General features: G+C 59.1%; 82 protein-coding genes and 2 tRNA genes. 42 read left to right on the forward strand and 42 right to left on the reverse strand.

The genetic code is table 11. The features are described from left to right. The 6 genes from AD928_RS10670 to AD928_RS10695 form a co-directional block, all read left to right on the forward strand. On the forward strand, positions 1 to 517 hold a 517-nt coding region (locus AD928_RS10670; RefSeq protein WP_062250440.1), incomplete at its 5' end, for an energy transducer TonB. Between the two features lie 89 nt (positions 518 to 606). Continuing rightward, a complete protein-coding gene (locus AD928_RS10675; RefSeq protein WP_082779863.1) occupies positions 607 to 1635 on the forward strand; it encodes a MotA/TolQ/ExbB proton channel family protein in 1029 nt (342 codons plus the stop codon). A 2-nt stretch (positions 1636 to 1637) separates the two neighbouring features. Next, the gene (locus tag AD928_RS10680; protein ID WP_062141650.1) at positions 1638 to 2063 is read left to right on the forward strand and encodes an ExbD/TolR family protein; all 426 of its coding nucleotides are present in this window, start codon (positions 1638 to 1640) and stop codon (positions 2061 to 2063) included. A gap of 120 nt (positions 2064 to 2183) precedes the next feature. Next, a complete protein-coding gene (locus AD928_RS10685) occupies positions 2184 to 2624 on the forward strand; it encodes an ExbD/TolR family protein (protein WP_062141649.1) in 441 nt (146 codons plus the stop codon). A gap of 4 nt (positions 2625 to 2628) precedes the next feature. Next, positions 2629 to 3849 (forward strand): tetratricopeptide repeat protein, encoded by a 1221-nt coding sequence (locus AD928_RS10690; RefSeq protein WP_062250442.1) that lies wholly within the window; start codon positions 2629 to 2631, stop codon positions 3847 to 3849. A 154-nt stretch (positions 3850 to 4003) separates the two neighbouring features. Beyond that, positions 4004 to 4555: a GNAT family N-acetyltransferase gene (locus tag AD928_RS10695; protein ID WP_082779864.1), complete on the forward strand. Its 552-nt coding sequence runs from the start codon at positions 4004 to 4006 to the stop codon at positions 4553 to 4555. Positions 4556 to 4564: 9 nt separating this feature from the next. On the opposite strand, the gene AD928_RS10700 is transcribed toward AD928_RS10695, so the two are convergent. The 11 genes from AD928_RS10700 to AD928_RS10750 all read right to left on the reverse strand — a co-directional run bounded on the left by AD928_RS10700 (position 4565) and on the right by AD928_RS10750 (position 21123). Further along, entirely contained in the window at positions 4565 to 6100 is a 1536-nt protein-coding gene (locus AD928_RS10700) for an efflux transporter outer membrane subunit (protein WP_062250444.1), read from the reverse strand. Positions 6101 to 6104: 4 nt separating this feature from the next. Continuing rightward, positions 6105 to 9260, reverse strand: a complete 3156-nt coding sequence (locus tag AD928_RS10705; RefSeq protein WP_062250446.1) for an efflux RND transporter permease subunit — start codon at positions 9258 to 9260, stop codon at positions 6105 to 6107. A gap of 5 nt (positions 9261 to 9265) precedes the next feature. Beyond that, positions 9266 to 10441 (reverse strand): efflux RND transporter periplasmic adaptor subunit, encoded by a 1176-nt coding sequence (locus tag AD928_RS10710; protein ID WP_062250448.1) that lies wholly within the window; start codon positions 10439 to 10441, stop codon positions 9266 to 9268. A gap of 217 nt (positions 10442 to 10658) precedes the next feature. Continuing rightward, entirely contained in the window at positions 10659 to 12056 is a 1398-nt protein-coding gene (locus AD928_RS10715; RefSeq protein ID WP_062250449.1) for a sugar porter family MFS transporter, read from the reverse strand. A 154-nt stretch (positions 12057 to 12210) separates the two neighbouring features. Next, complete coding sequence (gene rodA / locus AD928_RS10720; protein ID WP_062250452.1) at positions 12211 to 13368, reverse strand: rod shape-determining protein RodA; 1158 nt, start codon at positions 13366 to 13368, stop codon at positions 12211 to 12213. A 2-nt stretch (positions 13369 to 13370) separates the two neighbouring features. Continuing rightward, positions 13371 to 15320, reverse strand: a complete 1950-nt coding sequence (mrdA, locus tag AD928_RS10725) for a penicillin-binding protein 2 (RefSeq protein ID WP_062250454.1) — start codon at positions 15318 to 15320, stop codon at positions 13371 to 13373. 19 nt (positions 15321 to 15339) lie between these two features. Next, entirely contained in the window at positions 15340 to 15906 is a 567-nt protein-coding gene (locus AD928_RS10730) for a rod shape-determining protein MreD (protein WP_233420050.1), read from the reverse strand. A gap of 12 nt (positions 15907 to 15918) precedes the next feature. Continuing rightward, positions 15919 to 16824: a rod shape-determining protein MreC gene (mreC, locus tag AD928_RS10735; RefSeq protein WP_062250456.1), complete on the reverse strand. Its 906-nt coding sequence runs from the start codon at positions 16822 to 16824 to the stop codon at positions 15919 to 15921. A gap of 142 nt (positions 16825 to 16966) precedes the next feature. Next, positions 16967 to 18013: a rod shape-determining protein gene (locus AD928_RS10740; RefSeq protein ID WP_043549245.1), complete on the reverse strand. Its 1047-nt coding sequence runs from the start codon at positions 18011 to 18013 to the stop codon at positions 16967 to 16969. 198 nt (positions 18014 to 18211) lie between these two features. Next, positions 18212 to 19801: a 2-isopropylmalate synthase gene (locus AD928_RS10745; RefSeq protein WP_062250457.1), complete on the reverse strand. Its 1590-nt coding sequence runs from the start codon at positions 19799 to 19801 to the stop codon at positions 18212 to 18214. 275 nt (positions 19802 to 20076) lie between these two features. Then, entirely contained in the window at positions 20077 to 21123 is a 1047-nt protein-coding gene (locus AD928_RS10750; RefSeq protein ID WP_156470188.1) for a COX15/CtaA family protein, read from the reverse strand. Between the two features lie 119 nt (positions 21124 to 21242). Here AD928_RS10750 and AD928_RS10755 point away from each other — a divergent pair, with 119 nt between their 5' ends. The 8 genes from AD928_RS10755 (at position 21243) to AD928_RS10790 (ending at position 32085) form a co-directional block, all read left to right on the forward strand. Continuing rightward, entirely contained in the window at positions 21243 to 21950 is a 708-nt protein-coding gene (locus AD928_RS10755; RefSeq protein ID WP_062250462.1) for a TVP38/TMEM64 family protein, read from the forward strand. A 128-nt stretch (positions 21951 to 22078) separates the two neighbouring features. Continuing rightward, the gene (locus AD928_RS10760) at positions 22079 to 23362 is read left to right on the forward strand and encodes a multidrug effflux MFS transporter (RefSeq protein WP_062141638.1); all 1284 of its coding nucleotides are present in this window, start codon (positions 22079 to 22081) and stop codon (positions 23360 to 23362) included. A 59-nt stretch (positions 23363 to 23421) separates the two neighbouring features. Beyond that, positions 23422 to 25653: an ATP-binding protein gene (locus tag AD928_RS10765; protein ID WP_062250464.1), complete on the forward strand. Its 2232-nt coding sequence runs from the start codon at positions 23422 to 23424 to the stop codon at positions 25651 to 25653. Between the two features lie 82 nt (positions 25654 to 25735). After that, positions 25736 to 26269 carry an adenine phosphoribosyltransferase gene (locus AD928_RS10770; protein ID WP_062141636.1) on the forward strand — a complete coding sequence of 178 codons (534 nt, stop codon included), beginning with the start codon at positions 25736 to 25738 and terminating at the stop codon, positions 26267 to 26269. 144 nt (positions 26270 to 26413) lie between these two features. Further along, complete coding sequence (locus AD928_RS10775; RefSeq protein WP_062250466.1) at positions 26414 to 28645, forward strand: FUSC family protein; 2232 nt, start codon at positions 26414 to 26416, stop codon at positions 28643 to 28645. An 81-nt stretch (positions 28646 to 28726) separates the two neighbouring features. Next, a complete protein-coding gene (gene nadA, locus AD928_RS10780) occupies positions 28727 to 29719 on the forward strand; it encodes a quinolinate synthase NadA (protein ID WP_062250468.1) in 993 nt (330 codons plus the stop codon). 45 nt (positions 29720 to 29764) lie between these two features. Further along, on the forward strand, positions 29765 to 30622 hold the full coding sequence (gene nadC, locus AD928_RS10785; RefSeq protein WP_062250470.1) for a carboxylating nicotinate-nucleotide diphosphorylase: 858 nt from the start codon (positions 29765 to 29767) through the stop codon (positions 30620 to 30622). Positions 30623 to 30843: 221 nt separating this feature from the next. Continuing rightward, positions 30844 to 32085, forward strand: a complete 1242-nt coding sequence (locus AD928_RS10790; protein WP_233420051.1) for a glycerate kinase type-2 family protein — start codon at positions 30844 to 30846, stop codon at positions 32083 to 32085. A 16-nt stretch (positions 32086 to 32101) separates the two neighbouring features. Here the strand turns inward: AD928_RS10790 and AD928_RS10795 are convergent, their stop codons facing one another. The 4 genes from AD928_RS10795 to AD928_RS10810 form a co-directional block, all read right to left on the reverse strand. Beyond that, on the reverse strand, positions 32102 to 32743 hold the full coding sequence (locus AD928_RS10795) for a uracil-DNA glycosylase family protein (protein ID WP_082779868.1): 642 nt from the start codon (positions 32741 to 32743) through the stop codon (positions 32102 to 32104). A gap of 146 nt (positions 32744 to 32889) precedes the next feature. Next, the gene (locus AD928_RS10800; protein ID WP_062250547.1) at positions 32890 to 34305 is read right to left on the reverse strand and encodes a c-type cytochrome; all 1416 of its coding nucleotides are present in this window, start codon (positions 34303 to 34305) and stop codon (positions 32890 to 32892) included. Between the two features lie 56 nt (positions 34306 to 34361). Beyond that, complete coding sequence (locus AD928_RS10805; RefSeq protein ID WP_062141631.1) at positions 34362 to 36590, reverse strand: PQQ-dependent dehydrogenase, methanol/ethanol family; 2229 nt, start codon at positions 36588 to 36590, stop codon at positions 34362 to 34364. Positions 36591 to 36823: 233 nt separating this feature from the next. Then, positions 36824 to 37399 carry a 2'-5' RNA ligase family protein gene (locus AD928_RS10810; protein WP_062250475.1) on the reverse strand — a complete coding sequence of 192 codons (576 nt, stop codon included), beginning with the start codon at positions 37397 to 37399 and terminating at the stop codon, positions 36824 to 36826. Positions 37400 to 37485: 86 nt separating this feature from the next. On the opposite strand from AD928_RS10810, the gene AD928_RS10815 reads away from it, so the two are divergent. The 5 genes from AD928_RS10815 to cyoD all read left to right on the forward strand — a co-directional run bounded on the left by AD928_RS10815 (position 37486) and on the right by cyoD (position 42749). After that, entirely contained in the window at positions 37486 to 38262 is a 777-nt protein-coding gene (locus AD928_RS10815) for a Bax inhibitor-1/YccA family protein (RefSeq protein WP_062141629.1), read from the forward strand. Between the two features lie 629 nt (positions 38263 to 38891). After that, on the forward strand, positions 38892 to 39815 hold the full coding sequence (gene cyoA, locus AD928_RS10820; RefSeq protein WP_043549228.1) for a ubiquinol oxidase subunit II: 924 nt from the start codon (positions 38892 to 38894) through the stop codon (positions 39813 to 39815). A gap of 5 nt (positions 39816 to 39820) precedes the next feature. Further along, the gene (cyoB, locus tag AD928_RS10825; RefSeq protein WP_062141628.1) at positions 39821 to 41812 is read left to right on the forward strand and encodes a cytochrome o ubiquinol oxidase subunit I; all 1992 of its coding nucleotides are present in this window, start codon (positions 39821 to 39823) and stop codon (positions 41810 to 41812) included. Further along, positions 41812 to 42417 (forward strand): cytochrome o ubiquinol oxidase subunit III, encoded by a 606-nt coding sequence (gene cyoC, locus AD928_RS10830; protein ID WP_043549225.1) that lies wholly within the window; start codon positions 41812 to 41814, stop codon positions 42415 to 42417. The genes cyoB and cyoC overlap by 1 nt, the downstream gene beginning before the upstream one ends. Continuing rightward, on the forward strand, positions 42417 to 42749 hold the full coding sequence (cyoD, locus tag AD928_RS10835) for a cytochrome o ubiquinol oxidase subunit IV (protein ID WP_062250477.1): 333 nt from the start codon (positions 42417 to 42419) through the stop codon (positions 42747 to 42749). Before cyoC ends, cyoD begins: the two co-directional genes overlap by 1 nt. Positions 42750 to 42946: 197 nt before the next feature. On the opposite strand, the gene fdxA is transcribed toward cyoD, so the two are convergent. After that, positions 42947 to 43279, reverse strand: a complete 333-nt coding sequence (fdxA, locus tag AD928_RS10840; RefSeq protein WP_025826541.1) for a ferredoxin FdxA — start codon at positions 43277 to 43279, stop codon at positions 42947 to 42949. A gap of 168 nt (positions 43280 to 43447) precedes the next feature. After that, positions 43448 to 46042: a helicase-related protein gene (locus AD928_RS10845; protein WP_062250479.1), complete on the reverse strand. Its 2595-nt coding sequence runs from the start codon at positions 46040 to 46042 to the stop codon at positions 43448 to 43450. A 106-nt stretch (positions 46043 to 46148) separates the two neighbouring features. On the opposite strand from AD928_RS10845, the gene AD928_RS10850 reads away from it, so the two are divergent. The 3 genes from AD928_RS10850 (at position 46149) to AD928_RS10860 (ending at position 48787) form a co-directional block, all read left to right on the forward strand. Then, positions 46149 to 47594, forward strand: a complete 1446-nt coding sequence (locus AD928_RS10850; RefSeq protein WP_062250481.1) for a leucyl aminopeptidase family protein — start codon at positions 46149 to 46151, stop codon at positions 47592 to 47594. Between the two features lie 159 nt (positions 47595 to 47753). After that, complete coding sequence (locus AD928_RS10855; RefSeq protein WP_062141624.1) at positions 47754 to 48167, forward strand: MarR family transcriptional regulator; 414 nt, start codon at positions 47754 to 47756, stop codon at positions 48165 to 48167. Between the two features lie 170 nt (positions 48168 to 48337). Continuing rightward, positions 48338 to 48787, forward strand: a complete 450-nt coding sequence (locus AD928_RS10860; RefSeq protein ID WP_062250483.1) for a hypothetical protein — start codon at positions 48338 to 48340, stop codon at positions 48785 to 48787. Positions 48788 to 48813: 26 nt separating this feature from the next. Here AD928_RS10860 and AD928_RS10865 read toward each other — a convergent pair whose 3' ends face one another. Then, positions 48814 to 49923 carry an MraY family glycosyltransferase gene (locus AD928_RS10865; RefSeq protein WP_062250485.1) on the reverse strand — a complete coding sequence of 370 codons (1110 nt, stop codon included), beginning with the start codon at positions 49921 to 49923 and terminating at the stop codon, positions 48814 to 48816. On the opposite strand from AD928_RS10865, the gene AD928_RS10870 reads away from it, so the two are divergent. Genes AD928_RS10870 through AD928_RS10880 form a run of 3 tightly spaced genes read left to right on the forward strand, consistent with a single transcriptional unit; the run spans position 49917 to position 53571 of the window. Further along, positions 49917 to 51956, forward strand: a complete 2040-nt coding sequence (locus AD928_RS10870) for a polysaccharide biosynthesis protein (protein WP_062250487.1) — start codon at positions 49917 to 49919, stop codon at positions 51954 to 51956. The two genes, AD928_RS10865 and AD928_RS10870, sit on opposite strands and share 7 nt — an antisense overlap. Beyond that, a complete protein-coding gene (locus AD928_RS10875; RefSeq protein WP_062250490.1) occupies positions 51953 to 53092 on the forward strand; it encodes a DegT/DnrJ/EryC1/StrS family aminotransferase in 1140 nt (379 codons plus the stop codon). The genes AD928_RS10870 and AD928_RS10875 overlap by 4 nt, the downstream gene beginning before the upstream one ends. 14 nt (positions 53093 to 53106) lie before the next feature. After that, positions 53107 to 53571, forward strand: a complete 465-nt coding sequence (locus AD928_RS10880) for a hypothetical protein (RefSeq protein ID WP_062141619.1) — start codon at positions 53107 to 53109, stop codon at positions 53569 to 53571. A gap of 83 nt (positions 53572 to 53654) precedes the next feature. Here the strand turns inward: AD928_RS10880 and AD928_RS10885 are convergent, their stop codons facing one another. The 4 genes from AD928_RS10885 to AD928_RS10900 all read right to left on the reverse strand — a co-directional run bounded on the left by AD928_RS10885 (position 53655) and on the right by AD928_RS10900 (position 58762). Then, positions 53655 to 54941 carry an Hsp70 family protein gene (locus tag AD928_RS10885; RefSeq protein WP_062141618.1) on the reverse strand — a complete coding sequence of 429 codons (1287 nt, stop codon included), beginning with the start codon at positions 54939 to 54941 and terminating at the stop codon, positions 53655 to 53657. 3 nt (positions 54942 to 54944) lie between these two features. Continuing rightward, the gene (locus AD928_RS10890; protein ID WP_062250493.1) at positions 54945 to 56339 is read right to left on the reverse strand and encodes a dihydroorotase; all 1395 of its coding nucleotides are present in this window, start codon (positions 56337 to 56339) and stop codon (positions 54945 to 54947) included. A gap of 79 nt (positions 56340 to 56418) precedes the next feature. Further along, complete coding sequence (gene gorA, locus AD928_RS10895; protein WP_062250495.1) at positions 56419 to 57816, reverse strand: glutathione-disulfide reductase; 1398 nt, start codon at positions 57814 to 57816, stop codon at positions 56419 to 56421. Between the two features lie 31 nt (positions 57817 to 57847). Further along, positions 57848 to 58762 carry a ferredoxin--NADP reductase gene (locus AD928_RS10900; RefSeq protein ID WP_373270316.1) on the reverse strand — a complete coding sequence of 305 codons (915 nt, stop codon included), beginning with the start codon at positions 58760 to 58762 and terminating at the stop codon, positions 57848 to 57850. A 241-nt stretch (positions 58763 to 59003) separates the two neighbouring features. On the opposite strand from AD928_RS10900, the gene AD928_RS10905 reads away from it, so the two are divergent. Continuing rightward, positions 59004 to 61370 (forward strand): helicase-related protein, encoded by a 2367-nt coding sequence (locus AD928_RS10905; RefSeq protein ID WP_062250496.1) that lies wholly within the window; start codon positions 59004 to 59006, stop codon positions 61368 to 61370. 10 nt (positions 61371 to 61380) lie between these two features. Here AD928_RS10905 and AD928_RS10910 read toward each other — a convergent pair whose 3' ends face one another. Both AD928_RS10910 and AD928_RS10915 read right to left on the reverse strand, forming a co-directional pair. After that, on the reverse strand, positions 61381 to 62331 hold the full coding sequence (locus AD928_RS10910; protein ID WP_062250498.1) for an SDR family oxidoreductase: 951 nt from the start codon (positions 62329 to 62331) through the stop codon (positions 61381 to 61383). Continuing rightward, entirely contained in the window at positions 62328 to 62912 is a 585-nt protein-coding gene (locus AD928_RS10915) for a DedA family protein (protein ID WP_209436688.1), read from the reverse strand. Before AD928_RS10915 ends, AD928_RS10910 begins: the two co-directional genes overlap by 4 nt. Positions 62913 to 63181: 269 nt before the next feature. Here AD928_RS10915 and AD928_RS10920 point away from each other — a divergent pair, with 269 nt between their 5' ends. After that, the gene (locus AD928_RS10920) at positions 63182 to 65149 is read left to right on the forward strand and encodes a S9 family peptidase (protein WP_062250501.1); all 1968 of its coding nucleotides are present in this window, start codon (positions 63182 to 63184) and stop codon (positions 65147 to 65149) included. A gap of 140 nt (positions 65150 to 65289) precedes the next feature. Here the strand turns inward: AD928_RS10920 and AD928_RS10925 are convergent, their stop codons facing one another. From AD928_RS10925 to AD928_RS10940, 4 genes are all read right to left on the reverse strand, one after another. Further along, complete coding sequence (locus AD928_RS10925; protein ID WP_062250503.1) at positions 65290 to 66924, reverse strand: NAD-dependent malic enzyme; 1635 nt, start codon at positions 66922 to 66924, stop codon at positions 65290 to 65292. A 324-nt stretch (positions 66925 to 67248) separates the two neighbouring features. Next, complete coding sequence (gene nusG / locus AD928_RS10930; protein WP_062250505.1) at positions 67249 to 67779, reverse strand: transcription termination/antitermination protein NusG; 531 nt, start codon at positions 67777 to 67779, stop codon at positions 67249 to 67251. A 9-nt stretch (positions 67780 to 67788) separates the two neighbouring features. After that, positions 67789 to 67983, reverse strand: coding sequence for a preprotein translocase subunit SecE (gene secE, locus AD928_RS10935; protein WP_025825930.1), 195 nt, complete (start codon positions 67981 to 67983; stop codon positions 67789 to 67791). Between the two features lie 112 nt (positions 67984 to 68095). Next, positions 68096 to 68172 (reverse strand) — tRNA-Trp (locus AD928_RS10940). 220 nt (positions 68173 to 68392) lie between these two features. Between AD928_RS10940 and AD928_RS10945 the strand changes: the two genes are divergently transcribed. From AD928_RS10945 to atpC, 6 genes are all read left to right on the forward strand, one after another. Next, positions 68393 to 68466: transfer RNA gene (locus tag AD928_RS10945), tRNA-Gly, on the forward strand. 679 nt (positions 68467 to 69145) lie between these two features. After that, positions 69146 to 69730 (forward strand): ATP synthase F1 subunit delta, encoded by a 585-nt coding sequence (gene atpH / locus AD928_RS10950; RefSeq protein WP_025825935.1) that lies wholly within the window; start codon positions 69146 to 69148, stop codon positions 69728 to 69730. Further along, positions 69730 to 71265: a F0F1 ATP synthase subunit alpha gene (atpA, locus tag AD928_RS10955; RefSeq protein ID WP_062250508.1), complete on the forward strand. Its 1536-nt coding sequence runs from the start codon at positions 69730 to 69732 to the stop codon at positions 71263 to 71265. Before atpH ends, atpA begins: the two co-directional genes overlap by 1 nt. Before the next feature lie 16 nt (positions 71266 to 71281). Beyond that, positions 71282 to 72181 carry a F0F1 ATP synthase subunit gamma gene (locus AD928_RS10960; protein ID WP_062141606.1) on the forward strand — a complete coding sequence of 300 codons (900 nt, stop codon included), beginning with the start codon at positions 71282 to 71284 and terminating at the stop codon, positions 72179 to 72181. A 31-nt stretch (positions 72182 to 72212) separates the two neighbouring features. Continuing rightward, positions 72213 to 73685: a F0F1 ATP synthase subunit beta gene (atpD, locus tag AD928_RS10965; RefSeq protein WP_043549205.1), complete on the forward strand. Its 1473-nt coding sequence runs from the start codon at positions 72213 to 72215 to the stop codon at positions 73683 to 73685. A 28-nt stretch (positions 73686 to 73713) separates the two neighbouring features. Continuing rightward, positions 73714 to 74124, forward strand: a complete 411-nt coding sequence (atpC, locus tag AD928_RS10970) for an ATP synthase F1 subunit epsilon (protein WP_062250510.1) — start codon at positions 73714 to 73716, stop codon at positions 74122 to 74124. 109 nt (positions 74125 to 74233) lie between these two features. Here the strand turns inward: atpC and queF are convergent, their stop codons facing one another. Beyond that, on the reverse strand, positions 74234 to 74704 hold the full coding sequence (gene queF, locus AD928_RS10975) for a preQ(1) synthase (RefSeq protein ID WP_061508480.1): 471 nt from the start codon (positions 74702 to 74704) through the stop codon (positions 74234 to 74236). A gap of 128 nt (positions 74705 to 74832) precedes the next feature. On the opposite strand from queF, the gene rnd reads away from it, so the two are divergent. Further along, a complete protein-coding gene (gene rnd, locus AD928_RS10980; protein WP_062250511.1) occupies positions 74833 to 76020 on the forward strand; it encodes a ribonuclease D in 1188 nt (395 codons plus the stop codon). Positions 76021 to 76083: 63 nt separating this feature from the next. Here rnd and AD928_RS10985 read toward each other — a convergent pair whose 3' ends face one another. After that, the gene (locus AD928_RS10985) at positions 76084 to 77082 is read right to left on the reverse strand and encodes an adenosine kinase (protein ID WP_062250513.1); all 999 of its coding nucleotides are present in this window, start codon (positions 77080 to 77082) and stop codon (positions 76084 to 76086) included. A gap of 408 nt (positions 77083 to 77490) precedes the next feature. Between AD928_RS10985 and AD928_RS10990 the strand changes: the two genes are divergently transcribed. After that, positions 77491 to 77997 (forward strand): bactofilin family protein, encoded by a 507-nt coding sequence (locus AD928_RS10990; protein ID WP_062250515.1) that lies wholly within the window; start codon positions 77491 to 77493, stop codon positions 77995 to 77997. Positions 77998 to 78110: 113 nt separating this feature from the next. On the opposite strand, the gene AD928_RS10995 is transcribed toward AD928_RS10990, so the two are convergent. Then, entirely contained in the window at positions 78111 to 78701 is a 591-nt protein-coding gene (locus AD928_RS10995) for a GcrA family cell cycle regulator (RefSeq protein WP_062250517.1), read from the reverse strand. 143 nt (positions 78702 to 78844) lie between these two features. After that, the gene (locus AD928_RS11000) at positions 78845 to 79456 is read right to left on the reverse strand and encodes a LysE family translocator (protein ID WP_209436690.1); all 612 of its coding nucleotides are present in this window, start codon (positions 79454 to 79456) and stop codon (positions 78845 to 78847) included. 625 nt (positions 79457 to 80081) lie between these two features. On the opposite strand from AD928_RS11000, the gene AD928_RS11005 reads away from it, so the two are divergent. Then, positions 80082 to 81197 (forward strand): S-(hydroxymethyl)glutathione dehydrogenase/class III alcohol dehydrogenase, encoded by a 1116-nt coding sequence (locus AD928_RS11005; protein ID WP_062250553.1) that lies wholly within the window; start codon positions 80082 to 80084, stop codon positions 81195 to 81197. Between the two features lie 51 nt (positions 81198 to 81248). Here AD928_RS11005 and arsC read toward each other — a convergent pair whose 3' ends face one another. After that, entirely contained in the window at positions 81249 to 81599 is a 351-nt protein-coding gene (gene arsC / locus AD928_RS11010) for an arsenate reductase (glutaredoxin) (protein WP_062250519.1), read from the reverse strand. Between the two features lie 39 nt (positions 81600 to 81638). Beyond that, positions 81639 to 82100, reverse strand: coding sequence for an Lrp/AsnC family transcriptional regulator (locus AD928_RS11015; protein ID WP_062250521.1), 462 nt, complete (start codon positions 82098 to 82100; stop codon positions 81639 to 81641). A 116-nt stretch (positions 82101 to 82216) separates the two neighbouring features. Between AD928_RS11015 and AD928_RS11020 the strand changes: the two genes are divergently transcribed. From AD928_RS11020 to AD928_RS11035, 4 genes are all read left to right on the forward strand, one after another. Beyond that, positions 82217 to 83689, forward strand: coding sequence for an aminotransferase class V-fold PLP-dependent enzyme (locus AD928_RS11020; protein WP_062250556.1), 1473 nt, complete (start codon positions 82217 to 82219; stop codon positions 83687 to 83689). 196 nt (positions 83690 to 83885) lie between these two features. Beyond that, positions 83886 to 84680: an SDR family NAD(P)-dependent oxidoreductase gene (locus AD928_RS11025; protein ID WP_062250522.1), complete on the forward strand. Its 795-nt coding sequence runs from the start codon at positions 83886 to 83888 to the stop codon at positions 84678 to 84680. A 269-nt stretch (positions 84681 to 84949) separates the two neighbouring features. Next, on the forward strand, positions 84950 to 85336 hold the full coding sequence (locus tag AD928_RS11030) for a hypothetical protein (RefSeq protein ID WP_062141596.1): 387 nt from the start codon (positions 84950 to 84952) through the stop codon (positions 85334 to 85336). Between the two features lie 190 nt (positions 85337 to 85526). After that, positions 85527 to 87203: a SulP family inorganic anion transporter gene (locus tag AD928_RS11035; RefSeq protein ID WP_062250559.1), complete on the forward strand. Its 1677-nt coding sequence runs from the start codon at positions 85527 to 85529 to the stop codon at positions 87201 to 87203. Positions 87204 to 87522: 319 nt separating this feature from the next. Here the strand turns inward: AD928_RS11035 and AD928_RS11040 are convergent, their stop codons facing one another. From AD928_RS11040 to AD928_RS11070, 7 genes are all read right to left on the reverse strand, one after another. Next, positions 87523 to 87726, reverse strand: coding sequence for a hypothetical protein (locus AD928_RS11040; protein WP_062250524.1), 204 nt, complete (start codon positions 87724 to 87726; stop codon positions 87523 to 87525). Positions 87727 to 87740: 14 nt separating this feature from the next. Then, on the reverse strand, positions 87741 to 88880 hold the full coding sequence (gene cydB / locus AD928_RS11045) for a cytochrome d ubiquinol oxidase subunit II (protein ID WP_062250526.1): 1140 nt from the start codon (positions 88878 to 88880) through the stop codon (positions 87741 to 87743). A 27-nt stretch (positions 88881 to 88907) separates the two neighbouring features. Continuing rightward, the gene (locus tag AD928_RS11050) at positions 88908 to 90524 is read right to left on the reverse strand and encodes a cytochrome ubiquinol oxidase subunit I (protein ID WP_062250527.1); all 1617 of its coding nucleotides are present in this window, start codon (positions 90522 to 90524) and stop codon (positions 88908 to 88910) included. Between the two features lie 54 nt (positions 90525 to 90578). Then, the gene (cydC, locus tag AD928_RS11055; protein WP_062250529.1) at positions 90579 to 92270 is read right to left on the reverse strand and encodes a thiol reductant ABC exporter subunit CydC; all 1692 of its coding nucleotides are present in this window, start codon (positions 92268 to 92270) and stop codon (positions 90579 to 90581) included. Continuing rightward, positions 92267 to 93964 carry a thiol reductant ABC exporter subunit CydD gene (gene cydD, locus AD928_RS11060; protein ID WP_062250531.1) on the reverse strand — a complete coding sequence of 566 codons (1698 nt, stop codon included), beginning with the start codon at positions 93962 to 93964 and terminating at the stop codon, positions 92267 to 92269. The genes cydC and cydD overlap by 4 nt, the downstream gene beginning before the upstream one ends. Positions 93965 to 94230: 266 nt before the next feature. Continuing rightward, positions 94231 to 95013: a sulfite exporter TauE/SafE family protein gene (locus AD928_RS11065; protein ID WP_062250532.1), complete on the reverse strand. Its 783-nt coding sequence runs from the start codon at positions 95011 to 95013 to the stop codon at positions 94231 to 94233. 52 nt (positions 95014 to 95065) lie between these two features. Further along, a complete protein-coding gene (locus AD928_RS11070) occupies positions 95066 to 95992 on the reverse strand; it encodes an MBL fold metallo-hydrolase (protein WP_062250534.1) in 927 nt (308 codons plus the stop codon). 108 nt (positions 95993 to 96100) lie between these two features. Between AD928_RS11070 and AD928_RS11075 the strand changes: the two genes are divergently transcribed. Beyond that, positions 96101 to 96760 carry a peroxiredoxin gene (locus AD928_RS11075; protein WP_062141590.1) on the forward strand — a complete coding sequence of 220 codons (660 nt, stop codon included), beginning with the start codon at positions 96101 to 96103 and terminating at the stop codon, positions 96758 to 96760. Then, positions 96757 to 97179, forward strand: coding sequence for an ArsR/SmtB family transcription factor (locus AD928_RS11080; RefSeq protein WP_062141589.1), 423 nt, complete (start codon positions 96757 to 96759; stop codon positions 97177 to 97179). The genes AD928_RS11075 and AD928_RS11080 overlap by 4 nt, the downstream gene beginning before the upstream one ends. Before the next feature lie 81 nt (positions 97180 to 97260). Here the strand turns inward: AD928_RS11080 and AD928_RS11085 are convergent. Further along, the coding region (locus AD928_RS11085) for a cation:proton antiporter (protein WP_209436691.1) at positions 97261 to 97945 on the reverse strand (685 nt) is incomplete at its 5' end.

The raw sequence follows: 97945 nt of genomic DNA on the forward strand, positions 1-97945 counted from the left end.
CCAATGTCACCCCCGGACGCGGCAGGGGGCGCTTTTGCTGCACCCGGTCATGACGGTTCCGCCGCCGCCGTATATTCCTCCGCCGAAGATACAGCTGCCGCCGCCGCCTAAGCCGCCGATCAAGCATGTGGCCCGGACGCCGCCCAAACAGGCGACGCCCCCGCAGACGACAACGGCTCCGGCACCGCCCGTGTCAAGCGAACCGGCATCCACTGCGGCACCGTCCAACTCGCCGGATACTTCGGCTGGTACATCGCCGCTGAACAACGCCCGGCCCGTCTATCCGCCTGATATGGAGGAAGACAACATTGAAGGCCGTGTGACTGTTGCATGTGATGTGGAGACAACGGGGATGACGAGCAATTGTTCTGTTCAGTCCGTGCAGGGGGGACAATCCTTCGCGCAGGCTGCTCTGGATTACGTTCACAAGGCCCGGTATCGCCCGGCTATGAAGAACGGTGCGCCCGTCAAGGAGCTTCACAAGGTGTATGTGATCAGGTTCAGACTGGATGACTGATCCCGGCGTTTAGCCGAACTCTGCAGAAAACTGTCTGGTGCGGGGAGGCCCCCGTCACCAGGCCGACAAAGATAAGGATTTTTAGGTACATGATCAGACTGTCTCGTCTTCCAGTGTCGGGTCTCGCGGTTCCGGCCCTCGCGGTCATGCTGGGCACGGCGACACCGGTTCTGGCTCTGGCTCAGGATGCCTCTGCTCCTGCTGCATCAGCGCCTGCTGCTACGGATTCCACCACAGCACCTGCCGCTCCTGCCCCCGACGCCGCCGCTCCGGCTCCGACTGACACGGCTGCTCCTGCCGCCCCGACGCCTGACGCGTCCGCCCCGGCTGCCCCGGCAGCTGATGCGCCTGCTCCGGCTGCCGCTGCTCCGGCCACAAAGGAAGAAGCCAACCCGTACGGTCTTGGCGCTCTGTGGTCCAACGGTGACATCATCGCACGTGGCGTGCTGATGATCATGCTGATCATGTCCCTGGGCACCTGGTTCATCATGATCACCAAGTTCATCGAACAGGCTCGTCTGTTCGCTGCTGCTAAAGAAGCCACCAAACAGTTCTGGACGAAGAGCACCATTCAGGAAGGTGCTGCTGCCCTGAAGTCGACCTCTCCGTTCCGCTACATTGCTGACACCGGCATTGTTGCTGCTGAACACCATGAAGGCACGATGCAGGAATCCATCGACCTGAACAGCTGGACCTCTCTGTCCATTCAGCGTTCGGTGAACAACATCCAGAACAGCCTTCAGTCTGGTCTGGCCTTCCTGGGCACCGTGGGTTCCACGTCTCCGTTCATTGGTCTGTTCGGCACCGTCTGGGGTATTTACCACGCTCTGACCGCCATCGGCATTGCTGGTCAGGCTTCCATCGACAAGGTTGCTGGTCCGGTTGGTGAATCCCTGATCATGACGGCTATTGGTCTTGCGACCGCTGTTCCGGCCGTGCTGGGTTACAACCTGCTGGTGCGTCGTAACAAAGGGGCTATGGACCGCGTGCGTGACTTTGCGGCTGATCTGCAGTCCATCCTGATTGGTGGCGTGCGTCATGGCGCCGGTGCAGAAAGCATCGTTGTGCGTCCTGACAACTCCCCCACCACCTCAACTGTCTCTAACCGGGTAGGTTAATCATGGGTATGTCTGTCGGAGACAGCGGGGGCGAAGACGACGTCGTATCGGCGATCAACACAACTCCCCTCGTTGATGTCATGCTGGTGTTGCTGATCATCTTTCTGATCACAATTCCGGTTGCAACCCACACGGTCAAGGTAACTTTGCCGAAGGATATGAACCAGCCGACACAGACAAAGATGTCTAACGTCGTGCTTGCAGTGGCGGAAAACGGACAGGCATACTGGGACGAAACGCCGCTCAAGGGCCGGGCCGATCTTCTGGATCGGCTTGAAAAGGCGGCGGTCCAGAAACCGCAGCCGCAGATTCAGATCCGTGGGGATATCAAGACCCGCTATGAATCTGTCGGCAAGCTGGTCGAGGCCTGCCAGGAAGCTGGTATCTATCATATCGACTTCATTACCGAGCGGCCAAAAACCAACTGACCGAGCAGGGAGGTTCCGCCTTCTCTCCTTCGGGAGGGCAGGCGGGCTTCAGTCCACTATCCCGCGTCCGGCCTGGTTTGGACCGTGCCGTGGAACCAGAGTTTGAGAGAGTGACACCCCATGGGCATGAATGTCGGATCGGAAAGCACGACGGAAGACGAAGGCATTGTCGATATCAACACCACGCCGTTGATCGACGTGATGCTGGTTCTGCTGATCATGCTTATCATCACAATTCCGTTGCAGACCCAGGCCGTTTCCATTGACCTTCCGCAGGGTAACCCCCCGCCTTCCACGGTTGAATCCCCCGTGGTGACGCTGGCTGTCGATTTTGACAACAGCATTACCTGGAACGGTCAGCCGGTTACCAGTGAGGATGATCTGCAGGCCCGCCTGCGTGAAGCCGCCACCGGGCCGGAAGACCAGCAGCCGGAAGTGCACCTGCAGCCAAACCGGCTGGCCGATTACAAAACGGTGGTGCATGTTATGGCAGACGCCCAGCGACTTGGCGTGACCAAGCTTGGTATCGTCGGGCAGGAACAATTCGCAGAAGGTCAGTGATCTGATGTCATCTCGTCTTTTACGCGTCGCGCTGTTCGCAAGCGCTGCATTCGCTCTCTCTTACCCCGCAGCTCAGGCTGAGGATGTGCTGGGGGCGGATGTTGGCAAGGCGCTGCAGCAGGCACAATCCGCTCTGTCCGCTCACGACTACACCAAGGCCATGGCCGCGGTGAATGCCGCTGACGCGGTAAAGGGCAAGAGTGACTACGAGTCCTACACCATTACCCAGATGCGCGCCGCTGTGGCGACACAGGGCGGCAATCTGGATGTGGCAACCCAGGCTTATGACAAGCTGATTGCCTCTCCGCGCACGCCCAAGGACACCAAGCACCAGATGCTGATGTCTGAAGCAACAATGGCCTACACCGCAAAGGACTATCCGCGCGCGGTTAAAGCCATTGAGCGCTACCAGAAGGAAGTTGGCTCCAACGCCACAATGGATACGCTTCTGGCGCAGTCCTACTACCTTCAGAAAGATTATCCGAATTCCGTTCGGGTGCTGAAGCAGCAGATCGATCAGGAAATCAAGGCGAAGAAAACGCCGGCAGAATCTCAGCTGCAAATGCTGGGCGCCAGTGCGACCGCCATGAAGGATTCCGCGACCACCACGCATGCGTATGTGCTGCTGGCCACCTATTATCCTAAGCAGGAATACTGGGCGCTGCTGCTGCACGAACTCATCGTGAACCCCAAGATTCCGACGTCACTCCAGCTGGACGTTTATCGTATTCGTCTGGCTGCCGGGAACGTTTCTCAGGCGCGTGACTTTATGGAAATGACGGAAATCGCCATGCAGTCCGGCATGCCGCAGCTGGCGCTGGACCTGATGAATCAGGGCTATCAGGCCAATGTGCTGGGGCAGGGCGCAGAAGCGCCACGTCAGGCACGCCTGAAAGCCATGGTTGAGAAATCCGTCGCCGACAAAAAAGCCTCCATCGCGGCTGATGAAGCGGCAGCGCTCAAGCAGAAGACCGGCGATGACCTGCTGACGGTTGGCTATAACTACGTCACCTTCGGGCAGGCTGATAAAGGCCTCGGCCTGATGCAGCAGGCGATGAGCAAAGGTGTGACGGACATGAATGTGGCCCGTCTCCACTATGGTCTGGCCCAGCTTGCTGCCGGTAAAAAGGCAGATGCCATTGCCACGCTCAAAACCGTCGATGGCGGAGCTGGCGCGCAGGACATTGCTCAGCTCTGGGTGCTGAAACTCTCTGCTGCCAAATAAAAGCAGTTAACCCTCTCCGGGTGTGAAAAAGGCCGTCTCTTCAGACGGCCTTTTTTATTGCCCGTAGCGTTTCATGGAGTTGAGGCAGGCTTGGCGGAGCTTTGCTGGCAGATTTCTCTTGTGAGAGCCGGCCTGTAGGTGGCAACAGCGGGGCATGTGTTCTTCTGTTTCTCTCCTTGGTGAAAAGCCTTCCCGTGTTTCAGTGCGTCTGGCACGGTATGAAGACGTCGTATTGCTGCCTGAGATTGAGCGTTCTGCGGCACAGAGCTTCCGCACGATCCCCGCTCTGGCATGGATTGCTGAGGGGGCGTGCCTTCCGATCGACACGCATCTGGCGAGTCTGGAGGCCAGGACGTGCTGGGTAGCCGTGACAGAGCAGGAACGCCCTGTCGGGTTTCTGACAGCCGAACGCGAGAAAGACCGGCTTCATATTCTGGAAGTATCGGTAGAGGCGCAGGCTCAGGGGCGCGGGGTAGGGAAAGCCCTGTTAGCGGCGGCATTTCAGGCGGCAGAGCAGACGGGGCTGAAGCGTATCACGCTCACCACCTGCCGGGATGTGCCCTGGAACGCGCCCTTTTACCATAAAATCGGTTTTGACTATCTGGAGGAGGCCGCTCTGGACAGTGACCTGCGGGCTATTCTTGAGGAAGAAGAAGCCTGCGGTTTCCCGCCCGGCACGCGCTGCGCCATGCAACGCTGCCTTTAAGGGGTTTTGTCAGCCTGCGTCAGTTTGGCGCACAACACTGGTTGGCTGCTGGGCAGAGGCCTCCGTATGCTGCTTCCAGCCGCCCCCCAGAGCGCGATAGATCGTAATCAGGTTCTGGTATTTGGAGACGGCCACCATAATCTGCATCTGCTGGGCCTGCAGGTAAGAGCGCTGTGATTCCAGTGTGGTCAGATAGGAATCAGACCCGGCGTTAAAGCGCATTTTTGCCAGACGGAACGCATCGGCGGTGGAGACCACAAGGTCGTCTGCCTGTTTGTTCTCATCCAGATAGGCTTCACGTGCGGCCAGTGCATCGGCTACTTCACGGAAGGCGGTCTGCACCGTCTTTTCATACGTGGCAATCTGGACGTCACGCGCGGCTTTAGAGGCTTTCAGGTTCCCGCTGTTCATGCCCCACGTCCAGAGCGGGATTTGCAGGGACGGATTGAGCCCCCACGTCGTGGCCGCTGCCGTAAACAGTTTATGGAACTGAAGGCTGGAAACGCCGTCGGATGCTGTCAGTGTCAGGCGCGGGAAGAAGGCCGCACGGGCCGCCCCGATATCGGCCTGAGCCGCCAGCAGGTTATGCTCGGCGGAAACAATGTCCGGCCGCCGTTCCAGCAGGTCTGAGGGCAAGCCTGCTGGCAGGTCTGCGAGAAGCGTCTGTTCCCCCAGAGAGCGGGCCGGGGGCAGGTCTGTCGGGATGGGCGCGCCGATTAGCAAGGTAATCAGGTTTTCATCCTGCTCGACCTTCCGGCGGGAGTCGGCGCGGAGTGCCGCACTTTGCTGCACCTGCGTTTCCGCCTGACGGACGGTGAGCAGGTTTTCTTCCCCATGCTCATATTTTGTACGGGTGAGGTTGAGGGTGTCCTGCTGGTTGGCCAGCGTTGTGTCTGCCAGAGCCAGCGTGTCCCGATCCCCTAACCACGTGACGTAAGCAGTGGCGACCTGTGAGATGATGCTGATGGCCATGCTGCGCAGGGAGGCTTCCTGCGCCAGTGCTTTTTCTGCAGAGGCCTGGGTCAGGCTGCGAATGCGGCCAAACAGGTCAATTTCGTATGAAGAAAAGCCGATTCCGCCCTGATAGTATTTAAAGACGCGACCCCCACCAAAGGCTTCGTTGCTCTGGTTCTGCTCCAGCCCCGGAGCAAAGCTGAGGCCCGATGCGCTGGCCGGAGCCTGATAAATAGGACCGCCTGTTGCAGAAATGGTGGGAAAGAGGCCTGCATGCTGCACATCATACTGCCCCTGTGCCTGCGCAATATTGGCTGCGGAGATGCGCAGATCCCGGTTTTCACGCAGGGCAATGGTGATCAGGGCTTTCAGCCGCGGGTCGGTAAAGAAATCCTGCCAGCCGATGTCTGAAGCCGCCCGTGCAAGGCGTGGATTCCCGGTGGCCTGATACGCAGGGTACGTGGTGGCCAGCGGCGGTGTGGGCCGCGTGTATTTGGGAATCATGGTGCAGCCGGACAGCAGGCCGACTGCGAGAGTCAGGCTCAGAGCACGGAAGCGGCGCGAGGAGTGTGAGGGGACGTGTGACGACATGCGCTTACTCGTTTCCGGGAACTGACGGGGCAGAAGACGGGGTTTCCTGACGTTCGCTGAGGCGACGGACCTTGAACAGACGCAGCACCACCACAAAGAAAACCGGCACAAAATAGACTGCCAGCAGGGTGGCCGTGGCCATACCCCCCACCACTGCGGTGCCAATGGCTACGCGGGAGGCGCTGCCCGCGCCCGTTGCGATGGCCAGCGGGAACACGCCGACGACCAGCGCAATGGAGGTCATCAGAATGGGGCGGAGACGTTCGCGGGCGGCCGTCAGCACCGCGTCACTCAGGGACTCGCCGCGTTCAAAGGCCATTTTGGCAAATTCCACAATCAGAATGGCGTTTTTCACGGCCAGACCAACCGTGGTCAGCAGCCCCACCTGAAAGTAGACGTCGTTATCAAGGTTGCGCCACAGCGTTGCGGCAATGGCCCCGAGAACGCCCAGCGGAATGACCAGCATCACCGCCAGCGGGATGGCCCAGCTTTCATACAGAGCCGCCAGACAGAGCAGGATGACAACCAGCGCCAGCGCATAGAGCGGACCGGTGGAGGAGCCGGACGCAACCTGTTCAAAGGACAGACCGGTCCACTCGTAGCCGACACCCGCCGGCAGCTTATTCAGAACGCCTTTAATGGCGTTGATGGAATCGCCCGAGCTGTAACCCGGCGCAGGCTGGCCCAGAATTTCAAAGGCATTCAGGCCGTTATAGTTTTCCACTTTCTGCGGGCCGACTTCCCAGTGTCCTGTTGCAAAGGCATTCAGCGGAGTGAGGGTCTGCAGGGCGTTGCGGATATACCATTTATCCAGATCGCTCGGCAGCATGCGGGCTTCCGGCACGCCCTGGATATAGACCTGCTTCACACGGTCATTCCGGGTGAACTGGTTCACGTAGATGGACCCCAGCGCCCCCTGAATGGTGGTGTTGATGTCATCAATGGTGATGCCAAGCGCGTTGGCTTTTTCCCGGTCGATATCCAGATGGTACTGGGAAGCGTCTTCCATACCGTTCGGGCGCACGGCCATCAGGCGTGGATCTTTGGAGGCCAGACCCAGCACCATGTTCCGGGCTTCCAGCAGCTTCTGGTGGCCCAGATGGCCGCGGTCTTCCAGTTCAAGGTCAAAACCGGTGGCGTTGCCCAGTTCCAGCACAGCTGGCGGGTTGATGGCGAAGATTTGCGCTTTGGGGCTGAACCAGAAATGCTGCATGATCCGCCCGGCAATGGCCGAGGATGTCTGGGAGGCCAGAGGGCGGTCTTCCCAGTCTTTCAGACGGATGAAGAACGCGCCGGAGTTCTGACCCTGCCCGGCAAAGTTGAACCCGTTGATGGAATAGACGGATTCAACCAGAGAGCCTTCGGACTTGAGAATATAGTCGGCAACTTCGTGGTTGACGGCCTGTGTTTCTGCCATGGGCGTGTTGGGCGGCATGGTGATCTGCCCGAAGATCAGCCCCTGATCTTCATCTGGCAGGAACCCGCCGGGTAGACGCATGAACAGGAACACGGCCAGCGCTGTGATGACAACAAACCCGAGCATGGAGAGCACAGTCCGGCCGATAAGGAACTGCACGCCCCGTAGATAGCCATTGGTCAGGCGGTTGAACTGGCGGTTGAACCAGCCAGCGGGGCCGGTTGTTTTCTCATGCCCGCCCGCTTTGAGCATGGTGGCGCACAGGGCCGGAGTCAGCACCATTGCCACCAGAACGGACAGCCACATGGCCGCAACAATGGTGACGGAGAACTGGCGGTAAATCACGCCCGTGGAGCCGGAGAAGGCTGCCATGGGCAGGAAGACGGCGGTCAGCACCAGCACGATGCCGACCAGTGCGCCGGAAATTTCATCCATGGAGACGCGAGCAGCATCTACCGGAGAAAGCTTCTTCTCCGTCATCACACGTTCGACGTTTTCCACCACCACAATGGCATCATCCACCAGCAGGCCCACGGCCAGAATCATGGCCAGCATGGTCAGCGTGTTGATGGAGTAGCCCAGAATATTCAGCACCCCGAAGGTGCCGAGCAGCACGACCGGCACGGCGATGGTCGGGATAAGGGTGGCCCGGAAATTTTGCAGGAAGATCAACATCACGACAAAGACGAGCGCGATGGCTTCCAGCAGGGTTTTGACAACTTCCTCAATGGAGAGAACGATGAACGGCTCTGTATCCAGCGGGTAGACGGTTTTCAGGCCCGGCGGGAAGAACTTTTCAAGCTGGGTGATTTCGGCGCGGATGGCCGCTTCCGTCTGCATCTGGTTGGCACCCGGAGCGAGCTTCAGCGCCATGCCGGAGGCAGGCAGATTGTTGTAGAACGAGTTGGTATTATAGGTCTGCGGGCCCAGCTCCACCTTGGCGATATCGCTGATGCGGACCTGAGATCCATCTGGCTGCACCTTGAGCAGAATCTTCTGGAATTCTTCTGGTGAGGTCAGACGCGTCGGGCCGATGATGGTGGCATCAAGACGGATAGCCTTTTTGGCGGGCAGGCCGCCCAGTTCACCCGAGGACACCTGAATGTTCTGGGTCTGGATGGCGGTTTCAACGTCCTTGATGGTCAGGCCGTAGCTGTACAGCTTGCCCGGGTCCATCCAGATTCGCATGGCGTATTCGGACCCGAACAGGGTGTGGTCCCCCACGCCGGACACGCGGCTGAGCGGGTCGGAAATGCTGGAGGCGACGTAGTCGGCAATATCACTGCCGGTCATGCTGCCATCGGTGGAGATGAAGGCCAGAACCATCATGAAGTTCTTCACGGCCTTGGTGATGCTCAGGCCCTGCGCCGTCACTTCCGGCGGCAGCTTGGGCTGGGCCAGCTGCAACTTGTTCTGCACCTGCACCTGCGCAATATCCGGGTTGGTCCCCTGCGCGAAGGTGAGGTCGATCTCCATCATGCCCGAGGCGTAGGACTGGGCGGAGATATATTCCAGATGGTCCAGCCCGAACATCTGCTGGAGAATGGGGCGCACGACCGTATCGTTCACCGTATCTGCCGAGGCACCGGGATACGTCACGGAAATGGCGATCTGCGGCGGAGCAATGCTCGGATACTGTGAGATGGGCAGCCGGAAAATGGACAGACCACCCACCAGCATGATGATCAGGCTGATCACCCACGCAAAAATGGGGCGATCAATAAAGAAACGCGAAAGAGACATCCGGTTTACTGCCCTTTGTTCTGGCTGGAGGCGTCGGATGCTGCCTGCGCGGCTGCGTCGTCCGTGGGTTTGACCTTTGCACCGGGTTTGATCTTTTGCAGACCAACGGTGACGATGCGCTCACCGGCTTTCAGACCGCCTGTTACCAGCCAGTCCGTGCCAACGGCCTGACCGATCTGGATCTGGCGCAGTTCCACCGTATCATCCGCTTTGACCACCCAGACCTGCGGGTCCCCATGCGTATTGCGGCTGACCGCCTGCTGCGGCACGAGCAGCCCGTTGGGGTCCGCGCCTTCATCCAGCTGGGCATGCACATACATACCCGGCAGCAGCAGCTTGTCCGGGTTGGGCATGAGAGCACGCACCACGACGGAGGCCGTGGACGTATCCACGTTCACTTCGGAAAGTGCCATACGGCCCGTATGTTCGTAGGTGCTGCCATCTTCCAGCGTGAGGGTGACGGGCACCTCACCATTGGCCTGACGGGTAATGCGGCCTTCCGCCATTTCGCGCTTGAGGCGCAGCAGGGTGATGGCGGGCAGATTCACATCCACATAAATGGGGTCCAGCCGCGTGACGACGGCCGTATTGTCCGTCTGGTTCGCCGTGACGAGCGCACCCACAGTGATGATGCTGCGGCTGATGCGGCCCGTGATGGGCGAATTCATGCGCGTATAGCCCAGATCAACCTGGGCGTTTTCAACCTGTCCTTTGGCGGTCAGAATCTGGCCCTGTGCTTCTTTTTCGGTGGCGAGGGCGTCGTCATAATCCTGATGACTGACGGCGTGCGCCTGTAACAGAGACTTATAGCGCTGGAGTTTGGCACGGGCGGTGACTTCCGCTGCCTCGGCCTGAGCCAACTGGCCACGAGCGGTGTCATAGGCGGCCTGATAGCGGGACGGGTCAATCTGATAGAGCTGCTGTCCGGCCTGCACGTCTGCGCCTTCAGTAAACAGGCGCTTCTGAATAACGCCTGTTACCTGCGGGCGGACCTGTGCAATTTCGTAAGCATCCGTGCGGCCCGGCAGAACGGTATGCACATTGACGGACTGCGCGTGGAGCGTGATGACCCCCACCTGCTGCGGTGGCATGGCGGGAGTGGCGGCTTTGCGGTTACAGCCGGACAGCGCCAGCAAAGCGACAGCAGAGAGCAGGACCGGGCGGAACGGAAGGGAATGCATTGTCACTCTGGCGGATCCTGCCTTTGGAAAACAAAAAAACGAAAAGGGACACGAACACCGGTTCTGATGCGCCTTGCTCAAGGACCGGACTCAGGGCGAGCAGAAAGATGAAGCGTATCAAAAAACAAAATATGGAGGCCTGAAACAGTACTACGCGTTACCGTTTCAGGCCTAAGCTAAAAGGCGTCAACAGGCTAGTCAAGCCACCTGAAAAGCGTCAGCGGCCAATATCGCGCAGTTTTTTGCCGGCCATGAGGTTTTGCTCGATCACTTCAAGCGAGACCCCTCTTGTTTCGGGCACCAGCAGACGGGTGAATACGAAGAAGACGGCGTTGAGAGCAGCAATCAGGCCAAACGTCAGCGGCGCCCCCAGTGCGTTCAGCAGGCTGAGGAAGGAGACGCCGACAATCATGTTGGAGACCCAGTTCGTCAGGGTGGACAGGGTAATGCCCAGATCCCGGCCCTTGATCGGCTGAATTTCCGAACACAGAACCCACATCAGCGGCCCTGCGGACATGGCGTGGGCGGCAATGAAGATCATGATGAGGAAGACGCACAGCAGTTTGGCTGTCTGACTGTCCAGCCCATTCGCATTAAGCAGGGCGAGTGCGCCCATGGCGACGGTCATGGTCGTAAAGCCAGCGTAAAGGATGGGTTTGCGGCCCCAGCGATCCACCAGCCCGATGGCAGCCACCGTGGCCAGCACGTTCACAAAACCGATAATAGCCGTGCACCACATCTGCGCAGTGCCGACAAATCCCGCCAGTGCGAAAATTTTGGGGGCGTAATACATCACCACATTGATGCCCGCGAACTGCTGCATGGCCTGAAGCAGCATGCCCAGCAGAATGGAGCGCCGGAAGTTGGCGTTCTGCCAGAGCAGTCCTATGCCACCCTGCCGCTGCTTGAGTTGTTCATCAATGGCGCGGATTTCGGCACGGGCTTCATGCGCGGTGGGGCGGAGGTCGGTCAGCACAGCCAGCGCTTCCTGCCGGCGGCCCTTCATCATCAGCCAGCGTGGGCTGTAGGGCAGGAACAGCACCCCAATGACGAACAGCACACCGGGGATGGCGATTACGCCAAACATCCACCGCCACTGGCCGTGGTAGCTGAACAGCGTATCGCTAATGAAAGCGAGGAAAATGCCCACCGTAATCATCAGCTGATAGGTGGAAATCATGGCCCCGCGTGTGTTCTCACTCGCAATTTCGGACAGGTAGAGCGGGGAGGTAAACGCGGCGATCCCGATGGCCAGCCCCATGAGGGCGCGCCCGACGATCATGCTGGCGACAGACCAGGACAGCGCACAGGCGACAGACCCGATGATGAAAATGACCCCGCCGATGACGAGTGCCCATTTCCGCCCGCCCAGCCGGGCCAGCCAGCCGGCCAGAATGGCCCCGATGGCAGCTCCTGCCATCATGCCGCTGACAATCCATTCCTGCGCAAAGGTGGAGGCATGGAAAGCATCTGCAACAAAATCCAGTGCGCCGGAAATAACGCCAATGTCCAGACCAGACATAAGGCCGCCGGTTGCAGCAAGAATACCAATAATAATGGTGCGGAGTTGAGAGGTGGATTCGCTCTCTGTCTCGACTGAAGGCTGGTTTTGCATGGGGGTTAAGGGTTTCCGTGAAGAAAATTATTATTATTGGCGCATTTGTGCTTGTCGTGACCGGGCCGGATCATCCTTTATAGGGTCACCAGCGTCAGGATGGTCTCGGTAATGCCACAAAATGGCGGATAAATATATCTTTCCTTAAACGGAATCAGGCCTGATCCTGATTTTCGCTCTCTCTAAAGCGGGAATCCCGATGTACCCATGTTGAGAGTAGCAGGCCGAACCCGAGCATGACGTTCAGCATGGCCGAGCCGCCATACGACACCAGAGGCAACGGCACGCCACCCACCGGAATGGCGCCCATCACCATGGACAGATTAACCAGACAATACAGAAAGAAGTTCATGCTGATGCCCAGAGCCACCAGCCGCCCGAAGCGGTTGCGGCTCCGGATGGCCATCAGCATACCGCCCAGAATCAGAAGCAGCAGGAGGCCGATGACCGTGACGGCCCCCACATAACCCCATTCTTCTGCAATCATGGTGAAGATGAAGTCGGTCTGCTTTTCTGGCAGAAAGTTCAGCTGCCCCTGGGAGCCGTGCAGATAGCCCTGCCCCCACATGCCGCCAGATCCGAGTGCGATCTTGGACTGAATGATGTTGTAGCCAGCCCCCAGCGGGTCACTTTCCGGGTTGAGGAAGGTGGTAATGCGGGCGCGCTGATAGTCATGCAGATGGGCATAGGCAAATTTGGCCAGATACGGCACCGGCAGCAGGAGCAGGGTAATCAGCCACAGTCGCATGCCCGCGGCAAAGAACATGGACGCCCCGATCCCGCCAATAATCACGGCGGTCCCCAGATTGGGCTCCTTGAGCACCAGCACAACCGGTAGCAGCACAAGGAAAGCCGGGGGGATCAGCCAGAGGGGATTACCCATCCGGGCGTAGCTGATGCGGTGGAACCACGCGGCCAGAGCGAGCACCAGAGCCACCTTGGCGTATTCGGAGGGCTGAACCTGTAGCCCGCCAATCATCAGCCAGCGTTCCGCGCCTTTCCCCACGTGCCCCATGTGTAACACGGCCACCAGCAGGATGATGGAGAGCACATAAAGTGGCCCGGCAATACGCACCAGCATTTTGGGCGGCAGCATGGCCACGGTGATCATCAGCACCAGCCCCACCGCAAAGCGGGCGGCCTGTGGTGCAGCAAACGGATAGGGTGTGCCACCGCCTGCGGAATACAACGTGACATAGCCAACGCCTGCCAGCGTGCAGATGAGCAGCACATACAGCCAGCTGATGCTCCAGAGTTTTGAGAGCAGGCGGAAGCTTGGCTCGGCGCGCAGAAGGCGTTTGTGGAATTTCATGATTATTCAGGCGTGTCCGCTGGGGGCGTATCCGCGTCCGGTGTCTCTGCGGTTGCCACACTTTCCGGCGGCGGGGTGAGGTGGTTCACCGGGTCCCGCAGCAGGGTGTCGGTCATGATATCGCGCGCCAGCGGAGCCGCAGCATCAGCGCCGGTATTGCCGTGTTCAATGACGACCGAGACCGCATAGCGCGGTGCGTCATAGGGCGCGAAGCAGATGAACAGCGCATGCGGGCGATATTCCCACGGCAGATTGGCGGAGTTGAAGTGCCCGCTCTCACGCAGCGCACGGGATACACGGCGCACCTGAGCAGAGCCGGTCTTGCCCGCCATTGTGATGCCGGGCAGCCCCAGACGCGCCTTGGGGGCTGTGCCGTGCTGTTCGTTCACCACGGCAAACATGCCCGAGCGCAGGGCTGCCAGATATTTGTCGGGCATGCCGAGTTCGGGCCAGTGTTCGGGCGTGGCTTCCGGCCCCAGATCCCCATTCATGGCGCGCACCAGATGCGGCTGCACGGCCCGGCCTGTGGCAAGGCGGGACGTATAGGTGGCCAGTTGCAGTGGCGTGACCTGCACAAACCCCTGACCGATGCCGCTGACGATGGTATCGCCCCCGTTCCAGTGGTGGTGGTGTGCCTGCCGCCATGTGGGGGTGGGGATCAGCCCGGTACGGGTGTGCGGGAGTTCAATATCCAGTGCCGTGCCCAGTCCGAACTGGTGAGCCGTTTCGGCGATGCGGTCCATGCCAACCCGGCGGGCCATTTCATAAAAATAGACGTCGCAGGAATATTTGAGTGCCTGATGCAGGTCCACAGACCCGTGCCCCCAGCGGGACCAGCAGTGGAAGCGTGTGCCGCCCACATCCAGATGACCGGGGCAGAAGACGCGGTCCGTCGGGGAGAACAGACCAGACTGTAGTCCGGCCATGGCGACGGCGGGTTTGAAGGTCGAGCCGGGGGGATACACGCCCGCCACAGCCTTGTTGATCAGCGGCGTGCGTTCGTTATTGGTCCACTCAATCCACTGGGCGTGGCTGACGCCACTATCAAACAGCGAGGGATCAAACGAGGGAGTGCTGACCATGGCCAGCACTTCCCCGTTGCGGCAGTCCATGACCACCGCGGAGGCTGTCTGCTCGCCAATGCGGCTCAGCACCTTTTGTTGCAGGCCGCGGTCAATGGTCAGGCCAATTTCCGCACCGGGCACGCCTTCCACCCGGTTGAGTTCGGACATGACGCGACCCACGGAATTGACTTCCATTTCCACGGAGCCAGCGGTGCCGCGCAGCTTTTCATCCTGACTCTGCTCTACACCCGCACGGCCTACGCGCATGCCGGGCAAGGCCAGCAGGGCAGAGCGGGCCACGTCCCGCTCATTCGGCGGTGCGACATAGCCGATCAGATGCGCCAGCAACTCCCCTTCCGGGTAAACACGCCGGGTGCCGACATCAATCAGCACGCCGGGGAGGGAGGGCGCGTTGAGTTCAATCCGCGCCATTTCCTCCCAGGAGAGGAAGTCACGCAGCATGACGGGGATAAACCGCCGCTGGTGGCGCATTTCGCGCGCAATCCGCGCGCGGTCCCGGTCATCCAGCGGAATGATGGTGGAAAACCGTTCGATGGTGCCGCTGACATCGGTGGTTTCTTCCGGCATTAGCAGGGCGCGCCAGTTTTCTTTGTTATTAGCAAGTGCCACGCCGTAGCGGTCCACAATCCGGCCACGCGGCGGGGCCAGATAGCGTTTGCTCACGCGGTTGCTGGCCGCCATGCGGGCGTAGCGGTCCCCGTCCTTGATCTGAAGTTGGTAGAGCTTGTGCGCCAGTTCCCCCAGCGCGCCTGCCTGCACGGCCATGAACAGCAAAGCCCGGCGCGTAAAAACACCGCGGCCGGGGTCCTTCTGGTTCTTGATGGGCATCAGGCGGCTGCTCTCCCGCCTGCGACGCCTCAGCCGCATGACATGCCTCCGGACAGCATCAGGGGTCTTCCTTTTCATCCAGCTTATTCAGAACCCATGAGAACAGGGCCGAAAGCGGAGGATAGACACCGATTGTCAAAAGAGCCTCGAACAAAGCCGGGGCGATGTCCAGCACAGCAAGCCGGAACAGGCAGGCCAGCCCCCACTGCAACAGGCAGGCCCCTGCGGCCACGAGCGCAAACACGCCCCAGACCAGCAGAAAGTTCAGGCGCATCAGGCCAAAGCGGGAATAAAACGCCACGCCATGCACCAGCAGCAGGATAAACGCGCTGACCCCGAGCGGCGTGAAGCCGACCAGATCCATGAACAGGCCAAGCAGAAACACTGCCACCCCGGACATGCCGGTGGGCCGCCAGAACGACCAGAAAAAGATAGTGGCGATGACAATGGCGGGCAGCAGTTCCGCAGCACCGGGAATGTTCAGGGGGGCTGAGAAAAAGACAATGATGAGCGCGATAAAGATGGAGGGCAGCAGACGGCGCGCCCCGTGGTCGAGGCGTTGCCACACAGTCTGGCGGGGCCGGATTTCCGGTTCCCACGCGCTCATGGAAGGATCTGGCATCATCCGCGTCTGCCCTCAACCCTGACCAAGCAGGGTTTTGAGGGGCAGGGTCAGCGTTTTACGTGGGTGGGCCAGAGGCACATGGCCGGGGGCATCGGGCGGATCAATCAAGGCCTGACCAAAATCAAACACCCGCAGCAGGCTCAGATGGTCCAGTTGGGCAAACGGCACCACCACCGGCTGGCCGGGATGCAGATAATGCACCGTGCCAATGGGGAGTCCTGCGGGAAAAGCGCCTGCCTGATCACTCGTCACGACTCGTTCACCTTCAATGGGCCGGGTATCCTGCGCGTAATACATCAGCCGGGGGAGGGGGGTATTGTCCCCGCCCATGATGGCGGTAGCATGGCTGGCGTCCAGCATGACGGGCAGGCGGCTGGCAATATCGGTAATCAGCAGGATGCGGGCGGAGCGGGCACCGGTTTCCGTCACGCGGCCAGCCAGACCATTGGCGGCCAGCGCCACATTGCCCACATGCACGCCGCTATCCGTACCGGCCACAAGCAGGACGGCGCGGGCGTAAATGCCCCCGCTATCCGCCACCACGCGGCCCGTGACAAAGGCGGGTGTGGGTTCAGGAATCCAGTGGAGGGCAGTTTTCAGCGCATCATTTTCCCGCGTCAGGGAGACGGCGACATCATACCAGCGGCGCAGATTTTCATTTTCTGTCTGAAGCCGTGCATTTTCGGACGCCATGCGTCCTGCCTCACGCAGATTGGTGTTGATAGCCTGCACGCGGTGCTGCGCGGAGGCCATCAGCCCCCACAAAGGAGCCAGACCATCTGCTACAGTCATGCGGGCTTTATCAGCCAGTTTCCGGTCTGCCTGACCGGCAATGATGATGCCAATGGACAACAGAACCAGCAGGGGCAGCACCAGCTTGCCCAGTGCCTGACGCATCTGGATGGAGACGGGAATCATACGGCCTCCACAGCTTTCAGGCGGTCAGCCCCTGTGTGTGCGTTCAGGGCGTGTCTGCGTGTTCTCCACATGGAGTGGCATGCATCCTTTCCATCAGCCGGGCTGACGTTTTGTCCCGCGTTTTAGGAGAAAAACATGACAATCAATACATGGTTGTCAGGACGTTGCGCAGGCGCTTCATTTCTTCCAGCGCACGCCCCGTGCCAAGTGCCACGCAGGACAGCGGATCTTCCCCAACGGTGACGGGCAGGCCTGTGGCCAGACGCAGCACTTCGCTCAGGCGATGCAGCAGCGCACCGCCGCCGGTCAGCACAATGCCTTTGTCCACAATATCCGCCGCCAGTTCCGGCGGGGTGTTTTCCAGCGCCGTGGTAACGGCATCCACAATCTGACTCACGGGTTCCAGCAGGCTTTCGGCAATCTGGGCCTGAGAGACCTGAACCTCACGCGGGACGCCGTTAATAAGGTCACGCCCTTTCACATCCAGCCAGGGGCCGGGGTCTTCCGGGTCATCCGGCATCATGGCGGAGCCGAGGTTGATTTTGATGCGCTCGGCGGAGCTTTCGCCAATCAGCAGGTTATGGGTGCGGCGGATGTAGGAGATGATGGCTTCATCCATCTTGTCCCCGCCCACACGCACGGAGCGGGCATAGACAATGCCGCCCAGCGAAATAACGGCCACTTCCGTCGTGCCGCCACCAATATCAACAATCATGCTGCCGGACGGTTCCGTAACCGGCAGACCGGCGCCAATGGCAGCGGCCATAGGTTCTTCAATCAGGAAGACGCGGCGCGCACCGGCACTTTCCGCACTTTCCTGAATGGCGCGGCGCTCAACGGCGGTAGAGCCGGAGGGCACGCACACAATAATCTGCGGGCTGGTAAAGGCGCGGCGATTATGGACCTTGCGGATGAAATGCTTGATCATTTCTTCCGCGACATCAAAATCGGCAATCACGCCATCCCGCATCGGGCGGATGGCGGTGATGTTGCCCGGAGTCCGGCCCACCATCAGTTTGGCCTCATCCCCTACTGCCAGCAGTTGCTTCTTGCCCCGTACCTCGGCAATGGCCACCACGGACGGCTCATTGAGCACAATGCCGCGTCCTTTGACATAGACGAGGGTATTGGCGGTACCCAGGTCGATAGCCATGTCGGCGGACATGAGACCGAGCAAACGAGAGAACATCCAGCACTCCTGGCTTGAGAGGGTACTGCACACGCCTGAACGCAGGCGCGCAAACAACCACACTCTAAGATAATCAGCTTCTATATGGGGGCAGGGATTACCGGGCTGCAACCACCCAGACAAGACCCTGAGGCAATAAACTGCCTAAAATTATACCAACCCGGTCTGGTATAACAGAACCGGGCTGGTTAGCAGTTTTTAAGCAGTGAGTTCTTCGGGTTCTGCACGGTCTCGTTTGACCAGCAGTTTGTTCAGCGCATGCACGTAAGCGCGCACGGCAGACACCACCGTATCGGCATCCGCCCCCTGACCATCCACCAGCTTGCCGTCTTCTTCCAGACGCACGGTGGTGCGGGCCTGTGCGTCCGTCCCTTCCGTCACTGCACCGACGGAGAACAGCGCCAGACGGGCTTCATGCGGGAAGGCGATGCGCAGGGCGTTGAAGGCGGCATCCACCGGGCCGTTGCCAGTTGCTTCGGCTTCAATCGCCTTGCCATCCACCTGCAGGGACAGTGTGACGTTGGAGGGCTTGCCCGAGCAGGAGGTCAGGCTGAGTGCGCCAAAGCGGATATGCTCGTTATCGCGCACTTCGTCGTCCACGAGTGCCACGATATCTTCGTCGTAAACGGCCTTTTTCTTGTCGGCCAGATCCTTGAAGCGAGTAAAGGCGTCATTCAGCTTGGCATCGTCCAGATCGCCATAGCCCAGCGCTTTCAGCTTGTCGCGGAAGGCCGCGCGACCGGAATGCTTGCCCATGATCAGGGAAGAGCGGGACCAGCCTACGCTTTCCGGCGTCATGATCTCATAGGTTGCGGCGTTTTTCAGCACGCCGTCCTGATGGATGCCGCTTTCATGCGCAAAGGCATTGCGGCCCACAATGGCCTTGTTGGGCTGCACGTCAAAGCTGGTGATGGTGGCCAGCATGCGGGAGACCTTCAGCAGGCTTTCCGAATGGATGCCGGTGGTGAAGGGATACTGGTCATGCCGCGTGCGGATGGCCATGACGATTTCTTCCAGCGCAGCGTTACCTGCCCGTTCGCCAATGCCGTTGATGGTGCATTCAATCTGGCGGGCCCCGCCGCGTACGGAAGCCAGCGTGTTGGCAACGCCCAGCCCGAGGTCATTATGGTTATGGGCGGAGAAAATGACCTGATCCGCTCCCGGCACGCGCTCCACCAGCATGGAGAAAATGCGTTCCATGTCTTCCGGCGTGGCGTAGCCCACGGTGTCGGGGATGTTGATGGTGGTGGCACCGGCCTTGATGGCGGCTTCCACGCAGCGGCACAGGAAGTCCGGCTCCGTGCGGGAGCCATCTTCTGCGGACCATTCCACATCGTCCGTCAGATTACGGGCGGCGGTGTTGCCTGTGGTGATCAGGTCCAGAACCGTCTCCGGCTCCATCCGCAGCTTGTATTTCATGTGCAGCGGAGAGGTGGAGATGAAGTTGTGAATGCGCTTGCGTTCCGCCGGGGCCAGAGCCTCACCCGCGGCAGCAATGTCTTTCGCCCCACCCGAGCGAGCCAGCGCACAGATGACGGCGCCTTTGGTGTGCTGCGCAATCTGGTGGACGGACTCGAAGTCCCCTTTGGAGGCGACGGGGAAGCCGGCCTCAATCACATCCACACCCAGTGCCGCAAGGGCTTCTGCCATGCGCAGCTTTTCCGCCAGATTCATGGAGAACCCGGGGGACTGCTCGCCATCGCGCAGCGTGGTGTCAAAAATGATGACACGGTCGGCAGGCAGATGGCCAAAGGAGGGATGATTGATAATGGTGGAGCTGGCTGACATCGGAAACTGTCCTTGAAATCGGTCTTGTCTGGTTTCTGGCATGCGGGTCAGGCACGCCGGTATCCGCTATGGATACAAAGGCTCGTTCATCTTCCCCCTAAGCGCGACAGCACAAGACCGCCCAGATCGCTCAGGGGCAGATTAGTCGAAGAAGAAGGTCCAGACGTGTGGCCACGCCGCCCGCCTGCGCCGCGTTGCGGCACAGCAGAGACTCGGACGTGAACCAGACGGAATTCATGGCGGGCACCATACAGACGGATTTTGTAAAAGCAACTCTAGTTTGCGCGCTGACCGCGCAGACAATGCAGGGTGTAGAGCATGACGCCCAGCAGGACGGCGGCGAATGTCTGATGCACAGCCCCGGCCCAGACCGGCACAACCAGCAGCAGGGTGGTCACCCCCAGTGCATACTGGATCAGTACCGCCCAGCCCAGCAGCATGATGGCGTTATGCGCTTTGCTGCCAAGAGTGGCGCTGCGCAGGCCGAACAGCAGAACCGCGCCAATGCTCAGGGCCGTCAGGGTGGCCAGCAGGCGGTGGTCAAACTGAATGGCGGCCTTGTTGTCCACCAGATTCATCCAGAACGGGGAAAGGCGGGCGTATTCCGTCGGGATCAGGTGTCCGTCCATCAGCGGGAAAGTATTGTAAACAAAGCCTGCATGCGTGCCTGCGGTAAAGCCGCCTGCCACAATGGTGATGCAGATCAGGCAGAGCGCCAGCCAGACCAGCCGCTTGGTGCGGGTGCCCTCGGCAGAGGGTGTGACCACCTGCGGGGTGGGCCAGCGGATGGAAAGGGCCGTCCACAGAATGGCGAGATACAGGGCGAGGGCGGCGCTCAGATGCAGCACCAGCCGCACCGGTTCCACCGCCGTGCTGTCCGGCCGGAAGCCGGAAGCCACCATGAACCAGCCAATGGCCCCCTGCATGGCGCCCAGAACAAAGAACACAAACAGGCGCAGCGCCAGAGCACGGGTAATCATGCCCCGGATGGTGAACCAGATGAGCGGCAGCAGCAGCACGAGGCCCATCAGGCGGCCCCAGAAGCGGTGAATCCACTCAGCCCAGAAAATCCTCTGGAAGCCTGCCAGCCCGAAGCCTTCATGCTGAAGGTGATATTGCGGGATAGTCTGATACAGCGCGAACAGCCGCTCCCACTCTGCATGAGATAGTGGGGGGATAAACCCGCTGACCGGCTGCCAGTCCATAATGGACAGGCCGGAGCCGGTCAGGCGCGTCACCCCGCCAATAGCAATCATGCCCAGCAGCATGAAGCAGAGCAGGAACAGCCAGTTGGAAATCAGGCGGCGGTGGTTGGGGGCCATATCGGCATAGCGCGGAGGAGAGGAGGACATGGCACCTTTGGCCTGTGTTGTGTCTGACTATAACGAGGGTTTAAACCCTGCTTGCGGCTGGCGGCAAGAAGATGGTACCAGCCGGCAGGATGGAACAGACACCTCCCTCCGCCGCGCGGCCTGTTTTCCGGTTTTTGCGTCCTGCTCTGATGCTGGCCTTTCTGGTTGCGGGGGCCGTGCTGCTGCGCGCCGTGCCGGGCCTGAGGCATGTGCTGGAAAGTACCGCTCTGCTGCGGGATGGCGCATGGGGGCGCGTGGTGTTTCTGGCCGGTGCGTCCGTCTGGTGTGCGTTTGGCCTGCCGCGGCAGGTTGCGGGATTTGCCGCCGGGCTGGCCTATGGGGCCCTTGAGGGCACGGTGCTGATTACTGTTGCATCGACAGCCGGATGTGTGGCTGGCTTTTTCTGGGCACGCTGGGGTGGCCGGCACTGGGCGCAGGCCCGGCTTGGGGCGCGCTTTGCCCGACTTGATGCCATGCTGAGCCGCCAGCCTTTTCTGAGTATTCTCACATTACGTCTGCTGCCGGTTGGGTCTGCTTTGTTGCTGAACCTGCTGGGGGGCGTCTCAGGCATTGGCGTGGTGCCATTTGCTGCGGCCACCGTGCTGGGTGGCCTGCCGCAGAATGTGGTGGCGGTGCTGCTGGGGGCCGGGGTGCGGGTTGACGCTGTGTGGCAGTTTGTGCTTGGCGGGGGCCTGTTTGTTGCCTCGGGCGTGCTGGGTGTGTGGCTGCTGCGCCGGGCGCAGGTAGGCCGCATAGTGCAGCAGGATACAGACCGGGCCGGCCAGCCAGACGCCTAGGAGCCAGCCTCCCTGGGGTGGCATCAAAAAGATGCTGCATTTCTGTTCTTCGTTTTTGCCTCTGTCCTGTCAGGCCGATGTCCTGTTCAGTTCTTTTTTGCCCCTCTTTTTCTTTCCGGAGCGCCACGATGGCATCTGCCACCGTCTCACGAGAGCCTGTTTCTGCCATTTTCCCGAACGGGGTGCCGGGCTGGCTCCCCCTCCTGCTGGGGTTTCTGACTGCCGTTGGCCCCATTTCCACGGATATCTATCTGCCAGCGTTTCCCGCCATGGAGCAGTCTCTGCACACCACGGCGGGCAATGTGCAGATGACGCTGTCTATCTGGTTTGTCGGGCTGGCCATCGGGCAGATTACCATGGGGCCGCTGGCGGATCGTTACGGGCGGCGCTGGCCTATGCTGGCGGGCAATCTGATTTATGGTCTGGCGTCTGCGGTCTGCGCTTTTGCGCCGGACATCATCACCTTTTCCATTGCCCGGTTTGTGGCGTCCATTGGGGCGTCGGCCAGTCTGGTTATCCCCACGGCCTGCGTGCGCGATATTGTGCCGGACCGGAATGCCGGGGCTAAAATGCTGTCTCAGCTGGTGATGGTGATGGGCGTTGTGCCCATTCTGGCTCCCATGCTGGGCGGTATGGTTGTGGCTGTTACCTCATGGCGCATCATTTTCTGGGCGTCTGCGGTGTATGGGCTGCTGTGTGTGCTGCTGGTAATATGGGTGTTGCCGGAAACGCTGCCGTACCAGAGGCGTGTCTCCCTGTCTCCCATGACGCTGGTCACCCGTTATCTCACTCTGCTGCGGGACCGGTCATTCAGTTCCCATGCGCTGATCACCGGTTTTTCCACCTTCATGCAGTTCAGCTATCTGACGGCGGCATCCTTTGTCTTCATCAAGATTTTTGGGTTCACGCCGTTCCGCTTCTCCATGCTGTTTGGCATTTTTTCCGTCTTCATGATCGGCGCATCCCAGCTGAACGGGGTGCTGGTCGGGCGGATCGACTCGGCCAGATTGCTGGTTATGGCGGTGCTGGTGGCTGTGCTGGGCGGCGCGCTGGTGGTGGCTGTCAGTCTGTGGGGGGATTGGTATGCAAGTGCGGAATGGCGCAAACATTACGAAGTGTGGTTCCTTATTGCCACAATGGTGCTCACCCTCGCGCCGACGGGCTTTATTTTCCCTAATGGCATGATGGGCGCACTGGCGGACCACCCCAGTCTGGCAGGGGCGGCGGCTGCGCTGGCGGGCACCATGCAGTATGTGCTGGGCGCGCTGGCCGGGGCCGTGCTGGGGATGTTCCCCACAACGTCGGCTCTGCCTATGGCGGGCTGTATGTTTTTTGGTACATTAATGATGCTGGCCATGTGTGCACTCCGGCCCGGAGGTTTGAGCAGCACCACTGGCCACCAGAGCGACTGAGGCAAACACGGGCGCTGTGCCCTGACGCCGCAGGCAACGTGAAACGGAGCTAGGACGGCATGGCACGGCATCCCGCAAGACGGGCCCATATTCTGGCACTGATTGGTGCCGGTCTGCTTATTGTCACGTTCGGGACTATGGGCATTGAGCTGGGTAACGAAATGGCCCGCCATGGCGATCTGGATCGCCGGAGCACCGCTGCTGGCAGTTACCTGCGCAACCTGCACCACGCGACCAGCGAGGCCCGGATCTGCCATTATGCCTGGCTGGCCAAGGGGCAGGAGCGGGATGAGACCTGTTATGAGCGCGCCATTGCCCAGCTTGGCGCAGCCCGGCAGGATTTTACGGCGTTCAAGGCCATCCAGAAGCGGCAAGGCAGTGAGCGATCAGAACTTCTGAGCGCAGTTGATAACGGCCTGACGCAGGTTGCCGGCTGGAAGACAACCGGCGGGGCCATGCCGGAGGGTGGTGAACAGGTTCTGGCCACTCTTGATGATAACCTTTCCGTTCTCAGCCGCGTCAGCACGCTGGATCAGGCTGATCGTGTGGCCAACATGCTGCGCAATACCAGCTGGCAGCGGCGTCTGGGGCTTCTTGGTATTTTGACCGGTGTGCTCAGTCTGATTTCCGCTGGCTGGGTTCTGGACCGGTCTTCTCTTGCCGCAGCGCGGGCGGAAGCGTCCTCGCGTGATCTGGCATTGCGTCTGCGCGCCACGCTGGACAGCCTGAGTCTGGGTGTTGCGGTGTTTGGCGCGGATGGCCGCCTGTGGCACTGGAACGAGCAACTGCGCACGGTGCTGGGGCTTGAAAAGGATTTTCTGAAGCTCGGCCTCTCTTATGAAGAGCTTAGCGCTGTTCTTGTAGTGGGGGGCGTACCCCTTCTGGAGCCGTTCGAGCATATTGAAGCCAGTCTGTCGCGCGGTGAATCTGCGCCGCCGGTCATGGTGGAATGTAACGGGATTAATGGTGCGGATCTGGAACTGTGCCGTACCCTGTTCTTCGCGCCGGATGGGGCAGCGGAGCGCCGAGGCTTTGTGCTGACGGCAGCCGATATCACCCTTCGTCTGCGTAGTGAGCGCGCTCTGGGTGAAGCCCAGAAACTCCGCGCTCTTGGCCAGCTGACCGCTGGCATTGCGCATGACTTTAAAAATCTGCTCACCGTAATCTTAGGCAATCTGGAACTGGCTGCGGATCATGACCAGCCGGACCATGTGGAGCAGCGGCAGGAATATCTTTCCGCCGCCACGCATGCCGGGCGGCGGTCCGAGGCGCTGACGGGCCAGTTGCTCTCCTTCATGCGGCGGCAGAGCACGACGCCGGATTCTTTGTCTCTATCTGATCTGTTCTCTTTTTTGAGCGGGTTGCTGGGGCGGATTATCGGCTCCCGTATTGTCGTGGAATGTGGGGATGTTTCGGGCGTATGGTCCGTGCGGGCTGACCCGGCGCAGCTTGAAAGTGCTGTGCTGAATCTGGCCATTAATGCGCGGGACGCCATGCCGACAGGCGGCCGTCTGCGCATAGTCGCGCGGAATGTCACCTTCCCCGTCAATGCCGACCTGATGAGCCTTCCGGTGGAGGAAGGCCGCACAATGCGCGTTGTCTCAGACCCAACCCCTCTGACCGCAGGGGACTGGGTGCGGCTGGACGTGATTGATAGCGGCAGCGGCATGACGAAGGAGGTTCTGGCGCATCTGTTTGAACCCTTCTTCACCACCAAGAGTGAAGGCGCCGGCACAGGGCTGGGGATGGCCATGGTTCTGGCGTTTTCCCAGCAGGCACGCGGGCGCGTGGTGGTAGCGACGGGTGCATCCTGCGGCACGGAGGTCTCCCTGTGGCTTCCTCGCGCCGTTACGGATGTGAAGGAGGTTGTGCTGCCCAAATGCGCACCGGCGGCACCGGTGCAGGAGCGACAGATGCAGGTTCTGGTGGTGGAAGATGATGCGGCCATTCGGGATATTGTCGTCACCATTCTCAGCATGGCCGGGCACCGGGTGCTGGAAGCCGGGGACGGCGAGCAGGCGTTTGATGTGGCGGCTGCGGCCAAGGGGCGGATCGATCTGCTGGTGACAGATATTCAGCTCCCCGGCCCGCTGGATGGCGTGACGCTTTCCCGCGTGCTGGCGGGGCGTGATGCTGGTCTGGCTGTGGTCTATATGTCGGGTGAACTCACGCCGGACAGCCCCCCTCCGCCCGGTGCGCTGAAGGGGGCGCGACTGCTGCCCAAGCCTTTCCGCCGAGATGGCCTGATGCAGGCGGTTACAGCGGCTCTGACCGCACGGGCGGGGGCCTGACTCCCATCCTTCTCTCTTGCGGAAGGGGGAGGGGCGGGCTAGAGCGTGTGCCGCAAAACCATCGGAAAGGACACCACGGGCCATGACGCAGCACGAGGATATCGACCTGAAGCGTTATATTCGGAACATTCCGGATTTTCCGAAACCGGGTATCCTGTTCTACGATATTTCCACGCTGATGCGTGAGCCGGATGCCTGGCAGATCACCATGGGCCGTCTGGCACGCCAGATTGCACCGTGGGAGCCTGATATGCTGGCCGCTGTGGAATCCCGCGGGTTTCTGACAGCTGCTCCGCTGGCGGACCGTCTTGGCTGTGGCATGCTGATGCTGCGTAAACCGGGCAAGCTGCCGGGTGCCACCATCTCCCATACGTATGATCTGGAATATGGCAGTGACACGCTGCAGATTCAGGCTGACGCCATCAAACCCGGCCAGCGCGTTGTGGTGATGGATGATCTGCTGGCAACCGGCGGCACGCTCTCCGCGTCTGTCACGCTGCTGCAAAAGGCTGGCGCTAATGTAGTCGGGGCTTCTGTGCTGGTGGAACTGACCGGCCTTGGCGGCCGCGCAAAAGTGGATGCGCCCGTTAAAACCCTGCTGTCTTACGACGAATAAAACACGTCCCGCCCTGCTGTGCCTGTGACGCCTGCCTGTCAGGCATAGCGGGCATAGTAAGGTGTGAATACGTTTTTACTCTGCCCTAAGCTATGAAGGCTGCATGGCAGGTATTTCCGTAAAATACGATTGGCTGAGTGCTGCATGAGGAGTGCAGCGCTTTCTATAGGCCAGCTCTGGCAGGCGTTTGCGCAGATTGCGCGCCAGACCCTGCTGGGGGGTGGCCCGCCGCGTAAACTGGACCACTTTCGCTGGCTGTATGCGCCGGACCTCCTGTCCTTCGGCTACGCGCTACGGACCACTATTTCCGCTTTAATCGCGCTGGGTATTGCTCTCTGGTGGGAGCTTGGCAGCCCGCAATGGGCCGCGCTGACGGTCTGGATGGTGGCGCAGGGCACGCGCGGTAAATCCATCGCCAAGGCGCGGTGGCATATGTTTGGCATGGTGGTAGGTACCATCTGCGCCATTGTGCTGGTGGCCTGCATGCCACAGGCACCGCTGCTGTATCTGTTCTGTCTGGCCGGAGGGATCGGGGCGTTCTGCTTTATCGGAACACTTCTGCCCGGCCCGGCGGCCATGACCAACTACCGTATTCATGGCATGCGGGCATCCGGCTTTACCTACGCCATTATCGCGCTGGATGGGGTGCTGGCACCGGACCATATTTTTGAAATCGCCATGGCCCGCGCTACCTACATCACGCTGGGTATTGTGGTGGAAACCACCATTTCCTCCCTGTTTCAATACCGGCTGGAAAACCGTGCGAGAAACCGGCTGGCCAGCAATTTTGTGCAGGCGCTGGGCGGCGTGACGCGCACACTCGGCCGCCTGCTGCAAGGCGACCGGCGCTCAGTGTCCACCTCGCCTGAGGTGTTCTCCACCATTCTGACGCTGAGTGATCAGGTGGAGTTTGCCGAAATTGAGATGGGCAAACACAAGCATGAAGGCGACCACGCCCGCGCAGCCCTTGCCGCCATGACGGTCCTGATGTCGCGCGGGCTGGATCTTGCGGCTTTGTTGCAGGTGCCAGACAGCGAGGGCACCCATTATCAGCAGACCGCTGCGGAAGTGAGCCACTTTTTGCAAACGCTGCCGGGCCGTGTGGATCAGGATCAGCCCGTCGCGCCCGTCCTGCGGGAGCTGGATGAATTATGTGCCACCTGCCGCCAGCTTGCAGCCGCCTGTCTGGATGAGGAAATGGTCGCGGCGACTCATACGCCGGTTGATCGGGACGAGGAGCGCGTTGTCTCCCGTCAGGGCCAGCTTTTGCACAAGCTGGGAGAAATGATGGACGAACTGCGGCTGGCGCTTGAGCAGTTCGACATGAGCCGCAACCCGCAGCCGCATGACCACTTCCGCTACGCCATGCGGTCTTACCGGGACTGGCGGATGGCGTTTACTAACAGCTTGCGGGCTTCCGTCACCATCTTCTGTTCCGGGCTGATCTGGGTTGCCACGGCCTGGCCGGATGGTCTGACCTTCATGATGTTTGTCTCTATTGTCTGCGCCCTGTTCTCCACGCTGGAACAGCCGGCTCTGGCGACCAAAGCCTTCCTGCACGGGACTATCTGCGTCATCGGCATGTGCGGTCTGCTGGATTTGTGGGTAATGGCTCAGCCCACCACGTATGAAATGCTGGCCATGTGCCTTTCCATCCCCATGCTGCTGGGCGGACTGGCTTTTGCCTATGTGCCGCTGGTTCTGGCGGCGGTGGCCTATAACCTGTTCCTGCCCATTCTGGTCGGGCCGCTGAATCAGGGCCGGATGGATGAGGTCATGTATTTTAACACGGCGCTGCCGCTCTTGCTGGCCATGGTGTTTGCCATGTGGATGTATCGGGTTTTCCTGCCGTTTGACCCCGATGGTCTGCGGTGGGACATGCGGCTGAACATTCTGCGCGGCTTGCGGCGGCTGGCCAGCCAGCGGGTGCCGGAACTGCCGTCCGAAGTGGTGGGGCGCAGCGTGGATGGCTTTGTGCGCCTGTCCACCATGACGCCGGATAAAAAGTCTTTTGTGCTCAATCGCTATCTGAGCGGCGTGCTGTCCGGCATGACCATCGGGCTGAATGTGCTGCGGTTACGGGCCATTCTGGCGCAGGGTGTGCTGCCACCCGGCGCACAACGGGCCACGCAGGCCATGATGAACCGGATGCAGCGGTTTACAGGCCGCTATGGCGGGCAATATGGGCGCACGGCGCGGGCTACGCATCTGGCTGTGCAGTATCTGGTGCAGCGGGAGCAGGTGGAAACAAACCTGTCCGTGCGGCTGGAAATGCTGCGCGCCCTTGCCAGCCTGAGGGTGATTGAAACGGAACTGGAGCAGAACCAGGATTTCTTTGATGCGTCCTCCCCGTATCTGGACAAGGCGTTTTCCTGACTGTGTTTTGACTCTTCCTGTGCCAGCAGGCATGGAAAAGGCGATGCCCCGGCCCCTTTCTGTTCAGACGGATACAGCAAAATGACCGCCTCCCTTCAGACGTCATTCTGGCAAGAGCAGGCAGACAGCCTGTACCCACGGGTAAGCCATGTTATTCCGGCCATGGAGTGGCCCGTTTTTTCTGAAGATATTGCCGCTATTCTGGCCCTTAAGGAAAAGCGTAACGCCGTCATTCTGGCGCATAACTATCAGACGCCGGAAATCTTCCATTGTGTGGCGGACGTCACGGGGGATTCCCTCGCTCTGGCGCGTAAGGCGCAGGACGTAAAAGCCGATGTGATTGTTATGGCGGGGGTGGCCTTCATGGCTGAGACCGCCAAGCTGCTGAACCCGTCTAAAACGGTGCTTCTGCCGTCTGTGGAAGCCGGATGCTCACTGGCGGATTCTATCACCGCAGCCGATGTCCGGCTGATGCGCGCCCGTTACCCCGGCGTGCCGGTGGTGACGTATGTGAACACCTCAGCCGATGTGAAGGCAGAAAGCGATATCTGCTGCACCTCCGGCAATGCCCGCCAGGTGATTGAAAGTCTGGGCGTGGATGAAGTGATCATGATCCCCGATGAGTTTCTGGCGCAGAATGTGGCGAAGGAAACCGGGGTGAAAATCATCACCTGGAAAGGCCATTGTGAGGTGCATGAGCGTTTCACGCCGGAAGAAATCCGCCAGTGGCGCGCCGCATGGCCGGGTCTTGTTGTGCTGGCGCATCCGGAATGTCCGCCGGAGGTTGTGGCGGAAGCCGATTTTTCCGGCTCAACTGCCGGGATGTCAGAGTTTGTGGCGTCTGGAAAAGCCGGACGTGTGCTGCTGGTGACGGAATGTTCCATGAGCGACAATCTGGCTGTGGAACATCCCGAGGTAGAGTTTGTCCGGCCCTGCAATCTCTGCCCGCATATGAAGCACATCACGCTCTCCGCCATTCGCAAATCGCTGGAACAGATGGAAGTGGAAGTGACGGTCGATCCCAGTGTGGCAGATCGCGCCCGCCTGTCCATTGAGCGGATGCTGGCGGTTTAAGGCCTTTTCCACTTACGATTTTTGAAGAAGAGAACGAGACGCTCCATGCTGCCTGCCCTGCCTGATATCATGCTCGAACCGCTGGTGCGGGCCGGACTGCTGGAAGATCTCGGACGCGGAGGGGATCTGACGACCAGCGCCGTTCTGAAAGGGACAGAGCGCGTCCGGGTGACCCTGCGTTGCCGGGAAAAAGGTGTGCTGGCGGGGCTGGATCTGGCTCGATTGTCCTTTCACCTGATGGACCCCTCTCTGCTGTTCGAGCGTCTGAAAATGGAGGGCGCGCCTCTGGAACCCGGTGATGTAGTGGCCGTGGTGGAAGGCTCTGCCCGCTCCATTCTGACAGGCGAGCGGGTGGGGCTGAATTTCCTCTCCCACCTCAGCGGTATTGCTACCGCTACGGCGCAGATTGTAGCCAGCATGGCGGGCACAAAGGCACGTCTGTGCTGCACGCGCAAAACGCTGCCCGGTCTGCGGGCGGTGCAGAAATATGCCGTGCGGGCCGGTGGGGGGATCAGCCATCGGATGGGGCTGGATGACGCCATTTTGATCAAGGACAACCATATTGCGCTGGTGGGCAGTGTGCAGGAAGCCGTGGCGCGGGCGCGCAACGCAGCGGGCCATATGGTGAAAATTGAAGTTGAGGTCGACACACCCGAGCAGTTGCAAGACGTGCTGGCGGGGGAGCCGGTGGACGCCGTGCTGCTGGACAACATGCCGGTGCCCATGCTGCGCACCTGTGTTGAGATGATTAAAGGCTGCCTGCTAACCGAGGCCTCCGGTGGCATTACCCCGCTGACGGCTGCGGCCATTGCCGGGACGGGGGTGGATCTGCTGTCCGTCGGCTGGCTGACGCATTCCGTCAAAGCGCTCGATTTTGGTCTGGATTTTGAAAAGACCCTTTGAACGTCAACATCCTCACGTCCCGGTGTTTTGTGTAACCCTTGGGGCAGGTCACGCGTTAGTCGGTAAAATGTGAGTCTGATCCCTTGAGTTCACCTCCGGAACCTCATGGGATGATGCACGAAAAATAAGAGGCAGCCTTTATGTCAGAGTCTTTCAGCACAGCGTCGCCCACCCCGGCGGAAGAGTGGTCGGAAACCCGGGTACGGGTTTTTCTGCGCGAGATGTTTGATGCCGCCGTGGCGAGCGCCAGCCCGTTCCATGTGCTGGCGCGGTTCCTGCCGGAAAAACCTAAAGGGCGGTGTATTGTGGTGGGGGCCGGTAAGGCAGCGGCGTCCATGGCGGCGGCGCTGGAAGCCGCATGGCCGGATGTCCCGCTGGAAGGCGTGGTCGTCACGCGGGATGGGCATGCCATGGCGACCCAGTCCATCCGTGTGCTGGAAGCCTCACACCCGGTCCCGGATGAACGCAGCGAGCAGGCTGCGCGAGAAATTCTGAAAACGGTGAAGGGGCTTCAGGCGGATGATCTGGTTATCGCCCTGATCTCCGGTGGTGGTTCGGCTCTTCTGGCACTCCCCGCTGAGGGTATTACGCTGGATGAGAAAAAGCAGATTGCCCGCCAGCTCCTGCATTCCGGGGCGACCATTACAGAGATGAACACCGTCCGCCGCCATTTGTCCGCCATCAAGGGTGGTCGGCTGGCACAGGCGGCTTATCCGGCACGGGTTGTCTCTTTGGTGATCAGCGACGTTCCGGGTGATGACCCGGCCGTCATTGCCAGTGGCCCCACACTGCAGGATGAGACCACGGCGCAGGATGTGCTGCGCATCATCCAGAAATATGATCTGACGTTACCCCCGGCAGCACAGGCCTTGCTGGAACGGGAAGCCAGTGCAGCAAAGCACACGTGTCCGCCCGTGGCGGAAGGTAATAGCCTGACACTGATCGCAACGCCGTTCTTCGCGCTGGAAGCCGCAGCCGATGTGGCGCGCCGGGCGGGTGTAACCCCCATTATTCTGGGGGACGCGCTGGAAGGGGAAAGCTGTTCTGCCGGGGTTCTGTTTGCTGGCATGGCCCGGTCTGTCAAACAGCACGGTCATCCTGTGGCTGCTCCTGCTGTGCTGCTGAGTGGCGGCGAAACGACTGTGACCATCAGGCCGGGTGAAAAACCGGGCAAAGGAGGCCGTAATACGGAATTTCTGCTGGCCTGTGCGCAAAGTCTTGCCGGTGAAGCGGGGATCTGGGGTATGGCCGGGGATAGTGACGGGATTGATGGTACGGAAGATGCCGCCGGTGCTCTGATCGGCCCGCACACCCTCTCCCGCGGTGCCGCGCTGGGTTTAAGCGCTGAAGAGTTTCTGAAACGGCATGATAGCTACAGCTACTTTAAAGAGCTGGATGACCTTGTGATGACCGGGCCCACGCTAACTAATGTGAATGATATTCGCCTGATTCTGGTTCTGTAAAAGGCGCTTTTCAAACTCAGTCTTCCAGAGCGTGTCTGACGGCGTCCCGCAGAGCCGGGATGACCACGTTCTGGAATTCCGGCGTTTTCCGCTCCCACGCCCCTGTTCGCCATGAGGGGTGCGGGAGAGGGAAATTGCCGGGGAGATAAGAACGGAAATCCAAAACCCGTTCAAAAACCTTCCCTTTTCCCAAAGCATAATTCTGCGCGTATGATCCCACAAGTAGCGTCAGGCGCAGATTGGGCAGGAAGGACAGGATGCGCTCCCGCCACAGGGACGCGCATTCTGGCGGGGGTGGCCGGTCTCCCCCTTTTGGTAAAACCCCCGGATAACACAGGGCCATTGGCACAATGGCGACCTGTTCTGTGTCGTAAAAAACATCCGGGTTCATATCCAGCCAGGAACGCAGGCGCTCGCCAGATGCATCATTAAACGGGATGCCGGTATTATGCACACGTGTTCCGGGCGCCTGTCCGGCAATCAGAATCCGGGCGCGGGGCGAGAGGCGCACAACCGGGCGCGGCCCGAGCGGCAGCTTATGCGCACAGGCCTGACACCCCTGTAGTTCTTTCAGAAAACTGGCGAGAATTTCGTCCTGTTCTGCAGCGGTGCTGCCTGCGGGAAAGCCGGGAGTATGTTTGGAAAAGAGAGAGGCCATCGCAAGGATATGTGGTGGGGCGTTCCATTCCACAATATGCCGTCTTCCCGAAGCGTATCGCGCATAAAAAAACACCGCGCTGGCAGGCCCAGCGCGGTGTTTTCAGATCTGCCCCGGTTAAGGGGCAGAGTGAGAGAAGAGGCGGCTTACTGTGCTGCGTCTTCACCCGTGTGGGTCTGCGGAGAGAACGTCCAGCCAGCGCCGTAAGGCTGCGGATGGAAGACACCCCACGTTGCCGTGTCGCTCCCACCAAAGCCCCAGGAAGCGGAGGAGATCGGTGCATGATCAACACGCAGCTTCTGGATATCAGAGGCTGTCACGTTAGCAGGAGCTTTGTTGCCCCATGCCGTGCGGATGAAGTTCACGACATCAGCCATCTGCTGGTCAGACAGAACGCTCTTGTAGCCCGGCATGGCGACAGCGGACGGAGCCCAGTTGGTCGGCGGCAGAACCGCACCGTCCACAATGATGTGGGCGACAGATGTCGGGTTTTCAGACACCACAACCGGGTTGCCAGCCAGCGGCGGGAACATACGGGCTACACCACCACCGTCGTTACGGTGACAGATGGCGCACTGGTCAACATACACGCTGGCGCCGGGGGTGCCGGACGTGTTGTTGGAGTCCAGAGTCTGTGCCGTGGACGGGTCATACTTGTAGTCACCCCGTGCCGGCGGAACCGGGGGCAGGGCCTTCAGGTATTTCGCCATGGCGTGCAGGTCAGAATCCGTGAAGTACTGGGTGCTCCAGCCCACCACGTCTGCCATGCCACCAAACACTGCGGAATGGTCGGTACGGCCAGATTTCAGGAACTGGTAGAGGTCTTCTTCAGACCAGCGACCAACACCCATAACCGGGTCGTTCCGCAGGCTGGGGGCAATCCAGTTATCAATCGGAGCGCCACCGGCCAGGAAGTCAGCACCGCCGGAGGCATCCAGAGCTTTTTCCTGCATGCCAAAGCCGCGCGGCGTATGACAGGCGCCGCAATGGCCCGGACCCGTGACGAGGTATTCACCGCGGGCAATGTCAGCATCCGTGCCCGGAGCCGGCGTGAAGTCCTTGGGTGCCGGAGCAAACACGGAACGCCAGATGGACAGCGGCCAGCGCATGGACATCGGCCAGGAGATGCCAGCCGGTTTGTTGGCGTCGGCAACCGGCTTCACACCATGCATGAAGTACGCATACAGCGCCTTCATGTCGTCCTGCGTCATCCGTGCAAAGGACGGATAAGGCATGGCGGGATAAAGCGTGCTGCCATCCTTGCGGACGCCGTGGCGAACGGCTTCGTCAAATTCCTTGAACGTGTAGGTGCCTATCCCGTGGGTCGGGTCCGGCGTGATGTTCGTGGAATAGATGGTGCCAATGGGGGTCTGAATAGACAGACCACCCGCGTATTTCTGGCCATGCAGCGCTGTATGACAGGCCACGCAGTCACCCAGACGGGCGACATACTCACCTTTTTTTACCAGTTCATCATCAGTGCTCTGGGCATGGGCCAGAGAAGTTCCTGCCAGAAGCCCGACAGTGACCGCTCCAAGAGCGGCTTTTAGTCCTTTGATCATCGTTTTTACCACTGTATCGCTTGTGTGCCGAATGACGTCATGACTCTGCCGGACCATTACGGCGTGATGCCGAGGGTCGCGTTTTCAGGAATGCCCTTGTCATTCTTGCGAGCATCCACTTCACGCTGATACGTTTCGTTCGCGCGCTTGATGAGGAACTGGCGAATGGCCTCAATCTCATCAGGCTTCATGCTCGTATCAAAACGATCCATGCCGTAGGCAGTCAGAGCACCGCGACCGACAACGTTGTAGAACGCATCCTGATGGCGGATTGAGCCGGACCAGCGCAGATCAGGCAGAACGCCAGCACCTTCCCCGTTATCGCCATGGCAGGCGGCGCAATAGGTCTGGAACTGGAAGTAGCCGTTGTCCGTCACCTTGGTGTCATACTGTGCCGGCGGCTTGACGGGCAGGAAGCCCTTGTCGTTCTGCGGCGGCAGAACAGCATTACCATCCAGAGAGAAGGCCACAACGCGGGAGTGGTTGACTGTCCAGCCGGACGTACGGGCCAGACCACCCAGGAAGAACGGATAGATCCCGCCCCAGCCCACTTCCACAGCCACGTACTGCTTGCCTTTTGCCTTATAGGTAATCGGCGGAGCAATAATGCCGCTCTGTGCATCAAAGTGGAACAGATCTGCACCGTTCGTGGCGTCGTAGGCGTGGAATTCGCCGTTAGCCAGACCCTGGAACAGAAGATCACCGCCAGTTGCCAGAAGACCGCCATTCCAGGGGCCTTTGTGGTCAACAACCCAGGCAGCCTGCTGCTTCTTCGGATCCCAGGCCACAATCCAGCCCTTCAGATCTTTCATGAAAGCCGTGCGGGCTTCGGGGGTATCGGGCAGACCAGCTTTGGTCATGTCCAGACCGAGGTTCCAGGAGTCCGGGTGCGGCTTGAAGCCACCAACCTGGTTTTTATACAGGAACGGAACCTGCTGCGCCGGGATGTAGACCAGGCCCGTTTTGGGGCTGTAGGCCATGGCAGCAAAGTTATGCCCGCCCAGATCGCCCGGAATGCCATACCATTCCTTGCCGTTCAGGGTGTAGAGCGCATCCGGGTTATAGATCGGACGACCCGTCTTGGGGTCCAGACCCTGGGCCCAGTTCTGGTACACATAGTTGTTGCCGGACAGGAATTCACCCGTTTTGGCATCCAGAATGTAGAAGAAGCCGTTTTTCGGCGCATGCACGATCACGTGGCGTTTTTCACCATTGATCGGCAGATCAAGCGTCATGATCTGCTGGACCGAGGTGTAATCCCACTGGTCCATCGGCGTTTCCTGGAAATGCCAGACGTATTCGCCGGTTTCAGGCTTAACGGCAACAATGCTGCCCAGGAACAGGTTATCGCCAATCCCGTCGGAACGATATTTGTAGTTCCAGGGGGAGCCGTTACCAACAGCCAGATAAACCAGATCGGCTTCCGGGTCATAGACAATGGAGTCCCAGACCGTGCCGCCGCCGCCCTGACGCGTCCAGGCGCCCGTGGGGCTCCAGGTCTTGTAGGCTTTGTTCATCAGCGCGGAATCTGATGCAGCGTGGTCAGGCTGGTTCTTGTTGTTCGGAACCGTATAGAAGCGCCAGTCCATCTTGCCGGTTTCGGCATCGTAGGCGGTCACAAAACCACGGGCACCAAATTCGGACCCGCCGTTGCCGATCAGAACGCGACCTTTTGCAACACGCACAGCGCCGTCAACCGTATAGGAACGCTGCTGGCCCAGAGAGGCATCTTTGGGGATGGTGTTCACGCTCCACACCAGCTTGCCGGTTTTGGCATCCAGTGCGATCAGGCGGCCATCAAACGTGCCAAAGTAGACTTTGCCGTTCCAGTATGCCGCACCACGGTTGACCGTGTCACAGCAGCCCTTGTCCGCAATGTTGCCCGGCGTGCGCGGGTCATAGGCCCACAGCAGCTTGCCGGTTGCGGCGTCGAGCGCCTTCATTTTGGACCAGTTGGTGGTGGCATACATCACGCCGTCCACGACCAGGGGCGTGCCTTCCTGCCCGCGGTTTGTGTCCAGGTCGTAGAACCAGGCCAGCTTCAGGTTGCCAACGTTGGACCGGTTGATGTCCTCCAGCGGGCTGAAGCGCTGTTCCGTGTAGGTCCGGCCATAAGAGAGCCAGTTTTCAGGGTGATCATCCGCATGGATAATCGCTTCCCCTGTGTTGCTTTGGGCGTCAGCGTAGGCAGGCACTGCCGCATACGGCAGTGATGCGGCGCAGATCGTTCCAGCCGCGAGAATTCCTAGCAGCGAACGTCTCTTGGCGGAGGCGGGGCGGGTCATGCGTTAGCGTCCTCGACTGATATTAAGGTGAGGAAAGAAGAAAAAAAGCCGGCAGGCCGGTTTCTCACAATCAGCCAAGAGGCCCAGTTTCTGTCAATCACGCCAGATGAATAGCTGCCTCCATGTTCCTGGAGATTATCTAGCCGTTACAGCAGCGTAGAGGCACCGCCCCGTCTTGTAGCTGGGTGATCACGAACTGTAATAGTTTATGTTATAACACGTGATGGGGGGACTTAAATAATCCCGCTAAAATGATATTCCTCTTCCGGAATAATGAGGGGCGTTTCCTCGTTTTTCCAAGAGCTGAAAAGGGTAATTTCGGAAATGGTGTGTTCAGAAAATGTCTGTGGATGATGCATCTGAATCCACTGACTGACGTTGAGTGAAGGGACGTCCGTAACAGCGGCCAGAGGAATGGTCAGGGGGGTATAAAGTTTGGGGTTTTGCACCCCCGCCCGTTGCATGGCCGAACGGATTTTCACGGAAAGGTGATCAAGCTGTGAGGGCTGTACTTTTATTCCGAGCGAGATTCGGTCCTTGCGTAGGGAAAGTTCAAATCCATCTGTCGTGAAGGAAAGCGGCGTACGCGGGCAAATGTTCCGCAGAGCGTGATCAATTTCTTCCAGAAGTGTGGGGTCGGTAATGTTTCCGAGCGCGCAGAACGGCAAAAAGAGAAAAGACTCCGGCACCCAGCTCTTGTCTGGAAAATGAGCCTGAAGCCCAAGCAGGGTTGTTCGGAGTTCCGCAGGGAGTGTCGCGCCAATTATAAGGTACATCGTCAGACCTTCATCATCTCTCAGGCTGGTCATGAAAGGGGTTGCCAACCCTTGACGCAGGGGCAGGGCAGCCACAAGTATAAAGCAACGCCGGCTTGTCCGGACAAGGAGAGGAAAAGATGTCGTTCAGTCACGACTACCGTTCACCCACAGCAGCTGCGGGCTTAAATGCCCAGGCCGGCGCACTGGATGCAGGTCTGCGCGCCTACATGCTGCGCGTTTATAACTGGATGGCCTCAGGCCTGCTGCTGACAGGCATCGTGGCCTACGCCGTGGCCTTTACCGGCTTGCGGAACCTGTTTTTCCATCTGACCCCAATGGCTGGCGGTCTGGCCCTGCGCCCCACGCTGCTGGGGGATCTGGCCATGATTGCGCCGCTCGGCTTTGTGCTGGTGATGTCCTTTGGGGTTAACCGCCTGTCCCGACAGGGCGCGCAGGGTCTTTTCTGGGCTTTCTGTGCGACCATGGGCGCCAGCATGGCCAGCATTTTTCTGGTCTATACCGGTGTCTCCGTTGTGCGCGTCTTTCTGGTAACGGCCTGCACCTTCGCGGCAACGTCTCTGTGGGGCTACACGACCAAGGCTAACCTGCTGAAGTTCAGCTCCTTCCTGATGATGGGGCTGTTCGGACTGGTGATTGCCGGTCTGGTGAATATCTTCCTGAAAAGTTCGGCAGTCTATTTTGTCTACAGCATTATCGGGGTGTTCATCTTCACGGCGTTCAGTGCGTTTGATGCCCAGCGTATCCGGGTCACCTACCCGCAGTATGCGGCGTATGAAGGTCCGGATGAAGCGGCCAAACGCAGCGTCTATGATGCGCTGAGCCTGTATCTGAATTTCATCAACCTCTTCCAGTTCCTGCTCCAGTTCATGGGCGTGCGGAACTCCAACGACTAAGGTTGGAAATAAGAGGTCCAGACTCCTTAATTGGAGGAGTCTGAATAAATCTGGAAAGCCCGGCCTGCAGAGGTCGGGCTTTTTTGTGTGGCCAGCTATGCAGTGAAGGAAAGGGCATCTGCCCATTCAGAATGCGTTCAAAATAAGACTTATGTTGAGCATGAGGAAGTGGCTCACATATCTGTGATTTGAGGTGAAGTGCTATAACACCCTGATTTAGAACAGAAAAAAAATCAGGACATTTTTAGTATGTAATATTTAGTAACAAATAGTGAAGTCTTGTCACCCTCGAAATTCGGCGAAATAACACAGGAACGAAATGTTCTTTAGGGAATAGATCGACTGTGACGAAAGGCTGATGGAACTTTTCGGACATTGAGAATCTGCGCTTTAGGAATAAAGTAGGGCGCAAGGCGTTTTCGCTGCCCGAGGAGCCTGTTGAACTGTCGTTCCGGCTCAGGCTTTTTCATCTCTTTTCCGGAGGAGATGGCCAGTCTGTGCAGGGTTGCCGGCATTTTGGCACCCAAGGGAAGCCGGAGCGCGGTTTCTTGCTGTTGTCGGGCTTCTATGGCAGCAGGAGCGAAGAGTCTTTGTGAGGCTAAGTAGATGTCAGAACCAAGAGGCGTGCGATGAAAAACAAGTTACTGGCGAGAATGGCGCGATTGGGCGGCCTATCGTCAGCGTTGCTGCTTGCCGGGTGTGAGATGGATGTCTTGGATCCGAAAGGCCCGGTTGGCGATGGGGTGAAATCACTGATCGCCACCTCTACAATCGCAATGCTGATTGTGGTCATTCCGACCATCATTCTGTCCGTGTATTTCGCCTGGCATTATCGCCAGTCGAACACCAGTGCAGAATATCTTCCTAAGTGGTCTCATTCTAACAAGATCGAGCTGATCATCTGGGGCGTGCCCTCCCTGATCATTCTCTTTCTTGCGGTGATCACCTACCAGACGTGTCATTCTCTTGACCCGTACAAACCGCTGGAAGCCGAAGCAACCACCAAGCCGCTTCATGTTGAAGTTGTGGCTCTGGACTGGAAATGGCTGTTTATCTACCCGGAACAGGGTATTGCGACCGTCAACCAGCTGGCTATTCCGGTTAACACCCCCGTCGATTTCGTAATCACCTCTGATTCCGTGATGAACTCTTTCTTCATCCCGCGTCTTGGTTCCATGATTTACGCAATGGCCGGTATGCAGACTCAGCTTCACCTTATGGCTAATGAGCCGGGTGATTATCTGGGTGAATCCGCCAACTACAGCGGCCGTGGCTTTTCTGACATGAAATTCCGCACGCTGGCTGTCAGTGGTGATGAATTCAATGCATGGGTTGATAAAGTAAAGTCTTCCTCCGAGCAGCTGGATGGTCAGACCTATCCGAAGCTGGCTGCGCCGAGCGAAGCCAATCCTGTCGAATATTTCGCGCATGTTGAACCCGGAATGTTCAACACGATCGTTGCCAAATACAACAACGGCATGGTCATGGACAAAAGCACTGGCAAGATGATTCAGGTGCAGTCCGCGATGTCCGACATGAATATGAAGGAATAGGATCTATGCTAGGGAGACTATCGTTCTCGGCCATCCCGCTGGATGTGCCGATCCTGGTAGGCACGTTCTTGGGCGTTGCCATTATCGGTCTCGCGGTTCTGGGGCTGATTACCTATTACGGCAAGTGGGGCTACCTCTGGAAAGAGTGGCTGACTTCCGTTGACCATAAGCGTCTGGCTGTCATGTACATCGTGCTGGCGCTGGTTGCTCTGTTCCGCGGTTTTGCGGATGCCATCATGATGCGTACCCAGCTGGCCATGGCCTATGCGGGCAACCCCGGTTATCTGCCGCCGCATCACTACGATCAGATCTTCTCCGCTCACGGAACGATCATGATCTTCTTCCTGGCCATGGCTTTCATGACCGGGCTGTTCAACTTCGTTGTGCCGCTTCAGATCGGTGCCCGCGACGTTGCCTTCCCGTTCCTGAACAACCTCAGCTTCTGGATGACCGCCATTGCATTCATCCTGGTGAACGTCTCCCTGTTCATTGGTGAATTCTCACAGTGTGGCTGGCTGGCTTATCCTCCGCTGTCTGAGTCTCAGTTCAGCCCTGGCGTTGGTGTGGATTACTATATCTGGGCCATTCAGCTCTCCGGTGTTGGCACCCTGCTGACCGGCGTGAACTTCTTCGTGACGATCGTGAAGATGCGCGCACCGGGCATGACCTGGATGAAGATGCCTGTCTTCACCTGGACGGCTTTCTGCTCCTCTATCCTGATCATGGTCTCCTTCCCCGTGCTGACCGTTGCTGTCGCACTGCTGGGTCTGGACCGTTACTTCGGTATGCACTTCTTCACCAATGATGGTGGCGGTAACCAGATGCTGTATCTCAGCCTGATCTGGTCCTGGGGTCATCCTGAAGTTTACATTCTTGTTATTCCCGCCTTTGGCGTGTTCTCTGAAGTTGTTCCTGCTTTCTCCGGCAAGCCGCTGTTCGGCTACGGCACCATGGTTTACGCAACCTGCTCCATCATGGTTCTGTCCTTCATCGTGTGGGTTCACCACTTCTTCACGATGGGTGCTGGTCCGGATGTGAATGCCTTCTTCGGCATCGCAACCATGATCATCTCGATCCCGACTGGTGTGAAACTCTTTAACTGGATGTTCACCATGTATAAGGGTCGCGTTCAGTTCCATGCTTGCATGTACTGGGCCGTGGGCTTCATGGTGACCTTCACCATCGGTGGTATGACCGGTGTGATGATGGCAATTCCGGGTGCTGACTTCGTTCTGCATAACTCCCTGTTCCTGATTGCTCACTTCCATAACGTGATTATCGGTGGTGTGTATTTCGGTTACATCTGTGGCATGAACTTCTGGTTCCCGAAGGTCATGGGCTTCAAGATGAACGAAACCTGGGGCATCCGTGCCTTCTGGTTCTGGTTCGTTGGCTTCTACTTTGCGTTCGTTCCGCTGTATGTGCTGGGCTTCGACGGCATGACCCGTCGTATGAACCACTACGACAATCCGGAATGGCACATCTGGCTGCTGATTGCTGAAGTCGGTGCTGTGCTGATCCTGTTCGGGATCGTGTGTCAGCTGACCCAGCTTTACGTGACAATTCGTGACCGCAACCTGCCCGCTAACCGTGATGTCACGGGTGATCCGTGGAATGGTCGCGCTCTGGAATGGTCCACGTCTTCTCCGCCGCCGCCGTACAACTTTGCTATTGTCCCGCACGTTCATGAACTCGATGCGTTCATGCACGATAAGGAAAACGGCATTGATACGCGTTGTGCTGGTGGGCCGTATGCTCCGATCCACATGCCGAAAAACACGGCTGCCGGGTTCCTTATCGGCGTGTTCAGCCTCGTATTCGGCTTTGCTGCAGTATGGTATATCTGGTGGCTGGCAGCCATCGGCCTGATCGGTGTGATCGGGACGGTTATTGCCCGTAGCGCCAACAAGGATATCGATTACTACATCCCTGCTGAAGAAGTTGCCCGGATCGAGAACGAGCATTCCCGTAAACTCATGGCACAGGCAGCTGAGTAATGGCGCACGACACAACTGTTCAGACCGCAGGCCACGACGAACACCATCACGAGTCCCCGGTGGTGTTCGGGTTCTGGGTCTATCTGATGACCGACTGCATTATCTTCGGCTCACTTTTTGCCGTGTTTGCAGTCCTGCATAACCAGGTTAACGGCGGCCCGAGCGGCCGTGACCTGTTCGAGTATAGCGGACTGGCGCAGGAAACAGCCCTGCTGCTGATCTCTTCCATCACTTATGGGTTCGGCATGATCGCCGCCCATAAGAATGAGGTCAACAAAGTCATCATGTGGCTGGGTGTAACGTTCCTTCTGGGTCTGGGCTTTGTTGGCCTGGAACTGAATGAATTTGCACACATGATCCATGAAGGTAATGGGCCGGACCGCAGCGCGTTCCTGTCTTCCTTCTTCACACTGGTGTCCACGCATGGTCTGCACGTAACGTGTGGTCTGATCTGGCTCGTGACCCTCATCGTTCAGCTGATGGGCACGACTGAGATCCCGGAACGTATGATGAATAAGCTCACCTGCCTGAGCCTGTTCTGGCACTTCCTGGATATCGTCTGGATCTGCGTCTTCACCTATGTCTATCTGGCGAGCATGATCTGATGAGCGATCTTCACACATCCCCTTCGGGTGAAAGCCACGGTAGTGTATCCTCATACATTATCGGGTTCGTTCTTGCGGTTATCCTGACGGCAGCGTCCTTTGGTCTCGTTATGAGCCACAGCCTGTCTCCTTCAGGTACGCTGACGGGTCTTGCGGTTCTCGCCTTCATTCAGGTGCTCGTGCACCTGCACTACTTCCTGCACATGGGCAGTGGGTCTGAACAGCGTTGGAACAACATGTGTTTCTTCTTCACTGTTGGTTTCGTCGTGATTCTGCTCATCGGCACCATGTTCATCATGAACAACACCGCCCTGCACATGATGTCCCGCTAATAAGGGGCAGCTTTGCCGGTCTCGCACCGGCAGGGTCTTGTGTTTGGTAAGAAAAAAGCCCCGGAAGCAATTCCGGGGCTTTTTTTGTGCCTGGTGCCAGACCGGAGGCCAGCCGGAGAGGGGCCCATAAAAAACGGCGCGGACCACCCGGTTGGGGGTCAACGCGCCGTTTTCAAAGCACCCAAAAGGGAGGGGCTTCAGCCTTTATGCGGCTCGGGGGAAAGCAGGCCAGCTTTGTCCGGCTTGTCTTTCCATTCTTCCGCATCAGCCGGGGGTGTGCCCTTACGGGTGATGTTCGGCCATTTGGTAGAATAGGATGCGTTGAGTTCTGCCCATGCTGTCGCGCGATCATCACTGTCCGGGAAAATCGCTTCTGCGGGGCATTCAGGCTCACACACGCCGCAGTCAATGCATTCATCCGGGTTGATCACCAGGAAGTTTTCACCGGCGTAGAAGCAGTCAACAGGGCAGACTTCCACACAGTCCATGAATTTGCAGCGGATGCAGTTTTCAGTGACCACGTAGGTCATTGCCATCTCCGAAGATTTCTGGGGGAGCGGATCGGGTCCGGTCCCGGGACAAATGGCATGGTCATTCCCGGCCATGCCATCAAGGATGGCGAAGATATGAGGGGCTTTTTGTTCCGTGGCAACCCGCTTCTATTAGGTATTACTGTTTCTTTCTGAGCAGAGCTGCCCTTAACGACGTTTTTGCAACACTGCCAGCGCCGCAAACGGGCCTGTATTGTCCTGCCTGATCTGCCCGCGTGCCCGTGGACCGTTTTTGCGGCCTTTGCGTTCAGGGGCCGTTGGGCGGGGCGGTAAAAGCAGAACGGGTGTGGCGGGCCCGAATTGTTTTTTGCTCAGAACGGACGCTTTCTGCACTCTTAATCCCAGATCCGTCAGCACCATCGGCAGGTCTGCCGCAGGCACACCCAGATGGGATGCCATGCCGGACTGGAGCGGACAGCCGCCGGAGCGGGTGGCAAGCTCAGAGAGAGTCTTGTGCGTCTCGTGTGCAATATCAAGCCGGATCAGGAAGTCAGCCGCAGAGTACCAGCCAATTTGCAGCAGCACGGCACGATCCTGCGCGGAGAGTTTGGTTTCGGGTGGCAGGCGGCAAGAGACCGCGCCTGGTTTGGGGAGCGGTGGCACGGGCTGGCCTGTATGGAGTTGCACCAGCAAGGCTCGGAGCGTCATGGGGCGTGGGCGCAGCAGTTGCGGGCAGAACAGAAGTCCATCCCCCAGACGCAGGCCCAGCTTGTGCAGGAAATGACTGTCTTTTTTGCTCAGCTGGCTATTTGCCGGGAACGTCATCACGCCGCCCTGTTCCGTCAGGCCATGTACCAGCCCGCGCAGGGTGGGTTTATCCGCCACGGCACGGGCCGCCCGGAAAAGGGGAGCGAGTGTGTTGTGCAGTGTGGACTCGACAAAGGCTGTCAGCCGCATGCGGATGCGTTCGCGGTGGGACGGCTCCAGAAACTCCGCTGTGGTGACATGCACGGCAGGCCGCAGTAGTTCCTCGCCTTTTTGAAGATGGCCGATGGCATCGCCAAACCAGAGCAGGGTGCCGGTGGTCGGGTCCAGCGTCAGGTTTTCATCCGGTGTTTGCAGGAATTGCGTTACACGGCGCGGGATCTCGCTCCGGGCGGCCCGACGGGCGGCGCGCATCAGCAAGGGCTGGTCGGATCGGGCTGCTTCCTGATCAGGGATAAAGGCAAAGCCCTGCATATGGCCAACGGCATGACCTTCCACGCTCACTTCCCCGGTGCGGGTAATGGCAGAAAGGAGGGGTTTGCTGTCCGCTTCCTCCAGTCTGCGGGCAAGACTGGTGGCGCGTTTGTCCACAAAACGGGCAGCCAGACGTTCGTGCAGAAGGTCGGAGAGAGTGTCTTCAATTGTCCGGGTGCGGCTGCGCCAGAGCTGCGGGTTTTCCACCCAGTCCGCGCGCGTGGAGACATAGGCCCAAATGCGGATACCCATCAGCCGCTGCATCAGGGCGTCAATATCGCCCTCTGTGCGCTCCAGATTGGCCAGCCGTGGTTCCAGCCAGCTTGAGGGCAGATGGCCTTCCTTAACCAGCACGGTGAAAATCTGCGCGCACTGGCGGATGTGACTGTCTTCCCCAAGCTTGCGGAAATCGGGGATCTGACAGACTTCCCACAGCAGACGAGTCCGGCCCGGTTCTTTGGTCAGGCTCTGGATAGCGGTGTCGCGCATCAACGCGCTGAGCACGATGATGTCTGACGCCGGTTCCGCTGCCCGCAGGCCGGGGTAGGGCGGCTTTTGGCACAGGCTGGCATACAGGGCGCGTGGGGACGAATAATCCAGAGCGCTGTTGCGCCAATAGAGATGGTGAAGTGCCTCGAACTGATGATTTTCTACGGCCTCGGCAATGTTTTCCGGCAGCGGGGGGCAGTCGCCAGTCGTGCCAAAAGTGCCATCCTGCGCGCCGCGTCCGGCCCGGCCAGCAATCTGAGCCACTTCCGGGGCCGCGAGCATCCGGCGGCGGGAGCCATCAAACTTGAACAGCCCGGCAAAGGCGACATGCTGGATATCCATGTTCAGCCCCATGCCAATGGCATCTGTGGCTACAAGGTAATCCACTTCCCGCTTCTGGTAGAGTTCCACCTGCGCATTGCGCGTACGGGGGGAGAGCTGGCCCATGACCACGGCGCAGCCACCGCGCCTGCGCCGGATGGCCTCGGCAATGGCATACACATCTCCCGCGGAGAAAGCGACAATGGCGGAGCGGGGCGGCAGGCGGGAAAGGCGCGTAAAGCCGGTATAGCTCAGCTCTGACAGGCGCGGGCGGGCCTCAATCTCAATACTTCTGATGAGCGTACGGAGCAGAGGTGCGATGGTCTCGGCCCCCAGAAACAGGGTTTCGGCCTGCCCGCGTGCGTTTAATAGCCGGTCCGTAAACACGTGGCCGCGTTCGGGGTCTGCACAGAGCTGGATTTCATCCACGGCGATAAAGTCCACCGCCCGGTCCATCGGCATGGCTTCCACCGTGCAGGAAAACCAGCGGGCCCCTGAGGGGATGATTTTTTCTTCCCCGGTAATCAGCCCCACTGCGCGCACGCCTTTCAGCCGCACCATGCGTTCATAATTTTCCCGTGCCAGCAGGCGGAGCGGGAAGCCCATGATGCCCGAGGTGTGCGCCAGCATCCGCTCCAGCGCCAGATGGGTCTTGCCGGTGTTGGTCGGCCCCAGTACAGCGCGAACCGGAGCATCCTCAGTACTGGCGGGGGGCCTCAGGCGGCTGGCCTGGCGGCTTGGGGTATCCATCATCCTGCCATGGTCCGCTGGTATGCGTTCAAAAGCAACCCGTTCCCTTCTGCGGGGGCATTGCGCCGAGGGGGTTCCCGGCGCAGGTTTGAGTAAGGAGGAACTGTCCATGTCCGTTCGTGAACCAGACTGTCTCGTCGTATCCCGTAGCCGCCGTAAGGCAGGGGAAAAAGCCACGCGCACCGTGCAGGGCGTGCGTGGGGCTGACCCGAAGGCTCTTGCCTCCCTGCTGGGGGCAGAAGGCGCCGCTTTTGCACAGGCCTGTGGCTTTACCGGTAAGCCGGGCCAGCTGGTGCTGGTGCCGGATGCCAGCGGCGCACCGATAGGGCTGTTTGGCGTGCCGGAAAAAGGGCAGCGCGACCCGTATCTGTTTGGCGCTCTGGCGCAGGATCTGCCGGACGGAGACTGGGACGTAAACGTGCCCGCCGATATTGCGCGGGATGATGTGATTCTGGGCTTCTGTCTGGGGGCCTATCAGTTTTCCCTGAAGTCTGCCGGGAAGGCCGCAAAGCATGCGGGGCCGCGTCTGGTGGTGACTGCCGCTGAGCAGAAAGGGATGGCCGTTGAGACGGCACGCTCTGTCTGGCTGGCGCGGGATCTGATCAATACGCCCGCCAATCTGCTTGGGCCGTCTGAACTTGCCAAGGCCGCCCGCGAGGCGCTGACGCCGTTTGGCGCGGACGTGGAGATCATCAAGGGCACTGCGCTGGACAAGGCCTACCCCTTGCTGGCGCATGTGGGCAATGGTTCCGATCGCGGGCCGCGTGTGGCGCTTGCGCGCTGGAAAGGGAGCAAGGCCGGGAAATCCGCGCCGCTGCTGTCTCTCGTCGGGAAAGGCGTGTGCTTTGATTCCGGCGGGTATGACCTCAAGCCGTCCTCCGGGATGCTGCGGATGAAGAAAGACATGGGTGGGGCGGCGAGCGTGCTGGCGCTGGCCCGTCTGATTATGACGCAGGATCTGCCGGTGCGGCTGGAAGTCCGGCTGGGGTGCGTGGAAAACAGTGTCTCCGGCCACGCTATGCGACCGCTGGATGTGGTGAAGAGCCGCGCAGGCCTGACGGTGGAAATCGGCAACACGGATGCGGAAGGCCGGCTGGTACTGTGTGACCTGCTGAGCGAAGCCGGTGAACATACCCCGGACCTGCTGATGGACATCGCCACCCTGACCGGTGCTGCCCGCGTGGCGCTGGGGCCGGATCTGCCTGCCTTGTTCAGTAATGATGAGGGTGTAGCGCAGTCCATTCTGGCCGCCGGGCAGCGGCAGGCTGACCCGCTCTGGCGTTTGCCTTTATGGCAGGGTTACGCCGGATGGCTGAAAAGCCCGGTTGCTGACCTTAACAATATTTCCTCCAGACCTATGGCCGGGGCAGTAACAGCGGGACTGTTTCTTGAGCGTTTTGTAAATGCTGGCCAGCGGTGGGCGCATATCGACAGCTATGCATGGAATGATAGCGGCAGGCCCGGACGGCCTGAAGGCGGGGATTCTCCTGGGATTCGCGCACTTTTCGACGCGGTGTGTAAAATTTTTGAGACAAAACCCGGCGCGATGTCGTAAAGAAATGTCACATTCCTGGAACTATTTTTAGAGTACAGGTTTTAAACATGTACACCGGCTCCTATATAGGCCTCACCAAGTATGCCGGAAGTAAAAATGAAAAAGCCGAAAGCTGACCGCAAGGGCAGTGATTGGACCTTTGGAAAGGACTAGAATCTGATGGCACAGACTGCCGCCAAAGCCGAAGAGCTGGTTAAAACTCTTCGCGATACCATCGTCTCGCTGGTGCGTGGCGAAGGCCCTGATCTCTCTGCAAGACAGCTTGCGGTTTTCCTGACCTGCTATCTTGATGAGTCCGGTCACACCGTGCGTGGTCTGGCTTCCAGCCTGAACGTCTCCAAGCCCGCCATTACGCGTGCGCTCGACCGTCTGGGTGAGCTGGATCTGGCCCGCCGTAAGGTTGACCCGCTGGATCGCCGCTCCGTTCTGGTGCAGCGCACCCCCAAAGGTGCGGCTTACCTGAAGGAAATCCGCTCCATCATGGGTGAAGCGGCTGATGAGGAAGCCAAAAAGGTGCGTCAGGAAGACAAGCCTGTGCGTCGCGCCACGCTGCGTCGCGTCGCGGCAGCCTGAAGACTTTATCGGCCTGTCCGTCGATTCTTTTTTGCAGAAACGACAGACAGGCCTGTTCTTAGAAACTTTTATCTGTATCGGGCGTTTTTTTCTCAGCGCTTCCCAAACGCCTCCGGCTTTCTGCCGCAGGGGGATATGGGAAGAGAAACAAAGAGATAAGGAACGTTCCAATGCGGTTTGCTTCTGTTGCCGCTGTGGCGGCACTGGCGTTTTCTCCCATCAGTATGATGCCTGCGGCTCATGCTGCTGATGCGATGGGTTCGCCCACCGGAAAAATCACCCTGAGTGCTAAATCCGCTGACGTTGGAGTGGGCTATACGTGGGGTGATGGCAGGCTGACCTATGGTGGCCACACCTACAAATTCTCTGTGACGGGCGGCACGATTGCGGCGGTTGGTTTCTCCACCATCGAAGGCAACGGCACCGTTTACAACCTGCACCGCGTGCAGGATTTTGATGGCACCTACGGCGCAGCCCATGGGGAAGCGACCCTTGGGAGCGGCCTTGGCGGGTTGGTGCTGGAGAACAAGAACGGCGTCCGGATTAAAATCGAGACAGCCACCAAAGGGGCACGTCTGGCCAGCTCTGCTGAAGGCCTGACCCTGAAGCTTGAAAAATAAGAGCCTGACGCCAGAAAATGCGTCGCTTACCAGGGGCCGACCGGGTGGCGGCGCGTTCGCAGGACGGCGAGACCTGTCCAGAGGAGCTGGGGCGCCAGAAGCAGCCCCAGCGCACTGATAAAGCCGGGGACAAAGGCCATGGGCGCGACCCACCAGGCAACCCCGGCTCCCCACACCACAAATCCCCATTCCGCCAGTGTGATCAGCGCAGCATTGATGCCGCTGCGGTGGAGCACCTGATACAGATGCCCCCGATGCGCCTGCACCAGAGAATGTCCGGCAAGTTTGCGGCGGACCAGCGTGAACAGCACATCATAAATCAGCGGAAAAAGCAGGCACGGCCCCAGCACCCATCCGGAAGGCTGGGACGTTGCGTGGGCCACATGCAGGGCCGCCGCTCCGGCCAGAAGTCCACAGCTCTGGCTCCCGACATCCCCCAGAAAAATACGGGCCTTGGGGTAATTGAAGGGCAGGAAGCCGCACAGGCAGGCGCACAGCAGCAGCGCAGGCCAGAACAGGTCCGACACGCCAAAGGCCGGGCCGACCAGCGCGAGAATGCCACACCCTACGGCCAGAGAGCCGGAAATCAGGCCGTTCAGCCCATCCATGAAGTTGATAGCGTTGGTGATGAACACCAGCCAGAGGACGGAAATTACTGCTCCGGCCACCGCGCCACCCCATGCCAAAGGCAGCGGCAGGCTGGTGCCGCCAGCGACCACCAGAACAGCCGCCAGACACTGAGCCGCAAATTTGATGGACGGCGGCCACTGATACAGGTCATCCAGCCAGGATACGCCTGCCAGCAACGCGGTGGCGAGCGCCGTCATTAGCACGGGCGCACTCAGGATCGGCAGGCCTGTTACCCCCTGCAAAATGGGAAACAGCACAAAAAATGTGGCCATCACGCCCACACCACCGCCTTTGGGGGTTGGGGCTTCATGCGCGCTTCTGTGGCCCGGATGGTCCAGAACCGCCACGCGGATCATCATCCTCACCAGAAAATTGGCGAAAAATACTGCGCTGAACAGGCAGAAAACCGCCAGAAAAAGAGAAGAAGGGACGGTGGGCATGGTCTCGTCTGGTTGTGCTGCTTCTAGGATGGCAGGTGCTAGGCTATAGGTGCAAGGTAATGGCACTGCAACGCTCTGAGTCTCTGCACCGTAGCCCCCGGCTGCGCCCGCTCAACAGAATCATGGTCAACATCCTGCTGGACGGGATGCTGGCGGCTCTGGCTGCGCCGTTTGCACGGTGGCTGGCCGCGCCGCAGGATGGGCTTTTGCACCCGCTGTGGTTTCTGGCCAGTGGGGCAATTACGCTGGTGGTCAGTGGCCTGCCTTTCAGAATGCCGCAGCAATACTGGCGGTTTTCCGGGGTTTCGGATCTGTTGGGTATTGCCGGTGCCTCAGTAGCGAGTTCGGTTCTCTTTTCTGTCGGGCTGGTGTGGGCCGGCTTCCGGCTGCCCAGCCCGACCTTTCCCATTATCTACGCGCTGGTGCTGCTCATCATGCTGGGGGGCCTGCGTATAGGCTACCGGCTGGCGCATCGTCTGGCGGCCCGCAAGGCGGACCAGCGGCGGGTGGTGCTGGTCGGGGTGGATACGGAGGCAGACCTGTATCTGCGCGCTCTGGAGCGTAATCCGGCGGCCGGCATCCGTGTGGTGGGGATGGTCGCACTCGGCACGCATCAGGCAGGCCGTAGACTGCATAATGTGCCGATCCTTGGACATGTAAACGATATTGAGGCGATACTGGACCGGCTGGAAAAAGCCGGAACACTCCCCGAGTCGCTGGTGGTGACGAGCCCGTCCTTTCGTGGGGCGGCGCTGACAAAAGTGCTGGATGCGGGCGCGGTGCATGGCATTTCCGTACTCCGCACCCCGGCTCTGACAGACCTGACTCCGGCGGAACGGGTGGAACTGCGTCCCGTGCCGATTGAAGATCTGCTCAACCGCCCGCAGGTGCCGCTGGACCGGGCTGGCATGGAGCGCCTTGTTGGCCATAAAACTGTGCTGGTGACGGGTGCTGGCGGCAGCATCGGGTCCGAACTGGTGCGGCAGATTGCCATGCTGGAGCCGGACCGTCTGATCCTGCTGGACCATGGCGAGTTTGAACTCTGGCAGATTGAAACAGAACTCGCCGAATGGGCCCCCCACGTCCCGCGTGAGGTTGTGGTGGCGGATGTGCGGGATGAATCCCGGATTGAAGAGGTGATGGCGCGGTTCCGGCCGGAACTGGTGTTCCATGCCGCCGCCCTCAAGCATGTGCCGATTGTGGAAGCCAACCCGGCTGAAGGCCTGCTGACCAACGTGCACGGTACCCGCGTGGTGGCCGATGCCGCCGCCCGTAACGGCGCGCGGGCCATGGTGGTGATCTCGACCGACAAGGCCGTGAACCCTTCCAGCCTGATGGGCGCGGCCAAACGGGCTGCGGAGATGTATTGTCAGGCGCTGGATATCAAGGCCCGCACCTCTGGCAACCCAAATGCCATGCGCTGCATTACCGTGCGGTTTGGCAATGTGCTGGGCTCTACCGGCTCAGTTGTGCCGCTGTTCCGGCGGCAGCTTGAGCGGGGCGGCCCGCTGACGGTCACGCACCCGGAAATGCGTCGCTATTTCATGACCGTGCCGGAAGCCGTCGGGCTGGTCCTGCAGGCCAGTGTGCGGGGTACCTGCGGTGTGGATGGCTCCGGCACGGATGCCCTGCTGCGGGATGGCGGGATTTTTGTGCTGGATATGGGCGAGCCGGTGAAAATTGTGGACCTCGCCCGCCAGATGATCCGCCTTGCCGGACTGCGCCCGGAAGAGGATGTGGGCATCCGCTTTACCGGCCTGCGTCCGGGCGAAAAACTCTATGAAGAACTGTTTCACGGACGAGAAGCCCCGGTGCCCACGGATGCACCGGGCCTGCTGATGGCCACCCCCCGCGTGGTGGACCTGACGGACGTGACGCAGGCGGTGGACCAGATTGCAGCCTGTGCGCGCAAAGGGGAGGTGAAGGCAGCCCTGCGCATTCTGTCATTGCTGGTGCCGGAATTCGATCATAACCCCACAGGAGAAGTGCGGTCTGTTGCACCGCCGGGTGCGGCAGAGGCCGCAGCGCGCTCCGGGGCGATACAGACCAGAGGCCCGGACAAGGGGCCGGATGGCAGCAGGAAACAGGTGGCATCATGACCGATAAGACAGCAGACAAACCGATTGCGTTTCTTGATCTTCCTGCACAGCAGAAGCGTCTGGGCCCGGCCCTGCGCGCCCGTGTGGATGCGGTGCTGGACCATTGCCGCTTTGTGATGGGCCCGGAAGTGGCTGAACTGGAACAGCGTCTGGCTGACTGGTGTGGCGCGAAGGAATGCGTCGGCGTTTCCTCCGGCACGGATGCGTTGCAGATTGTCATGATGGCCGAAGGGATTGGCCGGGGGGACGCCGTGTTCCTGCCCGCTTTTACCTACACCGCCACAGCGGAAGTCCCGCTGGTGCTGGGGGCGACCCCGGTTTTTGTGGATGTAGACCCCAACACCTTCCAGATTGACCCGGACCATCTGCGCACCCGTATTCGCGCCGTGAGGGACGCCGGCAAGCTGGCGGCCCGCGCCATTGTGGGGGTCGATCTGTTCGGCCAGCCTGCGCCGTGGCCTGAACTACGCAAGATTGCGGAAGAAGAAGGCCTGTTCCTGCTGGCGGACTGCGCGCAGTCCTTCGGCGCGGATATGGACGGCAAACCGCTGGGGCGGGAAGCAACAGCCACTACGTTGTCCTTCTTCCCTTCCAAACCGCTGGGCGGTTACGGGGATGGCGGGGCTATTCTGACGGATGACCCGGAACGCGCTGCACTCTATCGGTCCCTCCGCACCCACGGGGAAGGTGGCACGCGGTATGAGGTGCTGCGCACCGGCATGAACGGGCGTCTGGACACCTTGCAGGCTGCGGTCCTGCTGGCCAAGCTGGATGGGTTCAAAGAAGAGCTCGACCGGCGTGACGCGATTGCGCAGGCCTATGACGCAGGCCTTGCGGATGTGGTGCAGGTGCCTGTGCGGGTGCCAAACAGCAAGAGCGCATGGGCTATTTATGCTATTCTGCTGAAAGACCCGGCAGAGCGCGCCCCGCTTCAGGCGCGCCTGAAAGAACGGGGTGTGCCCTCCGCTATTTATTATCCGCTGCCGCTGCATAAGCAGCCGGCTTATCGGGACCATCATGACGGCACGGCATTGCCGGTGTCGGAAGATCTGGCACAGCGTATTCTGGCACTTCCCATTCACCCGGAACTGACTGATGATGATGTCGCCCGCGTGATTGCGGCGGTGCGCGGTTAAGGAGAGTTAGGGGAATGAGGAAGGAAACCGCGTTTCTTATCGGGTTTCTGGTGCTGACGATTGGCACGGCATCGTTAATCTGGATGGTGGCGCTGCCCAATTTCAAACCGGTGGTGTTCCCTCAGATCGCCAGTGGTGAGATTGAGGTCGGCCCGATGCGGCACAAGCGGATGCTGAGCGCGGAAGAAGTGAAATCCGTGAATGACTGGCTGAGCGAGCATAAAAGCGGGTGGGGTCCGCTGGGCCGCACGCCGCCGTCTTCCGGCGATTCGCGCCTGATGCTGAAGGACGCCAGCGGCAAGGATGTGCTGGCTCTTACGCTCTGGACGGGTATTAGCGCTGCCGACTGGAACGATACGGTGTTTGTAGAAGCGCCGGATGGCTCCAAGGTCTATACGGAAAACTTTTCCGATAAAGCCTTCGCCCCCCTGCGGGCGCTGGTGGACCTGCACGTTTTTAAACGGTCTGCATTTCCGTAAAACAGAAAGGGCGCGGGAGATAGTCTCCTGCGCCCTTCTTCAAACACTCTGGGTTTTTCCGGCTACGGATGAGTTGGGTGGGCTCAGGCTGCGCGGCCTGACATCAGAGCCAGTCCTTCGGCGACGGAGACGAATTCGCCTCCGGCATCCACGCGGTCTTTCCCAAAACGATTGATAAACAGATTGCGCACCGCAGGCACAAAGGATGTGCCGCCGGTCAGGAAGACGCGGTCAATATCGGACGCGGCAAGGTTGGCGTTTTCAAGCGCCTTGTCTACTGCGCCGCCAAACCGGGCGAGGTCCGGGGCAATCCACTCTTCAAATTCCTGCCGGGTGATGGTGCGTTCCACCTTCAGCCGCTTGTGCTCGAACTTCAGCACCGTGCTGTCAGCGGAGGAGAGTGCGCTTTTGGCAGCCCCCACGGCGCGGTAGAGCGCCTGCCCCTGCTGGTCATTCACCAGATCAAGCAGCGCGCGAAGTTTTTCCGGCTCGGCGGCTGTGCGGGTGACGTCCTCAATATCCCGCAGGGTTTGCGGCGTGCGCATCAGCGCCAGACGGTGCCAGTGGCCAAGGCTTGCGTACCATTCAATCGGCACGGGCAGAGGCTGGCCGCCCATAATCCGGTAGGTGCTGTCCCGCCCGAGCAGGGGAGCGATAACGGTATTGATAATGCGGTAATCAAACTGATCCCCCGCAATGCCGACACCGGCATGTCCCAGCGGCGTGGCGCGTCCTGTGGCGGGGTCAAACCGCAGGACGGAGAAGTCACTAGTGCCGCCGCCAAAGTCGCCCACCAGAATGGTGGTGGGTTTTTCCAGCCGCTGAGCAAAGCGCCAGCCTGCGGCTTCCGGCTCCCACGCAATACCAATCGGGCCGAAGCCTGCTGCGGTAAAGCTCTCGCGCAGGCGTTGCTCGCCCAGCGCATCATCCGCGCGGTCTCCGGCAAAATGCACAGGGCGCCCGACGGTGACCTGCACGGAGGCCGGGTCAATTTTCACGGCTTCCATCAGATGCGTCAGGAAGCGCGCAATCAGCATTTCCAGCGTCATGCGGCGGCTGAAAATCTGTGTCTCGCGGAAGGATTTCTGCGCGAGGTAGGACTTCATGGACATGATCATGCGGCTTTCCGCAGGATCTTCCAGATAGGCATCCACCGCCGCGGCACCAATGGCCTCATGCAGCTTCAGGCGGCCGCGTTCTTCATCATGCCAGAAGCACAGCAGCGTGCGGCAGGTGTCGGATTCGCCGTGGTGGGGGAAGGTAAACCGGGCGGTTTCAGTCCGTCCGTCCGGGTGAGCCAGCACCACCACACTGTTGGTGGTGCCGAAATCAAGACCAATTTTCAGGCTGTTGGAAGGCGTCGTCGTCATGTTTCAGCGGGCAGCCTGCGGTCTGTCGGTTGCATCAAAACGCAGGGGTTCGCCAAGGGCTTTGTCCGCCAGCGTGCCTTCCCACATCACCTGATTGCCACGGATGATTGTGCCCACCGGGCGGCCCGTAACGGTCTGGCCCGCAAAGGGAGACCAGCCACAGCGGGAGGCCATCCAGCTCTGTTCCATGGTCCAGCGGGACTTGAGGTCCACAATGGAGAAGTCAGCATCATACCCCACGGCAATGCGGCCCTTGCGTACCAGCCCGAACAGGCGCTGCGGCCCGGCGGAGGTCATGTCCACAAGGCGGCGCAGGGTCAGGCGGTTGTTGGCCACATGGTCCAGCATCAGCGGCAGCAGGGTCTGCACGCCCGGCATGCCGGAAGGAGAGGCCGGGTAGGGTTTTTCCTTGGCGGAGAGCGCATGCGGTGCGTGGTCGGAGCCGATAATGTCGGGCATGCCCTGGCTGACCCAGTGCCACAGGCCATCCCGATGCGCGCCGGAGCGGATGGGCGGGTTCATCTGCGCCAGCGTGCCCAGACGAGGATAAGCGTCTTCCCCGGCCAGTGTCAGATGCTGCGGCGTGAGTTCGCAGGAGGCGATGTCCCGGTGTGCGGAAATCAGTTCCAGTTCCGCCGGGGTGGTGATGTGCAGGATATGCACACGCCGCCCGGTTTTACGGGCAAGATGCAGGGCGCGGGTGGTGGCGCGCAGGGCGGTCTCATCATCACGCCAGACGGGGTGGGAGGACGGGTCACCTTCCACGCGGTAGTCCATGCGTTCCTTCAGGCGGGTTTCATCTTCCGCATGAATGGCCACGCGGCGCATACCGGAGCGCAGAACGCGTTCCAGCATGTCATCTTCTGAAATCAGCAGGTTGCCGGTGGAAGACCCCATGAACACTTTGATGCCTGCGGTACCCGGTAGCTTTTCCAGCTCACCGCACTCATCCGCGTTGTCCACAGTGGCACCCACATAAAAGGCGTGATCACACCACATGCGGTGCTTTGCGCGAGAGAGCTTGTAGGCCACCGCTTCCGGCGTGGACGTTGGCGGACGCGTGTTGGGCATTTCAAACACGCCGGTCACGCCACCCAGCACAGCGGCGCGGCTACCGGTTTCGAGGTCTTCGTTAGCCTCAGCACCCGGCTCACGGAAATGGACCTGCGTATCAATCACGCCCGGCAGAATGGTCAGGCCCGTGCAGTCTATTGTGCGCCCGGCGTCAGCCTGCCCGCCAATGGCGGCAATCAGCCCGTCCCGCACATACACATCCGTCTGTACGGTGGCGTCCGGCAGCACAACGGTACCGCCTTTCAGAACCAGATCGTAAGACCCGCGGGCGTGAGCGGCAACGCTGCCCGGCGTGGGGCCAGACGGTGTGGGGGAGGATGACATGGCGTTTTTCCTGTTCTGGCGGCTGGAAAAAGAAAAGCGGGGGAAGGCAAGGGGAGGGCTGCGCCGGAGCGCAGCCGGGTCAGGACGCGGCTGGCGTTTCCCGCGTGCGGGTGCGCATCGTCACCAGTTCCTCAGCGGAGGTGGGGTGGATGCCGATGGTGCGGTCAAAATCCTGTTTGGTCAGACCGACGGTAACGGCGACCGCCACGCCTTGCAGCATTTCCGGGGCATCATCCCCCAGAATATGCGCGCCCACGACAATCTGGCTGCTCTGCTGCACCACCAGCTTCATGACCGTTTTGCGCTCCTTGCGGCCACTTAGCGTGTGACGCATGGGCGTGAAGCGCGTGAAGTAGATATCCACCGCGCCATGATGTGTGGCTTCCGTTTCCGTGAGGCCAACAGACGCCATTGGCGGGGAGAAAAAGACGGCCTTGGGCGTGGTGTCGAACGACCATTCCCGCGGCGGCGTTTTGCCGAACAGGCGGTCAGCCAGATTATGGCCCTCGGCAATAGCAACGGGGGTCAGGTTGATGCGGTCCGTCACGTCCCCAATGGCATACACGCCGGGTTCCGTGGTCTGGCTGTTGGCATCCACCTTGATCTGCCCGAGGTCGCCCACGGCAATGCCGGTATTCTCGAGGCCAAGCTTTTCGATTTTGGGTTTTCTGCCGGTGGCGAAAAACACGCAGTCAGCTTCCAGCGTATGGCCGTTATCCAGCGTGACGGTGTAGGTCTCGCCCTCTTTGGTCACACGGCTGGAGGAGCAGCGCGGATGCTGGGTGATACCGCGCACGGTAATGGCCTCAGCCATGGCGGCGCGCATATCCTCATCAAACCCGCGCAGCGGCAGCGCCTGCCGGTAAACCAGATCGACCTGAGAGCCTAAGCCTGCAAAAATCCCGGCAAATTCCAGTCCGATATACCCACCGCCAACAATCGCCACGCGCTGCGGGCGGGTGGGCAGATGGAAAGCTTCATCAGACGTAATGGCCAGCTCTGCCCCCGGAATATCCGGGCGCAGGGGTGTGGAGCCGGTGGCGATGACAATGTTTTTTGCCGTCACGGTGCGCGGCGCTTCATGCGGGGCAAGCGGAGAGGCTTCAACGCGCACGGTATGGGCATCCACAAAGCGGGCATGGCCCGTCAGCAGGGTGATGCCTGCCTTCTCCAGCATGGAGACGTAAATGCCGTTCAGGCGGGTAATTTCTTTATCTTTGGCGGCAATCAGCATGGCCCAGTCATGGGTGCCGCGGGTGGAGGACCAGCCAAAGGCGTGGCTGTCATCCACCAGATCGCCATACTCACTGGCCTGAACCATGAGCTTTTTGGGCACGCAGCCCAGATTGACGCAGGTGCCGCCCCAGTGGCGACTTTCCACCACGGCAACGCGCGCACCATGCCCTGCGGCAATACGGGCGCAGCGCACCCCGCCGGAGCCTGCTCCGATGACAAGAAGATCAAATTCATGCGTCATGGCGCAGGCTCCGTTTTTTAGTTCACTAACCTCAGCGTTCAGCGAAGGCCTTTTCCACTACGTAAGAACCGGGGTTGGACATGTTGCCTTCATCAAACCCACGGGCCTGCAGCAGGGCTTCCGTATCCGCCAGCATTTCCGGTGACCCGCAGATCATCACACGATCATGCTCGGGGTCCAGTTCCGGAATGTTCAGATCCGTGAAGATCTTGCCGGATTCGATCAGCTTGGTGATGCGGTCCGTCACGGCAAAGGCTTCACGCGTCACAGCCGGGTAGTACAGCAGCTTGCCGGAGATGTCCTCGCCCAGAAATTCGTGTTCCGGCAGTTCATGGCGGATGTGGTTGGCATAGGCCAGTTCACCGGAAATACGCACTGTGTGGCTGAGGATGACATGCTCGAACCGCTCATAGCAGTCCGGATCTTTGATCAGGCTCATGAACGGTGCCAGACCCGTGCCGGTGGACAGGAAATACAGGTTCCGGCCCGGACGCAGGTTGTCCAGCAGCAGCGTGCCGGTCGGTTTGCGGCCAATCAGAACCGTATCGCCCACTTTAACGTGGCGCAGACGGGAGGTCAGCGGGCCTTCCGGCACGGCAATGGAGAGGAACTCCATCTCATCCGCATAGTTGGGGGAGGCAATGGAGTAGGCACGCAGCAGGGGCTTGCCGTTCAGTTCAATGCCGATCATGGCGAACTGGCCGTTTTCAAACCGCAGGCCGGGGTCACGCGTGGTGGTGAAGCTGAACAGACGGTCCGTCCAGTGATGCACCGTCAGCACCTTCGCCGGATACAGGTTGCCGTATTCCTTGGTCGGGGGGGCAAGGTGCCAGACACCGTCCTGACCTTCTACCGGCAGGAGGCCTGTCGGGACTTCAGAGGCCGTCATTTTCGGCAGAATGTCGGAAAATGTTCCGGTTGAGGTTTCAGACATGGTTTCAGACATGGGCCGCTTATACTCCGCTTGCAGCAGATCGAGAGGATATGCCCCGTAGCCGGCCTGTGGTCCCGGTGCGGACTCTTGAACGGCACGGAGGCGTGCTTCTGGTCGTGGCGCGTTTCTAAGGGGCTGGAAAGCATGACGCCAGTGCAAATTCATCACGCGACGCTTTCTGGCAGTGCACAGGTGCGGTTTTATTGCCGTTTCAGCCATTGTTCCGCCCGCGCGGATGCCGCATGAATACGCTATGACATCAGAGACTTTTGCATCCCCCGCCCGTGAGGCCTTTGTGCGTGTTTCAGCCCGCACAGGCCTGAGTATCGAACCACGGGAAGAGCAGGACGTTCTGCGCCGCATTGCCCGCGCCCTGGAGCCCGGCGCGCGCGATATTGAGGATGAAACCTACCGCACCATTCTGTGCACCGCCCGGCGCAAGAAGCGTGTCTCTCGCCTTGTGGACCTCACGCGGCGCAGCGGCCGCATCTGGGTTTCCCGCGATGAAATTGAAGAAGCCGTTGGAAACATAGAAGAACCGGAAGCGGATGACCGTGTGCTGGAACGCGCTCTGGCCCCTGTCTCCCGCGCCCGGCTGCGGTCTTACGGGGCCAACCCGCGAGCCGTGTTTGAGACAGTGCAGGCGGATCTGGTTGATGCCGGGCGCGTGCTCTCCCCGGCCCAGACCGACCTGCTGCTGATGGCCATTGCACTGGCGTTTGACCTGCCGGAGGGCGACCCGTTTCTGGATACCGCCCGCCGGGAGGAAGCCCAGCGCCAGAAGACAGCCAGCACCATTGAGCGCACGGCACGTGAAAAGCGCGAGCAAGAAGAATCGCGCCTGCGCACGTGGGAAGAAAGTCTGGTCCCGTTTCAGGAGGTGCCGCGCCTGCTACGGTGCTCCCACAAGGAGGCGCTGCGCTGGATTGCAGAAAATCGTCTGCCGGTGGCCAGAAAGGTGCGCGAATCGGGCGATCGGGAACGCTGGGAGTTTGATCCGGCGGAACTTATTGCCCTGCGCGGCAAGCTGGGGGAGTGGCGTAATGGTGGCGCTCCGGCTGTTGCCGGGGCCGGGGGTAAAGCCCCGGACATGGGCCGCAAGGTGGCCAATTCCGTCATTGCCCGCGTGGCGGCACTTGACCGTTACGCGGCCCATTTCCGCACCGCGCGGGCACTGAACCGGCGCATCACCCTCGTCACCGGCCCGACCAACAGCGGCAAGTCCTACACGGCGCTCAATGCGCTGGCGCAGGCCGACAGTGGACTGGCGTTGGCCCCCCTCCGTCTGCTGGCGCATGAATTCCGGGAGGCACTGGCCTCTCGTGGGGTCGAAGCGTCCCTCGCAACCGGGGAAGAACGCATTCTGGTGCCCAGCAGCCGCCATCTGGCGGCCACGGTGGAGATGTGCCCGTTCTATAATCCGGTCGATGTTGCGGTAATTGATGAAGCACAGATGCTCTTCGATACCGATCGTGGTGCAGCCTGGACAGCGGCGATCATGGGCGCTCCGGCCCGCCACCTGTATGTGCTGGGTGCACCGGACTGTATCCCCATGGTGCGGCGGATTGCCGAACTGTGCGGGGACCCGCTGGATGAAATTTCTCTGGAGCGCAAAAGCCCGCTGAAACCCGCCACGCAGCCCGTGCGGTTGCAGGATCTTCAGGCCGGTGATGCGCTGATTGCGTTCTCCCGGCGCGAGGTGCTGGACCTCCGCGCAGCCCTCATGCAGCACGGGCGGCGTGTGGCCGTGGTCTATGGAGCGCTCAGCCCGGAGGTCCGCCGGGCCGAAGCGCAGCGCTTTAACTCGGGTGCGGCCGATATCCTGATTGCGACCGACGCCATTGGCATGGGTCTGAACCTGTCCATCAAGCGCGTGGTGTTTGCGGCCCTCAAGAAGTTTGACGGCAAGCAGACGCGGGACCTTACGGTGCAGGAGGTCAAGCAGATTGGTGGCCGCGCCGGACGCTACGGCAAGCATGAAGTGGGCACTGTATCCGTGCTGGCGGGGGCGGGCAGCCCGTCCTTCATCCGTCGCCAGCTGGAGGCGGACCCGGAAATGCCAGAAGATCTGCGGCCCTTCGTGCAGCCAGACGCGGATATCGTGAAAGCGGTTGCGGCGGAAATCGGGTCGGAAAGCCTGTATGGCGTTCTCTCCCGTATTCATCGTGCCGTGTTGCGTAAGGATGACCCCAATTACCGTCTGGCGGATATGGAGCAGGCTTTTGCCATTGCGTCCGCGCTGGAAGGGGTGGACGGACTGGATCTCACCACCCGCTGGTCCTACGCCATGTGTCCGGTGGATGACCGCGATAACGGCATCCGTCGTCTGGTTGGCTGGGCAGCGGATCATGCCGCAGGCCGCCGCGTTCTGCCGCCGGGCACCGGGCGTTTGCCGCCGAGTGAGCGTGCCAGTCGTGAAGAGCTGGAACGCGCGGAAAAACGGCATAAACGACTCGTGGCATGGCGCTGGCTGGCGCTGCGCTTCCCGGAATTTTACCCGGACCGGGAAGATGCGGAAGAAACCACACGGCGCCTGAATGAGTGGATTGAAAACGTGTTGCGGCAGCAGAGCCGCACACGCAGTTCCTCACCGGGCAGCAGCCCCCGCAGGCGGGGTTAAGGCCGGGACGTTACCAGGCCACGCCCGTCAGGCGTTCGGACACATCCCACAGGCGCGCCGCCGTGCTGACTTTCTGCGCGGCGGGAGGCACTTTGGCCGGGCCGGGTGGACCGCGTCGCTCCCCCGTGCCCTGCGGACCGTAATAGTCCCCATCACGCGCAGCTGGAGAGAGGGCCGCATACAGCAGCGGCTCTGCCCCACGGGCTGCGGTCTGTCCCATAACGCGCAGAACTGCGGTGCCAATCACCTGTTCCGCCTTGCCGACTGCGCCGGGCAGACTGGAGGCCGGACCATTGGCAATAATGGATGTGGAAGACCAGCCGGGGTGGGCAGCGCGGGAATGGATGTTCCAGCCATTTTCCCCCGCACGCCGGGCCAGCTCCCGCGCAAACAGCAGGTTGGACAGCTTGCTCTGCTGATACGCGCCAAAGGGGCTATAACGGCGGCGGGACTGCAAATCATCAAAATGGATTGCGCCCTTACAGGCGGCCAGACTGGCGACGGTCACGACCGTACCACCACCGGAAGCCGCTTCCAGCAGGGAACGCAGGCGCGTGGTCAGCGCAAAATGGCCCAGATGGTTGGTGCCAAACTGCATTTCAAACCCATCAGCCGTTTCCTGCCTGCGGGCAAGGGCCATCACGCCGGCATTGTTCACCAGAAAATCCAGCGTGCGGGTGCGGGTGGCGACCTCAGCCGCACAGGCCGCAATGGAGTCCAGTGAGGCAAGATTGAGTGTCAGCAGTTCAGCCTCGGCACCGGGGCAGCGGGCCTGCAGGGCGGCCAGAGCGGCTTCCCCACGCGCAGCACTGCGCACCGGCAGCAGCAGGCGTGCGCCACGCGTGGCCAGACCACAGGCCACTTCAAACCCAAGGCCGCTATTGCCGCCGGTTACCAGAGCCACGCGGCCCTTCAGGCTGGGCTGGCGGTTGGTCACGGACCATTCATGCTTGCCGATCATGAGGGCATAATCCGCAGGCGTTCATCTTTTTCTGCTGCAGCCAAGGCTTCCTCCGTCAGACGTTTCTCATTGCGTTTCAGGAAAAGGAACGAAGCAATAATGATTGTCGCGGCGCAAACCCCGAAGACAATTCCCAGCGGCCCGGAAAGCCGTAACACTTCATTCCCCAGCAAATACGTGCAGATGGCGTACCCTCCTGCCCAGCAAATGCCGCCCAGCGCATTGTGCCACAGGAACGTATGCCAGGGCATATGGTTCGCTCCTGCCAGCAGGGCCACAAACATGCGCAGCACGGCAATAAAGCGGCCAAAGAACACAACAGACCCGCCATGTTTAAGGAACACATAGCGCCCCAGTAGCAGGCGGTTGGGGATCAGGCCGAATTTGGGGCCGTATTTCTGCAACAGCTTCAGCCCCAGCGCCCGGCCAATCAGATAGCCAAAATTGTCCCCCATGATCGCCCCGATCACGGCGGCAATCACCACGCCACTAATGTGGAGTTTATGCGTGGTGGCGCAGAACAGCGCCCCGGTGATGATCAGGCTCTCGGCAGGCAGCGGAAGCCCCATACTCTCAAGCATGACCACGACCCCGATCACGGCATAACCGTAATGGGAGAACAGGCTGTTCAGGTAATGCAGTGAAAAAATGGATTCGAGAGAGTGTAACAGGACAAAAAATCCACTTCTGGCTGGGTAGGCGTCAAAGGGGGCAGCAGGAACAGTTTCCGTTGCAGACTGTCAAGCCTCAGTGTGTTGCGGGTTTTGTCCCCTTTTCCAGCCAGACGCCTGTATCTGTTGCGGGAATTACGGTTTGATAGACCTTAAATGTGTTTCCCGGAGAGCCTTATATGTCTGATCTGCCTTTTTCACCCTCTGCTGGGCCGGAAGCCCCCATGTCCATGCCTTGCGGCACCTGGCCGTCCCGTGTGACGGCGGCACTGGTGGCGGGGAAAACGCTCTCGCTCTCTGAAGTGACCGCAGACGGCAACGTCGTGTTCTGGCTGGAGCGCCGCCCGGCAGAAAAAGGCCGCTCCGTCCTGATGCGCTGGGCCGAAGGGCACGGCGTGGCGGAGGCGCTCCCCTCAGGTTTTGATGTCGCGACCCGCGTACATGAATATGGGGGCGGCCCATATGCCGTGCGGGGGGGACGCATTGCGTTTTCGGACAAGCGGACAGGAGCGGTCTGGCTGATGGCGCAACCGGGAGCGCAGCCAGTGCAGATCGCCGGAGAAGACGGACTGCGCTATGCCGATCTGCGGTTTGACCCGACGGCCAGCACTGTTCTGGCCGTAAGGGAAGATCATCGCGCAGAGGGTGAAGCCAAAGCCGCTCTGGTCGCGCTGAAACTCCCGACAGCAGGCGCGCAGGCGGAAGAGATCGTGCTGTATAGTGGCCCGGATTTTCTGTCCTCTCCCTCAGTCTCACCCGATGGTACGCGCATGGCGTGGGTGGAATGGCAGCACCCGGACATGCCGTGGGATGCCACGAGGCTGTGCCTCGCAGAGGTCGTGCGGGATGCGGAAGGTCGGATGACCGCTCTGAACAACAAGCAGGTTCTGGCGGGCGCAGAGCAGCGCGAATCGGTGCTGGAACCCCGATGGACTGAGGACGGTCAGTTGCTGGCCATTTCCGACCGGTCCGGTTGCTGGACCGTATGGGCTGTTCAGTTTGGGCAGGGGGCACCCGTTCTGACGCCCTGCACCATGCCGGAGGGCGAGATTGGTCAGCCTGCATGGGTGTTTGGCCAGCGGAGCTATCAGCCCTTGCCGGAGGGGGGATGTCTGGTGCTGGCAGTGCGCGATGGCCGCACAACCTGCCTGCATCAGACAGCGCAGGGGCAGGCTCTGGCGTTTGCTGCCCCCCCGGACCAGTGCCCCGTTCCGCTGGCTGATGGCCGGTTTGCGTGGCTCGAAGTGCCTGACGATGCGTTGCCAGCCGTGGTTGTTGGCAGCATGACCAAGGGGGTGGAACAGGTGTTGCAGCGTGCCGCAACGCTCGATCTCGCTCCGACCGATATTTCCCGTGCTGAAACCATCCGCTTCCCCGTGCCGGGGCAGCAAGGTGTTCTGGGCCACGCGCTGTTCTACCCGCCAGCCAACAGTCGGGCCTGTGTGCCGGAGGGCGCGCTGCCGCCCATGATTGTGCAGGTACATGGCGGCCCTACGGCGCGGGCGCAGGAAGGGTTTTCCTTCAAGGTGCAGTGGTGGACCTCTCGTGGATTCGCGGTGCTGGACGTCAATTACGGTGGCTCCACCGGATTCGGGCGGGTATGGCGTGAGCGGCTGAATGGCGCATGGGGCGTCGTGGATGTGGCGGATTGTATTGCTGCCTGCCGTCATATGGTGGCCACAGGCCGCGTGGACCCGAAGCGTCTTGCCATTCGCGGGTCCAGTGCCGGGGGCATGACGGTGCTGGTGGCGCTGGCCGAATCGGACCTGTTTGCCGCCGGCGTTAGCCTGTATGGCGTGACGGATCTGCGGGCGTTGGCGCAGGAGACGCATAAATTCGAGGCGCGGTATCTGGATGGGCTGATCGGCCCCTGGCCGGAGGCAGAAGCCGTTTATCTGGCGCGCTCACCGCTGTCTGCAGCGCATAAGATCAAGGCGGCGGTCCTGCTGCTGCAAGGCTCTGATGACAAGGTCGTGCCGCCCGGTCAGGCGCATGCTATGGCGAAGGCATTGGAAGAGGCGGGTTCTCCCTGCACCCTGCATGAATTTCCCGGTGAGGGGCATGGGTTCCGTCAGGAGGCCACAATTCGGAAGGCGCTGGAAGAAGAACTGGCGTTTTATGGCCGTGTGTTCGGGTTCGAAGCGTGACAGCAGCCTGAATACGCGTTTGTGATCATACAAAGCGCAAAACGGGTGAGACGTTTTTTGATCTGCTGACGTTAACGCTGAAAAAAGAAAAAGGCCGAATCATCCCTGTGGACGATTCGGCCTTTTTGTATCCGCCGGGCTTAGTGCTCGTAGCGCGGGGTGTAGATCAGACTTTCAATCCACGCCCGGATATCCTGCGGGCGTTCCATCGTGGCTGCACCCTGATCGAAAATGAATTCCGCAATGCGCGTGGCGGAGGTGATGGACACTTCCAGAATCTCGCTCTGCGGCGGGAACAGGCGGCCCCGTTCCTGTGCTGCCGGATCAACCTGATCCGCGAGCGCCTTGGCAGCCTTGATCACCATGTCATCGGTAATCAGATCCGGGCAGGTGGCGTAAACGGCCAGACCCAGAGCCGGGAAGATGTAGAAGTTATTGGCCTGCCCCGGGTAGAAGGTTTTGTCGTTCAGGGTGAATTCCGGATATTGCAGGCCAGCGGCAAACAGCGCCCGTCCTTCGGACCATGTATACGCCTGCTCTGCTGTGCATTCCCCGTTTTTAGCGGGCAGGGAGAGGGCGAAGATGATGGGCCGCTCGTTCAGCGCGGCCATTTCTTCCACAACCTCCTGCGTAAAGGCCCCACCACAGGTGGAGACCCCGATCAGAATGGTCGGCTTCACGGCTTTGACCATGGCCAGCAGGTCGCGTGAGGGCGGCATGTCCCTGGCGTAACGGGCCTGCTGCGGGGAAAGGTCAGTGCGGGATTTTTCCAGCAGGCCATCCACGTCCATCAGGGTCATGCGGGAGACGGCTTCTGCCTCGGACATCCCTTCCTTCTGCATGGCAGTCACCAGCATGTTGGCAATGCCCAGCCCGGAAGACCCTGCACCGAGGAAGAGCACCCGCTGGTCGGTCAGAGGTTCGTTCTTGATGCGCAGGGCAGTGATGAGCCCGGCCAGCGTGACGGCGGCTGTGCCCTGAATGTCATCATTATAGCAGCGGACGCGCGGATAATATTTTTCCAGATACCGGATGGCATCCGTGCCTTTCCAGTCTTCAAAATGCAGGCAGCAGCGCGGGAAGACGGTCTGTACAGCCTGCACAAATTCTTCCACAAATTCGTCCAGCACGTCCTGTGAGGGCGGTTCACGCCGCAGGCCCAGATACAGCGGATCTGCCCGCAGGGCGCTGTTGGTGGTGCCAATATCAAGCTGGATGGGCAGCAGCGGTTCCGGCGGCACTGCGCCGCAAGCTGTGTAGAGGTGCAGCTTGCCGATGGGGATGCCCATCCCGTTTACGCCAATGTCGCCGAGGCCCAGAATGCGACCGCCCGTGGTCACGCAAATGACGCGCACATCGTCTACCGGCCAGTTGCGCAGCACTTCTTCGATCCGGCCCTTCATCTCCAGGCTGATATACATGCCACGGGGGCGGCGGTAGATATGGCTGAACTGCTGGCAGACGGCCGCCAGTGTCGGCGCATAGATAATGGGCACGTATTTGGCCGGGTTGGACATCAGAACCCGGTAAAACAGGGTCTCGTTCTGGTCTCGCAGGCCGCTCAGATAAATATATCGCTCAAGGTCGCTGGGCTTGGCTTCCAGATGCCGGTGGATGCGCTCAACCTGCCGGTCCAGACTTTCAACATGCGTAGGCAGAAGCCCTTCCAGCCCGTACTGCCGCCGCTCCTCAGCCGTAAAGGCTGTGCCCTTGTTCTGACTGGCGTCATTCAGGAGGGACATTCCCCGGAGATGAGGGATAGGGGCTTTTGGCATTATAAACCTTTCATACATGTGAGACGTCAGAACGCATCGCTTGCAGAAAATCGCAGAAAGATGCGGGCAGTGCTCTTCTTATTGTGAAAATAACAAAATTTTTTGTCCGGAAGTCTGAGAATTTCAAGACGGAGCCATGTTCGGTGCAGAAAATTAATAAAATGTGCTAGCACCGTTCAGTCCTTCCCGGCAGCAGGAACTGTCTGCGTATTGGGCCTGAAACGTGGCATCATGCAGGGCGTTCAAAGGCGCGGACCATAAAAAAAAGAGGCGGCACAAGGCCACCTCTTTTCAAAACTTTTCAGATCCGGAGATCGGATAAGATCAGAGTTTTTCAACCTGACCATATTCCAGATCGACCGGGGTCGAACGACCGAAGATGGAAACGCTGACTTTCAGGCGTCCCTTTTCTTCATCAATCTCTTCAATCACACCGTTGAAGGAGGTAAACGGCCCATCCGCCACGCGGATCTGTTCACCAATTTCAAAGGTCACGGCAGAACGCGGATGCTGGATGCCTTCCTGCGCCTGCTTGATGATACGCTCAGCTTCTGCTGCGGAAATGGGGGTCGGGCGGTTCTTGGTGCCAAGGAAACCCGTTACCTTCGGGGTATCCTTAACCAGATGCCAGGACTCATCCGTCATTTCCATCTTCACCAGCACGTAACCGGGGAAGAATTTACGCTCGGCATTCACTTTCTGGCCGCGACGCATTTCGATGACTTCTTCTGAGGGAACCAGAATTTCATCAATATGGTCAGCAAGACCCTTCTGTGCTGCCTGCTCGCGAATATGCTGGGCGATTTTTTTCTCGAAGCCCGAATAGACGTGGACCACGTACCAACGTTTGGCCATGTCGTTTCCTCAGCCTCCCAGCCCGAACAATTGACGCACGCCGAGACCAATCAGCTGGTCAACGACAAAGAAGAACACAGATGCAAGCCCTGCCATGGCAAGCACAGCACCTGTTGTAATGAAAGTAGCACGTCGGGACGGCCATGTGACCCGTTCGGCCTCGGCACGCACATCACGCAGAAACTTACCGGGACTGACCGACACGAACTATCCTCTCTCCGCTGCCCGGTCCGATCTGGTTTGGACAGACGGCGCAGCCAATATCTTTCTGTCGGAAAACGCCGCAGGCTTTGCGGGCTTTCCAGCCAGTGTTGTCTGGCAGGGGTGGAGGGTCTCGAACCCACAACCTCCGGTTTTGGAGACCGGCGCTCTAGCCAATTGAGCTACACCCCTGCAGTGCGACAAGCCGACGCGGAAAGCAGGTATAACGGAAATCCGTCAGCCTGACCACCCATACGCGGCCCTTGCAGGAGGCGGAACAAAATATGTTGCGGCCCTAAAGTCAAGAGGCAGAAAACAATATCGTGCCAGATTGTGAAAAGAAGGCACAAAAACTCCCCTCATCAGGGGGTTGCGAAGTGCTGCGTTTTGGGGGTAAGAAGCCTCTTAGAGCGCGGGCGTAGCATAGTGGTAATGCTGTAGCCTTCCAAGCTACCGAGGAGGGTTCGATTCCCTCCGTCCGCTCCAAAATAAATTTCCCTGAAAATTTAAATTTTTCCGCAAGCCCTGCTGAAGTCAGAGTGCCTCGCCGCTGTTGCGCATGGTCGCGTCTTTCTGTTTTCACCGTGTCGGGTGGTCCAGCACGCCGTTCTGCCGTGACGTTTAAGGATTCGGAAAGGGCGCTAACCGAAACGCCCCATAGCGGGTGGCGGGGCCGGTTGGTGCTGTCCTCTCAAAATCTCCTGGCCAAAACGATAGGCTAAGGGGGGGTAATCTGTTCAGTGGCCCCGTGGGATGTCTTCTGATGGGAAGCGCATGCGTCCGGCTACTGCGCAGCGCTGCTGTTTGGGGATGGATTCGCTGTAAATCCGGTCGTGCATTCTTCGGCGTGGTCGGGACGGTCTTCCATGAGCTGGCTGGAGAATATTTTCAGCAAAGATTTTCCGCAGGTATCTCAGGGCTTCAAACACGCAAAAATGCGGGCAAAGCGGTCTCTCCTAAGATGTTTTTCTGTCGAAAGGTCATTTTCATACGGTCTGACAGAGGGAAACCGGGGGCACGGGTTCATTTTGGAAGAGGCTGCCGGTTGCGTGGCAGGTTTCAGCATGCTAGAGGCCGCGCCGACGCATGCTTGTGGCTAGATACAGCCAGAGGCGGAGTCATGTATGTGGAATGCCGGCGCGCACAGAAGGAAAGAGCCTAAAGAGTGGTGGCCTCGGGCGTAACGACAGCACAATCGGTTGCTTTTGCTTCCAACGGTCTCGAAGGCCGTTATGCAACTGCGCTTTATGAACTCGCAGCGGAACAGCAGCAGCTGGATGCAGTGCTTGATGAATGTGCGGCACTTGCCCGCCTGATCGATGAGAGTGCCCCTCTGCGCACTGTTCTGGATGATCGGCGGCTTGATATCCGTGTCTCCCGCAAGGCTGTTCTGGCCGTGCTGGACGCACAGGGTTTTTGCCAGACTCTTAAGAATTTCGTGGGTGTCGTTGCTGACAACCGCCGTCTGCCGAATTTGCGGCAGATCATGGCGGCAGTCGATGCCCTCGCTTCAGCCCGCCGTGGTGAAGTGGTTGCGGATGTTACATCTGCTCAGCCGCTCACAACCACGCAGCGCGCCCAGCTTCAGGTTCGTCTGGCCGAAGCCGGTTATTCCCGCATTACTATCCGTGAGCGTGTCGACTCATCCCTTCTCGGCGGCCTTGTCGTCCGTGTTGGGGCCAAGCTTTATGACGCCAGTCTTCAGACCCGCCTGTTTCGTTTGCATTACGCCATGAAGGGAGCCGCGTGATGGAAATCCGTCCCGCAGAGATTTCGGATATCCTCAAGCAGCAGATTGCTTCGTTCGACAAAGAATCCGATGTTGTCGAAACCGGCACTGTCCTGTCTGTCGGCGACGGCATTGCCCGTGTGTTCGGCCTGCAGCATGTGATGGCCGGCGAGCTCGTTGAGTTCCCGGGCTCCGGCCAGAAAGGCATGGCGCTGAACCTTGAGAGCGATAACGTTGGTATCGTGATCTTTGGTGATGACACCAACATCCGTGAAGGCGACACTGTCAGCCGTTCCGGTGTGGTGGTTGAAGTCCCCACAGGTAAAGGTCTGCTGGGCCGCGTTGTTGACGGTCTGGGTACCCCGATCGACGGCAAGGGCCCGCTGGCTGACGTTGAAATGCGTCGCGCTGAAGTGAAGGCTCCCGGCATTATGCCGCGTCAGTCCGTCAGCGAACCGATGCAGACCGGCATTAAAGCCATTGACGCCCTCGTGCCTGTCGGGCGCGGTCAGCGTGAACTGGTGATCGGTGACCGTCAGACCGGTAAGACGACGATTCTGACCGACACGATCCTCGCTCAGAAAACCGTTAATGACGAAGGCGACGACAAGAAGTCCCTTTACTGCATTTACGTTGCTATCGGTCAGAAGCGCTCCACGGTCGCACAGCTCGTGCGTCTGCTGGAAGAAAAAGGCGCGATGAAATATTCCATCGTCGTCGCAGCAACGGCTTCTGATCCGGCTCCCCTGCAGTACCTGGCACCGTATGCTGCCTGTGCAATGGGTGAGTATTTCCGTGACAACGGCATGCATGCTCTGATCTGCTACGATGACCTGTCCAAGCAGGCTGTGGCTTACCGCCAGATGTCCCTGCTGCTGCGTCGTCCGCCGGGCCGTGAAGCGTATCCGGGTGACGTGTTCTACCTGCACTCCCGTCTGCTGGAACGCGCTGCAAAAATGTCTGACGCCAACGGCGCTGGTTCTCTGACGGCTCTACCGGTCATTGAAACGCAGGCTGGTGACGTGTCCGCCTACATCCCGACCAACGTGATTTCCATCACCGACGGGCAGATCTTCCTTGAGACCGATCTGTTCTACCGTGGTATCCGTCCGGCCGTGAACGTTGGTGGCTCCGTGTCCCGCGTTGGCTCCGCCGCACAGATCAAGGCGATGAAGCAGGTTGCCGGCAAGATTAAGCTGGAACTGGCTCAGTATCGTGAAATGGCAGCCTTCTCTCAGTTCGCGTCCGACCTGGACCCGGCAACGCAGAAGCAGCTTGCTCGTGGTGCCCGTCTGGTCGAACTGCTGAAGCAGCCCCAGTCTTCTCCGCTGACGGTTGAAGAACAGGTGGTTGTGCTGTTTGCAGGCACCCGCGGCTTTATCGACGGCATCCCCGTTGAGAAAGTGGTGGCCTGGGAACACGCTCTGCTGGCTGATCTGCCGAACGGTGGGAAAGATATTCTGGCAACCATTGGTAAGGAGCGTCAGTTGTCCAAAGACACTGAAGCCCGCCTGACGGAATATCTGACCACCTTCAACCGCAACTTCGGCGGCTGAGGAGCAGGACTTATCCATGGCTTCCCTCAAGGAACTCCGCGCTCGTATCGGAAGTATCAAGTCGACACGGAAGATCACCAGCGCGATGAAAATGGTCGCGGCCGCAAAATTGCGCCGCGCCCAGGCCAGTGCTGAGGCTGCTCGTCCGTATGCCGCCGCCATGCGGCGGATGCTGGGTGAACTTGCTGCTGCCACGAAGGGGGAAGAGGGTGCGCCGCGTCTTCTGGCCGGAACGGGGCAGGATAAGGTTCATCTGCTGATCCCGATCACCAGTGATCGTGGTCTGTGCGGTGGCTTCAACTCCAACGTGCACCGCCTGACGCTCCAGACCATTAATAAGCTTCAGGCTGAGGGCAAAACCGTCAAACTGCTGCCGGTTGGCCGTCGTGCTCTGAACTTCTTTAACCGCGAACACGCTGACCTGATCATTGATAAGGTCATCGGGTTCAGTGGTAAGGACGTTCCGTTTTCTGTAGCAAGCGGCCTTGGTGACAAGGTGAATGCGCTGCTGGAAGCTGGCGAAATCGATGTTTGCACGCTTGTGTTCAACAAGTTCCAGAACGCGATGACGCAGACCCCGGCATGCCTGCAGCTTGTGCCCATGGTGATGGATGATGCCGCGGCGAAAGCCGATGCTGCCTCCACCACGGCAGACGATGCAGCGCAGTACGAATTTGAACCGGATGAAGCAACGCTGCTGGCAATGCTCCTTCCGCGGAATCTGCAGGTTCAGATCTACGCTTCGCTGCTGGAAACAGCCGCAGGTGAGAACGGCGCCCGCATGACGGCCATGGATAACGCCACGCGCAATGCAGGCCGGACCATCGACAGTCTGAGCAAGGTCTATAACCGGACCCGTCAGACCAATATTACTAACGAACTGATCGAAATCATCTCGGGCGCACAGGCTGTCTGAGCCCGCTCGTTTGCCCCGCAGGAGCTGACCCATGTCGGATACCACAACCCAGACCCAGGCCCCTGCGGCCACAAAGACCAATTCTGTTGGCCGCATCACCGAGATCAGAGGGCCGGTTGTTGACGTGCAGTTCGAAGGTGAACTGCCGAAAATTCTCAACGCCCTTCACGTCAAGCTGGGTGAACAGACTCTGGTGCTTGAAGTGGCCCAGGAAATTGGCGAGCACGAAGTGCGTTGCATTGCCATGGACACCACCGACGGTCTGGTCCGCGGCGCAGAAGTGTCCGATACCGGCACGCAGATTTCTGTGCCGGTCGGCCCCGAGACCCTTGGCCGTATCCTGAACGTCATTGGTGAGCCGATTGACGAAAAAGGTCCGATCAAGACCGCACGTCGCGCCCCCATCCACCGTGATGCCCCGTCTTTTGAAGAGCAGGCTGCTGCTTCTGAAATCCTGATGACGGGTATTAAGGTTGTTGACCTGCTCTGCCCGTACCTCAAGGGCGGTAAAGTCGGCCTGTTCGGCGGCGCCGGCGTGGGCAAGACCGTTATTATTCAGGAACTCATCAACAACATCGCCAAGGCGCACGGTGGTGTGTCCGTGTTTGCCGGTGTTGGTGAACGTACCCGTGAAGGCAACGACCTGTATTACGAAATGCAGGACGCTGGCGTTATCAAGCTGGACGAAAACAACAACACCGAGGGCTCCAAAGTGGCTCTGGTGTTCGGCCAGATGAACGAACCGCCGGGTGCCCGTGCACGTGTTGCTCTGTCCGGCCTGACGCTGGCTGAATACTTCCGTGACGAAGAAAGCCAGGACGTGCTGTTCTTCGTGGATAACATCTTCCGCTTCACGCAGGCTGGTTCTGAAGTGTCCGCTCTGCTGGGCCGTATTCCGTCCGCAGTGGGCTACCAGCCGACGCTGGCTACGGAAATGGGTGCGCTGCAGGAACGTATTACGTCCACCAAGAAGGGCTCCATTACGTCCGTTCAGGCGGTGTATGTCCCTGCGGATGACCTGACCGATCCGGCTCCGGCTGCGACCTTCGCCCATCTTGACGCCACGACCGTGCTGAACCGCTCCATTGCTGAAATGGGCATCTACCCGGCCGTTGACCCGCTGGACTCCACGTCCCGCTCTCTGGACCCGGCTATTGTGGGTGAAGAGCACTACAACGTGGCGCGTGACGTGCAGCGTATTCTGCAGACCTACAAGTCTCTGCAGGACATCATCGCCATTCTGGGTATGGATGAACTGTCTGAAGACGATAAGCTGATCGTGGCCCGTGCGCGCCGCATCCAGCGCTTCCTGTCTCAGCCGTTCCACGTGGCAGAAGTCTTCACGGGGGCACCGGGTAAGCTGGTTTCCGTGGCAGATACGGTTCGCTCCTTCAAGGCGATCTGTGCCGGTGAGTATGATGACCTGCCGGAAGCTGCGTTCTACATGGTTGGCACGATTGAAGAAGCCGTTGCCAAGGCAGAAAAAATGAGGGAATCGGTCTAACAGCCGGTTCCGGGAAGGAACAGCATTCATGCCGATCCAGATCGAGATCATCAGCCCTGAAAAGGTTCTGGTGTCGCGTGAAGTAGATATGGTGGTCATGCCGGGTGCGGAAGGCGATATCGCCGCCATGCCCGACCGTGCCCCCATGATGCTTCTGCTGCGTGGTGGTGTTGTCTCACTGTACGAAAATGATGCCGTGACGGACCGTTTCTTCGTCGGTGGTGGCTTTGCGGACATGACGGCAACGCGTTGCACCATTCTGGCTGATAAAGCCGAGCCTGTGAGCGAAATCTCCATTGATAACGCCACAGCAACGCTCGAAGCGCTGACGGAAGCCTGGGACAAAGCCGACAAGACCGATATCTCGCGTCTGGATGTGCTTCAGGACAAAATCCTGTCTGTGCGTGCTGAAATCGAAGCCGGGTCTTCCGCTTCCTGAATCAGAACCGGGTTCTGCCCGGTCTTTGAGACAGACGACGCTAAGGCGCCGACCAGTTTCAAAAAAAGCCACCCTTGCGGTGGCTTTTTTTATGCGCTTGTTCTGAGTGTCAGCCGCGACCGCGATAGGTCGGCACGTCCTGTGACGGAATCCAGACATCAGCCGGCGGTGCGCCAGTCTGCCAGAACACATCAATCGGAATACCACCGCGCGGATACCAGTACGCGCCGATGCGCAGCCAGACCGGGTTGAGGCGTTCAACCAGAGTAGTGGCAATCTGTACGGAGCAGGCTTCGTGAAACGCGCCGTGGTTGCGGAAACTGGTCAGGAACAGCTTGAGAGATTTGCTTTCCACAATCCACTGGTCCGGCACGTAATCAATCACGATATGCGCAAAATCCGGCTGGCCGGTGACCGGGCAGAGAGACGTAAATTCCGGGGCTGTAAAGCGCACCAGATAATTCTTGCCGGGGTAGGGCGCGGGCACGCGTTCCAGAACGGCGTCTTCCGGGCAGGTCGGAGCAGGGGTTGCGCGGCCAAGCTGGGTGAGGGCGTCACTGCCGTCATCTGGGCGGGTCATGGCGTTTCTTTCCGTTAGGGTCTGTGTGTGTCTCATGTCGAAGCTGTGCGGGGTTTCGTCAAGCTTTTCAGAAAGTCAGGCGCTGCTGTCCGCTTCTTTTTCCTGTCAGGTGGTGTATGAAGGCAGACATGGCCAGAGCTTCCTCCCCCGCATTTCCCGAACCCCGCCTCATATCCACAACGGACGATCTGGCGACAACTCTTACCCGCCTGCGTGCAGAACCGTATCTGACGATTGATACGGAATTCATGCGTGAGCGCACCTACTGGCCGGAGCTGTGTCTGGTGCAGATTGGCGGCGTGCAGGAAGTGGTGCTGATTGACACCATGGCGGACGGCCTGGATCTGGCACCTCTGGCGGAACTGATGGCCGATGAGTCCGTGCTGAAAGTTTTCCATGCTGCCCGGCAGGATCTGGAAATTTTCCTGCACCTGTTTGATGCCTTGCCCACACCGCTGTTCGATACGCAGGTTGCGGCCATGGTCGCCGGGTATGGGGATCAGGTTGGGTATGACAGTCTTGTCGGCTCGATCACGGGTCATGCGATTGATAAAAGTCACCGCTTTACCGACTGGTCCGTGCGTCCACTTTCTGCTGCACAGCTGACCTATGCCGCAGGAGACGTGACATGGTTGCGCCTTGTGTATGAACGGCTTGTGAAAAAGCTGGAGCAGGAAAAGCGGCTGGACTGGGTTTCTGCCGAAATGGCGGTGCTGACAGACCCGGCCACGTTCCGGGCCGACCCGGAAAAACAATGGGAACGTCTGCGGGCCCGCACGAGCAACCGCCGTATGCTGGGCATTCTGCGCGCCGTCGCAGCTCTGCGGGAGCGGGAAGCGCAGCGCGTAAACGTGCCGCGTCAGCGTTTGCTGAAAGATGAAAGTCTTCTGGAAATTGCCGCCACAGCGCCAACCACGACTGACGCTCTGGCCCGCGTGCGGGGGGTGTCTCGTGGGCTGGCCGAAGGGCGCACGGGGCTTGGCCTGCTGGATGCCGTGAAACAGGCGCAGGCTCTGCCGGATGCGGAGCTGCCGCGCTTGCCGAAAAACCGCAGCAAGGATGCCCCTCGGGCGTCCGCAGCTCTCATGGCTTTGCTGAAAGTGCTGCTTACCAGCTGCTGTGAAGAGCATGATGTTGCGCCCAAGCTGGTCGCATCCATGGATGATCTGGAAGCGCTGGCGCTTGATCCGTCTGCTCCGAATCCGGCTCTGGCTGGCTGGCGGAAAGCGGTATTTGGGGATGCCGCTCTGGCCCTGTGCAATGGTGAGATTGCGCTGGCCGTAAAAGGCGGAAAAGTCGATATTCTGACTCGCTGAGACCTCTGCCTTCCGCAGTAACAGGGAAGGCAGAAACGACAGCGAACAGCAGATAAGGGCTTTTTAGAAGCCCATTTTCTGCCAAAGATTGGCCAGCGGGCGTGCGCCGACATGCGAGATAATTTCAGACGCCGCGACAGAAGCCAGACGGCCACATTCCGGCAGGGTGCGACCAGAGGTCAGACCAGCGAGGAAGCCTGCGGCATAGGCATCGCCCGCGCCCGTTGTATCCACGACCTGAGTGGGGACCGGGGCGACGGTTGTCATCTGCCCGTCATGAATGACCACGCTGCCCAGACCTGAGCGGGTAAGTGCCGCAAAGGTGGTGTCTTCCAGCGTATGGCGGGCTGCTGTCTCAAAGTTTTCTGTTTCATACAGCGCGCAGATTTCATCTTCATTGGCGAAGAGAATATCGACGTGGCCTTTTACGAGATCCAGAAACGCCTCACGGTGGCGACCAACGCAGAACGGGTCAGACAGGGAGAGCGCAACCTGACGGCCATTCTGATGCGCGAGTGTTGCAGCGCGACGGAATGCTTCCTGCGCATGCGGCGGGTCAAACAGATAGCCTTCCAGATACACGATTCTTGAAGCGGCGATTACGTCCGTCAGCACGTCGTCCGGCGTGAAATGTGTGCACGCACCAAGATAGGTCGCCATGGTGCGCTGGCCATCCGGCGTGACCATGACGACGCAGCGTGCCGTCGGCAGGTTTTCAGACACATGGCCGTCCAGCGGCGTGGAGGGGAAGGTAATGCCGTTATCGCGCAGATCCTGCGCAAATTTCTGGCCAGCCGTATCGTGCGCAACTTTGCCCAGATACGCGACGCGTGCGCCAAACTGTGCTGCTACAACACAGGTATTTGCAGCAGAGCCACCGCCCATCACCTGTTCTACTTTCAGGTTTTCGGTCAGGCTGTCGGCACGGGCCGCATCAATCAGCGTCATGCTGCCAGGGGTCAGATTCTGCTCAAGCAGAAACGCGGGTTCGACAGTGGCAAGAATGTCCGTAATGGCGTTGCCAATGCCGAGAATATCGTATTTTGCCTCAGAGCCAGTCATGACGATGTCTATTTTCCTGAAAAAATGAGCAGATCGGCTCTTTCGGTATCGCGCTGCCATAAAAAGGGCAACAGCAAGCGCTAACGGATGCTTGCCGCACGGTCTGTCAGCTGTATAACAAATTGGCTGCCAGCTTGATGGATCGACGCGGGCAAGTACAGACGTATAACCGCTGTCGCAGATACGGCAGCCAGCATGGCGGGGGGATTCTTGTTTAAAAGACGCAAGCCTGAAGATAACCGACCGGCCGGGCAAAATGCCGGTCAGAGTACCAGTCAGCCGGGCGCTGCGCGTCCTGCCGGAGCATTTGGTACACTTTTCCCTTCTTCTTCTCCCGCGGGTTCGCCTCCGTCATCCGGCAGCGGCACGGCACCTGCTTCCCGTCCAGACGCAACAAAGGAGACCTCCATGGGTCGTGCGCCTCTCCCCCCCGGTTCCCCTCTTTCTCCCAACGCTGGCGTGCCCCCCATGCCGGGTGCCGCTGCACGAGGCATGAACCCCCAGCAGCCGAAAAAAGAAGTTCCGGACCAGCGGACCCTCGTTGTCGGCCGCGGTATCAGCGTTCAGGGCACCGTGCAGGATGCTGAGCGTCTGGTTGTGGAAGGCACTGTGGAATCCAGCATGATTTCCGCCAAGGAACTTGCTGTCATGCCGGGCGGTCTGTTCCGCGGTGGCGTGGAAGTTGAGAACGCGGAAATCGCCGGGACGGTTGATGGCACGCTGACGGTGCGCGGGAGCCTGACGGTGCGTGCAACGGGCCGCCTGCTGGGCAAAGCTGCCTGCCGCCGCCTGAAGGTGGAAGATGGTGGTCAGATCACCGGTCAGCTGGAAATGCTGAGCGATGACAACAAAGCACCGAAGCCTGCTGCTCCCGCAACGCCTGCTGCGGATGCACCGGTTAAAGCTGAAGGCTGATCTGCTTCTGATCAGACGGGGGTGAAAGCCCCCGCTTTCAGTAAGGCATAAAAAAGGCGCGCCCTTTGCTGATGCAAAGCGGCGCGCTTTTTTATGGAACGTGCGGTGTGACGTCAGGCGACGTTATCGCGCCGGTCACGCAGTTTGACGTAAGCAATCTGTGCATGTTCTGCACAATAGGGCTTACCCGGCAGCGGTGTGGCTCCACAGAAATGGAAGCCCGGTGTGCCGGGGTCGCCAATCGGCCAGCAGCAGGACGGCCCACGGCGCTTTTTGGGTTCCGGGTCGGAAATGCTGCGCAGGGACGTTTTGGGCTTTGCCGAGGCGCGTGGCGCTGCCGGAGCTTTGGCTGGTTTAGCTTCAGCCTTGGGCTGCGGAGCAGGTTTGGGAGCCGGAGCGTCCACAGCCGGGGCCGCAGTTGTAGCAGGCTTGGCGTCTGCTACAGGGGGCGCAGCCTGAGGCGCTTTTTCCTTAGCAGGTGCAGCTGCGGGGGCCGGAGCCGCTTTTGCAGCACTTTCCGTGCCAGCGACTTTGGTTTTGTCACTCCGCCGGATGGGGGACGGACGCGGGGACAGACTCAGACGATGCGCTTTGCCCACCACGGCGTTTTTGGTGATGGAGAGCCGACGGCCAATTTCTGCAGTTGAGAGGCCTTCCGCCCAGAGCTCTTTGAGCCGGGCGATCGTTTCATCGGTCCACTCCATGCACAGGCACCTTTTCGTATTGTCACGGGTCAGTGAAGCCAGATGCTTCAGTGCCGGGCATATTAAGGGCAGAGCAGGGGTATCTCAAGGAGAAAGGCCAGAAATTCTTGAAATCAGGCGGGTTTCTGGCTGTTTTACCGGCCTTAGTGCGTACCGGCTTCCATCATCAGGGGGTAGAGGGAGGCCACCAGCAGGGTGGCCATGGTCAGGTTGAACCCACGCAGAATGGCAGGCTGGCTCAGCCACCGGCGCATGAGGGCACCAAAGCTGGTCCACAGGCTGACGCACGGGATGGCGGTGAGCCCACAAATGATGCAGGCCAGAGCTAAGCCAAACAGAAAATTCTCGTGCGGCAGATAGGCGGAGACAATCCCAATAGCGATAATCCATGCCTTGGGGTTAACCCACTGGAACCCCGCTGCCTGTAAGAAACTGATGGGCGGGCTCCCCCCGGCTTCAGTCGATGCAGGTTTTGCCGTGGCGATTTTCCATGCCAGCCAGAGCAGATACGCAGCACTCACATATTTCAGCCAGACATACAGCAGAGGAAAGCGCTCAAACACCACGCCCAGCCCCAGCCCAACCAGCGCGACCATCAGTACAAAGCCAAGGGTGACACCAAGCATATGCGGGATGGACCGCCGGAACCCGTGGTTCAGGCCCGAGGCAGCCAGCATGGTGTTGTTCGGACCGGGCGTGATGGAGGCCACCAGAGCGAAAGCGGTCAGGGGGCCGAAGGTGCTCCAGAAGGACATGAGGCGCAAAACTCCGTTTGCAGAAGGCGGAAGAGCCATCATATTCAGGAAAATGCTCTTATGCTACGCTGGTGGTTCAGCCGCAGCGGCCCGAAAGGCCCGGTTGAGCAGTAACTGACAAGCCGGATTGCAGATCACTTTCGGCGCGCCGGCAGCCGCCTGCCATCTGTGCGGTGGATGGCAGAAAGTGCCGGGATCAGCCGCCATACTGACCGTCATCCTATTTGCGTCTGACGGTCAGTATGGCAGATCACCAAAAATTCTGGTCCGTTTTTAAGAAACCACTGTGATAATAAAAAGGTATTGTTTCTTATTCAGTAAAGATTTCCGTATTTCCTCAATGAGATCTGCGTAGTCTGGGAAAGATGTAAAGCAAGCCTGAAAAGCGTTTGCGAGGAAAATATCGGATAACGAAAGACGTTTTTCAAAGAGTTCCTGTTATATTGTAACATCTGCGCGTCTTGTTGTGTTTCCGATACAGATGCATCCTGACAGAAAAGCAGATGTGACCAGAGAACACGTGCAGCACGGTAGCTCTCGGGGTCAGCTTGGGGCTATTCTGAAAAACACATAGCGCATCTGAGAGACGGTGCGCACAAACAGACACAATACACAGGGGATGAGCATGGACGTACGGGCAGCCGTAGCCTTTGAAGCGGGTAAACCGCTGGAAATTGAAACCGTGCAACTGGAAGGCCCGCGTGAGGGTGAAGTTCTGGTGGAAATCAAGGCAACGGGCCTGTGCCACACGGATAAATACACTCTCTCTGGTGCGGACCCGGAAGGTCTGTTTCCGGCTATTCTGGGCCATGAGGGGGCTGGCATTGTGGTTGAGGTCGGCCCCGGTGTGCGGCACCTGAAACCCGGTGACCACGTGATTCCGCTCTACACGCCGGAATGCCGGGAATGTAAATCCTGCCTCTCCCGCAAGACCAACCTGTGCACGGCTATTCGCTCCACACAGGGAAAAGGCCTGATGCCTGATGGGACCTCACGTTTTTCCTTCAAGGGGCAGCCGATCCATCATTATATGGGCTGTTCCACCTTTGCGAATTACACGGTTCTGCCAGAAATCGCGCTGGCTAAAATTCGGGAAGATGCCCCGTTTGATAAGGTCTGTTACATCGGCTGTGGCGTGACGACCGGCATCGGCGCAGTGCTGTTTACGGCGAAGGTCGAGACGGGCTCCACAGTCGTGGTGTTCGGGCTGGGTGGCATTGGGCTGAATGTCATTCAGGGTGCCAAAATGGTGGGGGCCGATCGCATTATCGGTGTGGACATCAACCCGGAGCGGGAAGCCATTGCTCGCAAATTCGGTATGACCGATTTTGTGAACCCGAAGGATCTGGGCCCGAAAGGCGATCTGGTTGGCTATCTGATTGAACTGACAGATGGCGGCGCGGATTACACGTTTGAATGTGTGGGCAACCCGACTCTGATGCGTCAGGCGCTGGAATGTGCCCATCGTGGGTGGGGTGTTTCAACCATCATCGGTGTGGCTGGGGCCGGGCAGGAAATAAGCACGCGACCGTTCCAGCTTGTTACGGGGCGCCGGTGGATTGGGTCCGCTTTTGGTGGGGCACGTGGACGGACCGATGTTCCAAAAATTGTTGATTGGTACATGGATCATAAGATCAATATTGATCTTATGATTACCCACAAGCTCCCGCTGGAAAAAATCAACGAGGGCTTTGATATGATGGCGCGCGGGGAGAGTATCCGCACAGTTGTAGAATATTAAAACGTGTTTCAGCCCCGGCCTTTTTGTGCCGGGGCTTTTTTAATGCGTCGCTCAGGGCAGAAGGCGCAGCACTGTGTCCGCAGGGCGGCATGCCGCAGCCCCTTTATTCGTCACGACAATCGGGCGGTTGAGCAGAGCAGGGTGTTCAGCAATCGCGTCCAGAATCTGATCATCCGTGACACTCGGGTCTTTTAGCCCCAGTTCTTCATAGAGCGGGCCTTTCTGGCGCAGCAGATCTCGTGCTGTCAGCTCGGTCTGGTTTACAAGCTCGGCCAGCCTTTCCCGGCTGGGCGGTGTTTTCAGATACAGCACAATTTCCGGCTCAATCCCGGCGTCCCGAATGAGGCCAAGGACGGTGCGGGACGTGCCGCAGGCGGGGTTGTGGTACAGCGTGACAGTCATGAACAGCGTCCTTGTAGCAGGTGAAAAAGAAAGACAGCCTCAGACGGGCAGAGGACGATTATCGGCAATCGCTTCCATCGCCATGTAAGAGGTGACGGTATCAATGTCGATTTTTTCTATCATTTTGCGATAAATGGCATCAAAGGCATTCATGTCCCGCGCAACCACCTTCAGCATGTAGTCATACTCACCGGCAATCCGATAGAAATCGACAATATTGGGAATGGAGAGGATGATCTGCCGGAAGCTTTTCAGCCACTCCTGTGAATGGTGGCGTGTTTTGATGAGCACGAGCACCGTCAGATCCAGCTCCACCGCCGCACGGTCCAGCTGCAGCGTTTGCCCTTGCATCACCCCCGCTGCGCGCAGAGCTTGCAGACGCCGCCAGCACGCATTTTGTGACATGCCGACCCGCTCTGCCAGATCCCGCTGAGATAGCGAGGCATCCTGCTGCAAGGCGCGGAGGATTGCACGATCAAAACTATCAAGTTTATGGGTCATAACCGATCATATGATCGAATATGACGGGATTCAATCATGAAATAGGGAAACTTTTTTGGATTGGTGTTTCTTATGATGGCGGAACAGCCTTTTCCAGTCTGCGTGGTTCCGGAATTATGATGACACCTTCCCCCGAAAACTTCTTTTCCCATTTTGCCAAAACCTTGCAGGGTGACGATGTGATTACCCGCCTGAGGGACGATCTGATTGGCGATAACCTGACCATTCCCGGTCCGTTTGGTCCCAAAAAGCTGGTCTATGCGGATTACGTTGCTTCAGGTCGGGCTCTGGGTGTGATTGAGCAGGCCATCGCCACGCAGGTGCTGCCCTACTATGCCAACAGCCATACGGAGGCCTCGTTCTGCGGGCAGGTGATGAACCGTATGCGGCATGAGGCCCGGCAAATCATTGCGCGCCTGTGCGGCGCTGAGCAGGGGTTTGCGACAATCTTCACGGGGAATGGTGCAACGGCAGGCCTGAACCGGCTCGTGCATCTGCTGGGAGTGCGGGATGCTGTGCGGGCCGGCGAGTGCCCGCTTGTGCTGATCGGCCCGTATGAACACCACTCCAATATCCTGCCCTGGCGGGAAAGCGGTGCGGAACTGATTGAAATTGCGGAAGCGCCAGATGGTGGTCCGGATCTGGCCCAACTGGAAGCCCATCTGGCCGCAGCGGCCCCGGAACGTCTGAAAATCGGTGCGTTTTCCAGTGCCTCGAATGTCACAGGTATTGTAACAGATACTGATTCTGTCACACGACTTCTCAAAAAATATGGTGCGAAATCTGTCTGGGATTATGCCGGGGGTGGTCCTTACCTGCCGATTGACATGAAGGCCGGGACAGATGCGGAAAAAGATGCCGTCGTGCTTTCTATACATAAGTTCATTGGTGGCCCCGGCGCATCCGGTGTGCTGATTGTGCGGGAGGCGGCTGTCGCAACACAGGAGCCAACGCTACCCGGTGGGGGCACGGTGCGGTTTGTCTCTCCGTGGGGGCATGATTACTCAGGCAGTGTTACTGCGCGGGAAGAAGCTGGTACGCCGGATGTCGTTGGCAATATTCGGGCCGCTCTGTGTTTTCTGGTTAAGGATGCCATTGGTGCGGCGTTTATGGCGGAGCGAAATCACACGCTTTATCAGCGGGCCTATGACGCATGGCATGCCAACCCTTATCTGGAAATTCTGGGAAATGCGCAGGCAAAACAGCATCTGCCTATTTTCTCATTCCGCGTGAAGGATACAGACGGAAAGCTGATTCACCATCAACTCTTTACGCGGATGCTGTCAGATCTGTATGGCATTCAGGCGCGTGGCGGATGTGCCTGCGCGGGACCGTATGCGCATCGGCTTCTCTCGCTTGGTCAGGACGAATCCATGCGAATGCATGAAGCAATCCGTGCCGGGCAGGAAGTGGAAAAGCCGGGCTGGGTGCGTCTGAACTTCAGTGTGCTGATGGATGATGCCAAGGTGGCGTATATTCTGAAATCCGTGAATGAACTGGCTGAAAATGCCAGTGTTATTGCGCAGTCTTATCTCTGTGACACCGCTACGGCGCGCTTTAAATATCAGGAGACACTGGCAGCGGAATAAGCGCCGGTTGGCAGATATGTTTATTTCACGATGAACTTTGCCTCCTATTTCCTGTTCACTCAGTCAGACGTGCGTGCAGAGCTCAGCCACACCTTGTCGCTTTCTGCACCACAAGGTCAGTTCCTTACCTATCCTGCGTCAAAAGGAGCTGGTTACCGGGAACCGAGTGAACACTAAAGAGGAGCGCAGTCGCATCATGAAATTTGATCTTAAAGGCCGGAAAGCCATTGTGACGGGGTCTACCCTCGGGATTGGTCTGGCAACAGCCAAAGGGCTTGCAGCAGCGGGGGCAGACGTTGTGGTGAATGGACGCAAGCAGGAGGCTTGCGAGAAAGCTATTGCCGCCATCAAAAAAGATGTGTCGGATGCTCAAGTGACATTTTGTAAGGCGGATCTTGGAACAGCAGAGGGATGTGACTCTCTCGTTTCGGCCCATCCTTCCTGCGATATTCTGGTGAATAATGTTGGTATTTTCTCACCGAAAGATTTCTTTGAAACAACCGACGAGACCTGGACGCAGTTTTTTGATGTGAATGTCATGTCCGGCGTGCGGCTCTCCCGCGCTTATCTGCCTGCTATGGAAAAGAAGGGCTGGGGGCGCGTTATTTTCATCTCTTCTGAATCTGCGCAGAATATTCCAGTCGATATGATTCATTACGGTTTCTCCAAAACGGCGCAGCTTGCCGTCTCCCGTGGTCTGGCCAAGCGGATGGCCGGCACAGGTGTGACGGTCAATGCAGTTCTGCCCGGACCGACGTTGTCCGAGGGGGTGCAGGCCATGTTTAAGGAAAAAATGCAGGAAACCGGAAAATCTCTTGAAGAGGTCAGTGAAGAATTTGTGCGAACCCAGCGCCCGTCTTCTCTGATCAGACGCCCGGCCAGCGTGGAAGAAGTCGCAAACATGATCCTGTATGTAGCGTCTCAGGAAGCGTCTGCTACAACGGGCGCCGCTCTGCGGGTTGAAGGTGGCATTCTGGAAACGATTTTCTAATATTGAAAAAGTCTTTAAATTAAAATCATCTTCTCCATGGCAGGAGAGAACTGCCATTTGGGGAAATAAGGGGGCGTATGAATTCATGACATAATGTTCATGAACTCATACGCAACGTCTGCGCCGTTTCCTCGTTGGAAGTGTAAGGTTTTACAATGGGCGAGCACAATCGGTGCCGAAATGACAAGCGCGCTGGTGTTTCGTCTTTACACAATGCGGTGTAGAGACATCCTGATGCTTTCGTCCACTTTCCTATAAAGGGGACTATCATGACAGCTTCCACCACAGATAAAATCAGCTCTACCCTGACGGCTGTGGCCGATACGGTAACGGCGGCCACCACGGATAAATCCGGTTTGTCTTCCGCCCTTATTCATTATCTGGAACACAACAATAACGCCGGGCAGGCAATTGTACGTCGGCATGCAGAACAGCATGGTTTGCAGTCCGTTGTGTCCCACTGGGAAAACCACGCTGTTGTGGAACCCACGACGGAAGACGTTGTGCAGAAGCTTCTGCCGTCTGAGGTGATTGACCGACTGGCGGCAGAAAGTGGTCTGTCCCGTGGTGCTGCGATTACAAACCTGCAGGAAGTGCTGCCGCCTGCTTGCCGCACGGACAAGGTTGATGCGCAGCGGAAAGCACGTCAGGCCTAAAAACTCTCTGCCCGCAGGTTTATCCTGCGGGGCGCCTTGCATTGTCTGAGTGCTCTTAAAGCTATCTCGTTCCTTTATTGGAGCGAGGTGGCTTTTTTTATTGGGGGATGCGTATTTTTAAAAAGGTGACGCCGCGTAGGAATGGCGGCAAAAAGCCTTGAGAGATCAGAAGACCAGTAAGGTGGGCAAGATGCTGAAAAACCTGTTCAGACGGTGGGGGCAGGGAGACCGGGCCAGCACTGTGCGCGATAGTCTGGCGGGGCTTTCTCTTGCCTGTATGAATATCCCGCAGGTTCTGGGGTATGCTCGTATTGCCGGGATGCCTGCTGTAACCGGGCTGTATACAGTTTTGCTACCGCTGGTGGCGTTTGCTGGTGTCGGGTCTTCGCGGCATCTGGTCGTGGCGGCAGATTCTGCAACCGCGGCCATTTTTTCCAGTGCTCTGGCACGCATGGCCCCGCCGGGCAGTGCGCATTACATGGCGCTTGTCAGCATGGTCGCGCTGTTGAGCGCCGGGTTCCTGCTGGCAGCGCGGTTGTTCAGGCTAGGGTTTCTGGCCGATTTTCTCTCCCGCACGGTGCTGGTTGGGTTTATGGCGGGTGTTGGCCTGCAGGTCGGCATTGCAATGGCGTATGACATGCTGGGCTTACAGGCCACAGCGCATAATCCTTTTCTCCAGTTTGTAGAGTTGCTGAAGGCGCTCCCGCATCTTGCGCCGTTAAGTGCGGCAATCTCGCTTGTTATGTGCCTGCTTTTATATACCGGAGAGAAATTTGCACCGCACAAGCCACTGGCGCTGGTCCTGGTGGTTGGAAGCATTTTCGCCAGTTGGGCTATGGGGCTGGAGGCGCGAGGCGTTGCTCTGGTAGGGCCACTGTCTGGCGGCTTGCCGTCCCTGCATTTCCCCAGGGTGGGGTGGAATGACATGCTTAGCTTGCTGCCGGTGGCGACTTCCTGCGTGTTCGTCATTATTGCGCAAAGTGCCGCAACATCCCGCACGTACGCTTACAAGTTTCAGGAAGATGTTGACGCAAACAGGGATATTCTGGGGTTAAGTGCTGCCAATGCAATGGCCGCCTTGAGCGGCACTTTTACGGTCAATGGCAGCCCGACGCAGACAGCCATGGCCGTGCAGGCCGGCGCTCGTAGCCAGAAGGCACAACTTGTTTTTGCCTGTGTCACGCTGGTTGTTTTACTCTTTCTCACGGGCCCCCTGCACTATCTGCCACGGTGTGTGCTGAGGGCTATTGTTTTTAGTGTTGCGATGGGGATGATTGACCTGCGCGCCTTATGGCGCATACGGCAGGAAAGCCCCGGAGAGTTCGGTCTGGCGCTGATCACCGCTGCTACGGTTGTGGGGGTGGGGGTGGAGCAAGGTATTCTGGTAGCGATTGCGCTCTCCCTGTTCCGCCATGTGCGGCATAGTTATGAACCACACACTATGGTTTTGCAGGAAGATGCCCAGACCAAGCTTCTGGAAGCCTCCCCAGTCAAGGCTGGGGTTGAAACGGAACCGGGCCTGATTGTGTATCGGTTCTGTGCAGATTTATTCTATGCGAACTGTAACCGCTTTGCAGATGATATCCGGTTTCTGATTAAAACAGCACCCACCCCTGTTCGCTGCATTGTGGTGGATGCAAGTGCTATTACGGATATTGATTATTCTGCCGCCAGCCTTTTGCGTACCGTTTTGCAGGAATTACAGGCAAAGTCTGTTTTGATTGCTTTTGGGCGGGTTAATCCGTTTTTACGGGCCGATATGGACCGCCATCGGATTAGTGCTGTTTTGGGTGAGGGCAATATTTATGCCCAACTCCATACCGCAGTGGCCGCGGCCCGCTCTCATGCCCGGTGCGAAAAGGCATGAGAGCGGCAGCTTGTGAGGCTTTTTTGTCAGAACAGGCTCAAAGAGGAGGCATGCGCTCCGCTGGTAAGCCATGTGTGTAAAATACCATAAAAACCCAACAAGAAAACAGAATGAATCATTAAAAACTTATAAAATAAAAAGAAGTTTCTGAATGATATAAAAAACCCCACGCCAGAAGTCCGACGTGGGGTAAAAAAGGTCTTTCTGCATACACTCCGTTACGGGAAGAGCTTACGCACAACCCGATAAGCAATGATATAAAGCAGAAGGTAAAATGCGGGAATAAACAGAATTATTCCTTCAAGATCACCTAACATGATTAAACCTCCTGATCTGAAGAGGAGCCGATTTTGCCGTCCTGCTGCGCATCCAGCAGGATTGCGCCGGCACCGGAAATGAGAATGATCATGATGGTACCAATCACCCAGGCGAAGTACCAGGGGCCCTGATCCCCCACAAAAACGGCAAACAGCAGGGAGACGACCAGAGCAGCGGCCAGACCGGCCAGACGTAACAGTTGCATGGTAAAGTTCCCTTTTAGTAGCTGTGGCTATCGTTAACGATGTCCGCCGTGTGAACTTTGCCGCGCATCACGTAGTAGCACCATGAGGTGTAGCAGAGGATGATGGGTACAAAGATCAACGCGACAACCAGCATGCAGGTCAGGCCATAAGCACTGGCGGAGCTGTTCCAGATGGTCAGGCTCTGGTCCGGTGCGGTGGTGGAGGGCATGAAGAACGGGAACATTGCTGCAGCAACCGTGCCAATGGTGCCAATCCATGAACCAAGCCCAATCCACCAGGCGAGAATGACCTTGTTCATGCGTGCAGCCAGTGTTCCGCCAATCATGCTGGCCAGCCCAAGCAGGGGCAGCAGCCAGAGGACCGGATGGGCGGCGTAATTATGCAGCCAGCCACCGGCAACCATGGCGACGTGCTGGCCGTGCATGGGGGAGGCCGGCATAGCCGGGTCGACCGGGGCGGTGAAAACAAAGCCCTGCATGCGGGCAATAAAGAAACCACCAATGATAAACAGTATCGCTGCCGTCAGGCCGCCGCGCAGGGCGTAGCGACGGGCACGGTCATAAATCGGGTTTTCTGCCCGCAGCATCAGCATCACGCCACCCTGATACACACTCAGGGCAACGGACATCAGACCGCACAGAATGGCAAACGGGTTCAGCAGATATGAGAAAAAGGAGCTGTCCTGATAATACTGTCCGGTCCAGCCAAAATGGTAGCCAACACCATGCAGGATGTTCCCGAAGGCCGCGCCGTAGATGAACATGGGCAGGAAACCGGAAATCAGAAACACCCAGTCCCAGCTGGCGCGCCAGAGGTGGGAGTCCGCCTTGGAGCGATATTCAAAGGCGACAGGCCGCAGGATCATGCTGAACAGCAGCAGGATCATCACGACATAAAAAACGGAAAAGGACGTGGCATAGAGGGTGGGGAAGGCGGCAAAAATCGCCCCGCCTCCCAGAATAAACCAGACCTGGTTCCCATCCCAGTGCGGGCCGATGATGTTGAGGGCCGTGCGGCGCTCTCCATCATTCCGCCCTACAAAGCGGAGCAGAGTGCCAACGCCCATATCCATGCCGACCATCAGCCCGAGGCCGATCAGCAGCACGCACAGCAGAGCCGCCCAGATCAGTTTGAGAAGTGCATAAAGTTCCATATCAGGACCTTTCTTTCAACAAAAACATCAGTGACCTGAGGCGTGCGGGGTGCCGACAACAGCGCAATGGGCGGCATACGCATCATCACTGTGCGGGGCGTCATGAGCTTCCGGGCCAAGGCGTGCGAACTTGAACATCAGATACAGTTCTGCCGCGATAAAGATGCTGTAGAGCAGCGCAAAACCTGCCAGAGAGAACACCATGTAGGACGTGCTGTGCGTGGAGGCGGACAGGAAGGTCGGCAGCGTGTTGAACACCGTCCAGGGCTGACGGCCAGCTTCTGCAGTAATCCATCCGAATTCTGTTGCCAGAATAGGCAGCGGGATAGACCACATGCAGGCCTTGAGGATGAGCTTGTTCCGCTCCAGCTTGTTCTTCAGGCTCAGGTAAGCGGAAATGGCAAACAGCGCGAAGAAATACAGCGCAAGAAACACCATGATACGGAAAGACCAGAAAGTAACAAACACATTCGGCAGAATGTCGGGTTTCGTCTGTTCCACAACGCTCTGCAGGGCATCTGCCGGAATGGCCGTTACGTCCTGATTGGGGGCGTGGCGGGTGGCCAGAAAGCCAAAGCCGAGGTCGGCTTCATGCGCCTTGAACGCATCCAGATCAGCCTGCTGGTGTGTTTCCTGATACCGGCGCAGGGCAGAGACAGCGACAATCCCGGATTCAATGCGCGGTGCGGCAGCATCTTCCAGTTCGTGCATGCCACGGATAGGCGTGTTGAAGTCATGCGTAATAAGCGGTGTGAGAACAAACGGGACACCAATTTCAAAATGGTTTTCCTGTTTGGCATCATCCGGGAGAGCCGCCAGAATCCACGGTTCATACGGCGGTTTGCTGGTGTGCCACAGGCCTTCAATGGCAGCGATTTTGGTCGGCTGTTCCATATAGTCTTCACGGCCCAGAACATCACCCAGCGTGATGACGGCAACAGTGGAGATAATGCCGAACAGTGCTGCCATACGGAAAGATCGGGCTGCAAACTGCCTGTGCTGACCACGCAGCAGATAAAATGCACTCACACCCATAACAAGCAGAGCCGCAGAGACATACCCGGCAACAGAGGTATGTACGAACTTGGCCTGTGCATCCGGGCTGAAGATCAGTTTTACAAAGCTGTCAAACTGCAGGCGCATGGTGTCCGGGTCAAAATGCGCACCGTGCGGCACGTTCATGCCGGCGTTCGCAATCAGAATCCACAGGGCAGACAGGTTGGAGCCGAGGGCCACCAGATACGTCACGGCCAGATGGGCCTGTTTGCTCAGGCGGTCCCAGCCAAAAAACATAAGGCCCACAAAGGTGGATTCCATAAAGAAGGCCATCAGACCTTCAATGGCCAGCGGCGTGCCGAACATGTCCCCAAAAAAGCGGGAATACATGGACCAGTTGGTGCCGAATTCAAACTCCATGGTAATGCCGGTGGCAACGCCGAGGGCAAAGTTAATGCCGAACAGCTTGCCCCAGAACATGGCCATATCTTTGTAAATTTTTCTGCCGGTTACAACATAGACAGTTTCCATGGCAGCCAGCATGAATGTCAGGCCCAGCGTGAGGGGGACAAACATGAAGTGGTAAAGCGCTGTCAGCGCGAACTGAAAGCGTGAAAGATCAACAACAGTCGGGTTGATCATGTCCATTTTAAAAATCCTTTATCATAGGCACTCTTAAGCGGGATCTCTGGGGTTATCGTCTCATGGCACCTCCTCCGCCGGGCAGATCTGGCCGCCTGCAAGCGTGAGTGTCCGGTCCATAAACGGGATCAGGGTGCGCCGATGCGTAATGCACAGGATGGTGGCATCCGGCCTTGCGGAAATCAGGCCGTGCATCAGGGCGTATTCGGTTTTCTGGTCCAGCCCTTCTGTGGGTTCATCCAGAATAAGCCATGGGGTATTGCGCAAAAGCGCCTGCGCGAGAACAAGCCTTCTGGCCTGACCACCGGAGAGTGCGAGACCTTCATCCCCAATCAGTGTATCCAACCCGTGGGGTGCGTGCTGCACAAAATCTTCCAGCTGCACAGTGCGCAGGACCTCAGCCATCTGCGTGTCATCCGCGTTCGGGTTGGCAAGCTGGAGCGTGTCCCGAATGGTGCCGTTGAACAGGTGGAAATCCTGTGCGGCGACGCTGATGGTTTTTGCGAGATCTTCCGTTGAAAAATGACGAAGATCCTGACCTCCCAATGTGATCTCACCGCCCTGATATGGATAGAACCGGCTCAGGAGGCTGATCAGGCTGCTCTTGCCAATGCCGGATGCCCCGACAAGCGCCACACGTTCCCCCTGACGGATGGTGAAGCTGGCATGCTCCAGAACCCGGTGCTGGGTATTAGGATATCGTAAGGAAATATCGCGAACGATGAGATCCAGAGGATGGTGCAGAGCAGGTGCGGGGGCGGTGGGAGCAGGAACGCACGGTGCGGCATTGCAGGATGTTTGCAGCCGTTCCGCAGCAATGCGGGCGCGGGTGAAGGCCTGACAGGCTGCGGGCAGAGGCTGCGTAACATCAAAGGCAGCCAGACACCCCAGAGCCAGCATCGGAATTTTCGGCGCAGAGAGTGCGCCCAGATGAAAAGCCCGAACCGCCAGCATGACCACATAAAGGGTTGTCAGCAGACCGATAAAAGTCATCAGGCTGCGTGCACCGCTTTCCAGTGCAGCAAGATGCCGTTCTGTGGCTTGCAGGGTTTTCTGGTGGCTATCCAGTGTCTCAATGCGGGCTTCACTGGCCCCCAGAGTCAGATACTCCCCTAAGCCTGCAAGCGTGTCTGCAAGTTCAGCCTGAAAGGTGCCGCGTTGCGTGGTAAGGGCACGCAGGCAGGGTGCTGAGAGGAGACCGACGCTCATGGGGACCGGCAGAGTGCAGACCAGCAGGCCAAGAGCCAGAATAAGTCCTGCGCTTTTCAGGAAAAATCCGGAAATAAGCGCAAAGGCCAGACCGCACAGAATGGCGCGAGCAAAAGGGATGAACGTTTCTGTGTAGGACTGGCCGACGCGGTCGGTGTCCGACACAAAGCGGGAGAGCAGATCGCCACCCCGTTTGTCGGTCAGTCCGGCCGGGGCCTGTGGGGCGAGTTTTGTATAAACCCAGACCCGCAGGCGGCCCGTCAGGCGCAGACTGGCATCATGCGTGACCAGCCGTTCCAGATACCGTGTGGCAATGCGCAGCGTTGCAAAAAAGCGCACCCCGGTGGCGGGCAGTATCATGTTGAAGGCTTGCTGTGCCGCAAGCCCCGCAGCCCCGGCGCAGGCCGCCCCGGCCAGCAGCCAGCCGGACAGGAACAGCAGCCCGAAGTTGGCAAGGGCTGCAACACAGGCCAAGGCCAGACCGAAGAAAACAGGCCAGCACAGAGCGCGCGTGAAAAGCCCTGAGACGGTAAGAAGATTCATGCGCAGGCCCTCTGCGGTGCGGAGAAGGGTTCTCCGTGCCCGTCACTGATATGCAGGCACTGGTCAGCCAGCGCGACCATGTCGGCATGGTGTGTGGCAACAAGTACAATCCGGTTTGCAGAACAGCGCCGAATGGCGTGGGCAACACGCAGGGCACTGGCCGGGTCCAGATCGGATGTTGGCTCATCAAGACACAGGATATCCGGATTGCGGAGCAGGGCACGTGCCAGAGCCAGCCGCTTGATCTGGCCACCGGAGAGGCATGCGCCTCTTTCCCCGACAGAGGTTGCAAAACCCTGCGGCAAAGCCTCGATAAATTCCAGCGCATCGGCCTGCTGAGCTGCGGCATGCAGTTCCGCGTCGGTTGCGTTGGGTTTGGCCAGCCGCAGAGTGTCGGCAATGCTCCCCATTGTCATCACAGGGCGCTGCGGCACCCATGCGGTGCGGCTTTGCCAGACTTCAAGAGGGGCACCTGTGGTGTCATACGCGGTGATCTGACCGGAAGAGGGCTGTAAAAACCCCAGTACCAGACGTAGGAAAGTTGTTTTCCCGGCGCCACTTTCCCCGGTGATAACGGTCAGTGACCCACGTGACAGCGTGCAGGAAAGCGCCTGAAAAGCTGGCGCTTGTCCCGGATAGCCTGCTGTCAGGTCGGAACACATCAGGTGGGCTATCGGGTGATTCCGGGTGTGTGTCAGCCGGGGCTGGTTTTCCGGTTGCGTCATCTCCGGCAGGGTGAACAGGTCAGCAAGCCTGGCTGCCGCTGCCGTTGCGTTCTGGCGGGCATGGTAGCTGGCGGAAAAAGCCCGGAGCGGCATGAAATATTCCGGTGCCAGCAGCAGGACCAGAAAAGCGGACCGAAAATCAACCGTGCCAGACAGCAGCCGTGCGCCGAAAACCACGGCAACCAGTGCAATGGACAGGCTGGAGAAGAATTCCAGAACAGCAGAGGTCAGGAAAGCGATTTTCATGACGGAAAGCGTACTGGCCCTGTGGGCGTCGGTTGCGGCGGCCATACGGCTGATGCTGGCCTCTGTCTGGCCCAGAAGGCGCAGCGTGCTAAGCCCGCGCAGGGAATCCAGAAAGCTGGAGCCCAGCACAACCAGCTGCATCCATTGCCGGTCCATGATGCTCTGGGCGCTATAGCCAACCAGCGCCATGAAAACCGGAATCAGCGGGCCGGTACAGGCCAGAATGACAAAGCTCCAGCCGTCCAGATGGAGCACCATGGCCAGAATAAGCAGTGGCAGCACGACCATCATGGCGGCACGGGGAATGTACTGCGCAAAATAGGGTTCCAGCGCATCCACCCCTTCTGTCAGGGTGGTAAGAATGCGTCCTGCCGGAAGGGTTGTGCAGCCAACAGGCCCGGCACGGAACAGATGCCGCAGGGCATCGCGCCGCACATGGGCGGCAATGCGCAGTCCTGCTTCTGTCCCCGCCATATCGGCAAGCCATTGCAGAAACAGGCTTCCGCCGAGGCAGGCGAGCAGCAGTAGGATGGTGTGCTGTTCTGCGGCGAAGGGTTTCCCTTTGAACGTCAGATCATCAATCACCCCGGCCAGCAGCGTGAGGTGCAGCACAAACAGGACCGCCGCCATGCCACCCAGCGTGACGCTGCCAGCCAGCCAGCCTTTGGCCCGCCGGGCCATGCCAGCAGTCTGCCAGTCGTTTTTGGGTTGCTTGGAGTGCATGAAGGTTTGCCTGCCTGCGGGAAAGGATCACAAAGAGATAAACTTTCATAATTAATGAAAGCCATATTAAAATATTTACGAAAGTATCTGACGTCAAGGGTGCGGCAGTCTGCGCGACCTGCAGGGCAGCTGCGTCAGGGCTTGAGAAGCTCAGCGATTGCGGAAGGATTGCCAGGAAAAGACAAAAAAAACGGGGCCTTGAAGGCCCCGTCGCTCTCCTCATCGAGAAGATAATATTTAATTTATGTTATTAAGTGTTGGGTTGCTTATCGCCCGAACAGGCACTGCCAGATCATGTAAGTCGCCACGCAGAAAATTACGCAGGCGAAAAAGATGGTCAGCGCCCCTTTGGACTGCGCCATGGAGCGCGCCACGCGGGTGCCCACCAGACTGCCAATGGCGCCCCCCAGAATGAACAGCCCGGCCAGAGACCAGTCCACATAGCCCGAGGCCATATAGCTGGCGGCCGTGCTGAACCCGAAGGCTGAGACTGCCACCAGTGACGTACCAACAGCATTCAGAATCGGCATGCCGGTGGAGACAATCAGGCCCGGCACAATCAGAAAACCGCCGCCAATGCCAAAAAAGCCGGAGAGCAGGCCTGTGCCTGCGCCATAGCCTGCGACTTTGGCGGCGTTATCGCGGTTGCAGCTTGCGCCGGGGCAGCCCTCGTTCCTGCGGCCTCGGAGCATGAGGATGCCGACGCCGATCATAAGGATGGCAAAGCAGAGCAGGAGTTTTTTGCCATCGACAGCCTTGCCGAGACTCGCGCCAACAAACGCCCCCAGCACGCCGCAGGACGCAAAAATGGCAGCGCATCGCCATTTGACCGTATGGGCGCGGGCATGCTGCGCCAGCCCGACCAGCGCATTGATGGCCACGGCCAGCGCGCTGGTGCCAATAGCGACATGCGGGTTGGAAACGCCCACCAGATAGACCATCAGCGGCACCGCCAGAATGGAGCCGCCCCCGCCAATAAGCCCAAGAGTAAAGCCGACCAGTGAGCCGGAAAAAATTTCCAGCCCGGTCTGTAAAAGGGGATCTGACATTTTACGCTTTGTGCCTCAGGTCAAAAAATAGGGGTGCTGCGGTCTGTAGAGCTTAGAGTTTGTTGACGGGGATTTTGATGTAACTGACGCCGTTTTCTTCCGGTTCCGGCATATGGCCGCCACGCATGTTGATCTGCACGGACGGCATAATGAGGTTGGGGAGAGAGAGCGTGGAGTCGCGCTTGGTGCGCATGCTCACAAAGTCCTCTTCTGCCACGCCGTCATGCACATGGACGTTATGGGCGCGCTCGGCCCCAACAGTCGTTTCCCATGCAAATTCGGTGCGGCCCGGTGCTTTGTAGTCATGGCACAGGAACAGGCGCGTCTGTTCCGGCAGAGTGAGCAGGCGGCGGATGGAGTGGAACAGCATCCGGGCATCCCCACCGGGGAAGTCTGCGCGGGCGGTGCCGTAATCGGGCATGAACAGCGTATCGCCAATAAAGGCGGCATCCCCGATCACAAACGCCATGTCAGCCGGGGTATGGCCGGGCACATGGAGGGCGGTGGCTTTCAGATTGCCGATCTGAAACTGGTCCCCATCCCGAAACAGGTGGTCAAACTGGGAGCCATCCCGGGCGAAGCGGGTGCCGGCATTGAAGATTTTGCCAAAAACCTCCTGCACCCGGATGATGTCAGCCCCGATGCCCAGTTTCCCGCTAATCTGCTCCTGTAACCAGGGAGCAGCGGAAAGATGGTCGGCATGGGCATGGGTTTCCAGCTGCCATTCAACTTTCAGCCCCTCTGCCCGCACATAGTCCACAATTTTCTGTGCGGAGTCGTAGCACGTGCGGCCGGACGCTGCGTCATAATCCAGAACGCTGTCCACCACGGCGGCGGCCTTTGTTTCCGGGTCATGCACAACATGGCTGGCCGTAAAGGTAGCTTCATCGAAAAAGGTTTTAACAACTGGCTTTTGAGCCGGGTTGCGTTCAGCATTCAGGATCTGGGCTGTCGCTGCGGCAATAGGGGCATCCGTCATGAGGTGCGTCCTTGTTAGTTTCTAAATTAATTTAAAAGTGTATCTTCATTTTCATTAAATACGAAACCATCTTGCGTCAAGGATAGTAACCCGCGTAAGTAACGCAGCATGAGCGATCCTACGTTTGAAGCATGTCCCCTCTTTCAGGCTCCGCCACCCCTCAAGATTGGCGATATGGCCCCGGATTTCGTGGCGAGGACCACGCAGGGCGACCTGACTTTAAGCAATCTGCGCGGGCATTGGGTGATTCTGTTCTCCCACCCGGCGGATTTCACGCCCGTTTGCACAAGTGAGTTCATCGCTTTTGCCAAGGCTGAGCCGCAGTTCCGCGCCATGAACTGCGCGCTGGTAGGGCTCTCCATTGATAGTCTGCCCTCTCATCTCGCTTGGGTGGATGCCATCCGGGCGCAGTTTGGCGTCGTGATTCCGTTCCCGGTGGTGGAAGATCCCTCCATGGTCATCGGCCGTGCCTACGGCATGCTGGACAGCACGGCCCAGAGTAGTGCCACGGTGCGGGCTGTTTATGTGATTGACCCTGAAGGCATCGTGCGGGCCATTACATGGTACCCCATGACAGTGGGGCGCTCCGTCATGGAACTGATGCGCCTGCTCGCAGCGTTGCAGCGTGTAGCAGAAGGCGATGTGCTGACCCCTGAAGGCTGGATGCCGGGCGACGATGTGGTGAGCCCCGCAGCTCAGACGCAGGATGCCGTGGCCGATGCCGGGCCGGCTTGGTTCATGGCGTTGCAGCAGGATGCAAAGGTATGAGCTCCCTCTCGTTCGACATGGCCAAGCAGCTGGTGGAACGATTGAAGCTGTTTGCCCAGCCCCAGCGCCTGATGATTCTGGACGCTTTGCTGGATGGCGCTCTGGCGGTGAGCGAACTGGAGAGCACAACCGGTATTGGCCAGCCTACTCTGAGCCAGCAACTGGGCACCTTGCGGCGCGCCGGTATTATTGTGCCGCGCCGGGAATCCCGCACCATTTACTACAGCCTTGCCAGTGATGAAGACGTGTTGCGCGCACGGGCTTTGATTGGCCTGCTGCGGGAAGACCGCTTGGCGCTGCCGCTTTTGCAGGAAGTGTCCGAGCGGCGCGCAGCACTGCCCGCACGCCCCAAAACGCAGGAAGAAGGCGGAGCGCAGTTTGCGTTCATCCGCCCCGGTTTATCTGCATCCTCATCCTGACGCGCTGGCTTTGCTGGTAATGAACCGAGCCTTAAGGGGCAGCCCTCATAGTGTAAGGCTGCCCTTAGAAGTGAAAGGTGCTCAGGCGGGAGTGCCGCCTGATACCTTGGGGGCCGCCAGCCGGAAGAGCGGTCCGGTCAGAACAGTTGAAATCACCGCCAGCACCATCAGGGATGCAAAGGCGAATTCTGAGATCATGCCCTGTTCGTGCAGAATGGTGGCTGCGACAATTTCCATCAGGCCTTTGCATTGCAAAAGCGCGCCAATGCTCAGCCGCTGCCTGCCATTAAGCCCGGCAGCAGGAGGGAACAGAGAGACCGCACCAATTTTGGTGACGACCGAAAGCACCACCAGCATCAGTGAGGCAATGACGGACGGCCAGGTCAGGGCGTCGCCATTGATATGCAGTCCGCTATGGCCAAAGAACATGGGGGCAAGCCAGATCAGCGAGAACGTACCGACTTCTTCCACCGGCAGGCGGCGAACCCAGCTGGGGGGCATGATGGCTCCGGCAAAATACGCCCCGATCAGCTCATGCAGGCCAAGCTGCATACTGGCCCAGGAGCCTGCGGCCAGATAAACGGGCACGGCCAGCCAGATCACCCACAGCGGCGGATGCTTTAAATTGCGGGTGGCCCAGCTTCCGGCCAGCGCCAGCCCAACCAGTAGCGCGATGGCCACGAATTCCAGCCCGGTCCAGCCTTTCAGGCTGGCGGACCCTCGGGCGGCAAATTGCAGGGTGGACTTGTAACGGTTTTGTGCCGGT

This window comes from Acetobacter cerevisiae, assembly GCF_001580535.1.
Taxonomy (GTDB): domain Bacteria; phylum Pseudomonadota; class Alphaproteobacteria; order Acetobacterales; family Acetobacteraceae; genus Acetobacter; species Acetobacter cerevisiae.

What these genes read in the sequence shown, in the direction of transcription:
- AD928_RS10675 (WP_082779863.1), top strand. Translation starts at nt 607, where the DNA reads ATGATCAGACTGTCTCGTCTTCCAGTGTCGGGTCTCGCGGTTCCGGCC.
- AD928_RS10680 (WP_062141650.1), top strand. Translation starts at nt 1,638, where the DNA reads ATGGGTATGTCTGTCGGAGACAGCGGGGGCGAAGACGACGTCGTATCG.
- AD928_RS10685 (WP_062141649.1), top strand. Translation starts at nt 2,184, where the DNA reads ATGGGCATGAATGTCGGATCGGAAAGCACGACGGAAGACGAAGGCATT.
- AD928_RS10690 (WP_062250442.1), top strand. Translation starts at nt 2,629, where the DNA reads ATGTCATCTCGTCTTTTACGCGTCGCGCTGTTCGCAAGCGCTGCATTC.
- AD928_RS10695 (WP_082779864.1), top strand. Translation starts at nt 4,004, where the DNA reads ATGTGTTCTTCTGTTTCTCTCCTTGGTGAAAAGCCTTCCCGTGTTTCA.
- AD928_RS10700 (WP_062250444.1), bottom strand. Translation starts at nt 6,100, where the DNA reads ATGTCGTCACACGTCCCCTCACACTCCTCGCGCCGCTTCCGTGCTCTG.
- AD928_RS10705 (WP_062250446.1), bottom strand. Translation starts at nt 9,260, where the DNA reads ATGTCTCTTTCGCGTTTCTTTATTGATCGCCCCATTTTTGCGTGGGTG.
- AD928_RS10710 (WP_062250448.1), bottom strand. Translation starts at nt 10,441, where the DNA reads ATGCATTCCCTTCCGTTCCGCCCGGTCCTGCTCTCTGCTGTCGCTTTG.
- AD928_RS10715 (WP_062250449.1), bottom strand. Translation starts at nt 12,056, where the DNA reads ATGCAAAACCAGCCTTCAGTCGAGACAGAGAGCGAATCCACCTCTCAA.
- rodA (WP_062250452.1), bottom strand. Translation starts at nt 13,368, where the DNA reads ATGAAATTCCACAAACGCCTTCTGCGCGCCGAGCCAAGCTTCCGCCTG.
- mrdA (WP_062250454.1), bottom strand. Translation starts at nt 15,320, where the DNA reads ATGCGGCTGAGGCGTCGCAGGCGGGAGAGCAGCCGCCTGATGCCCATC.
- AD928_RS10730 (WP_233420050.1), bottom strand. Translation starts at nt 15,906, where the DNA reads ATGATGCCAGATCCTTCCATGAGCGCGTGGGAACCGGAAATCCGGCCC.
- mreC (WP_062250456.1), bottom strand. Translation starts at nt 16,824, where the DNA reads ATGATTCCCGTCTCCATCCAGATGCGTCAGGCACTGGGCAAGCTGGTG.
- AD928_RS10740 (WP_043549245.1), bottom strand. Translation starts at nt 18,013, where the DNA reads ATGTTCTCTCGTTTGCTCGGTCTCATGTCCGCCGACATGGCTATCGAC.
- AD928_RS10745 (WP_062250457.1), bottom strand. Translation starts at nt 19,801, where the DNA reads ATGTCAGCCAGCTCCACCATTATCAATCATCCCTCCTTTGGCCATCTG.
- AD928_RS10750 (WP_156470188.1), bottom strand. Translation starts at nt 21,123, where the DNA reads ATGGCCCCCAACCACCGCCGCCTGATTTCCAACTGGCTGTTCCTGCTC.
- AD928_RS10755 (WP_062250462.1), top strand. Translation starts at nt 21,243, where the DNA reads ATGGAACAGACACCTCCCTCCGCCGCGCGGCCTGTTTTCCGGTTTTTG.
- AD928_RS10760 (WP_062141638.1), top strand. Translation starts at nt 22,079, where the DNA reads ATGGCATCTGCCACCGTCTCACGAGAGCCTGTTTCTGCCATTTTCCCG.
- AD928_RS10765 (WP_062250464.1), top strand. Translation starts at nt 23,422, where the DNA reads ATGGCACGGCATCCCGCAAGACGGGCCCATATTCTGGCACTGATTGGT.
- AD928_RS10770 (WP_062141636.1), top strand. Translation starts at nt 25,736, where the DNA reads ATGACGCAGCACGAGGATATCGACCTGAAGCGTTATATTCGGAACATT.
- AD928_RS10775 (WP_062250466.1), top strand. Translation starts at nt 26,414, where the DNA reads ATGAGGAGTGCAGCGCTTTCTATAGGCCAGCTCTGGCAGGCGTTTGCG.
- nadA (WP_062250468.1), top strand. Translation starts at nt 28,727, where the DNA reads ATGACCGCCTCCCTTCAGACGTCATTCTGGCAAGAGCAGGCAGACAGC.
- nadC (WP_062250470.1), top strand. Translation starts at nt 29,765, where the DNA reads ATGCTGCCTGCCCTGCCTGATATCATGCTCGAACCGCTGGTGCGGGCC.
- AD928_RS10790 (WP_233420051.1), top strand. Translation starts at nt 30,844, where the DNA reads ATGTTTGATGCCGCCGTGGCGAGCGCCAGCCCGTTCCATGTGCTGGCG.
- AD928_RS10795 (WP_082779868.1), bottom strand. Translation starts at nt 32,743, where the DNA reads ATGGCCTCTCTCTTTTCCAAACATACTCCCGGCTTTCCCGCAGGCAGC.
- AD928_RS10800 (WP_062250547.1), bottom strand. Translation starts at nt 34,305, where the DNA reads ATGATCAAAGGACTAAAAGCCGCTCTTGGAGCGGTCACTGTCGGGCTT.
- AD928_RS10805 (WP_062141631.1), bottom strand. Translation starts at nt 36,590, where the DNA reads ATGACCCGCCCCGCCTCCGCCAAGAGACGTTCGCTGCTAGGAATTCTC.
- AD928_RS10810 (WP_062250475.1), bottom strand. Translation starts at nt 37,399, where the DNA reads ATGACCAGCCTGAGAGATGATGAAGGTCTGACGATGTACCTTATAATT.
- AD928_RS10815 (WP_062141629.1), top strand. Translation starts at nt 37,486, where the DNA reads ATGTCGTTCAGTCACGACTACCGTTCACCCACAGCAGCTGCGGGCTTA.
- cyoA (WP_043549228.1), top strand. Translation starts at nt 38,892, where the DNA reads ATGAAAAACAAGTTACTGGCGAGAATGGCGCGATTGGGCGGCCTATCG.
- cyoB (WP_062141628.1), top strand. Translation starts at nt 39,821, where the DNA reads ATGCTAGGGAGACTATCGTTCTCGGCCATCCCGCTGGATGTGCCGATC.
- cyoC (WP_043549225.1), top strand. Translation starts at nt 41,812, where the DNA reads ATGGCGCACGACACAACTGTTCAGACCGCAGGCCACGACGAACACCAT.
- cyoD (WP_062250477.1), top strand. Translation starts at nt 42,417, where the DNA reads ATGAGCGATCTTCACACATCCCCTTCGGGTGAAAGCCACGGTAGTGTA.
- fdxA (WP_025826541.1), bottom strand. Translation starts at nt 43,279, where the DNA reads ATGACCTACGTGGTCACTGAAAACTGCATCCGCTGCAAATTCATGGAC.
- AD928_RS10845 (WP_062250479.1), bottom strand. Translation starts at nt 46,042, where the DNA reads ATGATGGATACCCCAAGCCGCCAGGCCAGCCGCCTGAGGCCCCCCGCC.
- AD928_RS10850 (WP_062250481.1), top strand. Translation starts at nt 46,149, where the DNA reads ATGTCCGTTCGTGAACCAGACTGTCTCGTCGTATCCCGTAGCCGCCGT.
- AD928_RS10855 (WP_062141624.1), top strand. Translation starts at nt 47,754, where the DNA reads ATGGCACAGACTGCCGCCAAAGCCGAAGAGCTGGTTAAAACTCTTCGC.
- AD928_RS10860 (WP_062250483.1), top strand. Translation starts at nt 48,338, where the DNA reads ATGCGGTTTGCTTCTGTTGCCGCTGTGGCGGCACTGGCGTTTTCTCCC.
- AD928_RS10870 (WP_062250487.1), top strand. Translation starts at nt 49,917, where the DNA reads ATGGCACTGCAACGCTCTGAGTCTCTGCACCGTAGCCCCCGGCTGCGC.
- AD928_RS10875 (WP_062250490.1), top strand. Translation starts at nt 51,953, where the DNA reads ATGACCGATAAGACAGCAGACAAACCGATTGCGTTTCTTGATCTTCCT.
- AD928_RS10880 (WP_062141619.1), top strand. Translation starts at nt 53,107, where the DNA reads ATGAGGAAGGAAACCGCGTTTCTTATCGGGTTTCTGGTGCTGACGATT.
- AD928_RS10885 (WP_062141618.1), bottom strand. Translation starts at nt 54,941, where the DNA reads ATGACGACGACGCCTTCCAACAGCCTGAAAATTGGTCTTGATTTCGGC.
- AD928_RS10890 (WP_062250493.1), bottom strand. Translation starts at nt 56,339, where the DNA reads ATGTCATCCTCCCCCACACCGTCTGGCCCCACGCCGGGCAGCGTTGCC.
- gorA (WP_062250495.1), bottom strand. Translation starts at nt 57,816, where the DNA reads ATGACGCATGAATTTGATCTTCTTGTCATCGGAGCAGGCTCCGGCGGG.
- AD928_RS10900 (WP_373270316.1), bottom strand. Translation starts at nt 58,762, where the DNA reads ATGTCTGAAACCATGTCTGAAACCTCAACCGGAACATTTTCCGACATT.
- AD928_RS10905 (WP_062250496.1), top strand. Translation starts at nt 59,004, where the DNA reads ATGACATCAGAGACTTTTGCATCCCCCGCCCGTGAGGCCTTTGTGCGT.
- AD928_RS10910 (WP_062250498.1), bottom strand. Translation starts at nt 62,331, where the DNA reads ATGATCGGCAAGCATGAATGGTCCGTGACCAACCGCCAGCCCAGCCTG.
- AD928_RS10915 (WP_209436688.1), bottom strand. Translation starts at nt 62,912, where the DNA reads ATGCTTGAGAGTATGGGGCTTCCGCTGCCTGCCGAGAGCCTGATCATC.
- AD928_RS10920 (WP_062250501.1), top strand. Translation starts at nt 63,182, where the DNA reads ATGTCTGATCTGCCTTTTTCACCCTCTGCTGGGCCGGAAGCCCCCATG.
- AD928_RS10925 (WP_062250503.1), bottom strand. Translation starts at nt 66,924, where the DNA reads ATGCCAAAAGCCCCTATCCCTCATCTCCGGGGAATGTCCCTCCTGAAT.
- nusG (WP_062250505.1), bottom strand. Translation starts at nt 67,779, where the DNA reads ATGGCCAAACGTTGGTACGTGGTCCACGTCTATTCGGGCTTCGAGAAA.
- atpA (WP_062250508.1), top strand. Translation starts at nt 69,730, where the DNA reads ATGGAAATCCGTCCCGCAGAGATTTCGGATATCCTCAAGCAGCAGATT.
- AD928_RS10960 (WP_062141606.1), top strand. Translation starts at nt 71,282, where the DNA reads ATGGCTTCCCTCAAGGAACTCCGCGCTCGTATCGGAAGTATCAAGTCG.
- atpD (WP_043549205.1), top strand. Translation starts at nt 72,213, where the DNA reads ATGTCGGATACCACAACCCAGACCCAGGCCCCTGCGGCCACAAAGACC.
- atpC (WP_062250510.1), top strand. Translation starts at nt 73,714, where the DNA reads ATGCCGATCCAGATCGAGATCATCAGCCCTGAAAAGGTTCTGGTGTCG.
- queF (WP_061508480.1), bottom strand. Translation starts at nt 74,704, where the DNA reads ATGACCCGCCCAGATGACGGCAGTGACGCCCTCACCCAGCTTGGCCGC.
- rnd (WP_062250511.1), top strand. Translation starts at nt 74,833, where the DNA reads ATGGCCAGAGCTTCCTCCCCCGCATTTCCCGAACCCCGCCTCATATCC.
- AD928_RS10985 (WP_062250513.1), bottom strand. Translation starts at nt 77,082, where the DNA reads ATGACTGGCTCTGAGGCAAAATACGATATTCTCGGCATTGGCAACGCC.
- AD928_RS10990 (WP_062250515.1), top strand. Translation starts at nt 77,491, where the DNA reads ATGGGTCGTGCGCCTCTCCCCCCCGGTTCCCCTCTTTCTCCCAACGCT.
- AD928_RS10995 (WP_062250517.1), bottom strand. Translation starts at nt 78,701, where the DNA reads ATGGAGTGGACCGATGAAACGATCGCCCGGCTCAAAGAGCTCTGGGCG.
- AD928_RS11000 (WP_209436690.1), bottom strand. Translation starts at nt 79,456, where the DNA reads ATGTCCTTCTGGAGCACCTTCGGCCCCCTGACCGCTTTCGCTCTGGTG.
- AD928_RS11005 (WP_062250553.1), top strand. Translation starts at nt 80,082, where the DNA reads ATGGACGTACGGGCAGCCGTAGCCTTTGAAGCGGGTAAACCGCTGGAA.
- arsC (WP_062250519.1), bottom strand. Translation starts at nt 81,599, where the DNA reads ATGACTGTCACGCTGTACCACAACCCCGCCTGCGGCACGTCCCGCACC.
- AD928_RS11015 (WP_062250521.1), bottom strand. Translation starts at nt 82,100, where the DNA reads ATGACCCATAAACTTGATAGTTTTGATCGTGCAATCCTCCGCGCCTTG.
- AD928_RS11020 (WP_062250556.1), top strand. Translation starts at nt 82,217, where the DNA reads ATGATGACACCTTCCCCCGAAAACTTCTTTTCCCATTTTGCCAAAACC.
- AD928_RS11025 (WP_062250522.1), top strand. Translation starts at nt 83,886, where the DNA reads ATGAAATTTGATCTTAAAGGCCGGAAAGCCATTGTGACGGGGTCTACC.
- AD928_RS11030 (WP_062141596.1), top strand. Translation starts at nt 84,950, where the DNA reads ATGACAGCTTCCACCACAGATAAAATCAGCTCTACCCTGACGGCTGTG.
- AD928_RS11035 (WP_062250559.1), top strand. Translation starts at nt 85,527, where the DNA reads ATGCTGAAAAACCTGTTCAGACGGTGGGGGCAGGGAGACCGGGCCAGC.
- AD928_RS11040 (WP_062250524.1), bottom strand. Translation starts at nt 87,726, where the DNA reads ATGCAACTGTTACGTCTGGCCGGTCTGGCCGCTGCTCTGGTCGTCTCC.
- cydB (WP_062250526.1), bottom strand. Translation starts at nt 88,880, where the DNA reads ATGGAACTTTATGCACTTCTCAAACTGATCTGGGCGGCTCTGCTGTGC.
- AD928_RS11050 (WP_062250527.1), bottom strand. Translation starts at nt 90,524, where the DNA reads ATGGACATGATCAACCCGACTGTTGTTGATCTTTCACGCTTTCAGTTC.
- cydC (WP_062250529.1), bottom strand. Translation starts at nt 92,270, where the DNA reads ATGAATCTTCTTACCGTCTCAGGGCTTTTCACGCGCGCTCTGTGCTGG.
- cydD (WP_062250531.1), bottom strand. Translation starts at nt 93,964, where the DNA reads ATGCACTCCAAGCAACCCAAAAACGACTGGCAGACTGCTGGCATGGCC.
- AD928_RS11065 (WP_062250532.1), bottom strand. Translation starts at nt 95,013, where the DNA reads ATGTCAGATCCCCTTTTACAGACCGGGCTGGAAATTTTTTCCGGCTCA.
- AD928_RS11070 (WP_062250534.1), bottom strand. Translation starts at nt 95,992, where the DNA reads ATGACGGATGCCCCTATTGCCGCAGCGACAGCCCAGATCCTGAATGCT.
- AD928_RS11075 (WP_062141590.1), top strand. Translation starts at nt 96,101, where the DNA reads ATGAGCGATCCTACGTTTGAAGCATGTCCCCTCTTTCAGGCTCCGCCA.
- AD928_RS11080 (WP_062141589.1), top strand. Translation starts at nt 96,757, where the DNA reads ATGAGCTCCCTCTCGTTCGACATGGCCAAGCAGCTGGTGGAACGATTG.